102 protein-coding genes, 2 tRNA genes and 2 other annotated features (1 of these 106 only partly in view) are annotated in these 115343 nt (G+C 40.7%); of the genes, 67 read left to right on the top strand and 37 right to left on the bottom strand.

From position 1 onward, the window contains the following. Together AAEY94_RS10265 and AAEY94_RS10260 are read right to left on the bottom strand one after the other, a co-directional pair. Positions 1 to 839, bottom strand: the 5' portion of a protein-coding gene (locus tag AAEY94_RS10265) for a dihydrolipoyl dehydrogenase family protein (protein ID WP_192114393.1). 1315 nt of this gene lie to the left of the window's left edge; the window shows 839 of its 2154 coding nt (coding positions 1–839); the start codon lies at positions 837 to 839; its stop codon lies beyond the left edge, outside the window. Between the two features lie 11 nt (positions 840 to 850). Beyond that, entirely contained in the window at positions 851 to 3223 is a 2373-nt protein-coding gene (locus tag AAEY94_RS10260; RefSeq protein ID WP_502959394.1) for a TonB-dependent receptor, read from the bottom strand. 240 nt (positions 3224 to 3463) lie between these two features. Between AAEY94_RS10260 and AAEY94_RS10255 the strand changes: the two genes are divergently transcribed. Further along, on the top strand, positions 3464 to 3877 hold the full coding sequence (locus AAEY94_RS10255) for a hypothetical protein (protein WP_011638403.1): 414 nt from the start codon (positions 3464 to 3466) through the stop codon (positions 3875 to 3877). A gap of 129 nt (positions 3878 to 4006) precedes the next feature. On the opposite strand, the gene AAEY94_RS10250 is transcribed toward AAEY94_RS10255, so the two are convergent. Then, positions 4007 to 5935, bottom strand: coding sequence for a cytochrome c/FTR1 family iron permease (locus AAEY94_RS10250; RefSeq protein WP_350978683.1), 1929 nt, complete (start codon positions 5933 to 5935; stop codon positions 4007 to 4009). A gap of 726 nt (positions 5936 to 6661) precedes the next feature. Here AAEY94_RS10250 and AAEY94_RS10245 point away from each other — a divergent pair. Continuing rightward, positions 6662 to 7330, top strand: a complete 669-nt coding sequence (locus AAEY94_RS10245; protein ID WP_101088853.1) for a flagellar brake protein — start codon at positions 6662 to 6664, stop codon at positions 7328 to 7330. Between the two features lie 193 nt (positions 7331 to 7523). Here AAEY94_RS10245 and AAEY94_RS10240 read toward each other — a convergent pair whose 3' ends face one another. Together AAEY94_RS10240 and gltB are read right to left on the bottom strand one after the other, a co-directional pair. Beyond that, positions 7524 to 8930 carry a glutamate synthase small subunit GltD family protein gene (locus tag AAEY94_RS10240; RefSeq protein ID WP_162023696.1) on the bottom strand — a complete coding sequence of 469 codons (1407 nt, stop codon included), beginning with the start codon at positions 8928 to 8930 and terminating at the stop codon, positions 7524 to 7526. A 5-nt stretch (positions 8931 to 8935) separates the two neighbouring features. Next, on the bottom strand, positions 8936 to 13384 hold the full coding sequence (gene gltB / locus AAEY94_RS10235) for a glutamate synthase large subunit (RefSeq protein WP_101088855.1): 4449 nt from the start codon (positions 13382 to 13384) through the stop codon (positions 8936 to 8938). A 522-nt stretch (positions 13385 to 13906) separates the two neighbouring features. Here gltB and mnmL point away from each other — a divergent pair. From mnmL to oxyR, 3 genes are all read left to right on the top strand, one after another. Then, positions 13907 to 14875, top strand: a complete 969-nt coding sequence (gene mnmL / locus AAEY94_RS10230; RefSeq protein ID WP_101088856.1) for a tRNA modification radical SAM protein MnmL/YtqA — start codon at positions 13907 to 13909, stop codon at positions 14873 to 14875. Between the two features lie 296 nt (positions 14876 to 15171). Further along, positions 15172 to 15537, top strand: coding sequence for an Hpt domain-containing protein (locus AAEY94_RS10225; RefSeq protein ID WP_101088857.1), 366 nt, complete (start codon positions 15172 to 15174; stop codon positions 15535 to 15537). 194 nt (positions 15538 to 15731) lie between these two features. Then, the gene (gene oxyR / locus AAEY94_RS10220; RefSeq protein ID WP_101086335.1) at positions 15732 to 16649 is read left to right on the top strand and encodes a hydrogen peroxide-inducible genes transcriptional activator OxyR; all 918 of its coding nucleotides are present in this window, start codon (positions 15732 to 15734) and stop codon (positions 16647 to 16649) included. Positions 16650 to 16859: 210 nt separating this feature from the next. Here oxyR and AAEY94_RS10215 read toward each other — a convergent pair whose 3' ends face one another. Beyond that, positions 16860 to 17882, bottom strand: a complete 1023-nt coding sequence (locus AAEY94_RS10215; RefSeq protein ID WP_011638395.1) for an adenylate/guanylate cyclase domain-containing protein — start codon at positions 17880 to 17882, stop codon at positions 16860 to 16862. Between the two features lie 524 nt (positions 17883 to 18406). Then, positions 18407 to 19075: a DNA mismatch repair endonuclease MutH gene (gene mutH / locus AAEY94_RS10210; RefSeq protein WP_350978681.1), complete on the bottom strand. Its 669-nt coding sequence runs from the start codon at positions 19073 to 19075 to the stop codon at positions 18407 to 18409. A gap of 762 nt (positions 19076 to 19837) precedes the next feature. On the opposite strand from mutH, the gene rppH reads away from it, so the two are divergent. The 3 genes from rppH (at position 19838) to AAEY94_RS10195 (ending at position 23509) form a co-directional block, all read left to right on the top strand. Then, positions 19838 to 20356, top strand: coding sequence for an RNA pyrophosphohydrolase (rppH, locus tag AAEY94_RS10205; protein WP_011638393.1), 519 nt, complete (start codon positions 19838 to 19840; stop codon positions 20354 to 20356). A gap of 24 nt (positions 20357 to 20380) precedes the next feature. Continuing rightward, positions 20381 to 22621, top strand: coding sequence for a phosphoenolpyruvate--protein phosphotransferase (ptsP, locus tag AAEY94_RS10200; RefSeq protein ID WP_162023690.1), 2241 nt, complete (start codon positions 20381 to 20383; stop codon positions 22619 to 22621). Between the two features lie 87 nt (positions 22622 to 22708). Beyond that, positions 22709 to 23509, top strand: a complete 801-nt coding sequence (locus AAEY94_RS10195; protein WP_101086339.1) for a sulfite exporter TauE/SafE family protein — start codon at positions 22709 to 22711, stop codon at positions 23507 to 23509. Positions 23510 to 23590: 81 nt separating this feature from the next. On the opposite strand, the gene AAEY94_RS10190 is transcribed toward AAEY94_RS10195, so the two are convergent. After that, positions 23591 to 24442, bottom strand: a complete 852-nt coding sequence (locus AAEY94_RS10190; RefSeq protein ID WP_101086340.1) for a thymidylate synthase — start codon at positions 24440 to 24442, stop codon at positions 23591 to 23593. 216 nt (positions 24443 to 24658) lie between these two features. Here AAEY94_RS10190 and nhaA point away from each other — a divergent pair, with 216 nt between their 5' ends. The 5 genes from nhaA to AAEY94_RS10165 all read left to right on the top strand — a co-directional run bounded on the left by nhaA (position 24659) and on the right by AAEY94_RS10165 (position 28057). Next, complete coding sequence (gene nhaA, locus AAEY94_RS10185) at positions 24659 to 25834, top strand: Na+/H+ antiporter NhaA (protein ID WP_101086341.1); 1176 nt, start codon at positions 24659 to 24661, stop codon at positions 25832 to 25834. After that, on the top strand, positions 25831 to 26217 hold the full coding sequence (locus tag AAEY94_RS10180) for a hypothetical protein (RefSeq protein WP_101086342.1): 387 nt from the start codon (positions 25831 to 25833) through the stop codon (positions 26215 to 26217). Before nhaA ends, AAEY94_RS10180 begins: the two co-directional genes overlap by 4 nt. 184 nt (positions 26218 to 26401) lie before the next feature. Continuing rightward, the gene (nhaR, locus tag AAEY94_RS10175; protein ID WP_101087191.1) at positions 26402 to 27325 is read left to right on the top strand and encodes a transcriptional activator NhaR; all 924 of its coding nucleotides are present in this window, start codon (positions 26402 to 26404) and stop codon (positions 27323 to 27325) included. 29 nt (positions 27326 to 27354) lie between these two features. Continuing rightward, positions 27355 to 27603, top strand: coding sequence for an FAD assembly factor SdhE (locus tag AAEY94_RS10170; protein WP_101086343.1), 249 nt, complete (start codon positions 27355 to 27357; stop codon positions 27601 to 27603). Beyond that, positions 27584 to 28057, top strand: a complete 474-nt coding sequence (locus tag AAEY94_RS10165) for a protein YgfX (RefSeq protein WP_101086344.1) — start codon at positions 27584 to 27586, stop codon at positions 28055 to 28057. The genes AAEY94_RS10170 and AAEY94_RS10165 overlap by 20 nt, the downstream gene beginning before the upstream one ends. 30 nt (positions 28058 to 28087) lie before the next feature. Here AAEY94_RS10165 and nadB read toward each other — a convergent pair whose 3' ends face one another. Further along, entirely contained in the window at positions 28088 to 29704 is a 1617-nt protein-coding gene (nadB, locus tag AAEY94_RS10160) for an L-aspartate oxidase (protein WP_101086345.1), read from the bottom strand. A gap of 234 nt (positions 29705 to 29938) precedes the next feature. On the opposite strand from nadB, the gene rpoE reads away from it, so the two are divergent. The 12 genes from rpoE (at position 29939) to AAEY94_RS10100 (ending at position 40888) form a co-directional block, all read left to right on the top strand. Next, positions 29939 to 30517: an RNA polymerase sigma factor RpoE gene (rpoE, locus tag AAEY94_RS10155; RefSeq protein ID WP_011638383.1), complete on the top strand. Its 579-nt coding sequence runs from the start codon at positions 29939 to 29941 to the stop codon at positions 30515 to 30517. 26 nt (positions 30518 to 30543) lie between these two features. Continuing rightward, complete coding sequence (locus tag AAEY94_RS10150; protein ID WP_162023688.1) at positions 30544 to 31161, top strand: sigma-E factor negative regulatory protein; 618 nt, start codon at positions 30544 to 30546, stop codon at positions 31159 to 31161. A gap of 40 nt (positions 31162 to 31201) precedes the next feature. After that, positions 31202 to 32134 carry a MucB/RseB C-terminal domain-containing protein gene (locus tag AAEY94_RS10145; RefSeq protein ID WP_192114400.1) on the top strand — a complete coding sequence of 311 codons (933 nt, stop codon included), beginning with the start codon at positions 31202 to 31204 and terminating at the stop codon, positions 32132 to 32134. A 199-nt stretch (positions 32135 to 32333) separates the two neighbouring features. Further along, the gene (locus tag AAEY94_RS10140) at positions 32334 to 32804 is read left to right on the top strand and encodes a SoxR reducing system RseC family protein (protein WP_192114455.1); all 471 of its coding nucleotides are present in this window, start codon (positions 32334 to 32336) and stop codon (positions 32802 to 32804) included. A gap of 417 nt (positions 32805 to 33221) precedes the next feature. Then, a complete protein-coding gene (gene lepA, locus AAEY94_RS10135; RefSeq protein ID WP_101086349.1) occupies positions 33222 to 35012 on the top strand; it encodes a translation elongation factor 4 in 1791 nt (596 codons plus the stop codon). A 465-nt stretch (positions 35013 to 35477) separates the two neighbouring features. After that, positions 35478 to 36392, top strand: a complete 915-nt coding sequence (lepB, locus tag AAEY94_RS10130; protein ID WP_101086350.1) for a signal peptidase I — start codon at positions 35478 to 35480, stop codon at positions 36390 to 36392. Continuing rightward, on the top strand, positions 36392 to 37072 hold the full coding sequence (gene rnc, locus AAEY94_RS10125) for a ribonuclease III (RefSeq protein ID WP_101086351.1): 681 nt from the start codon (positions 36392 to 36394) through the stop codon (positions 37070 to 37072). The genes lepB and rnc overlap by 1 nt, the downstream gene beginning before the upstream one ends. Continuing rightward, on the top strand, positions 37069 to 38073 hold the full coding sequence (era, locus tag AAEY94_RS10120) for a GTPase Era (RefSeq protein ID WP_101086352.1): 1005 nt from the start codon (positions 37069 to 37071) through the stop codon (positions 38071 to 38073). Before rnc ends, era begins: the two co-directional genes overlap by 4 nt. A 45-nt stretch (positions 38074 to 38118) precedes the next feature. Beyond that, positions 38119 to 38832 carry a DNA repair protein RecO gene (gene recO / locus AAEY94_RS10115; protein WP_192114402.1) on the top strand — a complete coding sequence of 238 codons (714 nt, stop codon included), beginning with the start codon at positions 38119 to 38121 and terminating at the stop codon, positions 38830 to 38832. A gap of 109 nt (positions 38833 to 38941) precedes the next feature. Then, positions 38942 to 39679, top strand: coding sequence for a pyridoxine 5'-phosphate synthase (gene pdxJ / locus AAEY94_RS10110; protein WP_162023686.1), 738 nt, complete (start codon positions 38942 to 38944; stop codon positions 39677 to 39679). Next, positions 39679 to 40059, top strand: coding sequence for a holo-ACP synthase (gene acpS / locus AAEY94_RS10105; protein WP_192114403.1), 381 nt, complete (start codon positions 39679 to 39681; stop codon positions 40057 to 40059). Before pdxJ ends, acpS begins: the two co-directional genes overlap by 1 nt. A 304-nt stretch (positions 40060 to 40363) precedes the next feature. Next, positions 40364 to 40888: an Mpo1 family 2-hydroxy fatty acid dioxygenase gene (locus AAEY94_RS10100; RefSeq protein ID WP_162023685.1), complete on the top strand. Its 525-nt coding sequence runs from the start codon at positions 40364 to 40366 to the stop codon at positions 40886 to 40888. 61 nt (positions 40889 to 40949) lie between these two features. Here AAEY94_RS10100 and AAEY94_RS10095 read toward each other — a convergent pair whose 3' ends face one another. Beyond that, the gene (locus AAEY94_RS10095) at positions 40950 to 42230 is read right to left on the bottom strand and encodes an HlyC/CorC family transporter (protein ID WP_192114404.1); all 1281 of its coding nucleotides are present in this window, start codon (positions 42228 to 42230) and stop codon (positions 40950 to 40952) included. A gap of 152 nt (positions 42231 to 42382) precedes the next feature. Beyond that, positions 42383 to 43171 (bottom strand): cytochrome C assembly family protein, encoded by a 789-nt coding sequence (locus tag AAEY94_RS10090; protein ID WP_101086358.1) that lies wholly within the window; start codon positions 43169 to 43171, stop codon positions 42383 to 42385. Between the two features lie 281 nt (positions 43172 to 43452). On the opposite strand from AAEY94_RS10090, the gene ffh reads away from it, so the two are divergent. From ffh to AAEY94_RS10050, 8 genes are all read left to right on the top strand, one after another. Continuing rightward, positions 43453 to 44826, top strand: a complete 1374-nt coding sequence (gene ffh, locus AAEY94_RS10085; RefSeq protein WP_101086359.1) for a signal recognition particle protein — start codon at positions 43453 to 43455, stop codon at positions 44824 to 44826. Positions 44827 to 45055: 229 nt separating this feature from the next. Continuing rightward, entirely contained in the window at positions 45056 to 45307 is a 252-nt protein-coding gene (gene rpsP, locus AAEY94_RS10080; RefSeq protein WP_011638368.1) for a 30S ribosomal protein S16, read from the top strand. A gap of 21 nt (positions 45308 to 45328) precedes the next feature. Then, positions 45329 to 45859: a ribosome maturation factor RimM gene (gene rimM, locus AAEY94_RS10075; protein WP_011638367.1), complete on the top strand. Its 531-nt coding sequence runs from the start codon at positions 45329 to 45331 to the stop codon at positions 45857 to 45859. A 15-nt stretch (positions 45860 to 45874) separates the two neighbouring features. After that, the gene (gene trmD / locus AAEY94_RS10070; RefSeq protein ID WP_011638366.1) at positions 45875 to 46621 is read left to right on the top strand and encodes a tRNA (guanosine(37)-N1)-methyltransferase TrmD; all 747 of its coding nucleotides are present in this window, start codon (positions 45875 to 45877) and stop codon (positions 46619 to 46621) included. A gap of 33 nt (positions 46622 to 46654) precedes the next feature. Continuing rightward, positions 46655 to 47008 carry a 50S ribosomal protein L19 gene (rplS, locus tag AAEY94_RS10065; RefSeq protein ID WP_011638365.1) on the top strand — a complete coding sequence of 118 codons (354 nt, stop codon included), beginning with the start codon at positions 46655 to 46657 and terminating at the stop codon, positions 47006 to 47008. Positions 47009 to 47506: 498 nt separating this feature from the next. After that, positions 47507 to 48598, top strand: coding sequence for a 3-deoxy-7-phosphoheptulonate synthase (locus AAEY94_RS10060; protein ID WP_011638364.1), 1092 nt, complete (start codon positions 47507 to 47509; stop codon positions 48596 to 48598). 11 nt (positions 48599 to 48609) lie between these two features. Then, a complete protein-coding gene (gene tyrA / locus AAEY94_RS10055) occupies positions 48610 to 49749 on the top strand; it encodes a bifunctional chorismate mutase/prephenate dehydrogenase (RefSeq protein WP_162023684.1) in 1140 nt (379 codons plus the stop codon). A 130-nt stretch (positions 49750 to 49879) separates the two neighbouring features. Continuing rightward, positions 49880 to 50224, top strand: coding sequence for a hypothetical protein (locus AAEY94_RS10050; RefSeq protein WP_011638362.1), 345 nt, complete (start codon positions 49880 to 49882; stop codon positions 50222 to 50224). A gap of 116 nt (positions 50225 to 50340) precedes the next feature. On the opposite strand, the gene pheA is transcribed toward AAEY94_RS10050, so the two are convergent. After that, a complete protein-coding gene (gene pheA / locus AAEY94_RS10045) occupies positions 50341 to 52287 on the bottom strand; it encodes a prephenate dehydratase (protein WP_101086361.1) in 1947 nt (648 codons plus the stop codon). A gap of 58 nt (positions 52288 to 52345) precedes the next feature. Further along, positions 52346 to 52467: a sequence feature (Phe leader region), on the bottom strand. A 123-nt stretch (positions 52468 to 52590) separates the two neighbouring features. Continuing rightward, positions 52591 to 52944 (bottom strand): ribosome hibernation-promoting factor, HPF/YfiA family, encoded by a 354-nt coding sequence (hpf, locus tag AAEY94_RS10040; RefSeq protein ID WP_101086362.1) that lies wholly within the window; start codon positions 52942 to 52944, stop codon positions 52591 to 52593. A 495-nt stretch (positions 52945 to 53439) separates the two neighbouring features. Here hpf and AAEY94_RS10035 point away from each other — a divergent pair, with 495 nt between their 5' ends. Further along, entirely contained in the window at positions 53440 to 54105 is a 666-nt protein-coding gene (locus AAEY94_RS10035) for a cytochrome b/b6 domain-containing protein (RefSeq protein ID WP_101086363.1), read from the top strand. Between the two features lie 103 nt (positions 54106 to 54208). Here AAEY94_RS10035 and AAEY94_RS10030 read toward each other — a convergent pair whose 3' ends face one another. Next, positions 54209 to 54658 carry a c-type cytochrome gene (locus tag AAEY94_RS10030; RefSeq protein WP_101086364.1) on the bottom strand — a complete coding sequence of 150 codons (450 nt, stop codon included), beginning with the start codon at positions 54656 to 54658 and terminating at the stop codon, positions 54209 to 54211. 315 nt (positions 54659 to 54973) lie between these two features. Here AAEY94_RS10030 and trpR point away from each other — a divergent pair, with 315 nt between their 5' ends. Further along, positions 54974 to 55252, top strand: a complete 279-nt coding sequence (trpR, locus tag AAEY94_RS10025) for a trp operon repressor (protein ID WP_101086365.1) — start codon at positions 54974 to 54976, stop codon at positions 55250 to 55252. Between the two features lie 273 nt (positions 55253 to 55525). Here trpR and AAEY94_RS10020 read toward each other — a convergent pair whose 3' ends face one another. Together AAEY94_RS10020 and slyD are read right to left on the bottom strand one after the other, a co-directional pair. Further along, entirely contained in the window at positions 55526 to 55903 is a 378-nt protein-coding gene (locus tag AAEY94_RS10020) for a hypothetical protein (RefSeq protein WP_182744774.1), read from the bottom strand. Positions 55904 to 56149: 246 nt separating this feature from the next. Continuing rightward, positions 56150 to 56716, bottom strand: coding sequence for a peptidylprolyl isomerase (slyD, locus tag AAEY94_RS10015; RefSeq protein WP_011638355.1), 567 nt, complete (start codon positions 56714 to 56716; stop codon positions 56150 to 56152). A 543-nt stretch (positions 56717 to 57259) separates the two neighbouring features. Next, positions 57260 to 57382: a sequence feature (Thr leader region), on the top strand. A 62-nt stretch (positions 57383 to 57444) separates the two neighbouring features. On the opposite strand from slyD, the gene thrA reads away from it, so the two are divergent. From thrA to AAEY94_RS09995, 4 genes are all read left to right on the top strand, one after another. Continuing rightward, the gene (gene thrA / locus AAEY94_RS10010) at positions 57445 to 59913 is read left to right on the top strand and encodes a bifunctional aspartate kinase/homoserine dehydrogenase I (protein ID WP_350978669.1); all 2469 of its coding nucleotides are present in this window, start codon (positions 57445 to 57447) and stop codon (positions 59911 to 59913) included. After that, entirely contained in the window at positions 59910 to 60869 is a 960-nt protein-coding gene (gene thrB, locus AAEY94_RS10005) for a homoserine kinase (RefSeq protein ID WP_101086368.1), read from the top strand. The genes thrA and thrB overlap by 4 nt, the downstream gene beginning before the upstream one ends. Positions 60870 to 60915: 46 nt before the next feature. Continuing rightward, complete coding sequence (gene thrC / locus AAEY94_RS10000; protein WP_101086369.1) at positions 60916 to 62199, top strand: threonine synthase; 1284 nt, start codon at positions 60916 to 60918, stop codon at positions 62197 to 62199. A gap of 184 nt (positions 62200 to 62383) precedes the next feature. Next, positions 62384 to 62926, top strand: coding sequence for a hemerythrin domain-containing protein (locus tag AAEY94_RS09995; RefSeq protein WP_101086370.1), 543 nt, complete (start codon positions 62384 to 62386; stop codon positions 62924 to 62926). 132 nt (positions 62927 to 63058) lie between these two features. Here AAEY94_RS09995 and AAEY94_RS09990 read toward each other — a convergent pair whose 3' ends face one another. The 5 genes from AAEY94_RS09990 to AAEY94_RS09970 form a co-directional block, all read right to left on the bottom strand. Further along, positions 63059 to 63244, bottom strand: a complete 186-nt coding sequence (locus tag AAEY94_RS09990) for a DUF3545 family protein (RefSeq protein WP_101086371.1) — start codon at positions 63242 to 63244, stop codon at positions 63059 to 63061. A 179-nt stretch (positions 63245 to 63423) separates the two neighbouring features. Further along, positions 63424 to 65061 carry a glucose-6-phosphate isomerase gene (gene pgi, locus AAEY94_RS09985; protein ID WP_101086372.1) on the bottom strand — a complete coding sequence of 546 codons (1638 nt, stop codon included), beginning with the start codon at positions 65059 to 65061 and terminating at the stop codon, positions 63424 to 63426. 15 nt (positions 65062 to 65076) lie between these two features. After that, entirely contained in the window at positions 65077 to 66030 is a 954-nt protein-coding gene (gene tal, locus AAEY94_RS09980) for a transaldolase (protein WP_101086373.1), read from the bottom strand. Positions 66031 to 66326: 296 nt separating this feature from the next. Continuing rightward, a complete protein-coding gene (locus AAEY94_RS09975) occupies positions 66327 to 67445 on the bottom strand; it encodes an OmpA family protein (RefSeq protein WP_101086374.1) in 1119 nt (372 codons plus the stop codon). Positions 67446 to 67837: 392 nt separating this feature from the next. After that, positions 67838 to 70204 carry a phosphoketolase family protein gene (locus AAEY94_RS09970; protein ID WP_101086375.1) on the bottom strand — a complete coding sequence of 789 codons (2367 nt, stop codon included), beginning with the start codon at positions 70202 to 70204 and terminating at the stop codon, positions 67838 to 67840. Positions 70205 to 70726: 522 nt separating this feature from the next. Between AAEY94_RS09970 and AAEY94_RS09965 the strand changes: the two genes are divergently transcribed. Then, the gene (locus AAEY94_RS09965) at positions 70727 to 72163 is read left to right on the top strand and encodes an alanine/glycine:cation symporter family protein (protein WP_101087192.1); all 1437 of its coding nucleotides are present in this window, start codon (positions 70727 to 70729) and stop codon (positions 72161 to 72163) included. 101 nt (positions 72164 to 72264) lie between these two features. After that, the gene (yaaA, locus tag AAEY94_RS09960) at positions 72265 to 73041 is read left to right on the top strand and encodes a peroxide stress protein YaaA (RefSeq protein ID WP_101086376.1); all 777 of its coding nucleotides are present in this window, start codon (positions 72265 to 72267) and stop codon (positions 73039 to 73041) included. 92 nt (positions 73042 to 73133) lie between these two features. Here the strand turns inward: yaaA and AAEY94_RS09955 are convergent, their stop codons facing one another. Beyond that, positions 73134 to 74579 carry a M20/M25/M40 family metallo-hydrolase gene (locus tag AAEY94_RS09955; protein ID WP_182744778.1) on the bottom strand — a complete coding sequence of 482 codons (1446 nt, stop codon included), beginning with the start codon at positions 74577 to 74579 and terminating at the stop codon, positions 73134 to 73136. 132 nt (positions 74580 to 74711) lie between these two features. Here AAEY94_RS09955 and AAEY94_RS09950 point away from each other — a divergent pair, with 132 nt between their 5' ends. Then, positions 74712 to 75008 carry an ArsR/SmtB family transcription factor gene (locus tag AAEY94_RS09950; RefSeq protein ID WP_011638342.1) on the top strand — a complete coding sequence of 99 codons (297 nt, stop codon included), beginning with the start codon at positions 74712 to 74714 and terminating at the stop codon, positions 75006 to 75008. A 504-nt stretch (positions 75009 to 75512) separates the two neighbouring features. Here the strand turns inward: AAEY94_RS09950 and rpsT are convergent. After that, on the bottom strand, positions 75513 to 75779 hold the full coding sequence (gene rpsT, locus AAEY94_RS09945; protein WP_059744082.1) for a 30S ribosomal protein S20: 267 nt from the start codon (positions 75777 to 75779) through the stop codon (positions 75513 to 75515). Between the two features lie 261 nt (positions 75780 to 76040). Here rpsT and murJ point away from each other — a divergent pair, with 261 nt between their 5' ends. The 11 genes from murJ to AAEY94_RS09890 all read left to right on the top strand — a co-directional run bounded on the left by murJ (position 76041) and on the right by AAEY94_RS09890 (position 89708). After that, complete coding sequence (murJ, locus tag AAEY94_RS09940; protein WP_101086378.1) at positions 76041 to 77600, top strand: murein biosynthesis integral membrane protein MurJ; 1560 nt, start codon at positions 76041 to 76043, stop codon at positions 77598 to 77600. Positions 77601 to 77735: 135 nt separating this feature from the next. Beyond that, a complete protein-coding gene (gene ribF, locus AAEY94_RS09935) occupies positions 77736 to 78671 on the top strand; it encodes a bifunctional riboflavin kinase/FAD synthetase (RefSeq protein WP_101086379.1) in 936 nt (311 codons plus the stop codon). A 33-nt stretch (positions 78672 to 78704) separates the two neighbouring features. Then, positions 78705 to 81527 (top strand): isoleucine--tRNA ligase, encoded by a 2823-nt coding sequence (ileS, locus tag AAEY94_RS09930; protein ID WP_101086380.1) that lies wholly within the window; start codon positions 78705 to 78707, stop codon positions 81525 to 81527. Positions 81528 to 81549: 22 nt separating this feature from the next. Then, entirely contained in the window at positions 81550 to 82053 is a 504-nt protein-coding gene (gene lspA / locus AAEY94_RS09925; protein ID WP_041413659.1) for a signal peptidase II, read from the top strand. A 2-nt stretch (positions 82054 to 82055) separates the two neighbouring features. Further along, positions 82056 to 82499: an FKBP-type peptidyl-prolyl cis-trans isomerase gene (gene fkpB, locus AAEY94_RS09920; RefSeq protein ID WP_101086381.1), complete on the top strand. Its 444-nt coding sequence runs from the start codon at positions 82056 to 82058 to the stop codon at positions 82497 to 82499. A gap of 42 nt (positions 82500 to 82541) precedes the next feature. Beyond that, on the top strand, positions 82542 to 83471 hold the full coding sequence (gene ispH / locus AAEY94_RS09915) for a 4-hydroxy-3-methylbut-2-enyl diphosphate reductase (protein ID WP_182744784.1): 930 nt from the start codon (positions 82542 to 82544) through the stop codon (positions 83469 to 83471). Between the two features lie 283 nt (positions 83472 to 83754). Further along, entirely contained in the window at positions 83755 to 84306 is a 552-nt protein-coding gene (gene pilV, locus AAEY94_RS09910; RefSeq protein WP_101086383.1) for a type IV pilus modification protein PilV, read from the top strand. Positions 84307 to 84314: 8 nt separating this feature from the next. After that, positions 84315 to 85295, top strand: coding sequence for a PilW family protein (locus AAEY94_RS09905; protein ID WP_101086384.1), 981 nt, complete (start codon positions 84315 to 84317; stop codon positions 85293 to 85295). Positions 85296 to 85321: 26 nt separating this feature from the next. Then, positions 85322 to 85771 carry a pilus assembly PilX family protein gene (locus tag AAEY94_RS09900; RefSeq protein WP_101086385.1) on the top strand — a complete coding sequence of 150 codons (450 nt, stop codon included), beginning with the start codon at positions 85322 to 85324 and terminating at the stop codon, positions 85769 to 85771. A gap of 2 nt (positions 85772 to 85773) precedes the next feature. Beyond that, on the top strand, positions 85774 to 89313 hold the full coding sequence (locus AAEY94_RS09895; protein ID WP_350978664.1) for a pilus assembly protein: 3540 nt from the start codon (positions 85774 to 85776) through the stop codon (positions 89311 to 89313). Then, on the top strand, positions 89313 to 89708 hold the full coding sequence (locus AAEY94_RS09890) for a type IV pilin protein (RefSeq protein ID WP_101086387.1): 396 nt from the start codon (positions 89313 to 89315) through the stop codon (positions 89706 to 89708). The genes AAEY94_RS09895 and AAEY94_RS09890 overlap by 1 nt, the downstream gene beginning before the upstream one ends. Before the next feature lie 71 nt (positions 89709 to 89779). On the opposite strand, the gene AAEY94_RS09885 is transcribed toward AAEY94_RS09890, so the two are convergent. Then, positions 89780 to 90292 (bottom strand): GspH/FimT family pseudopilin, encoded by a 513-nt coding sequence (locus AAEY94_RS09885; RefSeq protein WP_101086388.1) that lies wholly within the window; start codon positions 90290 to 90292, stop codon positions 89780 to 89782. Between the two features lie 116 nt (positions 90293 to 90408). Continuing rightward, complete coding sequence (locus AAEY94_RS09880; protein ID WP_101086389.1) at positions 90409 to 90924, bottom strand: GspH/FimT family pseudopilin; 516 nt, start codon at positions 90922 to 90924, stop codon at positions 90409 to 90411. 228 nt (positions 90925 to 91152) lie between these two features. On the opposite strand from AAEY94_RS09880, the gene glnB reads away from it, so the two are divergent. The 3 genes from glnB (at position 91153) to AAEY94_RS09865 (ending at position 93798) form a co-directional block, all read left to right on the top strand. Beyond that, positions 91153 to 91491, top strand: coding sequence for a nitrogen regulatory protein P-II (glnB, locus tag AAEY94_RS09875; protein WP_101086390.1), 339 nt, complete (start codon positions 91153 to 91155; stop codon positions 91489 to 91491). 78 nt (positions 91492 to 91569) lie between these two features. Then, positions 91570 to 92856: an NAD(P)/FAD-dependent oxidoreductase gene (locus AAEY94_RS09870; protein WP_101086391.1), complete on the top strand. Its 1287-nt coding sequence runs from the start codon at positions 91570 to 91572 to the stop codon at positions 92854 to 92856. 240 nt (positions 92857 to 93096) lie between these two features. Further along, positions 93097 to 93798: a SapC family protein gene (locus AAEY94_RS09865; RefSeq protein WP_011638325.1), complete on the top strand. Its 702-nt coding sequence runs from the start codon at positions 93097 to 93099 to the stop codon at positions 93796 to 93798. Positions 93799 to 93955: 157 nt separating this feature from the next. Here AAEY94_RS09865 and AAEY94_RS09860 read toward each other — a convergent pair. After that, positions 93956 to 94031: transfer RNA gene (locus AAEY94_RS09860), tRNA-Thr, on the bottom strand. Between the two features lie 6 nt (positions 94032 to 94037). Continuing rightward, positions 94038 to 94113, bottom strand: a tRNA-Phe gene (locus AAEY94_RS09855). A gap of 1002 nt (positions 94114 to 95115) precedes the next feature. On the opposite strand from AAEY94_RS09855, the gene AAEY94_RS09850 reads away from it, so the two are divergent. Beyond that, positions 95116 to 95673, top strand: a complete 558-nt coding sequence (locus tag AAEY94_RS09850) for a cytochrome b (protein WP_182745080.1) — start codon at positions 95116 to 95118, stop codon at positions 95671 to 95673. 102 nt (positions 95674 to 95775) lie between these two features. Beyond that, complete coding sequence (locus tag AAEY94_RS09845; RefSeq protein WP_350978660.1) at positions 95776 to 96351, top strand: YceI family protein; 576 nt, start codon at positions 95776 to 95778, stop codon at positions 96349 to 96351. Between the two features lie 89 nt (positions 96352 to 96440). Here AAEY94_RS09845 and AAEY94_RS09840 read toward each other — a convergent pair whose 3' ends face one another. Together AAEY94_RS09840 and mutY are read right to left on the bottom strand one after the other, a co-directional pair. After that, positions 96441 to 96719 (bottom strand): oxidative damage protection protein, encoded by a 279-nt coding sequence (locus AAEY94_RS09840; RefSeq protein WP_101086395.1) that lies wholly within the window; start codon positions 96717 to 96719, stop codon positions 96441 to 96443. A 34-nt stretch (positions 96720 to 96753) separates the two neighbouring features. Continuing rightward, entirely contained in the window at positions 96754 to 97827 is a 1074-nt protein-coding gene (gene mutY / locus AAEY94_RS09835) for an A/G-specific adenine glycosylase (protein ID WP_350978658.1), read from the bottom strand. Between the two features lie 234 nt (positions 97828 to 98061). Here mutY and trmB point away from each other — a divergent pair, with 234 nt between their 5' ends. The 5 genes from trmB to AAEY94_RS09810 all read left to right on the top strand — a co-directional run bounded on the left by trmB (position 98062) and on the right by AAEY94_RS09810 (position 102700). Continuing rightward, positions 98062 to 98778, top strand: a complete 717-nt coding sequence (gene trmB, locus AAEY94_RS09830; protein ID WP_101086397.1) for a tRNA (guanosine(46)-N7)-methyltransferase TrmB — start codon at positions 98062 to 98064, stop codon at positions 98776 to 98778. A gap of 35 nt (positions 98779 to 98813) precedes the next feature. Continuing rightward, entirely contained in the window at positions 98814 to 99140 is a 327-nt protein-coding gene (locus tag AAEY94_RS09825; RefSeq protein ID WP_101086398.1) for a YggL family protein, read from the top strand. A gap of 6 nt (positions 99141 to 99146) precedes the next feature. Next, positions 99147 to 100061, top strand: coding sequence for a glutaminase B (gene glsB, locus AAEY94_RS09820; protein WP_101086399.1), 915 nt, complete (start codon positions 99147 to 99149; stop codon positions 100059 to 100061). A 474-nt stretch (positions 100062 to 100535) separates the two neighbouring features. Next, entirely contained in the window at positions 100536 to 101348 is an 813-nt protein-coding gene (locus AAEY94_RS09815; protein WP_101086400.1) for a YggN family protein, read from the top strand. A 410-nt stretch (positions 101349 to 101758) separates the two neighbouring features. Further along, entirely contained in the window at positions 101759 to 102700 is a 942-nt protein-coding gene (locus AAEY94_RS09810) for a LysR family transcriptional regulator (protein WP_101086401.1), read from the top strand. Between the two features lie 454 nt (positions 102701 to 103154). Here the strand turns inward: AAEY94_RS09810 and AAEY94_RS09805 are convergent, their stop codons facing one another. From AAEY94_RS09805 to AAEY94_RS09770, 8 genes are all read right to left on the bottom strand, one after another. Then, complete coding sequence (locus tag AAEY94_RS09805) at positions 103155 to 105011, bottom strand: DUF885 domain-containing protein (RefSeq protein WP_350978655.1); 1857 nt, start codon at positions 105009 to 105011, stop codon at positions 103155 to 103157. Positions 105012 to 105212: 201 nt separating this feature from the next. Continuing rightward, positions 105213 to 106352, bottom strand: coding sequence for a radical SAM family heme chaperone HemW (hemW, locus tag AAEY94_RS09800; RefSeq protein WP_101086403.1), 1140 nt, complete (start codon positions 106350 to 106352; stop codon positions 105213 to 105215). After that, positions 106353 to 107039: an RdgB/HAM1 family non-canonical purine NTP pyrophosphatase gene (rdgB, locus tag AAEY94_RS09795; RefSeq protein WP_350978654.1), complete on the bottom strand. Its 687-nt coding sequence runs from the start codon at positions 107037 to 107039 to the stop codon at positions 106353 to 106355. Positions 107040 to 107447: 408 nt separating this feature from the next. Continuing rightward, positions 107448 to 107846 carry a DUF4426 domain-containing protein gene (locus AAEY94_RS09790; protein WP_242445147.1) on the bottom strand — a complete coding sequence of 133 codons (399 nt, stop codon included), beginning with the start codon at positions 107844 to 107846 and terminating at the stop codon, positions 107448 to 107450. 113 nt (positions 107847 to 107959) lie between these two features. After that, positions 107960 to 108259 carry a DUF167 family protein YggU gene (gene yggU / locus AAEY94_RS09785; protein ID WP_101086406.1) on the bottom strand — a complete coding sequence of 100 codons (300 nt, stop codon included), beginning with the start codon at positions 108257 to 108259 and terminating at the stop codon, positions 107960 to 107962. 20 nt (positions 108260 to 108279) lie between these two features. Further along, a complete protein-coding gene (locus tag AAEY94_RS09780) occupies positions 108280 to 108828 on the bottom strand; it encodes a YggT family protein (RefSeq protein WP_101086407.1) in 549 nt (182 codons plus the stop codon). A gap of 235 nt (positions 108829 to 109063) precedes the next feature. After that, positions 109064 to 109882: a pyrroline-5-carboxylate reductase gene (gene proC / locus AAEY94_RS09775; protein ID WP_101086408.1), complete on the bottom strand. Its 819-nt coding sequence runs from the start codon at positions 109880 to 109882 to the stop codon at positions 109064 to 109066. A gap of 285 nt (positions 109883 to 110167) precedes the next feature. Further along, complete coding sequence (locus AAEY94_RS09770; RefSeq protein ID WP_162023655.1) at positions 110168 to 110854, bottom strand: YggS family pyridoxal phosphate-dependent enzyme; 687 nt, start codon at positions 110852 to 110854, stop codon at positions 110168 to 110170. 27 nt (positions 110855 to 110881) lie between these two features. On the opposite strand from AAEY94_RS09770, the gene AAEY94_RS09765 reads away from it, so the two are divergent. The 4 genes from AAEY94_RS09765 (at position 110882) to AAEY94_RS09750 (ending at position 115090) form a co-directional block, all read left to right on the top strand. Next, positions 110882 to 111919, top strand: coding sequence for a type IV pilus twitching motility protein PilT (locus AAEY94_RS09765; protein ID WP_059744125.1), 1038 nt, complete (start codon positions 110882 to 110884; stop codon positions 111917 to 111919). 12 nt (positions 111920 to 111931) lie between these two features. Next, positions 111932 to 113044, top strand: coding sequence for a PilT/PilU family type 4a pilus ATPase (locus tag AAEY94_RS09760; protein ID WP_350978652.1), 1113 nt, complete (start codon positions 111932 to 111934; stop codon positions 113042 to 113044). A gap of 281 nt (positions 113045 to 113325) precedes the next feature. Then, positions 113326 to 114429, top strand: a complete 1104-nt coding sequence (locus AAEY94_RS09755; protein WP_162023653.1) for a putative porin — start codon at positions 113326 to 113328, stop codon at positions 114427 to 114429. A 127-nt stretch (positions 114430 to 114556) separates the two neighbouring features. After that, positions 114557 to 115090 (top strand): glutathione peroxidase, encoded by a 534-nt coding sequence (locus tag AAEY94_RS09750; protein ID WP_101086412.1) that lies wholly within the window; start codon positions 114557 to 114559, stop codon positions 115088 to 115090. The last annotated feature ends 253 nt before the right edge of the window (positions 115091 to 115343 follow it).

Here is a 115343-nt window from a genome sequence, read left to right as displayed (position 1 = left end):
ACACAGCCATAGTTTAAACAGTCGCCGCCCATTTCGCCGGCTTCAATTAAGGTCACTTTAGCTTTTACTGCGGCAGCAATATAACTGGTTACTAGGCCACCAGCACCTGCGCCAATCACAATCATGTTGCGATCAAATTTAGCTGGCTTGGTCCATTTGCTGTATACGCGACGTTTTTTGATCATGTTAACAATACCTTTTGCAATAATGGGGAATAAACCTAATAGTGCAAATGACACAATAAGGTTAAACGATAAAATGTTCGATAAGCTGTCAATTTGTGCCAGCTGGGTACCGGCATTAACGTAAACAAAGGTGCCTAAAAACATACCAACTTGGCTTACCCAGTAAAAAGTCCACGATTTAAAGGCGGTCACACCCATTAACATGTTGATTAAAAAGAACGGGAATATTGGTACCAAACGTAAGGTAAATAAGTAAAAGCCACCTTCTTTTTCAATGCCGGCATCAATAGCCGCTAAGCGCTCAGGAAAACGTTGTTTAATTGAATCCCTCAATAAATAACGCGACACTAAAAATGCTAGTGTTGCGCCGATACTCGAGGCAAACGACGCAATAATTAATCCTTCGACGATGCCAAATAAGGCACCCGATGCAATGGTAAGAATCGCGGCACCAGGTAAGGACAATGCTGTTACTGCCACATACAATAAAAAGAACCCGCCAATAACCAACAAAGGTGACTCTTCACGTAATTGACTAAAGTCATTCATCGAGCTTTTTAAGCCCTCTAAGGTCAGTAATTGATGCAAGTTAAAGTGGAAAAATAATCCCACTAATGATGCAGCAATCAGTAATAACACAATTTTTTTAAACATAATTTATAGCCTTAAAATAAGTGCTGTAAGGTAAGGGTAGCGTTAACCGGTAGTTCAGGAAAAACCAATGTTGATCCGAAATAACCGCCTTCAAACACCGGACGCCAGTTCTTTTGGTTAGTCACGTTATTGACGTCAAGCCTTAAACTTGTTTGCTCGGTAAAATCATAGCGAGTGTTAATGTTAAGCGTGTATTGATCGCGAATATACACAGTCGCTAAATAGTCCAATGGGTAACTCTTGGTATACAGACCGGAGAAACCCGCTTTCCATTTCTCAGTAATCGACATTCCGCCATTAATTGTGAACGTTTGTTCAGGTAAGCCTTGTACACGGCGGTCCGACGGTGCAAATGAAGCGAAGTTTGGTGCGCCAATACCAGTGCCTTGAATGATATCTGGTCTTGAGTTATCAAATGTATCGGCAACTTGTACCGTATCTTGGCTACTGGCTGAATCATCATAGCGAGCGTCTAAATAACTGTAGCCCGCGCTTAACCAAAACGGATCGGCATCATAAAAAGCTTGGGCTTCAAAGCCTTTAGTGCGAATGCCGGTATTGCTGCCATCACGGTTACGTAGACTGCGTTTTTGGTCAAACACTGCAGCGTCAACATACCAAGCACTGTCCGTGGGTGAATATTTAATGCCCACTTCGGTTAAGGTATTTTCGGTGGCAAAGTTTTGGCTACTAATTTGGTTGTTGGCGCCTAACGTGGTGCCGCCAGCCATGCTGTTTGAAGTTGATTCGTTATAACTGGCACTGGCATAGGTAGTGATATCGTCACTAAGGCGATAGCTCAAACTGACTTGACCAGATTCAAGCATTTCACTTATCGAATCGCTAGCAGCAACTTGTCCTTGTGGGGCAATAGCATCGCGCGCATCTACATTATAAAAATCGGCACGATAACCTACGCTGGTGGAAAACTTATCTGTCCATTGGCTGTTATGCTGAATGGCTAGACCGGTTTGCCAGCTGGTTGAGTCAGTGGTGTCAGATAATGAAAAATCGCCGCTGCCATCGGCATTGGTATCGTACTGCGCACCGGGTGACACAAACACACCAGGGCGCAGTTCAACTAATCGACCTTGTTGTGCTGCAGTAAGCGGAATACGGCGGTTTTCAATGGGGCCAGTTAAATCGATAGGTAAGTCAGCTTCGGTGGTAAATTGACTGTAACCTAACACTTTGTTGTAGCGGATATCCACCGCAGTAATGGTGCTTTGAGCATCGCTCCATTTATAGGCTAATTCAACTCTGTTTTGTGCAGTATCTGCACCATCAATAATTTCAACAAAACTATTTTGAGCAATTTCTTCACGTTCTAAATGCTGATAATAGGTAATGTTTTTAAAGGTCGCTTTATCGCTTAACTCACGCACATAAGTACTGTGAAGTAAGAAGGTTTGGGCGTTATTGATATTGTCGGGGTCGGTTAATACTTGGCTGCGATCTATCTCAACTAACCCTGTTGGCGATACGATAGCATTGGCGCCAGCAATAGTACTGCCGTTAGGTTGTAAACCTTGACCTGTAACGTATAACCCGTTGTCGATTAATGCTTGAGTTGGACGGTTAATCCCCGCGTTGTCGGTAAACTCAACATCATAGTATTCGACATTAATGTCCCAGGTGCTGGCATCGTCTGGCAGTAAACGAAATGCCACAAAAATACTGTCGCTTTTAAAGCCTGAATAATCGTAGTAGCTGCCATTATCGATATGTTCTGCACTTAAGCGAACACCGCTTTGATTGGCGACAATGTCAGTGCCAACATCTATTTGAGCTCGGTAATGATCCCAACTGCCGCCAGATAGGGTGAGCTTATTAAATTGCTCGTCAGTAGGTGCGACTTTAGAATGTATGTTAACAAATCCACCGTTACGTTGGCTGGTGCCTAATAGCACTGGCGGCGCACCTTTTACCACATCAATTTGCTCGACAGCGTTAAATGACATGGGTACACCAAAGCCATTGTTGCCCGCTTGGCGACGCACACCGTCTTGATATAACTCACCTAACTGACCACGAATAGTGGGTAGGCTTGATGCGCCAAAGCCGCTGGCTGAATAACTGTTTGGGCTGACTTTTTGTATGTCAGATAAATCAGTGATGTTGAGCTGTTCAATCATTTCACTGGTGATAGGCGTAACCGAACGTGCGATATCTTTCAATGCTATTCCATCACCAAATGGGCCATCTACAGTGCTGTTTTTAGGTGACATGCCTTTATCGTTAATCGCTTTACCTGATACTTGAATGACTTCAATAGATTCAGGGTTTTCGGCTGCTGTAGCCATTGATGACGTTATTGATGAGTACAGGGCTAGGCTAATAGCGAGTGCGGTAAGTGAACGATTAGGATAACGATAAATAGGCATAATTTTTTCTGCTGTAATGAACTTGGTGAAAGAGACCTTGTTGTTAACAAGTTTATTTCAATCATGTTATGCCAATTTTCATTGTGTTAGATCTAAATGGCATAACTGCTAGTGCAACATAGTTGCGCTTTACTCGGTCAATTAGCGGCTGATGAATTTCAGTAATGGTCAGTTTAGCTTATTTAGACGGTCAACAGACCCTAGATGATGTTATTTTTATATATTTTTTAAGGAATTAAGATGCAAACATCAATTAGCAATGATACTCAGAAAAAACTGCAGTGGTCGTTACTTTCTTTACGCTTAGGCGTGTTTGTGGTGATGCTGGTATGGACATTAGATAAGTTCGTCAATCCTGGCCACAGTATGAAAATTTTCGAGAAGTTCTATGGCATAGGCGGAATGAGTGAGGTTGCTGCATATGTTATGGGTGCACTGCAATTAGCTTTAGTATTTGCGTTTGTATTGGGTATTAAAAAGCGTATCACTTACGGGGTTATCTTTCTAATGCACGGTGCTTCAACGTTATCGGCATTTAATCAATATTTTGATGCATTTAATAACCTATTGTTTTTTGCTGCATGGCCAATGTGGGCCGCGTGTTTTGCGTTGTACATGTTAAGAAATGAAGATACCAAGTTTACTGTGAAGTAAATTAATAAGCGATTTTCCGACACAAAAAGGCCGACTAAATATATTTAGTCGGCCTTTTTATTAGACGCTCAATGTTAAACGCTAATGCTAAGCGTTAAGCACTCAAGGTTTAGTTGTCAAAGCTAAACCTTATTTTGTGTCACGATTACGGATAACCAAAAAGCTAAATAACACTACAATCACCATTTGCGTACTCAAGCCTTGCCATGTTGATGCTATGCCTAACCAGCTAATCGACACATCTATAGGGAAGGGAGTAAGGCTAATTACTGCTGCTTCTTGTAACGCTGAAATCCCTTTTCCTGCCAAGATAAACGCTAAAATAAGCATGAAGTAAGAACTCACCGCAAAGAAGCGGGCTAATGGTAATTTAACTGAGTAGCGCATCATTAACCAAGCAATCACCGCTAAAATAGCCATACCTGCTAGCAAGCCGTAAACCAAGTAACTGACTTGTTCATTGCTGCTGGCAGAGCCTATGGCTTGTGTCAGTAATGATTGATAGAACAAAATCGTTTCAAAAACTTCACGATAGACCGAAATAAATGCAAGCCCAGTGAGACCCCATAAGGTGCCAGTGTTTAAATGGCGGTCGACATTATTTTTAATGTAACTTTGCCATTTAGAACCTTGGGTTTTACTGTGCATCCAATAACCAACATAAAACAACACCAAAGCGGCTAGCAATGCCGCGCCGCCTTCCATTAACTCCCTTGAGGCTCCGCTAATACTAATTAGGTTATCTGCTGCCCACCAGGTTAATACGCCAGCAGCGAGTGCTGATATCCAACCAAAGTGAACAAATTTAATCGCATCTTGACGTTCGGTTTTAATTAACACTGTCATTAAAGCAATGATAACGAGCAGTGCTTCTAATCCTTCGCGTAGCAGGATGATTAATGCAGCCGAAAACATGGCGTTATTCGATAGTGATTGCCCTGTTAATAAGGTGTCGGCTTGGTCTAGTTGAGCCAATATGCTGGTCAACTGTTGATTTACCTGGCTGTCCTGTCCTGCTGTTTTTAGGATGTTTCTAAAATTAAGCAGCTGGCTTTCAATCGATTTACGTAAACGACTGTCGTGAGCATCTAAATTGTTTTCAATTAATTCAAAACCGTCGAGATAGGCGCTCACTGCTAAGGTTTGTGCTTGAGCAAACTCATTGGCTTTATATGCTTTTACAGCAGCCTGCAAGTTAGTACGCGCGACTGAAATAGGTGAGTCAGCATGTTGAAACAGTCGCTCAGGTTGTGAGCGTAGTAATGATAATTGGGTTTTATCAATTCCGACATTTTGCTGAATTAACTGGGTTGGATTGCTATTGACCCACTGTTGTAATTCAATATTCGCATTATACTTGATGTGCTCCGTGGTGGCAGCTGTTGGCTCAAAAGCTAAACTACCTACATAGAAAGCCAGTGACCAACGCTGTTGATCATTTAACTCACTAAAAGCACGCATAGCACTGCCATCTAAACCGTCGGAAATCGCATCGTAAAGTCCCAATAATGAACGATTCATTGCTCTTTCTTGATCGGTGAAATTGGTTGGCTCTGGTGACAATGATTTTGCCAGAGGCCCATCGCCTTGGCCTAAATCACCATGACAGGTCGAACAATTTTCGATAAACAGCTGTTTAACATGGTTTTTGGCTAATAGCTGTGTTGGTAACACTAATGCTGGAGACTGGCTTAATAACTGGTTACGTATTTTTTGGCTAAGCCCTTGAATAACATCCAGTGATGTTTTTTCTGCAATGGCTTGCTGTAATTGCAATGCATCGGCTGTTAATGAATTTGGCACATCATTGGCAAGCAGGTTAGTTTTTTCGATAATGATGCTAGCAAATTGCTGCATTTCAGCAAATTCATCAGGATTAGAGATACGACCTTCGGTCACCGCTTCTGAGTAATCAACACCAATGTATTCAGCTAATTGAAGAATTTGTCGTGTTTGTTTTAAGAGATCTTGCGATGTCTCTGGTGATATCTCTTGTGACGAGACTGCCGGGCTCTGTGCCCATAAAGAAGTTGAAAACACCGAAGTGATGACAATCAATAGGCATCTATTGAAGACCGAAGATGTGAGCTGTTGTCGCCATAACGTGAAGCTGCTTAAGAAAGTATTCAAGGTATTGCCTTAATAGGAATGAAGGAATTATTCTTTAAACTAAATTAAATAAATGATAATGATTTCTATTCTACTTTCTTGCTTGAGGCTAATCAATCACTCTGAAGGTTTGTTAGATAATACTGTCAGTGTAAAAAGCGATTTGAGATGAGATTGTTGGCCATGGATAATTATGTCGAGACAGTATTTTAATAGATATTTTCTATTTATAACAATTAGATAATTGATATATTAGTACCATATAAGCATTAGCTTTGTGCCTTGCTGATATACAATAGTCAGTATTAATTATTGCTGTTTGGTATAAGTAACCTTAGATGTTTATAACTGAAGGTTATGAAACAGCCTTTGTGCTGTTATCTGCATTTTATGGACTTACTGTAGGTTAACGATTGATGTGCCAATACGTATTATTAATAAAATACATGCCAAATTTGCTATCATAATTTCGACATCAGCCAGTCTCGAAATAATTATCCATGGCCGCTAATGATTTTTGTATCGATTGCTCAGGCTTGAGGTTAGCTAGGATTAGCACTACGCTAGTTACTAACAAACTAAACCTGATATGTTAATGTTATTAAGTGTTATTGGAGTCGATAGATTGATAGAAATGAGGTCCATTATGATGAGTAACACTATGGTAAATAACCAATGACAACGCCAGTAAGTGCTTCGTTGTATGCTGATCTTCGCCTAATTGACATAGGTATGGAATTGTTTATTGAAATTCATTTTGCCAATGGTAAAACAGTGCAGTCACGTTCGAGCTTAATTGGTTATCAGGTTGGGCGGTTTATCTTGATTGAGTATCCCAATAAAGGTTTTTCTGAGGCTTATCAACATATGCTAGTGAATGCTGAAATTGTGGTAAGGGCGATGACGAATAGTGGTTTTAAAGACATTATTGCTTTTAAGTCGACCATATTCTCTGTGGTTAATCAACCGATTAGAATGCTGTGCCTTAGTGTGCCTAAAACCATCATCAAGAAAAAAGTCAGAGAGCAGTTGCGAGTTAATATCGAGCAAGAAGTGTTTATTATGCACAATGACAATAAAATCAGCGCAAAAATGCTCGACTTTTCTTCTACTGGCTGCTTACTGACGGTAGACGCCAAAACGGTGAATATTGAACAAGGCGAAGAGATACATGTGGCTATCTCTATTAACACTGATCTTTCAGGGATCTTAACGGGTAGCATGGTCAAAGTTCAAAACATTGAAGGTGTATTGAATATTGGGGTGAAATTTTCAGATGAGCATCCACAATTAAAAGATAATATTTTCAGCTATTTTTTAGTCAGTTCAACTACAAAATCATGACCCTAAGTGAATCCTAGTTGTGGGCTATCCGTGTGAATCATCGTCCTTAAAAAAGATAAAAAAAAACGCATCAAAAGATGCGCGAAAATTCACAAGCAAACACGGTATTACAGCTTTTATTGTTAGTCTGAAAGTAGGCTAAAGGTAAGCTACCTTTAGCCTGTCTTTAGCCCTATATAGGGCTAGCAAGCTGTTAATCTAAATAGTTTAAAATGCCTAATGCAGCATCTCGTCCTTCTGCTATAGCCGTTACAACGAGATCAGAACCTCGCACCATATCACCACCGGCAAACACTTTAGGGTTAGTGGTTTGGAAAGGGTTGTCGTCGGTTTTCTTGGCCTTAACTAATCCCCATTCGTTGGTTTCAATGCCAAAATCACTAAACCAAGCAGCAGGGCTCGCTTGGAAACCAAAGGCGATAATCAGCGCATCGGTTGCTAATACTTGCTCACTACCAGCAATGATTTCGGCGCGTTGACGTCCACTAGCATCAGCTTCACCCATTTGAGTTTCAACACATTCAATCCCGACTACTTGACCGTTTTCAGCTTTAATTGCCACTGGTTGACGATTAAATAAGAAGTTAACGCCTTCTTCACGCGCATTTTGCACTTCACGGCGAGAGCCCGGCATGTTGGCTTCGTCACGACGATAAGCACATGTCACGCTCTTCGCGCCTTGACGAATGGCTGTACGCACACAATCCATTGCAGTATCACCGCCGCCCAACACCACCACATCTTTACCTTCAAGGCTTAGATAGGGTGTAGCGTCGTCTTGAGTACCCATAATGTGATGAGTATTGCCAATAAGATACGGTAGCGCTTGAATCACGCCTTGAGCATCTTCATTGGGCAGTTTAGCTTTCATGGCCGTGTAAGTACCCATACCCAGAAAGACAGAATCGTACTCGTCTAATAGGCTTTGAAAACTCACATCCTTGCCGACAGTCACACCCATTTTGAATTGAATGCCCATGCCTTCAAGCACTGAACGGCGAGTGGCCATAACATCTTTATCAAGCTTGAAAGAAGGGATGCCATAAGTGAGCAAACCACCAATTTGTGGGTATTTATCATACACCACGGCTTGCACACCATTACGAGCCAACACATCAGCACAGCCAAGACCCGCAGGACCCGCTCCAATAATGGCAACACGCTCTTTACGTGGCGTCACATCCTTCATGTTTGGGCGCCAGCCTTGGGCAATTGCAGTATCGGTAATGTATTTTTCAACACTGCCAATGGTGACCGCACCAAAGTCGTCGTTTAAGGTACAAGCACCTTCGCATAAACGGTCTTGTGGGCACACCCGGCCACATATTTCTGGCAGAGTATTGGTTTCATGCACCAAGTCTGCCGCTTCCATAATGCGACCTTCTTCTGCCAGTTTTAACCAGTTTGGAATGTAGTTATGCAGTGGGCACTTCCATTCACAATACGGGTTACCGCAGTCAAGACAGCGATCGGCTTGTTGTTTTACTTCTGGTTGCGTAAACGGCTGATAAATTTCAATAAATTGTGTAGCACGTTTTTTCGCTTCAAGTTTAATGGGGTCTACTCGACCCACTTCTATAAATTGAAAGTCATTGCTCATAATAATTACCCTGCCTTTACTACTAATTCCGGACTCTTCTGCTCAATTTTTAGCAGGTCAGCAACGGCAATATTCTTTGGTTTAACTAATACGAAACAATCCAACCAGTTTTCAAAATCACTTAAAATCATATGAGCATGTTCACTGCCGGTTTCAGCATAGTGAGTTTCAATCAGGCCTTTTAAGTGTTGCTGGTGGATGGTCGATTCTAATTTTTGAGTATCGACCATTTCGGTGTTTACTCGGCGATTAAAGCGACCAAACTGATCAAATACATAAGCAAATCCGCCAGTCATCCCCGCACCAAAGTTGACCCCCGTTTTGCCTAGGATAACCACGATACCACTGGTCATGTATTCGCAACCATTGTCACCCGTTCCTTCAACGACCGCTATGGCCCCTGAGTTACGCACAGCAAAACGCTCACCCGCTTGACCCGCGGCAAACAGTTTGCCGCCAGTAGCACCATACAAACAGGTGTTCCCCATAATGGCACTGCGTTCACTTTGGAACGGGCTACCAATAGGTGGGTGAATAACGATCTTACCGCCAGACATACCTTTGCCGACATAATCATTAGCATCGCCGCACAGCTTAAGTTCAAGGCCAGGGCTATTCCATACGCCAAAGCTTTGGCCTGCACTACCGCTAAAGCCAAGTTTGATTGGTTGTTTTGCGCCTGCAACACCAATTTTAGTTGCAATATAACCAGATAATGCCGCGCCAACTGAACGGTCGGTATTGTTGATTGCATATTGACCTGAATACGGTTCACCCGCATCAACTGCAGCACTGCAATCTGCAACCAATGTTTGGTTTAACTTGCCAATATCAGATGGAGGGTTAATTTCTTTCCATGTGAGTGACGAGTTTGCCTGCACTTTGGGTTTATATAAAATTGGCGCAAGGTCAAGACCACGTTGCTTGTCTGTTTGGCCTTCAAGTGTATATAACCAGTCGCTTCGTCCGACTAAATCTTCGAACTGAGTTACCCCTAATGCAGCCATCCATTCACGCACTTCTTGAGCCACAAATTCAAAGTAGGTCATGACACGTTCTGGTAAGCCGTGATAATGGTTTTCGCGTAAGTTTTTATCTTGGGTTGCGACACCTGTTGCACAGTTATTAAGATGACAAATACGTAAGTATTTACACCCAAGCGCAATCATCGGCACTGTACCAAAGCCAAAGCTTTCGGCACCCAATAAGGCTGCTTTAATAACATCGGTACCGGTTTTTAACCCGCCATCCACTTGTAGACGGATTTTATGACGCAAACCATTTTCTACTAGCGACTGATGCACTTCCGCTAAACCAAGCTCCCAAGGAGAACCGGCGTATTTCACCGAGGTGATAGGGCTTGCGCCAGTGCCACCGTCGTAACCCGATATGGTGATCATATCGGCATAGGCTTTTGCAACACCTGTTGCAATGGTGCCAACACCGGGTTCTGATACTAGCTTGACCGACACTAAGGCTTTTGGATTGATTTGTTTTAAATCGAAAATCAGCTGAGCTAAATCTTCAATTGAATAAATATCGTGGTGCGGCGGCGGTGAAATCAAGGTCACACCAGGACGAGCATGACGAAGTCCTGCGATTTCAACGCTAACTTTATGGCCAGGTAATTGCCCACCTTCACCCGGTTTTGCACCTTGAGCTACTTTAATTTGCAGTACATCAGCGTTAACTAAGTAATGTGCAGTAACGCCAAAGCGACCCGATGCAATTTGTTTGATGGCCGAGTTACGTTCGCTATTGAAACGACGTGCATCTTCGCCACCTTCACCTGAGTTTGAGCGTCCACCAAGACGGTTCATCGCAACCGCTAACGCTTCATGAGCTTCAGGGCTTAATGCACCGATACTCATGGCTGCGCTATCAAAGCGAGAGTAAAGCTTTTCAGCGCCTTCTACCGTGTCTATTTCAATGGCGTTAAGTTGACCTTTAATACCAATTAAATCACGTAAAGTGGCCACTGGGCGATCATCAACTAAGTGAGTAAACTTTTTGTACTCAGCGTAGTTTTTGTCTTTTAATGATGCTTGTAAGGTATTCACCACGTCTGGATTAAAGCAGTGATATTCACCACCTTCAACGTACTTTAATAAACCACCTTGTGGTAACGGTACATGGGCTCGATAGGCGGCGGTATGGAGTATTTTCTGGTCATCGGCAATATGGTTAAAACTGACACCTTCAATACGGCTTATCACGCCTTTAAAACATAACTCAATCACATCACTGGCTAAACCCACAGCTTCAAATTGTTGGCTACAACGATATGAACCTACGGTACTAATGCCCATTTTAGACATGATTTTACGTAAGCCTTTTTCAATGCCGTAACGGAAGTTAAGCATTAAATGGGTTACATCATCGACTTGATGCAGTTTTGCCATCGCTGAAATAGATTCATAGGCGAGGTAAGGGTAGATAGCCGTGGCACCAAAACCAATTAATACCGCAAAATGATGCGGATCGCGTGCTGAAGCGGTTTCAACAATAATGTTAGTGTCGCAACGTAGGCTTTTATCGACTAATCGAGTTTGCACAGAACCCACAGCCATAGCGGCAGGGATAACTTGAGCACTTTTCGCTACTGCACGGTCAGACAATACTAACAATGTTGTGCCGCTGCGAGCTAAGCGTTCAGCTTCGTCGGTAATACGGCGAATAGCCTGCTCTAGTGTTTCATTGGCATCATAGTTTAAATCAACTGTGTTGGCGCGATAGTTAGTGCTGTCTAATCCCAGTAACTGATTAAAATCACTGAATAACAAAATCGGTGAATTGAACATCACTCGGTAAGCATTACCGGTGGTTTCGCTAAATAGATTTTGCTCGCGACCGACGCAAGTGGCTAACGACATCACGTGTTTTTCACGTAATGGATCAATAGGCGGGTTGGTTACCTGAGCAAATTTTTGACGGAAATAGTCGTATAGTGAACGCGACTTTTTCGACAATACTGCCATAGGCGTATCATCACCCATTGAGCCAATGGCTTCTTCACCTTTGCTCGCAAGTACCCAAATAACTTGTTCTAATTCTTCACGGGTAAAACCAAACTGTTTTTGATATTGCAGTAATGTTTTACTATCAAAACCACTTGAACCTTGTTTGGTTGGAGCCATATCCTCAGCAGGGATCAATGTCTGACTGTTTTTAGCCATCCACTCTTTGTAAGGATGGCGACGCTTTAAGTCATTATCAATTTCAAATGAATGATACAAACGACCATTTAAGGTATCTAGTACTAGTAACTCACCGGGCCCAACGCGGCCTTTTTCAATCACTTCATCGGCGGAATAATCCCAAATACCGACTTCAGACGCTAAGGTGAGGATACGATCCTTGGTTATAACGTAACGAGAAGGGCGTAGACCGTTACGATCTACCGCACAGGCAGCATGGCGACCATTGGTCATTACAATGCCTGCAGGGCCGTCCCACGGCTCCATGTGCATTGAGTTAAAATCGTAAAAGGCTTTTAACTCGTCATCCATTTCAGGATTTGATTGCCATGCAGGTGGAATAAGCAAGCGCATGGCTCGATATAAATCCATCCCTCCAGATAACAACATTTCAAGCATATTGTCTAAAGAAGACGAGTCTGAACCTGTTTCGTTAACAAAAGGGGCGGCTTGTTGTAAATCTGGTAGTAAAGGCGAATTAAACTTATAGGCGCGCGCTCTTGCCCATTGGCGGTTACCGGTAATGGTATTGATTTCGCCGTTATGAGCGAGGTATCGAAACGGTTGAGCTAATGGCCACTTTGGCGATGTGTTAGTTGAAAAGCGCTGGTGGAATAAGCAAATCGCACTTTTCAAACGAATATCTGCTAGGTCGGTATAAAATGATGGCAGATCTGCTGGCATCATTAAGCCTTTATAGACAATGACTTGTCCAGAAAGGCTGGCGACATAAAAGTCTTTGTCATCGGTGATCTGTTGTTCAAGACGGCGACGAGCCATATATAGGCGACGCTCAAGATCTTTTTCCCGCCAGCCTACCGGCGCGTTGATCAATACTTGATAAATTTGTGGCAAGCTTTCCCGGCCAATCTCCCCCAAGACATCCGGATTAATCGGTACTTTACGCCAGCCAGCGACACTGAGTGTTTCTCGTTGTAGTTCTTTTTCTAAGATAAACTTCGCTTCATCAGCGCGTTGCTCATCTTGGCTGAGAAATAGCATACCTACGGCAAACTTTCGGCTTAAATGCCAATCGTTTTCTGCCGCAATAGCTTCAAAAAAATCTGTAGGCATTTGCATTAATAAACCACAGCCATCACCTGTGCGTCCGTCAGCTGCAATACCACCACGATGCTTCATTCGATCGAGACCATGAATCGCGGTACGCACAATGCGGTGACTCGCGTCGCCGTCCATTTGTGCAATCAAACCAAATCCGCAATTGTCACGCTCAAAACTGGGATGATACAAGCTCATACAAAAAACCCCCTAAACCTCTACTTGATACGACTCGGGGTAAATTTGAAGAATATCCATAGATATGCACCCGAACCATTCAAATTAAACTGAGAATGAATAAAGGTCAAACCAAAAAAATGCAACAAACTGAAATATTATTACTAAAAAAACGTTATAAGCCACCAACCTTACGTTAACGTAAACTGTGATATATCACCTATAACGTTCTGAATAAAAAGAATTTTAGAAAATATTCAAACAATTGTTTACCTTTTTGCAACAACAACAGGGAATTATTTTTGAAATAAAAATAGTGAATTTTATTTCAAATACAGTCTTTGGGTAAAAAATTATTCTAAATGACTAAATATTCATTTTAGGTGATGTATAAATTACTTAAATTGTTTTAAACGTTTTTTGAGTTTGTGCACAACTTTAGCGAGCGCTTGAATTGATAGAGCATTTATTGATTTAGCACCAAGACAGATGTTTACCGTCTGACTACACTGGCGAACTTTGGAATGATGATGAGAGTAAGTTGTGGGTTTAGATGATTACGTTAATACGTTTGGGGCACATTGCAAACATTTATATGGCCAAAGAGTAAAAAAATTAACTATTGATGGCCAATTTACCTGTCCCAATCGAGATGGCACGTTAGGGGTAGGCGGTTGTACTTTTTGTAATGTTGTTTCATTTAGTGGCGAACAAGGTAGAGAACAGCCGATTGCGATGCAGTTAACCGAAGGTAAAGTACGCGCCCAATCTGCAAAAAAATGTACTACCTCTGCGGATATTAATTCTATTCCTACCGCTAAATACATCGCTTATTTTCAAGCTTATACCAGTACTTACGACGAGTATAAAGTGCTAAAGCAAAAGTATGATCAAGCACTTGAAGATGCCGATATTGTCGGGCTTCATATAGGTACTCGTCCTGACTGTGTACCCGATGAAGTACTTGATTTACTCGTTGAGTATCAACAAAGAGGTATTGAGGTGTGGTTGGAACTTGGCCTACAAACGGCCAATAATCACACGTTAAAACGGATTAATCGTGGTCACCAATTGTGTGAGTATCGTCAGACAGTTAAAAAGGCTCGCGCTAAAGGCATTAAGGTGTGTACCCATCTAATATTAGGGCTGCCGGGTGAAACATCTGCTGATTATTTTAATAGTTTACAAACCGTATTAGGAATTGGCGTTGACGGACTAAAACTGCACCCTTTGCATATTGTAGAAGGCAGTATTATGGCGAAACAATGGCGCTATCATCCTATGCCGCTAATAAGTCTTGAAGAGTATGCCTATGAGGCGGCAAAACTTATCCGCCACACCCCAAAAGAGATTATCTTTCACCGCGTAACCGCCTATGCCAAAAAACCAATGTTACTCGCCCCTGATTGGTGCGCATTTAGATGGGATGGACTAGTGGCCATTGTGGATGAGCTTAAAGAATACGGTGGCCAAGGCAGTGCATTAATGTTTAGCCAAAGTAAAACGGCCTAGTGTGGTGTATTTAGGCAGATATATTATGTCTCTGTTGAATATGGACAAAGTAAAGATAGCGCTAGGTTTTGTGAAGATGTATCAGACTAATCGCTATTATTAGTTATAAATTGGACGAAACATTACCAAAGTGAGTGTTTTTTAAACATTGGTAATACCAGTTGAGTAGTTATGTTGTAAAAATGTGATTTTTTACCATTAAATAGCGGCTAAATATTAGCAAGCCTTGCATAGGGTATTTTACTCGGTATCATATTTGTAATTTTATAGAGTTAGATTTTGATAGAGGTGCCTTTATGGCCACAACGCAGTTAGACTCAATATTGGATCTCAATACGCTTGAGCAATATATCAGTGCCATTGGTGCTGGAACGTTATTGAAAAGCGTAGTGTTATTCGAGCAGTTAATGCCTGAGTATGTCAGTAGCCTAGTGAAAGCTGGCGATGCAAATGATAAAGAAACGTTATGTGCAGAAGCTCATAAATTTAAAGGTGCAGCAGGATCTGTTGGCCTTAAACGCATTCAGCAATTTTCACAGTTACTACAACACGGTGAAGAAGCTAAATGGGAAACAGAACATAAAGTATGGCTTGCTGAAATCGTTGCGCATGCTGCACAAGATTTACAACAACTGAAAGTTTACTTAGAAGCGAAAGCGTAATTACGAGTAGAGTAGGCAGCATAATCAGTTTAGATTAACATCTACATTAGTGCCTACAATCGGTTTGTTGAAATGCCTCTTTATTGAAGAGGCATTTTTTATGGCCGTTTGTTCAATATTGACCATCAGTGTCTTGTTATTTTGGCTAAATTAATTCATTATTTGAATTAATATGGATAAGGGTAATCGTTTATATGAAAAATCTTCCTAGCCTCAAGAACCTTTATTATTTGGTTCATTTACATCAAGAGCAAAATTTTAATCGTGCTGCTAAGATGTGCTTTGTGAGTCAATCGACTTTATCTAGTGGTATCCAAAACCTTGAAGAACAACTGGGTTATCAGTTGATTGAACGTGATCATAAATCATTTATGTTTACCGCTATCGGTGAAGAAGTGGTTGAGCGTGCTCGAAATATTTTAACTAATGTTGATGACTTAGTTGAATTAGTGAAAAATCAAGGCGAACCGATGACCGGAGAAATTCGTTTAGGCTGTATTCCCACTATCGCGCCTTTCTTACTTAGCCGAGTCGTTAAGTTATGCCAGCAAGACTACCCCAAACTCAGTTTGTTATTAAAAGAAGACACGACCGAGCGTCTATTAGATGCCTTAGCAAAAGGTGAGTTGGATTTATTAATATTAGCGTTACCTGTCGACACCAGTGGTTTTCATAGTATGAAAGTCGGCATCGATCCGTTTAAAATGGTGATGCATAAAGAGGTATCGCAACAATTTTTGCAACCCATTGACTATCAAAAAATGCCAGACGAAAGCATCTTTTTACTCCAAGCTGAACATTGCATTACCGGTCACGCGATAACAGCATGCCAATTGGGTGATAGTGCCAAAATCAATCCATTTGCTGCAACCAGTTTGCATACCTTGGTGCAGATGGTAAACAGTAAACTAGGCACCACATTTTTACCCCAAATGGCCATTGATACCGGTATTTTAACTGATACTGATCTTGTTGCAATGGATCCGCCGGGTGAAGCTCCTTATCGTGATATTGGCTTAGTTTGGCGTCAAACTACCAGCCGTATTTCAACGTTTAGAACCTTAGGCTTAGCGATTCAACAAAAGCTGCTAGCACAATCGTTACCAGGTTAACCGCAACTTGGGATAAATGAGAGATGGGATGAATCGATAAAATGGTTTATTTCAGGTTAGCAATATCAAAGGTGCGATTTGTGTCGTTAATAAGGCTATTGAAGCGTCAATAGCCTTTTTGTTATCTGTCGCATAGCACTGTGCGTTTCAGGCATGTTTATGATTGAAATTGAGCTTAATTAATCTCAATTACCTCAATTAAACTCAGTTTTAGTTGTTATTCAATTTTCTTGGGGCAACACCATACACTTCAGTCGGATGTTTTTTACCTTTAAGCATGATGGGGCCTAAATCAGTCAGATCATATTGACTATTTTGTTGCTCAAGTCGATGTACCACATCTCCAGACAGCAACATTCGTTGACCGAGCGGATTACATTGGTCTTGTAGCCGTGCCAAGGTATTTAATACATCACTGAAAAAACTAATCTCTTGCTTATGTACGCCGACTACCGCAGCTACAACTTGGCCACAATGCGCGGCAGCTTTAAATTTTGGCACAAAACCATATTGCTGTTCAAAATATTGCCTTTGCCACTGCAATTGCTGGCAAAATTCGAAATAGATATTCATACAACGGTCTTGTTTAATACCTTGTTCTAATGGCCAGTGGATAAGTACGGCATCACCCATGTAACGATAAATTTCAGCTTCATTATCGGTTACTGTGTCCGCTAACATGCTAAAGCTATCTTGAATTAGGCGGCTAAAGCGATAATCACCTAAGGTTTCTGCATGAGCTGTTGATGAGACCATATCGATAAATAAGAATAATTGTTGCTCGTAACGTGGTTTGTGGTATTTGCCAAGGCCTATATTGAGCAAGACTTTAGGGCCAACCAACAGCGACATTTGTTCGATAAAAGCTAAGCTGACCCTTACCACAACAAGATAAACCACTAATGCCTGAAACGATGGGCTATAAATAATCTGCACTGTGAGCATTTGTCGTAATGTCACCATGTGGTTCTCTATGGCCCACATGTTTAAAAATTGTGTCACATACGCCAAGGTTGTTGCCCCAAGGAGCAAAAACAATCCTTTAAACACCACTGAAAATAAATAAGGTAAACGGCTGATGGCGCTAAAATCTGCAATGAGATTGGACATCCAATGCAAGCCGCCAAATACAACACCCATCATTATGGCAAGCGTGGCGAGATCGGCATTGCCAACAGCCCATTCAGGCAGTTGCGATGATTGTGAGTAGCGAAAAAAAACGAAAGAAGCCATTGCTACACACCAGGCAAAAATAGCGAACAATAATTTTTGAGTTTGACGGCGTGCTTTCACGGAGGATGTGGTTGCCCAAATGACTTAGTATATAAGGGGGGTAGTCTATAGAAAATTTGCTTACATGTGATAGTTTATTTGTGATTTAGATCAATAGAAGTGAAGAAATATGTGCACTAAAGCAAAGTTTTTTCAACATTACTAGGGCTTGTTGAACTTTAGTGGCTGAAATTTGTTCGAGATAAACGGCTTGTTATTTATTTAACAAAGCGGCATAAATATTAGAGACGAAGTATCCAATTAGGCTAACGGTTTGTAACCAATTTATTCGATAAAGATTAAAAACACCTTTTAGCTGGTTCGTTTGAGCTGCATTTTTGGCTTTTTTCTGTGTGTTATCGCTTACTCATGTTGTATCACGAGATGTCGTAAGCTCTGCTTTGTAAAACATTGCCACGTACCACTGAAAAATTGATGTTAATGATCAACAGACCCTAGATAGCAAGCAATGTAACAACGGCAGATTATGAAAAGGCATTGGTTAATATCTGTTGAGTAAAATCAATTTTAAGGTAAAAGCCTCTGGGATTAGATAACTGAATGCTGCCGTCTTCGGCGATGCTTTCGGTGAGTATTTTGCTATTAGCTGCTTTTGGACGTAATTGCAGTACTTCACCATGACGTGCAGTAATTTTATCAACTTGACCTAGTGCAATTAACTCCATTATCTCTTCCCAATCTTGTTGCAACTGTCTGGCTTGTGCCGTATTCGGTTGCCACAATATGGGGGTGCCTATACGACGATCACCGACTGGGATACTACGTTCGCCTTCAATAGGAACCCATAACACTCTCTGCAATTTATGATAAACCAAACTGTTTTCCCAAGTCATACCCTGAATTTTTGTCAGCGGTGCCACGGTGACATAAGTGGTCTCAAGCGGTTTGCCTTTGCGATCAATCGGGATCGTTTTGAGTTCAATTCCTAAATGTAAAAAGTCTTGTTCAGGCTTTGATCCTGCCAGCGCGCCTAATTCAGATTCAATCAGTTGGCCTACCCAACCTTTATCTCGGCGTAAATCGGCTGGTACAATGATGTCATTATCGGCCGCAATATCAGCTAAACGAATGCCAGCCATATTGTGCGCTCTTTGCATTAATTCGCTTATATCTAATGGCGATGATTTAGCCATGGATGAGTATTTTCCTCTGGAAAAAAGAATGAATAGACGATCAAAATCAACAGGCTATGTTATCAAGTAATATTCGTCGAGAACAAGTTTAGTTAGTTATTTGCGATGTGGTTGAAAAACGACCATGTTTTAGTTGATTAAAGTTATTTGATTGAATTCCTTTGTAATCGGTTGTTTTAAAAGTTCTTTTTAGGTTGTGGTTGTTTTTATATTATACTTGTCCCGAGTTACACTCGTTTTTCCCCTACATTTCACACATACTTATCCACAGATTTAATGGATAAGTGTAATAAAACCTGTCTTTAACTGATTAAAAACACCAAGTCAACGCAATAAAACAGCTTTTTAGCGGGTTTAATTTAAAATAAGCCTTGTTATTTGTGTATAACTTAAGTTGCTAAATGAGTGATTGGCTATCTTAATTGGTGTTGTTTGTTTTTTGTACGATAGCGGCGATTTGCTATAATGTTAATTTATAATTTTTTTTAAGTTACTAATTATATTGCAGTATTTTATAATAAAAAGCAGTTTACCTTAGAAAGGGTGCAACTAAATTTTAGCCTGTTATCAAGCTTTAGCAAAGTTTCGAACAGAGATATCCACAGATTTTGTGGATAATCCACAGGGTAGCTTGGTTTAATTGTTGATAATTTTGATTTATTAACATTGTTATTCAATTATCCACAGTAAATAGAGGTTTGCCGATAGGCATGCTTTGTGAAACAATCAGACGATATAAAATTTGTTATTTTTGGAGTCCATGTGATTGATAGCGACGGCTTTCGCGCAAATGTGGGCATCATTATCTGTAATAAATTTGGACAAGTTATGTGGGCCAGACGTTTTGGTCAACATTCATGGCAGTTTCCACAAGGTGGGTTAGATGATGGCGAATCAGTAGAAGAAGCCATGTATCGCGAACTTTACGAAGAAGTGGGACTCAGACCTGAGCATGTTCAAATTTTAACATCCACTCGATCTTGGTTACGTTATCGGTTACCCAAGCGTTTGGTACGCCAAGAAAGCAAACCTGTTTGCATTGGCCAAAAACAGAAATGGTTTTTACTACAATTGAAAGGTCACGATAATACTATTAACTTGAATTCTTCTGGTCATCCTGAGTTTGATGATTGGCGTTGGGTGAGTTATTGGTATCCTGTTCGTCAGGTTGTGTCTTTTAAGCGCGACGTATATAGAAAGGTAATGAAAGAGTTCGCATCGACGACATTAGCGCTGCAAACGCGCGAGTTTAGTAAAAAACGAAGCAAACAACGGAGTTAACTGATTTCAAAGAGGATTGAAACAGTGTTAAATATGCTCAGGGATATCACTCAAGCTGTTGCCAGAGCCAGCAGCCTTGAAAGTGCATTAAATATATTAGTGTCACAAACTCGATTAGCGATGGCTACCCATTGCTGTTCTATTTATATCCTTGAACAACAACATCTAGTGTTATCCGCTACCGAAGGTTTACAGCAATCTGCCGTTGGCCGAGTGAGCATGCCATTATCGCAAGGTTTAGTAGGCTTAGTTGCTGAGCGTGAAGAAGCCGTTAATCTTGCCGATGCCCGTATTCATCCTCGTTTTAAATTATTTCCCGAAGCTGAAGAAGAAGAATATCGTGCATTTTTGGCTGTGCCGATTATTTTTCAAAAACAGGTTGTGGGCGTTATTGTGGTGCAACAGCCAGAAGCCCGTCAGTTCAGTGAAAGTGAAGAAGCATTTTTAATGACCTTAGCCGCTCAGTTGGCGGTGGTTGTGCGCAGCTTGAAACACAAAGCGGCTGTTACTAATGTGCAACAGCAAGTGGTTTTCAGTGGTGTTAATGCATCAAGTGGTATTGCGATTGCTCATGGCCTGGTATTAGGCGGTGTTATTTCTCTGGAACAACCCGAGGTCAGCTGCTTCGATATAGATGTTGAAATTCAGCGCTTAAAGTTGGCCATGCAGCGTTGTAAAGACATGTTGTCGTCTATATCGCAACGTTTTGAGCGTGAAAAGTCTGCTGATGTGGCCTCTATCTTTACCGCATTTCAATTATTGCTAGACGACTCTAGCCTTGGTGGTGAATATGCCCGTGAAGTCGCTTTAGGCTGGCAGGCTGAGTCTGCGGTAAGCCGAGTGTCATTGCGCTATATCAAACAGTTTTTAGAAATGGAAGATCCATATCTAAAAGAGCGCGCCAGTGATATTCGTGAGCTTGGGCAAAAACTACTTCGACAGCTTATTGAGCCCGGTCGATTAGAGTTAGAGCCGGATAAACCGGTTATTTTAGTCGCTAAAGAAGTGGATGCCACTTTATTGGCTGAGTTTCCACGGCAAAAACTCGCTGGTATTGTCACTGAACGTGGTGGGGTTAATGCTCATGCGGCTATTTTAGCGCGTGCTTTGGGTGTACCTGCCATTGTTGGCGTTGATGATGTGTTATCAATCGACATCGATCAAAAACTATTAGTCCTCAATGCGAATCGTGGCCAGCTATTGGTATCGCCATCGCCAGCAGTGATTGAAGAGTACCAATTACTGATTGATGCCGATGTTGAAAAGCAAAAGCAATTTTCTGCCGAATTAAACCTACCATCAGTGACTACAGATGGTCAGCGGATCCATTTGTATTTAAATGCAGGTTTATTGAGTGGTATCGCTTCTGAAATTGCTGAATGCGCAGATGGTATTGGGCTGTATCGAACTGAAATTCCCTTTATGCTCCATCAACGCTTTCCGAGCGAAAGTGAACAAATCAATGTATATCGTCAGGTATTGAGTGCCGCTGGTGATAGACCTGTTGTGATGCGTACATTGGATGTTGGCGGCGACAAACCGTTACCGTATTTTCCAATTAAAGAAGACAATCCGTTTTTAGGTTGGCGTGGCATTCGTTTATCGCTTGATCATCCTGAGTTGTTTTTAGTGCAATTGCGCGCGATGCTGCAAGCTGCTGGAAACGGCAATCAATTACAAATATTACTACCAATGGTGAGTAATCTGGATGAGATAGATCAAACATTAAAATATTTAGAGCAAGCGTTTACCGAACTAAGCCAAGAACTAAAGACTATTTTAGTGAGGCCGAAGGTCGGCGTTATGCTTGAAGTTCCTGCATTGTTGTATCAATTGCAAGATGTGGCAAAACGGGTCGACTTCGTGTCGGTGGGCAGTAACGATTTAACGCAATATTTACTGGCCGTCGATCGTAATAATCCGAGTGTGAGTTCGTTATTTGATAGTTATCATCCAGGTATTCTTAGGGCACTTAAACGAGCTGTCGATGAGTGTAAATTGTATGATTTAGATGTGAGTGTTTGTGGTGAACTTGCGGGTGAACCTTATGGTGCACTGCTTTTAGTCGCAATGGGCTATAACAAACTTAGTATGAACCAAGGCAGCTTAGCCAGAATCAATTTTTTACTCAGGCGTGTATCAAAGCAAGAGCTCACTGAGTTATTAGGATCTATTTTACAACAGTCAAATGGAAACCAGGTTCGCGGCTTGTTAGCCAGTTTCTTGCGAAAACATAACCTTTTAGATTTAATCAACATCGATTAGCAGTACGATTGAATCTGCTTCGGAAAACCTTAAATGATTTTCCTAGTGGTTCGTAACATAATCAAGCGTCATTTTAAGGATGTCATCGTGGATAGTTTACTGCAGGTATTTTTAATTTGCCTTGTTTTAGGTTCTGTCGTGGGTTTTTTGGCTGGGCTGTTAGGTATTGGTGGTGGGTTAATTATCGTACCTGCGCTATTGTATATTTTACCTTCAGTAGGTATCAGTTCAACCCAAATTACTCATGTCGCTATCGCTACGTCACTGGCATCGATTATTTTAACGTCTATGTCATCAGCCACCGCGCATCACAAACGTGGAAATATACCTTGGGAGCTATTTAAGCCTATATTTCCGGGTATTGTAATAGGGTCGTTAGCATCAGCTTTTGTGTCTGAGCAAATTGCATCAGATGATTTGCAACAGGCTTTTGCTATTTTTGTGGTGTTAATGGCTGTACAAATGGCATTTCCGTTTAAAGTCAAAACGGGTGGCAGTATGCCAAATTTTGCCGTGTTACTGGTGATATCGACAGCGATAGCGTTAATTGCTGGTTTAATGGGCATTGGTGGCGGGGTTCTGCTGGTGCCATTTTTAAGTTATTGCGGTTTGCAAATGCGTCAAGCTGTTGGGTTTTCGTCGGCAACCGGGATGCTTATCGCAGTATCCGGTACCATTGGTTATATTATCGCAGGTTTCGATGTACCCAATTTACCCGAGGGCTCGGTTGGGTTTATTTATTTGCCGGCATTAATCGGCATTATCATTAGTTCCATGTTGTGTGCGCCTATTGGCGTAAAAGCGGCGAGTTCTTGGCCGACACCAGTATTGAAAAAAATATTTGCTTGTTTGCTTGTTGTGGTAGGGCTAAAACTACTATTAAGTTAATTCTAAATTGTTCTAAATGATTACAAAAACGCCTTTGTTCAAGTAGTTGAACAAAGGCGTTTTTAGTTAACCTAACAGCTATTACACAGCGAAAGGATACTTAATCGCATCGTGATGTTGATAGTCTTCAACGCTAAAGTCATCCAAGGTTACCCAGGTTTCGATGTCTTTTAGGGTTTTAATCTTTGGATTGATGATTAACTTAGGCGATGCAAAGGGTTCACGCGCGAGCTGAACATCTCGCATTGGTTCGAGTTGATCTTCGTAAATATGAGCATTGACTATCTTATGGTATGCCTTACCCGGTTTATGGCCAGTAATCTGAGCCATTAACGCAAGCAATACATATACTTGTACCATATTAAAGTTTAACCCTAGTGGAACATCACAACTGCGTTGTGTGCTGTTAAGGTATAAAGTATCACCGAGTAATGAAAAATGGTGCTCGTACATACATGGCCGTAAGCAGCCTAAGTCAAATGCGCCAGGGTGCAAGAAGGTTAAAATTTCACCACGATTATCTATACCGTTACTGAGATCATCGACGATTTGTTGCAGTAAATCGACATGGCCACCATCAGGCTTTGGAAATGCACGCCCTAACGCTCCGTATATCAGTCCCATATCATCGGGCCCTTTACGGTTTGGGTTATCTAGCCATGCTTGGTTTTCATTGGCGTTAGCGTCCCATGTTTTAGTGCCTAATGCCCTAAAATCGGCCGCATTTTGGTAGCCACGTAAATAACCGAGGATCTCCGCTATGGCAGACTTCCAGAAGCTTTTACGTGTGGTCACCAAAGGGAATTGATTGTTACCAACATCATAAACTAAGTCGGCATTAATGACAGTTAGGCACTTTTTGTTTGTTCGTGCATTATTAACCCATTCGCCTTCTTCGACAATGCGTTTACACAGGTCTAAATACTGTTTCATTGGTCCCAATTCCTTTTTTGCTTTTATCGATTATACCTAATCAAGGCCGGCAAATCATTGCCAAATGAAATGCAGGTTCAATTAATTATTTTTACTTTTAGAGCTAACTTTACGATCGACACCTCGGTTAAGCCGAGTTAACATCAAGAAACAATCGATTATTATTGTTTGAACATATCAGATAGACTGATCCCATTGTTTTTTTAGGAGTGTTATATGGAACGAGCAATTAAGAACTTCTTAAGCCAAGAGTCTGCGGGTGGCATTTTATTAATCGTTGCCGTCGCATTGGCGATGATTTTAGCCAATTCACCGTTAGCGGGTGTATATCAAGATTTCTTAGGCACCGAAGTGCAGCTTAGAGTAGGTGATCTTGATATCGATAAGCCGCTTTTACTGTGGATCAATGATGGCTTGATGGCATTATTCTTTTTATTAATCGGTTTAGAAGTAAAGCGTGAATTACTTGAAGGTGCGCTATCGAGCGTAGCTAAGGCATCATTGCCCAGCTTTGCTGCGATTGGTGGCATGGTGTTTCCGGCATTATTTTACTTAGCATTTAATTACTCAAACCCAGAAACTCAGATCGGATGGGCTATTCCTGCTGCTACTGATATCGCCTTTGCGCTAGGTATTATGGCACTGCTCGGTAGTCGTGTGCCCGTGGCGTTAAAAGTGTTTTTGTTAGCACTGGCAATTATTGACGATCTAGGAGTCATTGTTATTATTGCTCTGTTTTACAGCACTGATTTATCAATGCTTAGTTTGGTTATTGCCGCGGTATCGATCGTGCTGATGGTCGCACTGAACAGGAAAGGAGTCAGTTCAATTCTGCCTTACGGTTTACTCGGTTTTATTCTTTGGGTTGCTGTATTGAAGTCTGGAGTACATGCGACATTGGCCGGAGTGATTATTGCATTTTGTATTCCACTTAGAGCAAAAGATGGTTCCTCGCCATCTGAGCATTTAGAGCATAAGTTGCACCCTTGGAGCACCTTTATGATCCTGCCGGTATTTGCTTTTGCCAACGCTGGTCTGTCATTAACTAATATGTCATTTGATACATTTGCTGAACCTATCACCCTAGGTATCATCATGGGTCTGTTGTTGGGTAAGCCGATCGGGGTGCTGTTATTTAGTTATTTAGCAGTAAAACTTAAGTTAGCTGAACTACCACCTGGGATTGGTTGGAGGCATATCATACCGGTTGCTGTTATGTGTGGTATCGGCTTTACCATGTCGGTGTTTATTGCTTCGTTAGCATTTGAGAACTCACCCGCTGCATTTGGTGATTATGCAAGACTAGGTATTTTAACAGGATCGTTATTTGCGGCTGTGATTGGCTACTTTTGGTTGGCCAAGGTACTGCCTGAAAATGGAGTAAAATCATGAAATTGAATAAATTAACCTTTGGAATACTACTGACCAGTTTTGTTATTCCTGTATCGGCTGAATCATTTAATGTTTGTTTAGAATCATCTGATTCACCGACTTGCCAAAGTTATCTAGAAGGTGTGGTAGATGGTGCACTAATGTATCGTGATGATTTGGCAAAGAAAAGAATAGATCCTAACGATTACGAGTCAAGAGCACTAAAATACCGAGCAGGAAAACGTTATCAATCGGCGAATTTGAATTATTGCGCTAGTCATATACCGGTGAAATCTGAAATTGTATCAGCACTCACAGAGCAGGTGTCGTTGAACAATGTCAATAACAGTGATGAGCTTGAGTCAGTGATCACTAGTTTGATGGATTGCCGACGGAGTCAGTAACTACGTCTTTACTTAACGCAGCCATTTGGCTGCGTTTTTTTATGACTAATCTTGGCTAATCAATATGGTGAACTATCTATGGTGAACTAATATTGTCGTTGATTGGTATAGATTAATGAGCAATAGAAGTAGCGGTTTATTTGCTATAGTAGTGTGAGTAAATTTTGTTAGGTTAATGATTGATATGCAGCATTTAAATTATAACCATTTATATTATTTTTGGATGGTACAAAAAAAAGGCTCAGTGACTAAAGCGGCTGAAGCATTGTGTTTGGCCCCGCAAACCATAACGGGGCAAATTCGTGCATTAGAAGAGCGATTAAAAGGCACGTTATTTAAGCGTGTCGGTCGTAACTTAGTTGCTACAGAGTTGGGCGAATTAGTATTTCGTTATGCCGATAAAATGTTTAGCTTGAGCTATGAAATGCTCGATATACTTAATTATCAAAAAGATGATTCACTGCTGTTTGAGGTAGGTATTGCCGATGCTTTATCTAAAGCTTTAGTGAGTAGAGTGTTGTTAACTGTTATTCCAGATGATGGTTCGGTTCATTTGGCGTGTTATGAATCAACTCACGATAGCCTTATTGAGCGTTTACGTGAGCATAAGCTTGACATGATTTTATCTGATTGCGCTGGCGGCTCGTTGAAATTCCCTGAAATTTTATCGAAAAAGCTTGGTGAATGTGGTGTCAGTTTCTTCTCGGCTGAAGCGATTCCAGTCCCTTTTCCCGCTTGTCTTGAGCAGCGTAAATTACTCATACCGGGTAAGCGGACATCATTAGGACAACAGTTACACGGTTGGTTTGCTGAAAAAAGTCTTAATGTTAGTATCTTGGGTGAATTTGACGATGCCGAAATGATGAAAGCATTCGGCTATTTTAATCAGGGAATTTTTGTCGCACCGTCTATTTATCGTCATGATATACTCTCTCAAGGTATGGTGTTACTTGGTGAAACCACCGATATTAAAGAAGAGTACCATGTGATGTTCGCTGAGCGAATGATCCAACATCCGGCGGTAAAATCATTACTGGCAACGGATTTTAGTGATTTATTTGCAGGACGAGATCTACAAGTACAAGATTTTGAAAACCGTATAAGCTAGCTTGTGATATAGACATCAGGAGATTTGTGTTGGAATTAATGAATATAGCTCGTGTACGCTGGGCATGCCGTCGCGGGATGTTAGAATTAGATATATTGTTTCAACCCTTTGTCGAAGCCCAATACGAAGCCATGAGCGATGATGATAAAAACACTTTTATTCGTTTATTAGAGTGTGAAGATCCGGAGCTATTTGCTTGGTTTATGGGCCATGAACAATGTTCAGATCCATTGTTCGCCAATATGATAGTCAAAGTCCGTGGAAGAGCAGCACCTTAACCCGCCTGTTGATGTATTGGTCAGTACTAGCACTCATATGCAACAATTTGCATTGAGTGCTTCATTTTTGCAGCGTGGTGCCTTAGTGGTATCGTTTGCTGTTGTATTAACGAGCTTTTTAGCTTGGCCTTATTATCCTTCCTTGATATACCACGCCATTCAAATGTTGTTATTCGTTACCATTATCTTCATTTTTTTTTACAGCTGGCGCAGAGTATCTAGTTGGCGTTGTTTGCTTACTTTAGGTGACAAGGGGGCTGGTACATTATTGCAAGGTGAAAATGGAAGTCTCAATAAAATAACACTCACTAAAAAACCGTTTATTAGTCCATTAATGTGCATTATTTATTTACAACATCTTCAAACGGGCGAGAACAGAGTATTGCTGGTATGGAGTGATATGTTAGACGACACAGCATATCGTAATCTGTGTCGTCTATTATTAAGCCATTAATGATGTGAAGTTGAGTGACGTTGACAGCGTTTAACTGCTCGGTTGTAAAATGGTTGGTTTAGGATTGTCGATTTGTTCAGGATAATCAATATTATAATGAAGGCCTCGACTTTCTTTACGTTCCATTGCACATCGAATAATTAATTCTGCAACTTGCACCAAATTACGCAGCTCTAATAAATTGTTACTGACACGGAAGTTTGAATAGTACTCTTCAATCTCTTGTTGAAGCATCAAACATCTTCGTAGTGCTCGTTCTAATCGTTTATCTGTTCTGACAATACCGACGTAATCCCACATAAATAGGCGCAGTTCGTGCCAATTATGGGCAATAACGACTTCTTCATCAGAGTTAGTTACTTTGCTCTCGTCCCATAAAGGTATTGGGCAAGGCATCGGTATTTTATGCAACAAACCTTCAATATCTTGTGAGGCCGCACGGGCAAAGACTAAACACTCCAGTAGTGAATTGCTCGCCAGTCTATTAGCGCCATGTAAGCCTGTGTAAGCCACTTCGCCAATAGCATATAAGCCATTAATATCGGTTTGACCATGAAGGTCAGTCATCACACCACCACATGTATAGTGTGCCGCTGGAACCGCTGGAATTGGGTCTTTGGTGATATCAATACCCAATTCAAGACAACGTTGATAAATGGTTGGAAAGTGTTTAATGATAAAGTCAGCAGGTTTATGGCTGATATCTAAATACACACAATCAACACCTAAACGCTTCATTTCATAATCAATGGCGCGAGCAACAATATCGCGAGGAGCGAGTTCAGCTCTTTCGTCGAAATCGGGCATAAAACGGCTGCCATCAGGACGACGTAAATAAGCTCCTTCACCGCGTAATGCTTCCGTTAACAAGAAGTTTCTGGCATTAGGGTGAAATAAACACGTTGGATGGAATTGATTAAATTCCATATTGGCAATTCGACAACCTGCGCGCCATGCCATTGCAATACCATCGCCACTGGCAATATCAGGATTCGAGGTGTATTGGTACACTTTTGAGCTGCCGCCAGTTGCTAACGCAACAAATTTGGCTCTGACGGTTTCTACATGTTCCTCATCGCGATTCCACACATAAGCACCAAGCACGCGGTTACCCGGTCGATGCAATTTACGCGTGGTGATTAAATCAATCGCATTGTAACGTTCAAGCACTTGTATGTTTGGGTGAGCGATTGCACGTTCTTGTAATGTAGTTTGTACTGCTTTACCGGTAGCATCGGCAGAATGCAGAATACGACGATGGCTATGTCCTCCTTCACGGGTTAGGTGGTAGGGGGCTGTACTATTATCGACTCCAGCTAAGGTTTCTTCTTTATCAAATGCCACGCCACAATTAATTAACCATTGCATTGCACTTTTGGCATTTTCTGCGGTGTAGGTCACAACTGATTTATCGCATAATCCGGCGCCAGCGATTAAGGTATCGTTGACGTGGGACTCAATTGTGTCGCCTTCATCGAAAACAGAGGCGATTCCACCTTGAGCGTATAATGTTGACCCTTCTGATAATGGGCCTTTAGAAAGAAGAATTACTTTTGATTTTTCAGCAAGATGTAGTGCTAAAGTTAGTCCTGCAGCACCGCTGCCGATGACCAAAATGTCAGATTGGTGTTCAACTGCTTGTTTCATCAGGTATCATGGTGTGGCTATGTGGTTTGATCATAGTAAATCAAATTACTACGACAGGGTACTTTTACAGCGTATTTTATTGTGATTTTGCTTAGATATTTTGTTTATATGTAAAATAAATTAATTTTTTTTAATTCAATATCGAACTTTCTTCATATCAGTAGGTCTACTTATATGAACAGGATTCGAGCGACTGAGAAATCAGTATTACAGATTTAGGAGTAGTCGGCTCGGATGAGTGGACAATATAGTGATCAACAATTAGTTGAGCGAGTACAGCAAGGCGATAAAAATGCATTTAACCTGTTAGTGCTGAAGTATCAAAATAAAGTGATGAGTTTGATTTCTAGGTATGTACGCAATCAAGCGGATGTAGCGGATGTGACACAAGAAGCCTTTATTAAAGCGTATAGAGCGTTAGCAAATTTTCGTGGTGAAAGTGCATTTTATACTTGGTTGTATCGTATTGCGGTAAACACCGCAAAAAACCATCTTACATCGCAAGGGCGCAGAGCACCTGCAAACGATGTTGATATAGAAGATGCAGAATATTATGAAGGCAGTGATGCGTTAAAAGAGTTTGCATCACCAGAGCGATTATTAATGAAAGATCAAATGAGTAAAGTGATCTTTGATACGCTCGACACTCTGCCTGAAGAGTTAAAAATGGCAATATCGCTCAGAGAGCTAGAAGGAATGAGTTATGAAGATATTGCTAATATAATGGATTGCCCTGTTGGCACGGTAAGATCGCGTATCTTTCGTGCTCGAGAAGCAATCGACAAACAGCTCCAGCCTTTGCTGGAAAAGTAACAGCCTTAACCTTAGATAGGTGAATAATGCTTAAATCAAGTCAAGAGTGGGTATCTGCAGCAGTTGATGGTGAAGCCGATGATAAAACATTGGCGCAGCTTTCTGCCGACGTTGATTCACATGATGAATGGCAACGCTATCACATGATAGGCGATGCAATGCGCGGCGAGTTGCCGACAGCCATTGACTTAGACCTTTTTGCTAGCATCACTGCAGCAATTGAGCTTGAACCGACAATTATTATGCCTCAAGTCAAGCAAAGTGAATTAGTCGAGCCAATTAGCACTCCACAGCAAGTTGCAGTGGGTTCAAACGTGGTGCCATTTTTCAAACAGTTTGGCCAATATGCTATTGCAGCAACAGTTGCTATGGTGGCCATTGTTGGGGTGCAAAATTATAACCAAACCAGTGATGCAGAGTCACCGTTACCGGTATTAATGACTCGTCCTTTAGTGGGGAGTGTGTCACCGGTAAGCTATCAGACTGGTGCGGTACAAAATCAACAAAGCTATTCTAATGAGCAAGTTATAGAACAGCGTCGCCGTATTAATGCTTATATCCAAGATCACATGTTACAACAACGCTTGAATCCAGGTGTTGCTGTTGATGATAATAGCGTGCAAGATGCCGCGGTAAATCCATAATCCGCCGGCAGAACCTTGTCTTACCATGTTAGGAGTTAGCTTGCGCCTTATCCTGCTAGCACTGTTAGTGTTAACCTTTCCAACACACGCTGAAGAAGATTTATCTGCTAAAGCTTGGCTTAAGAATATGAGCCAAGCAATGCACGATAAACAATACAAAACCTCTATTATTCAGCTACAAGCCGACCATATCCGTCCGCTTGTTTACATTCATGGCATTGTCGATAATAAAGAAGTCGCTTTACTTGAATACCTTAATGGTCCGCCGAAAAATGCAGTGCGAGTGGGTAATACGGTTACGTTTATAGAACATGACCAACCGGCTTACAGTGTGGTAGCGCCTCGTATTCAGGGAATTTGGCCAGCAGCTTTAGCGGGAGATTTAAGCCAGCTTGAAAAAGGCTATCAGTTTGTAAAAGGTGGCCGCGGACGTATTGCTGGACGCCCTGGGCAAATGATCCGTTTACTCGCCAATGATGACAATCGTTATGATGCTCAAGTGTGGATTGATATGGACACTTATTTGCCATTACGTTTTGACTCCCTCAATAAAGAAAAACAATTACTTGAACAAACCATGGTCATTGAGCTGATTGAATTAACCGAACCTGCGAACATTTTAATTGAAGCCGCAAAGCAAGAGTGGCCAGCAGTGATGAACCAAGCGGAACGCACGGATGGTAAAAACTGGCAATTTACTTGGTTACCAGAAGGATTTGATGTGGTTGTTCGCGATCATCATCGCTTGATAGGTATTCACGAGCCAGTTGAATATGTGGCGTTAACGGATGGATTAGCCAATATTTCTGTTTATGTCGCGCGAGCGGGAGAAAATCCGATGCCCAATGAACTGCTTATTCGTAATGGTTTATCTATGGTAGTTGTTAAAGTGGGTACGCTTGAGGTTGTAGCTATCGGTAAGGTTCCTTCTGAAACGTTAGACAGGATAGCCAATAGTTTAGTATTAAAATAAACAATGCTCGTTAACAAGCAAGCCGTGACAACAATATTTTGTGTCACGGCTTTCGTGTTTCTAGTGGCAAATTAGAAATGATATAGCTTAGCGGTAAACTTGCTTAGCCAATGAGCGGCATTGTGCTAAAATTGAATCCTTATTTATGGTTTGAGCTGATTAAATGAATAGCCACATGTCCGAGTCATCCACATCCACTATGATGGAAGAAATTGCCCGCGTGGTTGATTATCAACAAGGCTGGGTAACTGTTGAGGTTGAATTAAAAAGTGCATGTAACCATTGTGCCAGCAGTGAAAATTGTGGCACATCGACGATCGCTAAAGCTTTTTCGGTTCATACACAACGTTTTTCATTACCGAGTGAAAGACCTTGCCATAGCGGTGATTTGCTTAAAATAGGTTTACCTGAAAGCGTCATCATTAAAGCGGCTGCATTGGTGTATTTATTGCCGTTAATTGGGTTGTTTTTATCGGCAATGATAGGGCATATGCTGGCTGCTGGAATAGGATTGAGTACCAATGGTTTTGCTATGGCTTTTGGTGCATTAGGCGCATTGGTTGCCTGGTTTATTGGTAAGCACTTCGCCACTGAACTAGAGGCTCACGCCACACCCGTTATCATTACCTATTTAGGCCAAGAAGTGGGCATTATCAGTGCCAGTCATTAGTTAGCCTGATCTCGGGATAACAAACTGCTCGCCCTTTGTTTTACTAACTGCGTTGAATGAACTTGCAATAGGCCAGATATACGCGCGTCAATTGGCCTTGTTAGTAAAAAATGACAATTTTGATAATGGTTAACTTCTAAGTTTATGATCTTTATAATCATATTCTCATCTCTTATCCCGAATTCAGGTTAGTGAATATTTTCCACATTTATGCTGATGACCTATGATGCCGTGTAACATGTTTAACCATCTCTTTTAACCTGAAAATGTGTGTACAGAGCCTCGAAAACCTCCTGTAATGGTTAATAATCGCCCCAAAATGGATACTATTGTTTAATCTGATTGGTATTACCCCCCCAATCAGGTACAATTTGCCACCTTAATTTTCATCATTTTAGTAGTAGTCATTGCAGCATAATGAAACACATTAGAAACTTCTCGATTATTGCCCATATCGACCATGGTAAATCAACTTTATCCGATCGCCTGATTCAGGTATGTGGCGGCTTAACTGACCGTGAAATGGCTGCACAGGTTTTAGATTCAATGGATCTAGAACGTGAGCGTGGCATTACGATCAAAGCCCAAAGTGTCACCTTAGATTACCATGCAAAAGATGGTAACACTTATCTACTCAACTTCATTGATACACCAGGCCACGTTGACTTCTCTTATGAAGTATCACGTTCTTTGGCTGCATGTGAAGGTGCACTATTAGTAGTTGATGCTGGTCAAGGCGTAGAAGCTCAGACATTAGCAAACTGCTATACCGCACTAGAAATGAATTTAGATGTAGTTCCTGTATTAAATAAAATTGACTTACCTCAGGCTGAACCAGACCGTGTAGCAGCAGAGATTGAAGATATCGTTGGCATTGATGCCATGGATGCTGTGCGTTGTTCAGCAAAGACAGGTGTTGGCGTTGATTTAGTACTAGAGGAAATTATCGCAAAAATTCCTCCGCCAGTGGGCGATGAGTCTGCGCCTTTACAAGCGTTGATTATTGACTCATGGTTTGATGCATACCTTGGTGTTGTTTCTTTAGTACGTATTAAGAATGGCATACTTAAGAAAGGTGAAAAATTTAAAGTGATGTCCACTGGACAAAACTATAACGCCGATCGCGTAGGCATTTTTACCCCAAAAGAAAAAGACAAAACAGAGCTTCGTGCAGGTGAAGTGGGTTATGTGATTTCTGGTATTAAAGAAATTCACGGTGCGCCAGTAGGTGATACCTTGACCCATGCAAAAAATGGCGCGGACAAACCTCTTCCAGGCTTTAAACGTGTTAAGCCTCAGGTTTATGCCGGTGTATTCCCAATTTCTACCGATGAATATGAAAGCTTCCGTGATGCGTTAAATAAATTAAGTTTGAATGATGCATCACTGTTTTTTGAACCTGAAACTTCATCAGCGTTAGGTTTTGGTTTCCGTATAGGTTTTCTCGGCCTTCTGCACATGGAGATTGTCCAGGAGCGTTTAGAGCGCGAATATAATCTAGATTTGATCACGACGGCACCCACAGTGGTGTACGAAGTTATCATGAACAATGGTGAAACGATTTATGTCGATAATCCTTCAGGCCTACCTGCGCTGAATAATATCGAAGAAATTCGTGAACCGATTGTTGAAGCCAATATATTAGTGCCAAAAGAATACTTAGGTAACGTGATTACCTTGTGTATTGAAAAGCGCGGTTCGCAAACCAATATGGTTTATCACGGTAATCAAGTGGCCGTGACTTATCATTTGCCGATGGCTGAAGTGGTCATGGATTTCTTTGACCGTCTTAAGTCAACGAGTCGTGGTTATGCGTCATTAGAGTATAACTTTATTCGTTTTGATCCTGCAGATATGGTGCGACTGGACATTTTAATCAATGGCGACAGAGTTGATGCATTAGCGATGATTATTCATCGCAGTAATATTCGTCATCGTGGTTTGGCATTGGTTGAAAAGATGAAAGAACTGATCCCTCGCCAAATGTTTGATATTGCTATTCAGGCTGCTGTTGGTAGTCAGATTATTGCTCGTTCAAGTATTAAAGCATTACGTAAAGATGTAACCGCTAAGTGTTATGGTGGTGACGTTTCACGTAAGAAGAAACTACTTAACAAGCAGAAAGAAGGTAAAAAACGCATGAAGCAAGTCGGTAACGTTGAAGTGCCACAAGAGGCATTCTTAGCGGTATTGAAACTTAACGATTAATTATAATTAATTGTTTTAGTTTGCTAGTGCCTGTTGATCTTTGCTGGTTAAATTTTGTTCGAGATAAAAACGTTTTAATCGAGGCGAGTGGATTGCTGCCTAGTAATCTAAGCACCACTTGATTCACAAAGAATCACTCAACAAAGAGTAAAACGTTTTTAGCCGAACCCTTCGGGCAGCGTTTGTTGGCCATTTTTACTGCGTTATCGGCTTTTTATGTAGAATAACTACACTACAAAGCCTCTGCCTTGTATAAATGACCAACAATTCGCTGCCAAAACAACCTTGAAAGATTAACCGACACTAAACGCCGCGTATTGCGGCGTTATCGTTATTTTTACTATATATTTTGTAACACTCAACTGGGTGAATGTTTATTCGTTAATCACCATACTGGATTGAGTTATTCTGAGCCTTTGCTCAAGCCATATGGATCCAACACACCTAGCAGGAGATAAATCAGTAATGGCAGCCTATTTTTCGCTCATTTTAGTACTCGTAACCTTAGTCAGTGGACTTATTTGGTTAATTGATGTGGTATTTTTTGCGCCTAAACGCCGTGAAAGCTTATTAGCAGCACAAGCTAACTCAACTCAGTTAAGTGCAGATGCGATAGATAAAATCATTCGTGAGCCCGTGTTAGTTGAAACTGCACATTCGATTTTTCCGGTTATCGCCTTTGTGATGATTTTACGATCTTTTATCTATGAGCCATTTCAAATTCCATCTGGTTCGATGATGCCGACACTCTTAGTGGGTGATTTCATTCTGGTTGAAAAGTTTAGTTACGGGTTACGCGATCCTGTATGGCGCAGCAAACTAGTTGAAACCGGTGAACCTGAGCGCGGAGACGTATTTGTATTTAAATACCCTGAAAACCCAAAAATTGACTATATAAAGCGTGTGGTTGGTTTACCAGGTGACAAGATATTTTATCGTAATAAACAACTGATGATCCAAGAAGCGTGTGTCAATAAATCTGACTGCCCAGCTGCTCATACGATTGAGCATGTAGAAATTAATCGTGGTGAGTTTAGCCAAAATGACGTGCCATTAATTCGTTTGAGTGAGCAATTAGGCGATGTAGAACACGATATTTTGCTTAATCCATCGCGCCCTGATTTCAGACAGCACTTTTATCCTCAAGCGGGTCTTCCTGCTGGTGAGTTCGTTGTCCCTCAAGGAATGTATTTTGCCATGGGTGATAACCGTGATAATAGTACCGATAGTCGATTCTGGGGCTTTGTCCCGGAAGAGAATCTTGTCGGTAAAGCCGTTGCAATTTGGATTAGTTTTGAATTTGATCGTAAACCGAGTGATGTGTTACCAACGTGGGTACCGACCGGAGTACGTTTTGATAGAGTAGGTGGAATACATTGATGGAACCCATTAAAAATTTGCCGCGTTTGTGCCGTACTTTAGGGTATGAGTTTAATAATATTGAATTACTCATTCAGGCCTTAACACATCGCAGCGCAGCAAATAAACATAATGAGCGTTTAGAGTTTTTAGGCGATTCGATTTTATCGATAGCTATTTCAGATGCCTTATATCATCAGTTTCCAAAGGCGACTGAAGGTGATTTAAGCCGTATGCGCGCTACTTTAGTCAAAGGTGACACACTGACAATCATCGCTCAAGAGTTCAAGCTAGGTGATTATTTGTATTTAGGCCCTGGTGAACTCAAAAGCGGTGGCTTTAGACGCGAATCTATTTTAGCGGATGCCGTAGAGGCTATTATTGGTGCAGTTTACCTTGATGCCGATATTGAAGTGTGCCGTAAGCTATTATTATCATGGTATCAAGAGCGTTTAGCTGAGATAAAACCGGGTATTAATCAAAAAGATCCGAAGACAATTTTGCAAGAATACCTGCAAGGTTTTAAAAAGCCATTGCCAGATTACCAAGTTGTTGCGGTAGAAGGTGAAGCGCATGATCAAACCTTCACCGTAGAATGTAAAATTAGTGAATTAGATAAAGTTGTCACCGGTGTGGCAAGTTCAAGAAGAAAAGCTGAACAGCTTGCCGCTGCTCAGGTATTGGAGCTACTGAATAAATGACCAAAAAAACAGACTTGCCAGCAGGTGATAACCAAGAGCCTAGCTTAGATGAACTGCTGGCAAGGATGAACCAAGCAGCACCAACGGCTACAGCCAAATACGATGTAACTTATTGTGGCATGGTGGCTATTGTCGGTCGTCCCAATGTGGGTAAATCAACACTTTTGAACAAGTTACTTGGTCAAAAGGTGAGTATTACCTCAAAAAAACCGCAAACAACTCGTCACCGTATCATGGGTATTCATACCGATGGCCCAAGTCAGATTATATTTATTGATACCCCTGGTCTGCATATTGAAGAAAAGCGTGCGATAAACCGCTTGATGAACCGTGCGGCTGCCAGTTCATTAGCTGATGTTGCTATGGTTATTTTTGTTGTTGATGGTATGACGTGGACTGCCGATGATGAGATGGTGCTTCAAAAAATTCAACATCGAAATGACGATCGAAAAATCATTTTAGCCATTAATAAAGTTGATAATATTAAAGATAAAGAATCATTATTTCCTTATCTAACTGAATTGGCTAAAAAGTTTGATTTTGATGAAATTTTGCCAATATCAGCCAGTAAAGGCACCAATGTGCAACGCATTTTGGATATGGCACGTGAATCATTGCCAGAAGCCCCATTTTATTTCCCAGAAGATTATGTTACCGATCGCTCACAACGATTTATGGCATCTGAAATTGTCCGTGAAAAGCTAATGCGCTTCCTTGGGGATGAACTTCCTTACGACGCAACGGTTGAGATTGAACAGTTTAAAATGATGGAAAATGGCGTCTATCAAATTAATGCGTTAATTCTGGTTGAGCGTGAAGGCCAAAAACGGATGGTGATTGGCAATAAAGGTGAGCGAATTCGAACGATTGCAACGCAATCCCGTTTGGATATGGAAACCTTATTTGACAATAAAGTATTTCTTGAAGTGTGGGTCAAAGTGAAATCAGGTTGGGCTGATGATGAACGTGCATTGAGAAGTTTAGGCTATGGCGAAAGCTAAATTGGCTTTAGCGTTACTGATTATGTATTTATAGGCATGGCCACTATGAAACGTGGCTATGTGCTTCATCATCGACAATTTCGTGAATCGAGCGTAATCGTTAATTTGCTGGTAGAGGGTGTTGGACGTGTTGATGCCATTACTCGAGTCGGTTCTGGTAAACGGTCGATTAAAAGTATCTTACAACCTTTTCAGCCGCTAATTATCCAATTTAGTGCCCAATCCGAAGCCAGAAATTTAGGATTGAAAAATATTACCCAAATTGAAGCCGCTGCACCTGCTATGCCGCTGAGCGGTAATAGTCTTTATTCTGGTTTTTACCTAAACGAAATATTAGTACGCCTATTGTCAGTCGATCACCAAGCTGAAGGTCTCTTTCTCGATTATCATCGTGCACTACTGGCGTTAGCTAAACAGTTTTGTTCAAGCCACCTGCGTTATTTTGAAATGGCTTTATTACTCGAGTTAGGTGCGTTGCCGTCTCTTGCTTATGACACCCAAGGTGACTCGTTAGATGACAGTTGCCACTATCGGTTTATTGCAGAGAGTGGTTTTATCCCTATAGCAACCACTCAAGAAAGCTCTTTTTCTCATAGTAAAGGCTGTTTATCTGGGGCAATGTTGCTAGCATTGGCATCACAAAACCTGCAACCTGAACAGTTCAATCAAGCTAAAGGATTAATGCGTTATTTACTCACACCATTGTTGGGTAATAAGCCGTTATTAAGTAGGCAGTTATTCAGTAACAAATCGGATTAGCATATAATCTATTTTAAACCCAACACATGGACCAAACACTTGTAAATTAGTGCATAACTTTGGTTATCGTGTGCCTCATTGTGTTATTTATTATCTTAAGGAGCTCGATGTGAGCGGAATACTATTAGGCATTAACATCGATCATATCGCGACATTGCGTCAGGCCCGCGGTACTCATTATCCTGATCCCGTACACGCAGCTGCAGTAGCAGAGCATGCCGGCGCCGATGGTATCACCATACATTTACGTGAAGATCGTCGCCACATTCAAGATCGTGATGTGTATTTATTGGCAAAGACATTGAAGACCAGAATGAACTTCGAGTTTGCTGTCACTGAAGAAATGATCGCTATCGCCTGTGATATCAAACCAGCGTATGCATGTTTAGTCCCAGAGAAGCGTGAAGAGCTAACAACTGAAGGCGGTCTTGATGTCGCAGGTCAGTTAGAAAAAATCCGCTCAGCCGTCACACGTTTGGCTGCAGAAGGTATTAAAGTGTCATTGTTTATTGATGCTGATAAAACTCAAATTGATGCCGCAGTGTTATCTGGCGCACCTTATATTGAGATCCATACTGGTTGTTATGCTGATGCCATCACCGATGCTGAGCAGGCAAATGAATTAGCTCGTATTACTGAAATGGCACAATATGCTCACAGTAAAGGTTTAGTGGTTAATGCTGGGCATGGATTGCATTATCACAATGTTAAGGCTATCGCGGCTATTCCTGAGCTTTATGAGCTTAATATTGGTCATGCTGTGATTGCTCGAGCCGCTATTGATGGTTTGGACACTGCAGTACGGGATATGAAGAAACTGATGCTTGAAGGCCGCAGAGGCGAATAATGGCGATTGTAGGGATAGGAACAGACATTGTTGAGATTGCCCGCATCAGTGAGCAGCGAGAGCGCCTAGGTGACAGGTTAGCCAGAAGAGTGCTGACCGAGTTTGAGCTTACTACTTACTTGCAATCAAAACAGCCTGAGCGATTTTTAGCTAAGCGTTTTGCCGCCAAAGAAGCTGCAGCAAAAGCCTTAGGCACAGGAATTGGCAGAGGTGTGTCGTTTCAACATATCCATATCGACAATGATGATAATGGCGCGCCCCAGGTACGTTTTACCGATGGCGCGCTAGCACGGCTTGAACAATTAGCGGGCAAGCATGGTTTTATCAGTATTGCAGATGAAAAACATTATGCTGTAGCCACTGTGGTGTTAGAAAGTTGATGTGAACCATATTAGGCTATTTATTAAAGGCGCATTAGCGCCTTTTTTGTGAGCTTTTAAAATGGCCGTAAGTGAGGTAGATTAACAAGATATCAACAACTCATCTCAGAACGAGATGATAACTGACATCAAACAGTCTTTTTCTATACTAATACGACGACATCACACTAGATTAATATTGGTAAATCAATACGGATTGTTAGCCAAAATGATCCATTAGATATGAATTAGATTGAATATCATGATGCCAGTTTACCTACCTCATTCCTTCTTTTGAGCTGAGGTTAACTAGAGAGAATCTAAAATGAAATCGGCAGTAGAACAACTTTCAACTTATAAAAGCGTGCACTTAAATCCACAAAATATAAAGACGCATTTTGTCGGCGTTCCTATGATTATTTGGTCGGCATTTTTGATGCTGGGGACTCTTCGCTTTGCATGGCAAGATTATCAAGTGAGTGTTGCAATGATATTAGCTGTGGTGGTATTGGGCTACTATATGGCACTTCATATGCGCCTAGCGTTTGGATTAGTATTGTTCATTGTGCCGGTGTTATACACCACAGAGCTGGTTGTTCATACCTCACATCCTTTTATCATTGCCATTAGTATTTTTATTATTGGCTGGGTTATTCAGTTTATTGGCCATAAATATGAAAAGGCCAAACCTGCTTTTATGGATGATCTCAATCAGCTTCTGATTGGGCCATTCTTCTTGATGGCAGAGTTGTATTTCATATTAGGTTTGGAAAAAGACTTAGCCGCAGAAATTACCCCAATAGCACGTGATAAACGACGTGCTTTAGAGGCTAAGCGTCGTGCATCGTAATGAATGACTAATTCATGGCAATAAAAAAGGCGCTTGCAGCGCCTTTTTTATGTGTAAAAATTTACTCGTTATCATCAATTAACGTTAAATTGCTGGGTAAAACTCTGACTGTTTTAATCATATTATCTGCAACATCGATGACTTCTATTTGATAATCAACGATGCGTAAGCTGGTGTTTGCTGCAGGAATATCTTCCAGAAATTCAATGATCAGGCCATTTAAGGTTTTAGGGCCATCAATCGGAAGATTCCATTTCATTTCTTTATTAAGGTCACGAATGTTAATCGTGGCATCAATTAAGAAACTACCATCTTGTTGGATATTAATGTCTTCACTTGCCGTGGTCAGCATTGAGGTTGTGAAGTCACCAACAATCTCTTCTAAAATATCTTCAAGTGTGACTAAGCCCTGAATATCACCGTACTCATCAACAACTAACCCTATGCGTTCTTTATTTTGCTGGAAATTAGTCAATTGAACGTTTAGTGGTGTGCCTTCAGGAATAAAGTATAACTCCTTAACAGCCCTTAATAATGATGACTTACTGAATTGCTCTTTGGATTGTAAGCGCAAAGCATCACGTAAGTGAATAAACCCGACAGCATCATCGATGTTGTCGCGATAGACTAACACTCGAGTATGAGGACTTTGAACCACTTGCTTATTTATCAATTTAAAATCGTCATTGACGTTAATAGCATAAATATCTGAGCGCGAAATCATAATGTCTTCGACTGTGACTTTTTCTAAATCTAAAATCGACAATAACATTTCTTGGTGACGCTGTGGGATTAGTGCTCCAGCTTCATGCACAACTGTGCGCAGTTCTTCTTGGCTTAACGCGTCACTTGTTTTGACCGTTTTAATGCCCATTAAACGTAAAAATATTGAGGTAATTAAGTTGATTGCTTTCACTAATGGCGACAGCAATATTAATAACCAACCTAATAAAATACTCGATGGAAATGCAATACGTTCAGGGTGCAAAGCCGCAAACGTTTTTGGTGTGACCTCAGCAAACACTAACACCACTATAGTCAGAACACCGGTTGCAATAGCAACACCCATATCACCAAACAAGCGCATACCGATAATAGTCGCAATTGCAGATGCAAGAATGTTAACCAGATTATTACCGATGAGAATCAAGCCAATGAGTCGATCTGGGCGGTCGAGTAACTTTAAGGCGCGCTGTGCACCTTTGTGGTCATTGGATGCAAGATGTCGTAAGCGGTATCGATTGAGGCTCATCATTGCGGTTTCTGAACCAGAAAAATAAGCAGAAATCACGATTAAAACCAAAAGGAAAATAAGGAGTGCGCTGGTAGATATAGCGTCCAAAAAAGGGGCCCCATAAAGTGGTGTGAAATTGACCTATTGGCCAAATTGTCATAAATTTAACGGCCATTATTTATTATTGGCCGTTAGTGTCAAGTAATCTTGGTTATTTTTCAACAGAATAGAAAAGCATATTCAGCGTAAAGATATTAAAATTAGTTTAATATCAATTCTTTAACAACTCTAGCACCAAAATATGCGAGAGATAGTAAGCCCGCACCCGATAAGCTATAAATCACTGCGGTACGGATTCTACAGCCAACAGTATATTGTTGCCACAACATCGCAGCGTAAACCACCCAAGCTATTATTGATAATATTGCCTTATGGCCTTTACCGTCACCAAACATATCTTCTAAAAATACAAATCCAGTTACTAGCGATAAACTCAGTAAAATAAATCCAATAATGATGAGGTGATAAAGTTGCTTTTCAACCGTCATTAATGGCGGCATTGCTGGGCTCATCATCATTTGCTTTTTCTTCAGTTTATTCTGGATAAACCATAATTGAATGGCGTACATAGCCGCTATCATCAATGCACTATAGGCCATGAGTGATAACACTACATGTGCCAGAAGTTCAGGGTGTATTTCAAAATGAGTAATAAACTGCGGCGGCACTAACCATAGAAGTGCTACTGACAATATTGAGCAGGCATACACAACGGGCACTACAATGATGACTTTAAGTCGAGGCATTGTAATCGTGAACGTTAATGCAATAATCCAGTTAACCAATGAAATTACGTTGGTTAAACTAAAGTTTTGTCCATCGACAGTAAAAACCGCATTCGAAAGTGCAAACCCGTGCATGATGACGGCAATACCAGAAGCCAGCATAACGGCTTTACGATTAGGCCCTTCAACATGAAAAAGTCTGCTTGTTACTAAAACCAAAGCTAAACAATAAAACAGCATGGCTGCCGCTGAAAAAATAACCATTGAGACTCAACCTATCATAGTAATTAATGCTGAAAAACTGCGCTGTGAGTGTTGAACAATACTATCAAAGCATCACATTTTCATTATTTTATTAGATTAACATGATCAGGGCCTAATATGGCAGTGACCTAAGACCCAAAATTTAACAATTTCCTACCTTTAGCTACAATAATTTACTCAAAATGAGTCAGTGTTTACGTTCTTCGCGTTGCAAGTATCGTAATTTAGAGTGGCTTGGGTATAATGGGCTCAATTATCGATATGCTTAAAAGAGCCGCTCAATGTTTGAAAATTTATCTGACAGACTTTCACGCACACTAAAAAACATTAGTGGCCGTGGTCGCTTAACAGAAGACAACATTAAAGAAACCCTGCGTGAAGTGCGTATGGCGCTGCTTGAGGCGGATGTAGCTTTACCTGTTGTTAGAGACTTCGTTAACAGCGTAAAAGAACGCGCTGTGGGTCAAGAGGTGTCAAAAAGCTTAAGCCCAGGGCAAGCCTTTATCAAAATTGTCCAAAACGAACTTGAAAAAGCCATGGGTGAGGCGAATGAAGCCCTCGACTTAGCGGCAATACCTCCGGCTGTGATCATGATGGCGGGTCTTCAAGGCGCGGGTAAAACAACCTCGGTAGCCAAATTAGGTAAATTTTTACGCACACGTCATAAAAAATCAGTCCTTGTCGTCAGTGCGGATGTATACCGTCCTGCGGCAATTAAACAACTTGAAACATTGGCTGCAGAAGTTGAGGTTGAATTCTTTCCGTCTGACGTGAGCCAAAAGCCAGTTGATATTGCTAAAGCCGCAATAAGCTATGCAAAATTAAAATTCATTGATGTGGTGATTGTCGATACAGCAGGTCGCCTGCACGTTGATGAAGCTATGATGGATGAAATCAAGCAGCTGCATGCTACTGTAAATCCGATTGAGACCTTATTCGTTGTTGACGCGATGACGGGGCAAGATGCGGCCAACACAGCTAAAGCATTCAATGAAGCGTTACCTTTGACGGGTGTTATTTTAACCAAAGTTGATGGTGATGCTCGCGGTGGTGCTGCGTTATCTATTCGCAGTATCACAGGTAAGCCAATTAAATTTCTAGGTGTTGGTGAGAAAACCGATGCGTTAGAGCCTTTCCATCCAGACCGTATTGCTTCGCGTATCCTCGGTATGGGTGATGTGTTGTCATTAATTGAAGAAGTTGAACGTGGCGTCGATAAAGACAAAGCGATGAAGCTGGCTTCAAAAGTTAAATCCGGCGGCAGTTTCGACCTAGAAGATTTTCGTGAGCAATTGCAGCAAATGAAAAACATGGGCGGAATGATGAACATGCTTGAGAAGCTTCCAGGTGTAGGACAATTACCACCAGAAGCATTGGCCCAGGTTCAAGACGGTAAAATGACCGGACAAATGGAAGCCATTATTAATTCAATGACCTCTAAAGAACGTAAGAATCCAGATTTGATTAAAGGATCTCGTAAACGTAGAATCGCTGGCGGTTCAGGTACCCAAATTCAAGATGTAAACCGCTTATTGAAGCAATTTACCCAAATGCAGAAAATGATGAAAAAGATGTCTGGCAAGGGTGGAATGAAGAAGATGATGCGCGGAATGGGCGGAATGTTACCACCAGGAATGAAGTTTCCTGGTCGATAATAACAGCATCTTTCAAGAGCAAAACTAGTAATTTTTAAATTCAATCAGTTGGTTAGGTTATATTTTTGACTTTATTGCAACAAAATGGGTGAGCTAAAAATCATCAGATTTGGTTGCAATAGTTCAAAAGTCAGGTAAAATCTTCCGGCTTTCTTTCTGGGACTCTTCGCGAACACGGAGTTCCAGTTTTTATTTTTGCTTCTAGCAAATCATTAGAGGAATAAAACGCATGGTTACCATTCGTTTAGCTCGTGGCGGCGCAAAAAAGCGTCCATTTTACAATATCGTTGTTGCTGATAGCCGCAATGCTCGTGACGGTCGTTTCATCGAACGTGTAGGTTTCTTCAATCCATTGGCCCGTGGCCAAGAAGAAACTTTACGTTTAGATCTTGATCGTGTTGAGCACTGGGTTGCTACTGGCGCTGCAACATCTGAGCGTGTTGCAAAACTGATTAAAGACGCGCGTAAAGCTGTTGCTTAATTGCGTATAAGGTATAGATAGATGAGTAGTAACCAAGAGCTAGTTGTACTGGGTAAGTTAGGTTCCAGTCATGGTATTAAAGGTTGGCTAAAAATCACTTCCTATACCGATTCTGTTGAAGGTATTTTCGATTATTCGCCTTGGCTGATAAAAGAACAAGGCGTTTGGCGTGAAGTTAAGGTCGCTCAGTGGCGTTTTCAAGGTAAAGCTGTCGTGGCTGAACTAGAAGGTGTCGCTACCAGAGAACATGCGCAAATGCTCACAAATTGTGAAATTGCGATCATGCCTGAGCAAATGAAAGATTTGGATGATAGTGAATTCTATCATCGTGATCTTATCGGCTGCGAAGTGACCAATATAAACGGCTATAACATGGGTATTGTTGACCAGATCGTGGAAACAGGATCAAACGACGTACTACTGATTAAAGCTAATGCCAAAGATGCCTTCGGCAAAGCGGAACGTATGATCCCCTTTGTCCCTGAGCAGTTCATCAAACAGGTGGACTTGCAAGGGAAACAGATTTTAGTGGATTGGGATCCTGACTTCTAAGTCGAGGTACAACATATGTGGTTAGGGGTAATCACCCTGTTTCCAGAGATGTTTCGTGCTGTTACAGACTTTGGGGTTACGGGTCGAGCCGTGAAAAACGGCCTGCTAGAGGTGCAAACGTGGAATCCTCGAGATTTCACCCATGATAGACATAATACTGTGGACGACCGACCTTATGGTGGTGGGCCCGGTATGTTAATGATGGTGCAACCTCTGCGTGATGCTATCCATGCAGCTAAAGCAGCTGCAGGTGATAGGGCAAAAGTGATTTATCTATCTCCTCAGGGACGCAAGCTGGATCAGCATGGCGTTACTGAGTTAGCTAAATCAGAGTGTTTGATTTTAGTGTGTGGTCGATACGAAGGTGTTGATGAACGCATTATTCAAACAGAAGTTGATGAAGAATGGTCTATCGGTGATTACGTACTTTCGGGTGGTGAGTTACCGGCAATGACGTTAATCGATTCAGTGGCTCGTTTAGTACCTGGTGTACTGGGCAAGCAAGCGTCAGCAGAGCAAGATTCTTTCTCTGATGGTTTACTGGATTGTCCTCATTATACGCGCCCTGAACAATTGGATGGTCTTGACGTACCCGCAGTGCTGCTAAGCGGTGACCACGAAAAAATTAGACTCTGGCGTTTACAACAAAGTATCGGAAGAACTTTTTTGAGACGACCAGAATTATTTGAAAATCTAGCTCTGACTGACGAACAAACGACTTTATTAGCGCAGTTCGTGAATGAAACGGACAAGTCCGCATAGTCAACGCTCAGTTATTACTAGGATGGAGTAATTATGAACAACATCATTAAAATGCTCAACGATGAGCAAATGAAAACAGATGTGCCTGATTTTGGTGCTGGTGATACAGTAGTAGTTCAAGTACGTGTTAAGGAAGGCGAAAAAGAGCGTCTTCAAGCTTTTGAAGGTTTGGTAATTGCTAAGCGTAACCGTGGTCTGCATTCTGCATTCACAGTACGTAAAATCTCTAATGGCGAAGGTGTTGAGCGTGCTTTCCAGACGCATAGCCCGCTAATTGCTAGCATCGAAGTTAAGCGTCGCGGTCGTGTACGTCGTGCTAAACTGTACTATTTACGTGAGCGTTCAGGTAAGTCTGCACGTATCCGTGAAAAATTGGCAACTAAGTAATAGTTACCAATACAGAATAAAGATGCAGTGTTCGCACAACAACCCGCCGAAAGGCGGGTTTTTGTTTGTGGGGCTTTTAAAAATAATAAAGGGATAACAGCGAATAGAGCGGTAATAGCGAGTAGAGCGGTAACGACGAGTAGAGCGGTAACGACGAGTAGAGCGGTAACGACGAGTATAGCGGTAATAGCTAATAGAGCGGTAAAGACGAGTAGAGCGGTAACGACGAGTAGAGCGGTAACGACGAGTAGAGCGGTAACAGTGAGCAGAGCGCGTACAAGATGTATGACTGGGGTTATTTTTTTGTACGAAATATCATCGGTTATATGATTTTTTACACTTTGTGTAAATAAGCCTTGCTCTAGGACCTTTGCGCAGGCATAGTTGCTTTTAAGGTGTAATGGTGTAGCGTTACAAAAATACAGATTGTACTATCCAATACCTAAAAAATAAATCTATTAGTGACCTTTGGTCTGTCGTCAAAAGAGAGTGATAAGTATGCAACAAGATACCATTAATAATGTGCACATCAGTTCAGAACAAGTGCTAGTGACTCCTGCAGAGTTAAAGCAAGAACTTCCATTATCAACTCATGCTTATCAATATATTCTAAATGCTCGTAAGCAAGTCTCAGATATAGTCCATAAACGTGATAATCGGGTGCTTGTGGTGACGGGGCCATGTTCTATTCATGATATTGCCGCGGCAAAAGAGTATGCATTAAAGCTGAAAAAGTTACATGATGAACTCAGTGATGATTTCTACATTTTAATGCGCGTGTATTTTGAAAAGCCTCGCACAACTGTCGGTTGGAAAGGGTTGATTAATGACCCTGATATGGATGAGTCATTTGATGTCGAGAAAGGACTCAGAATGGCTCGAGAACTCATGATTTGGCTTGCTGAACTTGAATTACCTATCGCGACAGAAGCGCTGGATCCGATCAGTCCGCAATATTTGTCCGAGCTAGTTACTTGGTCTGCAATTGGCGCAAGAACCACAGAATCGCAAACTCATCGAGAAATGGCTTCAGGTTTGTCGATGCCTGTTGGTTTTAAAAATGGCACAGATGGTAAGTTGGAAGTGGCTATTAATGCATTAAAATCAGCTGCCAGCAGCCACCGCTTTATGGGCATTAACCAAGAAGGTCAAGTTTCTTTGTTGCAAACGGCCGGTAATCCAGATGGACACATTATTTTACGTGGCGGTTTAGCACCTAACTATGATGCAGACAGTGTTGCTCAGAGTGAAGCCCAAATTCATAAGGCGAAACTCAGTGCTCGTTTAGTCGTTGACTGCAGTCATGGTAATTCATCAAAAGATCATCAACGTCAAAAAAACGTTTGCGAAGATGTATTTAACCAAATTGAAGCAGGTAATAAATCTATCATCGGTGTTATGCTTGAAAGTAACCTCAATGAAGGTAATCAGAGTTCAGATAAACCGTTAGCAGAGCTAAAATATGGTGTTTCTGTCACTGACGCATGCATTGATTGGGAAACTACTGAAACCATTTTAAGACAAGGCGCTAACCAGTTGTCTGCAGTATTACCAACGCGTTTTGAGACGCTGCAGGTTGTTAACGGTTAATGGATAAACAGATGAATGAAAAAACCACAGCAGGCTTAGAGCATCTTCGTGATTTAATTGATGGCGTGGATCAACAATTACTGCATTTATTACGTAAACGTCTCGATTTAGTGGCGCAAGTTGGTGCCGTAAAACATGCGGCTGGAGTACCTATTTATGCCCCACAACGTGAAGCATCGATGTTAGCTAAACGTCGAGACGAAGCACAAAAAATGAATGTCTCACCACAGTTAATCGAAGATATTTTACGTCGACTTATGCGCGAATCTTACTTAAATGAAAAAGATGTTGGGTTTAAGCAGATTAAGCAAGATCTGGGTCATGTGGTCGTTGTGGGTGGTCAGGGCAAGCTGGGACAGTTATTTAGTCAAATGTTGGTTCTTTCTGGCTATGAAGTTAAAAGTATAGATAAAAATGATTGGCAAGATGCCGCTGCCATTTTTGATGGTGCAGGATTAGTGATTGTTACCGTACCCATAAATGTGACCTGCGAAGTGATCCGTGACAAGTTAACCCAGCTACCTGAAAATTGTATTCTAGCTGATCTCACCTCGATTAAAGAAGCACCTTTAGCGGCAATGTTAGCTGCGCATAAAGGCCCTGTAGTGGGTCTGCATCCTATGTTTGGCCCAGATGTTGGTAGTCTCGCTAAACAGGTGGTGGTGGTGTGTCATGGCCGTCATCAAGAAGCGTATCAATGGTTACTACAACAGATTGAAATTTGGGGGGCGCGAATAGTTGAAGCTGAAGCAGAGCGTCATGATAAAGCGATGCAACTTGTACAGGCTATGCGTCACTTTTCAACATTCGTATATGGCGTCAACTTGTGCAAAGAAGAAGCTGATATTGGTAACTTATTACAGTTTAGCTCACCGATTTATCGTTTAGAGTTAGCCATGGTTGGTCGTTTATTTGCTCAAGATCCCGAGCTTTATGCCGATATTATTTTTGCCCAACCTGGCAGCCAACACGCGATTAGTGATTATCTAGATAATTATCGTGATGCATTAACAATGTTGCAAACCGGTAATAGGCAAGCCTTTGTGGAGCAGTTCCAGCGTGTCGCTAAATGGTTTGGTGACTTTGCGCCGCAGTTCCAACATGAAAGTCGCGCCATGTTGCAATCTGTTAATGATATGAAAGCTGGATAACGCTAAATGAAGCATTATTAATTGAACTAATTATTGCGAAATAGTGACACAAAGCTTATGTTTAGTTAATACGGTAGCCAAATAACGCTGTGTTAGCTCAGTAAACTTAGTTACCTTTGGAGGATACCCCATGTCGATGATGCCATCGAATATGCTACCTGTTCAACAGGTTGAAGATAATTCCTTAGGGCATTTTCTTTACGGCTTAATGAGTGCTTTTCCATTATTTTTTGTGCCTGTATTATTGAGTTTTTGGCTTAATTTGATCCAAAAGAACGTCAATCCAGACTCTGTGTTGGGTAGTCATCTACGTTGGCAACGTATGAGTATTATTGGCCTATGCCCATTTTTTATTGCAGGATATTGGCTTAGTCCTTTATGGCTGAGTTTACCCATGTACTTACTGGGTGTTAGTTGGTTCAGTTATCGTATTTTTAAAGGCTGGATAAGTTTAAATGATGGCCTAGCAGTATGATTATTGAATAGCCTTGAATAGCCTTGAATAACTAATTACCTTTTACAATTACGAGTAATAAAATGCCGAGAATATTCTCGGCATTTTTATGTGTGTCATTCCCGGTTATTTAATCGTTACTTTGCTTGGTATAAACCATGAATAATATCAGCTTGCGATACACCATCTTGATGTAACAATATAATTCCGTCAGCATTAAGTTGCTTAACGGCATTTGCATGAGTAGTTAACAGTGCAGCATTAATACAGAAGCTCGTGTTAACGATTACAGGTAAATGACTGCGGGATTTCACTTCAACCAATCCGGCTAAATCGAGGCTTAACTGCTCTGGGTGCGTGAAACTACGTACACCTGATTCGCATAGCCCGAGTTGTTGATTACCGTGACTAAGGACTGCATCGGCAGCTTGTAGCCAATCATCGATACTAGCCATGGTATTTCTTTCTAATATTACCGGCAAATTGACGGAACCAATTAAGGTTAACATGTCCGGGTTGTACATTTGTTTACCACTTAATATCAGCATATCTGCTAATTGGCTAGCAACGATAAACTCTTGTTCTTGATCTATTTGCATTACACATAATAAACCAGCTTGTTCGATGACCTGTGCATGCTGTTTTAATTGTTGTTCATTGAGTTGTTGTTTTAAATCATTGAGCACAATGGCTTGAAAGCCTGATTCTTTGATGTGCTTTGCTTGCGTAGCCAGTTCGGTATTATCTATCGGTAAGTTAATTTGCTGTAATGCGCTAAATTGTCCGGCGCCTATTTGTAAGTGCTGACAGAACAATTGAGTATCTTGTGATTTATAGTCGCGTGAATGCTTAGCTTGGCTATTTGGTATAGGTTTGATTAGCTCTTGTTTAGAGCTACCGGGTTCAATTAATAATTGAGCTTGCGATAGTTGTGTAGGTTTAACGGTTTCACATGGATAACAGCCTAATACTTTGATAAAACGAGTAAGGCGCTCTAACTCTTTAATCGCTTGTTGTACTTCGGTAGTAGCCAAGTTGCCATCAATATCGAGGTAAAACATCTCCTCCCATGGTGTTCCAGGTATTGGACGAGATTCTAACTTACTCATATTCAAATTATGAGCTTTAAGTACCAATAATGCTTCTACTAATGCTCCTGGCTTCTGTCCTGTCGCCATGATCAAGGTGGTTTTTGCTGGCAGCTGAGAAGGCACCGCAGAGGCTTTTCTAGCGACAACAATAAAACGACTCTGATTGATTTTTTGGTTAGCTAAACCTTGCTCCATCGCAATTAACTGATACAGGGCTCCGCCTTCAGCACTGCCTATGGCTGCGACAGTATTGCTGTCCGCCTCGACAACTTTTGTCATGGCTTCAGCACTACTAGAACAATATTCAAGTTTGATATGAGGATGTTGACTTAAATAGCGACTGCATTGACTGATCGGCTGCGGGTGAGCGTAAATAGTCTTGATATCAGATAGTTTACTGTTGGGTTTAGTGAGTAAACAATGACTCACTTCAATAGTTGTTTCGCCAACAATTGACAGCGTTGTATGTTGCAGTACGTCATACACTTCATTGATAGATCCTGAAGAGGTATTTTCAATCGGTAAAAAACCATAATCGGCATGACCAGATTCAACGGCATTAACAATTTCATCAAAACTTTTGCAGCCGAAATCAAGCATTTCGACTTGACGGCGTGAACAGTAACGGCTTGCAGCTAAGTAAGAGTAAGAACCCCTAGCACCCAAATAAGCCACAGTATATTGCTGCTTTTGAGTGTCTGGGTTAGCTCTACCATGAAGATACGTTTGTTGAAATAAAACCGAGTCTTCAATAATGCTTTGATAAAGTGATATCACAAAATGTGCATCAAGTCCTTGGTCGCGCCCTTGCTGTACCAGTCTTTCAAGTAGTTCTTTTTCTCGTTGTGTATCTCGTATAGGTCTAACATCAACTTCTTTGCTGCGTGCAACATTTAGGCTCAATTGGCGGCGCTGAGATAATAACGCTAATAAGGATTTATCCAAGGCAGTTATCTGTTCACGAGTTTGACTTAACTCAGGTGGTTTTTGCATATTGACCTCAATGTGACGCTACATACTGGCGCATGACTAGATACGGCAGAGTTTATAAGACAAAAAAGCCTCCCAGTTGGGAGGCTTTAGAATTTTCATTTTCGTTTTTACACAGAAAATCCGCCTCCAGAGGTGGGCTGAATAAAAAAGAAAATAAAAAGGCTGAATATTTTTTTGTTCATGGAGTAAAACTAAAGCTCTGACAGGCGACTGTCAACGTAAATTTACTCATCAAGGCTTGAGTATTGGATTATAGACAAAAGAAAGCGCACCCGAAGGTGCGCTGGTGAGAGATAAATAATATCAAGCGGCGTTTTCCTCCTTATAAACATACTCAAATTCGCTTTCTGTGTCATTTGGTAATGATACATGGCGTTGAGCCTGGGGTTTGTGGGTCAGGCGATTTAGCTGTTTTTCCAGCTTTTGTCCCATTGCAGTAATTGCTGCGTATAGGTTTTCACTTTTTGCCTGGGCGAATAAATCTCCACTAGGTAATCCAACTGATGCCTCTATTTTAAACAACTGCTTTTCTTGAGTAATAATGACGTGCGGGTTAATTAATTGAATATCATGTCGACTTAATTTTTCTAATCGTCCTTCAATACGTTCACGGATAAGGGCAGTGACTTCAAGTTGTTTGCTAGTGATTTTCAGCATATTTAGAACCTTCTTGTTGTTTGCTTAACTCCAGATTACCAAGGTTAACCATAAAATTCGTGATCTATATCACACTTTTACCGACTTTATATATCGAGTGCTGCATATTTGATCTCTTAGACGTTTTGAACAAAAAAGCCATTAAATATGCTTGTAATGCTGTCAATATAGGCTCATATTTGTATGGATAAGTTAATACTTAATTAGCCTTTCTGAGGTTTTTTCATACAATTTCAAGCACGATTTTGTATGGGGTTGTCTTATTCATAAACGCTCTACAAGCATGCTCCTTTATCCTATGTTACTGGTTACTTAGCTGACATTGATTTATTACTTCTCGTTAGGTTCATCCTCTTTATAAAGCAAAGCTTCTTTGGTTGTCTTTTTTAGCTGCGTAAGCATGTTTATTTGTATTAGTTTGTAAACCTTCTTGTTTTATTTATTACTGATGAGTTTATAATTTGTCAGTAAAGAATAGTAATAAGCAGGTTATTAATGAGTATAGAACAACAAAAAATAAAGGTATGGGATTTTCCAACACGTTTTTTCCATTGGGCTATGGTGTGTTTAATTGGCGGATTATGGTGGACAGCCGAAATAGGTGAAATGCAGTGGCATCAGATATTGGCGTATCTATTGATGACTCTGATTACATTTAGATTAATTTGGGGCTTTATCGGAAGTGACACCGCTAAGTTTACACATTTTTTTGTTGCACCTAAAAAAGTTATCGCTTACGCGAAAGCCCAGCCTAAACCTTCGTCACTTGGGCATAATCCACTAGGTGGTTATATGGTGATTGTGTTGCTGGGATCGCTTGTGTTGCAGTTAAGTACCGGTTTATTTGCAACAGATGATATTTTTACTGAAGGTCCGCTGATATATCTCGTTTCGTCAGATACTGCGGGGTGGCTAACCTGGCTGCATAAAATTAATTTCAATCTTATTTTGGTTTTGGCTGCGGTACATATTATTGCCGTGTTAGTGCATGTTTTTAAGGGTGACAATGTACTTAAAGCCATGTTCAGCGGTTATAAACAAGTTACCGAGCAGGTCACTTCACCTATGTTGCGTTCGCCTTGGATGGCGTTAGTTATCGTGTCAGTTATTTTTGCTGCTATTTGGTGGTTGTTACTCGAACCTGTGGTCAGTTTTTTATAATTCCAGGTTAATTAAAGCCAATATAAAAGCCCATAAAGATGGGCTTTTATCATTTTCACTATTGAGTAGAGCTACTTATACTCACCAGAGCTAACTAATCAAATTAGTCTTTTTTGTAAACGTCGTGACAACCTTTACAGCTTTTACCAGTGTTAGCAAAAGCTTGTTTAATGCTATTTTTATCGCTTGATTTAGCTGCAACAGCTAATGCCGCGGCATTATCTTGAAATGCAGTCATTTTGCTATCAAAATCGGCTTTATCTTGCCAAATTTTAGCTAGTGCTTCGGTATCACCTTTATCTGAACCAGCAATAAAACCTTCATGTGGTATTTTTGATAGCGCTGCAACATTATCTGCACGAGCACTAAATACAGCAGCATCAAAAGGTTTTTTACCTTTTAGCATAGCGCCCATATCACCAAAGTTATAAGCAATTAAGCCGAAAGCAGCTTGGCGGTATTCAATGGCATCTGCAGGTTCTTCAAAATTATTCGCAAACACAGCAGGGATCATCATTGCGGTTGCCGCAACCGTTAGTAATATCTTTTTCATCGTCATCCTTCACTTTTTTGTGGGTGGTACCGGTTCCATAAGCACAGATATCCACATAATTATGCTAAATTTTAACTAAAGTGCTAACCATTAAGTGTTCAGCCTACTGCTTAGTCGAGTTTTTAGCGCTTAGTTATGAGGGTATTACATCTCATTCTACACAATTTTATAAGCATTTTGCGATATCTTTCATCAATAGCATCCCGCAGTTATTTTTCATTTTTCATTACAAGTTTATCGGTAGCAATTTTGCTAATCGACGTCTTTCCTTGGTACACTTGTAATGTCTGGGCATTACTAAAAAGAGAAAAAACAATGCGTGCCAATTGGAATTTAGTGGTAGAAAAAATATTAACCCATGCAAATGAAGATGATTTGTCGGTGTTGTTTCATTTATTATTAACCGAAGAAGAGCGAAGTGCAGTTTCTGGGCGTTTACAGGTGTTCCAAACGTTATTAGCAGGGGAATTGAGTCAGAGACAAATTGCTGCAGAACATCAAGTGAGTATTGCAACGATTACACGGTGTTCAAATTATTTAAAAAATATGCCAGTAAATCAAAGAGACTTAGTTAAAAAATTGATTCTAGATTAACAATTGATTCTAAGCTAAGTAATTGGTCATCGATTCGCATCGACACAATATTTCAGTCCTCAATGCTGATAATTCAGTGCTGATAAATCACCAATATAACTGACTCGATAGGTGTCTTTTATTACCTATCGAGCCTAAAGCATTGCTCATAAAATCAAATAGACACCCATCGATTTTAATTACATTAGGTTCACTATTAACACTTGCTAATCAATTCATTATGCTGTTTTGTTCAGTTAACCTTTTTCATCCTCATAGCAATAATAAATCTGACTATTGGCTAACTCCACGCGGTAATCTGTGATGACGATAACTTAAGCGTCTTAAAAATAGGTATCCACCATACGTGGTTAGGCACAGAGCAAAAAGTGTGCTCGAATCTCTAGGGTAAAAACGATAAAGGCTCACGGCACTTAATACGTAAATAAAGGGTAATAAACCATAAATCGTTTCGGGAATGAATCCTGATTTGCGTTTACGTTTGGGATCGGTTCTACGGTTCTTGGAACGTAAGTTGTAAATATGTGCACCATATAAATACACTACAATTGAAGCAATAAGTGCATAATTAGGTTCAAGAAGAAAAATACTGACACTGCCTACAAGCATGTAAGTGAACGGCAGTAATTCATACAGCGGTTTAATTAACATAAGCACTCCGTCGCTAGGTATTAATTATTATATTGGTTGTCAATTAGTGAGGATTGTACCGCCTAGTTATCCTTAACGGTCGATACAATAAATCTGACTAATTGATGTGACTAACGAACTAACTATAACCTAAACAAAAAGGCACTGCCTAGTAACTAGACAGTGCCTTACGATGTTTCAACCTTTTTACTGACAAATAGACATTAAAAATAGAATGAGTCACTTATCTATTTAATCAATAATGAATTAACGACAGCCACAGCCGCCATTCCCATCACAGCCAGGTTTCTCTGTGCCACATGATTCATGGTCGTGTCCGTGATCGTGTCCATGGCTACCACAGCCGCCTTCTGCATGGATATGTCCATGAGATAGCTCTTCTGCTGTTGCTTCTCTTACAGCAATAACTTCGACACTAAAATGCAGTGACTGACCCGCTAGAGGGTGATTACCATCAACAACGATGACATCATCTTTCACTTCAATTACTTGAACAGGGCGTTGACCCATTTCAGTTTCAGCGATAAAACGCATACCTGGAACGATATCTTCGACATCACCAAATGCACTGACAGGAACTTCTTGCTTTAAACCTGGGTGATATTCGCCATAGGCTTGTTCCGCAGGGATCTTTGCCTCGATATTTTCACCAACAGTTTTACCTTCCAAAACTGATTCAAGTCCAGGAATTAAATTTTCAGTGCCATGTAAGTAAACCATTGGTTCACTTTCAAATGAACTTTCTACTAATAGACCTTGCTCATCAGATAAGCGGTAATGAATAGTGACCGCCGCATGTTTTGTAATTTTCATATCGCCTCCAATTGTGATGTGAGTATCATACCGTATTTTGATATAAGGCTGCGATGACTAACATCAGTTTTTGGTTATTGAATCACAGCTTTTTTTGTTTTGTCTTATGCTGCATGTTTTACATCGACTGATGGTGAAAATAAATCATTTAATTGGTGTAGGAAATAGCTAAGGCGGATAAATCATCTTGGTTACACATTTATTGGCAATCTTTTTATGAATACATATTAAGTTACTACTTCTATCATTATGAAATTGTTGTATTTACTTAACTTTATTTATTACTCTTACGTCTACGTTAACGTTGGATAAGGCAATCAATAATGGTTATCACTACTCATTATCGATTTTTAACAATTTAATTATTAAAAAAATCAACTCAACTTAAAAAATAACTAGTAAATAAACTGTAATGAGGGGTTGACAACCTTAGGTTAAAAAAGCAATTCTGTTAGCCAACGTGGATCAGCTATTTAATCTAATTAAATATTATCGGCAGTTAACATTTAACTTAACGAAGAGAATCATCAAATGTTTACCCTCATGCTCGTTGTAATTACAACCATTACAACCACCACTATTACCATAGTGGGGGCGGGCTGATTACACCCTAAAAGATTTTGCATAAAAAGCCCGCTTCTAACAACTGAAGCGGGCTTTTTTGTTTTTATTCTAATCATTTGATTTTAATTTAATGTTGTCACTTTATGAGTGACAAGGAGAGCGACATGAAAGTAATGAAATTTGGTGGAACATCGCTAGCGAATTGGCCTCGTTTTTCGATGGCGGCAGATATTATTGCTGATACGGCTTTGACAGAATCTGTTGCTACAGTGCTTTCAGCTCCTGCCACAGTGACCAATGCGCTTTTAGAAATGGTAGATATAGCAGTTGAACAACATGATTATCAACCGGTATTAGATCACATTCATTTGGTCTATAGCGGGCTGTTTTCTGACGCGGCGGCATCACTTATTACGGCTCTTCAACATGAGCTGCTGATTGGGAAATTAACGGCACAAATGCAAGTTTGGAAAGATAAACTTTACGGTATTAAACTGCTAGGCGAATGCCCTGATAGTGTTCGTGCTGAAATAGTGGTGACGGGTGAGCGTTTATCTGCGGCATTAATGGAACAAGTTATGTTAGCGAAAGACATCACTTCAGCACAATTAGATCCAGTGGCGTTATTTTTAGCGCATGGTCAGCCGTTGGAGTCGGTCGTTGATATTGCGGTGAGCAAACCTCGCTTTACCTTATTACCGCTTGATCAATATCGAGTATGGGTGATGCCTGGTTTTACTGCTGCAGATGCTCAGGGCAAGATCGTCACATTAGGCCGCAATGGTTCTGATTATTCAGCTGCGGTACTGGCGGCATGTTTAGATGCATCAAGTTGTGAAATTTGGACTGACGTTGATGGGGTTTATAACACAGATCCTCGAGTGGTTGCTGATGCTAAATTGTTATCACAGTTAAGCTACCAAGAAGCGATGGAGCTCTCGTACTTTGGTGCCAAAGTATTGCATCCTAAAACGATTGCGCCGATTGCTCAGTATCATATTCCTTGTTACATCAAAAATAGTTTTAATCCATCCGCTCCCGGCACGCTAGTGTCTAATGACGATGATAAAACCGGTTTACAAGTTAAAGCAATTTCCAATCTTGATAATCAAACCATGTTTAACGTATCGGGCCCTGGTATGAAAGGCATGGTCGGTATGGCAAGCCGAACATTAGCGGTTATTTCTCGTAGTGGTATCTCGGTATCGCTTATTACCCAAAGCTCATCTGAGTACAGTATCAGTTTTTGTGTGGCAACTTCAGATGCCAATAAAGCGAAATGGGCATTAGAGCAGGAGTTCGAGCTAGAAATTAAGAGTGAATTACTTGAACCGATTGAGTTACGTCATGACCTGTCGATTGTGTCTTTGATCGGTGATGGCATGAAAACCCACAAGGGCGTAGCGGCTAAGTTTTTTACTGCGCTAGCTAAAGCCAGTGTCAACATCGTTGCCATTGCGCAAGGGTCATCTGAGCGTTCTATTTCTACTGTTATTCAACAGAAAAAAACCAAGCATGCTATTGGAGCATGTCATCAAGCATTTTTCGATGTTCAGCAGTATCTTGATGTTTTTTTAGTCGGTAGCGGTAATGTGGGGGCTGGATTACTCGATCAAATCAAACAGCAAAGTGCGATGTTAAAAGAGCAGCACATTAGTGTCAGAGTTTGTGGTATCGCCAATTCACGCCAAATGTTGTTGAATAGTGAAGGCATTGAACTTAGTGAGTGGCAGTCATTGTTGGCCGAGAAGGGTCAAGCGTATGATTTAGCTAAGCTACTTGAGTGGGGGCAAGAGCAGCAATTACTTAATCCTGTACTGGTTGATTGTACATCAAGCGAGTTAGTGTCAGACCGTTACCTTGATGTGATGAATGCCGGTTTCCATGTCGTCACCCCAAACAAAAAATCGAACACTCGTGATTATGCTTACTATCAAGCATTGCGTAAAACGGCTTTAACTCAGCGTCGACAGTTTTTGTATGAAACGACGGTAGGAGCTGGTTTACCGGTTATCGATAACTTGAAAAAATTAATGTATGCCGGTGATAAGCTACATAAGTTTAATGGTATTTTATCTGGGTCATTATCTTACATTTTTGGTATGTTAGATGACGGTATGAGTTTATCGCAAGCGACAGCAATTGCCCGTGATAAGTGTTTTACTGAGCCTGATCCTCGTGATGATTTAAGTGGTATGGATGTCGCCCGTAAAGTCTTAATTCTTGCTCGCGAAGTGGGTTTACCTTTGGAGTTAGACGACATTAATGTGGAATCGGTATTGCCTGCTGATTTTGATGACTCTGGCGATGTTAATCAATTTATGGCCAATCTTGCTTCATTAGATGAGGTTATCTCAGCTCGAGTCGCGGCGGCTAAAACCGAAGGTAAAGTACTGCGTTATGTTGGCCAAATTGAAGAGGGGCAATGCCATGTCAGAATTATTGAAGTCGATGCAACTGATCCATTATACAGCGTAAAAGGTGGCGAGAATGCGCTGGCATTCTATAGCCGATATTATCAACCAATTCCCTTTGTATTAAGAGGCTATGGTGCCGGTACCGATGTTACTGCTGCTGGGGCCTTTGCTGACGTATTAAGAACCTTAAACTGGACTCGTGAGGTTGGGTTATGAATCAAACGTTAAAAGTAAGCCAAGACACGCTTACTGTGTATGCTCCAGCGTCTATGGGCAATGTTGGTGTTGGCTTTGATTTGCTTGGCGCAGCATTAGCGCCAATTGATGGCTCATTATTGGGCGATAGAGTGATGATTAGCGCTGCTGCCAGCGGGGTTGAATATAGCCAAACAGGTGAATGGGCACATAAATTACCGAGCGATGGTAAGGATAATATTGTTTACCAATGTGCTGAGTTTTTTTTAAATAAATTACAACGACAAGATGGTGTCACTGTTTGTCTAGAGAAAAACCTGCCAGTCGGCAGTGGGTTAGGCTCTAGTGCCAGCTCTGTAGTCGCTGCGTTATATGCCTTAAATGAACATTTTGGACAGCCTTTTAACCAGCAAGCCTTATTAGCATTGATGGGCGAGTTTGAAGGGAAGATATCTGGCAGCGTGCATTATGACAATGTAGCGCCATGCTATTTAGGCGGCATGCAGCTAATGCTTAATGCCAGCAACAAAGCATGCGCTGCTATTCCAAGTTTTGATAGCTGGTATTGGGTTATCGCTTACCCGGGAATTTCATTATCTACTGCCAAAATGCGCGAATTGCTGCCGCAGCAATATGATAAGTCTGTAGCCATCGATTTTGGACGTTACTTAAGTGCATTTGTTCACGCGAGTTATCAGCAAGATGCCGCATTAGCGATTGAGATGCTAAAAGATGTTTTGGCTGAACCTTATCGTGCATCCGCAATTCCTGGTTATACCGAAGCGCGATCAGCATTAGCTGAATTAGGCATGCTGACTAGTGGTATTTCTGGCAGCGGCCCAACATTGTTTAGTGTAACCGACGATTTAGCCACTGCAGAAAAAGCCAAAAACTGGTTGATGCAGCATTATATTTCGGAGCAAGGTGGTTTTGCACACGTTTGTAAATTAGATAAACTAGGCACGCGCTGCGTGTAACGCTCTCTTTCACATTATTGATATTGAAATTTAAAAGGCAGTCGCAATGGAATTATATAACTTAAAACACCCATCGCAGGTAGTTAACTTCAGTCAAGCGGTTCAGCTGGGTTTAGGTAAAGATAGAGGATTGTTTTTCCCAAAGTCCATTCCTGTACTATCCAATATAGATGCATTGCTGGCATTACCCTTTGCTGAGCGAAGCAAAAAAGTCTTGGGTGCTTGGTTAGCGGATGAACTAGGGCAGGAAAGTGTTGATAAGCTCGTTGATAAGGCATTTACCTTCGATGTACCACTCGTTAAGGTTGATGATAAACGCGCTTGTTTAGAGCTTTTTCATGGCCCTACATTAGCGTTTAAAGATTTTGGCGCACGGTTTATGGCCCAATGTGTTGATTTACTTGCTGGCAATAAAAAACTGACCATTTTAACCGCAACATCGGGTGATACTGGCGCTGCAGTAGCGGATGCATTCTATGGTTTAGATAACGTTAATGTAATGGTGTTATACCCAAAAGGTAAAATTAGCGAACTACAAGAGAAGATGTTTACCACCTTAGGTAAAAATATTCATACTGTGGCAGTAACGTCTGACTTTGATGCGTGTCAGCATCTGGTAAAACAAGCTTTTGATGACAGTGATGTTCGCGATGGCTTAGCGTTAAATTCTGCTAATTCGATTAATATCAGCCGTTTATTAGCTCAGATATGTTATTACTTTGAAGCGGTAGCGCAAGCAAAGCAAGCTGGACATAATGAGCTTGTGATGTCTGTACCCAGCGGTAATTTTGGTAACTTAACGGCCGGGTTATTTGCTAAAGCCATGGGGTTACCTATTAAACGTTTTATTGCAGCAACCAATAGCAATGACACTGTACCGCGTTATCTCACTGGTGGAGAATGGCAGCCACATAAAACGGTAGCGACTATGTCAAATGCTATGGATGTGTCAGAGCCAAGTAATTGGCCTCGTGTTGAAGCGATTTGTGAGCAAATGGGCTGGCCGTTATCATTGGTAGCTGGCGTGGCTCTTTCTGAAGATGATACCGCTGGCGCTTTAGCAGAACTTTATCAGTTGGGTTATCAATCAGAGCCTCATGCGGCGATTGCAGCTCATGCATTAACGCTTGGCCTAAGAGGTAACGAAACTGGTGTATTTCTAGGTACAGCGCATCCTGCGAAGTTTAAAGATGTGGTTGACCGTGAGTTGGCCATTAATTTGCCGTTACCTCCTGAATTAGCTGCAGTGGCACACAAAACGATTCTGTCAGCAGAATTAGATGCTGATTTTGGTCAGCTTAAGGCTCATATGTTTGCTGTGTTAAAGTAACCCCTTAGCTTCAAATATCTAACACCTAATATCAATGAGATTGGCATTAGGTGTTTTTTTATATTTCAATATTATGATCTTGGTCATACCTCATAATGCTTATCACAGTGTAGATTAGTAAAAGACGCATTATTGGCTATTATTTATACATTGGTGTTTTGTAGATAGATGACGGGAGAAGGTTATGTTGCAACGTTTAATGCGCGATCATAAGCATATTGCCATTTTGTTGAATATCCTTTCGAATAAATTGACTCGATTGGCTGAAGGTAACGGAGTTAATTTTAATCTGGTTAGGGATATCGTTGAGTATATGCAAGGCTATGCTGAGCATAGTCATCACCCGTTGGAAGATATTATTTTCGATTATTACAGTAATAAAACGGGTTTAGCGAATTGTGGCCAACTTTATAATGAACATCATCGTTTGGCTGAGGCATCGGGTGCTTTAGTTTATAGCTTGAATATGATTCTTTCGGATGTGGTTATCTCGCGCGACAAGTTGATTAACGATCTGCAAGAATATATTGACCTACAACAATTGCATATGCAGTATGAAGAACGGGAAGTATTTCCTAATTTTGTTAAGGCATTAGACAATAACGATTGGCAAAAAATCAACGTGTTATGTCAAAATCGCTTAATTGAAGATCCGTTATTTAATGATAATGATAAAACGATTTTTGAAGATTTACGGACCTATATTGAACATTCAGATAACAAATGATGTGATTATTCTGGGCTAGAGGGTTGTGATGTACATTCATAACCAACCTATAAATTTTGGCAAACAAAAAGAGCGCTCTATGCGCTCTTTTAATCGATTTTATCGTTAAGTGTTAAATGTGGTGGGATTCAATTAAAGCACTAATGTATTAACATCAAAATCGAATGAATCATCAATATCTTGCAATTCCTTGAGTAAACGCTGTTTATCCTTAATGGTTTCAATTTCACGCCATTTGCGTTTTTTTGACGAGCTTTTTGAGCGGGTTGGTCTTTCAACAACTTCGTCTAGCGCACCACCATAGTCTAATCGATCCATGGTAACCTCCCTTGTTATTATGATGTCTCTGCACAAATAAGTACCATATTTCAGCTATAGGGTGCAATAGTTGTGTTGCATTTACGTTACTAATAAATCACAGTTTAGTGAATTTGATATCAAAAACGCATAAAAAAACCTCAGCAAGCTGAGGTTTTTATTTAAGGCTAGTATTTGTTCTATAGCTTACCTTTACGATACAGGTTCACTAATGCATTGCTCGATGCATCTAAATCGGTAGCATCTTGGTCGGCACCAATTCGTTCAAGCACATCATTGCCTAATTGCTTACCTAGCTCTACACCCCATTGATCAAATGAGTTTATCTGCCATATAGCACCCTGAACAAAGGTTCTGTGCTCATATAGCGCGATTAACGCACCTAATGTTGTTGGCGTTAGCTTATCCATCAATAAGGTATTACTTGGCTTGTTACCAACCATTACCTTATGTTTTGCTATAAGCGGTTTTTGTTGCTCATCAAGCTGGCTATTGCTTAGTTCAGCCAGTGCTTCATCGTAGGTACGACCTTGCATTAAGGCTTGGGTTTGCCCAAAGCAGTTTGATGCAAGTTGGTCATGATGTTCACCCAACGGATTGTGGCTTTGCAACGGCATAATAAAGTCGGCAGGAATAAGTGCTGTGCCTTGATGTAGCAACTGATGATAGGCATGTTGACCGTTGGTACCTTCACCGCCCCAAATGACGGGACCGGTGCTGTAATCGACGTCAGTGCCATCGAGTGTCACTGATTTACCATTACTTTCCATGTCGAGTTGTTGAAAATAAGCCGGAAGACCACGTAAGTAATGATCGTAGGTTAAAATGACATGTGATTGAGCACCATGAAAATTACCATACAATACAGACAACATAGCCATGATGACGGGCATATTTTGTTCGATAAGCGTGTTAGTAAAATGCTCATCCATTTGATGCGCGCCATCTAACAAGTCTTTAAAGTTATCCATACCAATAAGTAGCGCGATTGGTAAACCAATGGCTGACCATAATGAGTAGCGTCCGCCAACCCAATCCCACATTGGGAATATGTTGTTAGCGTCCATACCAAACTCAGTTGCCTTAGCCACATTTGATGTTACAGCAACAAAGTGTTTCGCCACATCTTGTTGACTTGCACCTTGGCCTAAAAACCAATCTTTAGCGCTAAGGGTATTGGTAAGAGTCTCTTGAGTACTGAATGATTTTGACGACATCACAAACAATGTGGTCTCAGCATTGAGATTTTTTAATTTTTCACAGATTGAAGTTGCATCAACGTTGGCGACAAAATGGCAATTAAGCCCTGCTTGCCAATATGGTCTAAGCGCTTGTGAAACAATTTTAGGTCCAAGAAATGAACCTCCAATGCCGATACTGACGATATCTGTAATCGCTTTACCGGTATAACCTTTCCACTCGCCTGATTGCACCGTGCCAACAAACTTAGCCATTTTAGCTAATGTTTGTTGCACTTCAGGAACGATATTCGCTCCTTCAGCAATAATCGTTTGAGTTGCTTTACTGCGTAATGCAGTGTGCAATACTGAGCGCTGTTCGGTGTTGTTAATCACATCACCATTAAACATTGCAGTAATTTTTTCACTCAGTTTTGCTTCTTTAGCGAGAGAGAATAGCAGCTTAAGTGTTTCATCGTTCACACGGTTTTTAGAGTAATCTAAAAACAGACCACAAGCCGCAACGCTCATTTGCTCAAAACGTTGTGGGTTTTGGGCAAATAATTCGCGCATGTGAGGTAGTTGACTTGAATGGGTTTGTAGCGCCTTCCAAGTCGTGCTTTGAGTCAGTGTAGTCACGAGTAAAGCCTCCAACTAGCTTAAGTTTGTTTTTAGCATAACTTCTAGTTTGCCTTGATCGATGGCAAAATTACGAATGCCTTCTGCCAACTTATCTACTGCCATTGGGTCTTCGTTAAATGCCCAGCGGAATTGTTCTTCAGTGAGTGCTGTTGGAGCCGACTGTGTTGCTGGTGTCGCAACCAATTTCTGAATGATTTCTACATCAGTATTGGCTAATTCTTCTAGTAATGCAGGGCCAATCGTTAGACGGTCGCAACCTGATAATTCAATAATCTCACCAATATTTCTGAAACTCGCACCCATTACAACAGTGTTATAACCATGTTGCTTATAGTAGTTGTAAATCTCAGTAACAGAGACCACACCAGGATCGGTTTCTGCAGTGTAATCTTGGCCTGTGTCTTTTTTATACCAATCTAGGATGCGACCCACAAAAGGCGAAATAAGGTATACGCCAGCTTCTGCACAGGCTCTTGCTTGAGCAAAGCTAAATAGCAATGTTAGGTTACAGTTGATGCCTTCTTGTTCAAGTACTTTTGCTGCGCAAATACCTTCCCAAGTCGAAGCTAGTTTGATCAAAATTCGTGATTTATCAATTCCGGCTTCTTTATATAATTTGATTAGCTTATGAGCTTTGTCGATTGAGCGTTGCTTGTCAAATGATAAGCGAGCATCGACTTCTGTTGAGATACGACCTGGTACTAGCTTTAAAATTTCTACGCCAATATTGACTGCAAGTTTGTCGCCTGCATCTTCAATCTGTTGTTCAATACTTTGGCTTTGAGTTTTAGCCCATTCAATTGCATTCTCGATAAGAAAAGCATATTCAGGGATCTGAGAAGCTTTTAAAATGAGTGATGGATTGGTTGTTGCATCTTCAGGCTGGTAACGCTTAATAGCTTCTATGTCGCCGGTATCAGCAACGATGGTCGTGAATGATTTGAGTTGCGCGAGTGCATTGGCCATGGAAATTTCCTCTCGTTAAGCAATGAATATAGATCAATGCCTTTATTAGAAGCGATTTTAGGAATTATTCCAACTTTATTTGTAAAAAAATTACGAAATTATCCGCTGTTTTCGCTTATTTAAAGCCATTATTGTTGCTAAATAGACAGAATTGGTCAGTTTATACGGTACATACTTCCAATTCTATTACCGCTACGTCAGTGGCAGCCACTGGTGTACTAGTTTTTACGTTGTTCTGAAAATAAAAAAGTCGCTGCAAGCAGCGACTTCTAAAGTATAGCGTATCTATATTACAATTAACGTAATACTACGCGCTTTTCAGTACCCGTCACGATAGCTTCGATACGACGGTTAACACGGTTAGCTTCAGCTGAGCTACCTTGCATAACTGGTTTAGTGACACCGTAACCAACAGAATTGATACGGCTCATGCTAATGCCATACTTTTTATTTAGTGCACTAGCAACAGAAATCGCACGACGCTCAGAAAGCTTCATGTTGTATTCTGCTTTACCTACGTTAGACGCATGGCCTTGAACAGATACAGTGTGTTGTGGGTATTTAGTTAAGTGGTCAGCAAGTTTTTCTAAATCAGCAAACGAACCAGCACGGATTTCAGCTGAATCATTAGCAAATAAAATACCACCTAAGTCATACTTAGTTGTAACGTTTTCATAAACACTACAACCAGTCGCATCAACTTTGTGAGTTGATGGTGTGTCTGGACATTTGTCGATGTTGTTTGTTACGCCATCTTTGTCATCATCACCTAGAGCAACAACAACGGGTGCAACAACAACTGGAGCAGCAACTGGAGCTGGAGTAATCGTACCAAAACGGTAGCTTAGAGCTAGACCCCAATAGTTACTTTCCATTTTTAAGTTGTTTAATGCGTCAGCGTCTAAATTTTCGTAACGACGATATTTCGCTTCTAACTTAAGATTGTCGGTAAAGTTATAACCAACACCAGCGCCAGCAAATAATCCTACGCCAGAATCACTTAATTTCTGACCATTAACTGTTTGTTGGTTTTCTAATAGGTAACTATAAGTACCTATTTCTGATGATAAGCTCCACTTGTCAGCAAGTGGGTAAAAACCAACTAAACCTAGACTAACGCCGGTAGCTCCGACATCGTAGCTTTTAGTATCGTAATTAGTCCATTCAGCACGGCCTAGGTCACGATAACCTAATTCGATACCAATGTATTCGTTGAATAAATAACCGCCGAACAAGTCCCAAGCATATGGGTCATCTTCACCACATACTTTCATGGTTTTTTGGTCGCAGCTAGGTTCATAGTTATTGACGCCTACACCACCACCGATATACCAAGGTGTTAGTTCTTCTGCAGCTGATGCAGCAAAAGGCAACATAGAGGTGAGTAATACTACTTTTAATGTGTTCTTCATCATATATACATCCATTGTTATTTTACTCCACCAAATATGCATGTAACGGAGTTGTTATTTTCATGCATTACTGACGCTTAATGTGGTGTTTCTTTGTATTTTAGTCAGCGGCGCAATTATGGTCGGTAATTAGATGTTTTTCCATAGTAAAAAGGATTAATATTTTGTAATAGTTCACTATGCTACCTCGTTGCCATATAAGTGAAATCTTAAAAATATGAATAAAAACAGAAGGTAATGTTAATTGTTTGACGCTCTGAACGATTAGATTTATTATAAAAATATTGTTAATATTTTTAATGAGTTACTCAAGAAACATGGTTAGTTATTTTTTTTGAGGGTTAAAAACAAAAATACGTCCAATTAGGACGTATTTTACGTGAGTGGTAGCTCTGTTAACGTGTCCACACCCAGTTTTCGATCTCTTCAGGGTCGACACCGTTTGCTTTGATGTAGTTTTTGTGGTCTACCAAGCGTTGTAACATATCGGTCGTGATGGTCACATGTTGTGATTCATCAATTACGCCTTGCTGGAACAACTTGTATGCCATATCGATAACTAAATGGTAGCGAGAAGTACCGTTACGCACACCCATATCAAATGGTGTAGTCGTTGAACCTTCTTCTTCATAACCTTTAATACGGAAGCGACGGTTACCTTTATAATCAAATACAAGCTTTTTGATGGTGTTTGGGTAGCCATGGTAGTTGAATACCACACCTTTATCTTCAGTGAAGACTTCATCCATCATCCAAGGCTTGCTTTGAAACTTAAGACTACCTAAACCGCTGCTGTGAAGTTCTGAGACACTTACAAAGCGGATGCGCACTCTTGGTAAAATCTCACGAATTAATACCAGTGAGGCCATACATTCTTGCGTCGCGTAGTCACCACAACCTGCAAGTACTACATCTGGTTTGTCATCAGAGGCGAAATCCCACACCATGATACCGTCTTTAGCTTGCTTACGGGCTTCATCAAGTGATAACCACTGTGGTAACGACTTTTTACCCGCAACAATAATGTTCAGTTTATCGCGATCAGCGTAAGCACGTTCAGTGTAAACCAAGGTGCTGTTAGCATCTGCAGGTAAATAAGCAGAAATAATGTTCGGATGTTTCTCTAACATAGCGCCTAGGAAAGACGGATTCTGGTGAGAATAGCCGTTGTGATCTTGGCGTTCTAATAGTGAAGACAATACGACGTTACATGCAGGGATAGGCTTACGGAAATGGATGCCTTGGCTTGCATGAACATATTTACAATATTGATCTGCCATTGATGACACTACCTGAGAGAAAGATTCGTAGGTAGGGAACATGCCGTGACGACCTGTTACGGTGTAACCGTGTAACATACCGAAAAGTAAATTTTCAGATAGGAGCTCAATCACGCGGCCATCGCGAGACATATCTTGATCCCAGCTTTCGATTGGCCACTGCCATGCGCGGTCGGTTTCTTCAAACACAGCTTGTAGTTGGTTTGAGTATGTTTCATCAGGGCTGAAGATACGTAAGTTACGTTGATCGCGGTTTAGTTTGAAAGCATCACGCATCCACTCACCCATTTTCAACATTGAGAAACCACGTTGACCACGAGCTGTTTCTGAACCGTAACCCAATTTGTTTAAATCTGGATTTGCTAAAGCACGTACAACTTCACCGCCGTAACTCAGACGTTGACGACCACAACATAACTCTTTTGGCGGCATCAAAGACATAATGTCTTTATCAAATATCAATTCACCGCTTTCAGTGGTTTGCACTAATTCGTCAAACTTATAGCTAGCCAACCACTTATCAAGTGCTTCAAGATGGCCTTTATCTTTGGCGCAGTTGCTCACTATTACTTGATGAGATTCACAGTTACCAGCAAGTTTCTTACCATCGTATTCAGAAGTACCAGTCCAACCTTTTGCGGTTCTCATTAAAATAACTGGCCAGCGTGGTTTAACGACATCTTCACCTGAACGTGCGCGACGTTGGATGTCATTGATCATGTCATATGACAAGTCCATTGCTGCGGTCATTTGTTCAAAAATATCGGTTTCCATTTCATCATCAACGATGATTGGGTGATAACCAAGACCACGGAATTCTAAATCTAGCTCTTCATGGCTCATTCGGCCCATACGAGTAGGGCCTGAAATTTTGTAACCGTTAATATGTACGATTGGTAGCACTGCACCGTTGTTATCTGGTGAGACTAAACGGTTGGCATACCAAGATGCAGCTAATGGACCTGTTTCTGCTTCACCGTCACCAATTAAACAGGCGGCAATAAGATTTGGGTTATCTAATACAGAGCCCCAAGCAACTGAAAGTGAATAACCAAGCTCGCCACCTTCTAATATTTGACCTGGTGCTTCAGGATTCGCATGTGATGGATAACCGTAAGCTGCTGAGAATTTTTTACAGATATCTTCGATACCCGTTTCTGTATAAGGTATGGTCTCTGGGTAGAAATGGCTTAATGAACCTTCTACAAATAAGTTAGCTTGTACTGCTGGGAAACCGTGGCCAGGGCCAACAAGGTAAATGAATTCACGATTATGCTTAACAATAAGACGGTTAACGTTAGCGTAGACAAAGTTGATACCAGGACACGTTCCCCAGTGACCAAGTAAACGAGGCTTGATATCAGTATGTTGTAAAGGACGCTTAAAAAGTACGTTTTGCTTCAGATAAATTTGCGATGTCGCCAAGAAGTTAGTCGCTCGTACGTATTTTTTTAGTGCAGTTATTTCATTTGAGTTAGTCATTGTGACCTCGATTAAAAGTGAAAATAATTATTTAACTTTCTTTGAGAACACTGTATCTGTAATTTTATTACAATAATGTGGCCTTTATCTGATTTTTGACGAGTCACTTTTAGTTCAGATCGCATTTTTGGTTGATATGTCGATAATTACTTGAAATTTAATAACGATTTGCCAGTGCTTTAAGCATAGAGCATTAATAATAGAAGTGATAAAGTGTGATGGATGTCACTTGTTGCTTTTTGTTTTATTTGTGTTGCTTCAACGTGTTATTTACTTAGGCAATGTATCAGGTAGGTAACGTTGTTTTAGCATTCACAGCCCTTGGTGATCTATACCTATTAATCCACCATCATTAGCTTTTATAATGGCGCCTTTATTTGGCACTTTTATTTGTTTTACCGTTTGACACATAGCAGCTTGCATATGAAGTGCCAGGTCTGTCCATTATGTGCTTTAACATTCAGCGCAATAGCCTGATACAAAAAAATAACCTTATAACGGGGAAGATTAGACAATATGGCAATGTTAGAAACGATTATTAATTTTATGAATAGCCTACTTTGGGGCAAGCTATTAGTTTATGGACTAGTAGGCGCTGGGTTATTTTTCACCATTCGTCTCGGTTTTATTCAAGCCACTCATTTTGTTCATGGCATTAAAGTATTGGCTATTAGCCGTCGTCCAGGTAAGCATGGCTTATCATCATTTCAGGTTTTTTGTACCAGTATGGCAGCACGTGTAGGTGCTGGTAACATGGCTGGTGTGGCTGTTGCAATTGGTACCGCAGGACCAGGTGCCGTGTTCTGGATGTGGGCTATTGCGGTACTTGGTATGGCTACCGCAATGATTGAGTCGACCCTTGCCCAAGTTTATAAAGTGAAAGATGGTGATGGTCAGTACCGTGGCGGGCCTGCTTATTATATGGAGAAAGGTCTTGGTCAACGCTGGATGGGTGTGCTGTTCTCGATATTTTTAATTATAGCCTTTGGTTTAGTGTTTAATGCAGTCCAGGCTAACACCATAACTGGTGCTATGACTCAGGTGTTTGGTTTTGAGCCTGTCTATATTGGAATTGGTATTGTTATTTGCAGTGCCTTTGTGATCGTTGGAGGCCTTAAAAAGGTTGCTAAAGCGTCTGAGTTAATTGTGCCCGTGATGGCTATTGCTTATATTGCCATTGCTTTTGTCGTTGTGGGTATGAACATTGAAAAATTACCCGACATATTCATGTTGGTTATCAATAGTGCATTTGGTTGGCAAGAAGCTGCTGCTGGTGGTGTTGCATTTAGTGTTTCGCAAGCAATGCAAGCTGGTATTGCCCGAGGATTATTTTCAAACGAAGCGGGTATGGGGAGTGCCGCAAATGTTGCTGCAAGTGCATCTCCAAATCCTAACCATCCAGCATCGCAAGGTTTTGTGCAAATGATGGGCGTGTTTGTTGATACCATTGTTATTTGTACCGCAACCGCAGCGATTATTTTATTATCTGGAGATGCAGCTTCTAGCTCGGATGGTATTGCCAAAACCATTAGTGCATTAACCAGTCATGTGGGTGATTGGGGTGGAGCATTTATTGCTTTTGCCATTTTACTCTTCTGCTTTACGTCTATTATTGCCAACTATTCTTATGCAGAAACCAATGTAATGTTCTTGTCTGGCAATAGTAAAAAAGCCTTACCTTTATTTCGTTTAGTGGTTTTAGGTATGGTTATGTTTGGTTCTCTCGCTAAAATTAGTTTGGTTTGGGATTTAGCAGATGTGTCGATGGGGCTAATGGCCATTGTTAACTTAGTGGCATTAGTCTTGTTGTCTGGTTTGGCGGTTAGAGTGATCAATGACTACCGTGAACAGATAGACGCTGGTATTGATCCGGTATTTGATACTAGTAAGTTTCCGGAGTTAGCCGATCAATTAGAAGAAAAAATTTGGCCTAACTCAGCAGAGCCTGTAAAAAAATAGCATTTACCTATTAGGGTAATCGAAAAAACCATGCTACAGCAGCATGGTTTTTTTTTATCAGTTCAGTATGATGACATTATGATTTTACTTGGAGCGTACTTATGCTGGTTTTAGTTTCACCCGCGAAAACATTAGATTTCGAAAATCCACCTATAACTAACACCCATTCTCAGCCGTGTTTACTTAAACAAAGCCAAGCATTGATTGATGTATGCCGTGAATTAACACCAATGGATATTGCCAGTTTAATGAAAGTAAGCGATAAAATTGCCGGGCTTAATGCTGCTCGTTTTGCTGACTGGCAGCCACCGTTTAGCCTTGATAATGCTAAACAAGCTATATTCGCATTTCGAGGTGATGTCTACACCGGTTTTGATGCCGATCATTTATCTGAGTCACAAATAGCTTCTAGTCAAAAGCATCTGCGTATTTTGTCTGGTTTGTATGGTTTACTTAAACCGTTGGATTTAATTCAACCGTACCGGTTAGAAATGGGTACCAAACTAACAAACTCACAGGGTAGCAATTTATATGCTTTTTGGGGCGAGACTATCACTGCTGAAGTGAATAAGGCCTTGAAAGAGCAGGGTGACGATATCATTGTCAATTTAGCGTCGAATGAATACTTTAAATCGGTCAACGTTAAGCAGCTTGAAGGACAGTTGATTACACCAGTATTTAAAGACTGTAAAAAAGGTCAATTTAAAGTGATTAGCTTTTATGCTAAAAAAGCGCGCGGATTGATGGCTCGTTACATTGTGGATACTAAACCTACTAGTGTTGAACAATTAACCGAGTTTGATCTTGAAGGTTATTATTATAACGAAGTGCAATCGACCCCTACAGCGCCAGTGTTTTTACGAGACGAACAAAAATAACGCTCTCTGAAATAATAAAACCAGCTTGATAAAAAGCCCTTGAATAAGGGCTTTTTAATGTCTGAGTGTTAAGCTCGATTGAGATAAACCGATTAGTGTTGTTCTTTTTGCTGAGTAACAGGCCTTAAATCGATTTCTGATTGCGCCATCATATAAGCAAATTGTGCATAAGCAGCGGCACTTTGCGCTAGTTTCTTGGGATCAATTTTATCCAAGGTGTCGTTAGGAGTGTGGTGATAATCAAAATAATCTGAACCATCTTGATTTAACGACGCAACTGGAACGCCTAATGCTGGTAGAATTGAAACATCTGGGCCACCAGACGCTTCATTATTGCCTAGCTCAACGCCGTTTAAGGTCATAGCTGAATGTTCTTGTTTGACCTGCTCAAATGTCGCGGCATTAACGTTAAAATCAATTTTATATACGGGTCCTGCACCAAAATCAGATTCTGCGGCAATATAGTGTTTATCTAATTCATCAGCATGTTGTGCCGCATAGGCTTTACCGCCAACTAAACCGACTTCTTCTGCAGCGTATAATACCACTCGAATAGTGCGTGCTGGCTTTTGTGGTAAGTCTTGGATAAGTTTAGCAGCGGTGGTGACAATCGCCACACCAGCGCCATCATCAATCGCACCTGTACCTTCATCCCACGAATCAAGATGAGCACCAATAAGGACGATTTCGTCAGGCTTACTGCTACCTGTGACTTCTGCAATGACATTATAAGATGTGGCTATCCCTAGATTTTCTGAGGTCAAATTTAATGATAGTGTGATGTTTGGATCGCGCTTTAACATCGCATTAATTAAATCGGCATCTGGATTCGACATTGCTGCCGCAGGAATTTTAGGCGTTCCTTCTTCATATCGCATCATACCAGTATGGGCCATTCTGTCATGATCCGTCCCAATAGAGCGGATAACGATGGCAACCGCTCCTTTTTGTGCAGCAACTATAGCTCCTTGAGAGCGACCACCTACAGCTTCGCCATAACCTTTACCTGTAATATGGCGTTCAGTTTTGTGGTCGATGAATACAATTTTGCCTTCGATGCGTCCAGGTGATGCATTAGATAACTCTTCTAAGCTGTCAAAGCGTACAATTAATGCTTGAATACCGTTAACCGGTGTTGCCACGCTTCCACCTAAGGCGGTAACGACTAATGGCTGATCATAAGGCGCCACGATACTTGCGTGGGCGCTACCTCTTGACCATGCAGGAACTTGAACAGACTCCTTGTACACTTTATCAAATCCGAGCAGCCACAATTTTTCCATTGCCCAATCAACCGCAACTATATCTTTATCCGTGCCAGCTAATCTTGGTCCAACTTCAACGGTGAGTGATTCGACTATGTCATAACTTAAGCGAGACGATAAAGCTTGTTTAGCTAATTGTTGACTGATTTTTGCATCATCAGAATCATTAATCACTAATTGTGGTGCAGTGGCTTTAGTTGGTGACGTTGTTTGACAGCCAATAAGTGCTGCAAAAATGGCACCGACGAGAGTGGCTCTTTGATAGTTTTTCATGAGTTTCCTTTGATTATTTTAGCTAAGTCTCATTTTTTACAACAATCTACCAAAAAGTGTGCTTTATGTCCCGACTCTATTTGTAAGGGAACGCTATATTAGAGCGGGGTTAGATGAGGAGAAGAGCGCGTGATGAATATAGAAAAAATGCAGCAGCAAGCAGATCATGCGGTCGTATTGCTAAAAGCATTAGCAAATGAACGTAGATTGTTTATTTTGTGTCATCTTCTTAATGAAGGTGAAATGTGTGTTGGTGAAATGAATAAGAAGTTGGGGTTGAGTCAATCGGCATTATCTCAACATTTGGCATGGCTTCGTAAAGACAATTTAGTCTGTACTAGAAAAGAAGCACAAACCGTTTTTTATTCATTAAAAAGTAATGAGGTAAAAGAGTTAATTCAAGTATTAAATAATATGTATTGTTATTAAATTGACTCCACAAACGTCTTAACTGATGCATCTCATTGATGATGTCTTAAGTTAAGACGTTTAGTTCTGTAAATTATATACACGCCATATGCCGCTTACTGGCCGCAATTAAGACACTTCAAACCACAAACCTGCAATGTATCAATATTTTCAAAACCACCAACAATCAACTTTCAACTTTCAACTTTCATAAAATTGATCGTTCTCCCGTTGAAATGAGTGAAAGCTTTCATACTGTCTTTCTACAGGCTTAGTTAGTCGCCAATATTAATAGTATTAAATTAACCGTTAAAACAGCTCTCAAGCGCAACTTGCTTTTAATCAGACTATTTTTCAGGGTCAGATCATTAATAATTTTGACATTATTATATTGATACTAATCTGTTGAGTTGAGTTGAGTTGAGCTGAGATAGGGGAAGTTGCAGATGAAAAAGATAGATAGGTAAAATTTAGTAATAAAAAAACCGGCCTAAGCCGGTTTTTTGAATCTTAATCTACAAAAACTTAAGCTGCGATAGCTTTGATTTTTGCATTTAAGCGAGCCTTCTGACGACCGGCTTTATTCTTATGAATAAGACCTTTAGTCGCCATACGGTCAACAATTGGTTGTGCAATAGCGAACGCTTCTGTAGCCGCTTTATGGTCACCACTTTTGATAGCAGCGATGACTTTTTTAACGTATGTACGTAACATAGAGCGACGACTAGCATTATGCTGACGACGCTTTTCAGACTGAAGCGCGCGCTTCTTTGCAGACTTGCTATTAGCCAAGGTGCAACTCCTAAAAACTGGATTTGATACTTTTAAAGGCCGAGGAATATGCCTGCTTTTTGTCGTCTTGTCAACGACTACAGTTGAATAATCATCATAAAGATAAATTAATCCAACCTAACATGCCTAACTTCAACCCACTCGTGTAATATGTGGCGCAATTCTACCAGCTCTTTGGTCTGTGTGACAGGGCCATAATAGAATATTTATTAATATATCCCATTAATTTTCGTTGAAGTGTGTTTGTGCCTGGGGGGCTGTTTGAGCAAAAAATTATTTAAATCAGGCTTGATTGTCAGCGTTATGACGCTGATTTCACGAGTATTAGGTTTAGTTCGAGATGTAGTGATTGCGAACCTAATGGGAGCAGGCAGTAGTGCTGACGTGTTCTTTTTTGCAAATAAGATACCTAATTTTTTAAGGCGTTTATTTGCCGAAGGGGCTTTTGCGCAGGCATTTGTGCCGGTACTGACCGAGTACCAGGAAAAAATGACCCCAGAAGATACACGCGAGTTATTAAGTAAAGTCGCTGGTACCTTAGGTGTACTAGTGACAATTGTTACTTTGGTTGGTGTTGTTGGTTCTCCAGTATTAGCTGCTCTTTTTGGTGGTGGCTGGTTTGTCGATTGGTTAAATGACGGGCCTAATGCAGAAAAATTTGAACTGGCTTCTGTCATGTTAAAAATTACCTTTCCGTACTTATGGTTTATCACCTTCACAGCCCTAGCAGGATCAATCCTTAATACTCGTGGACGCTTTGCAGTTTCAGCCTTTACGCCAGTATTTTTGAATGTGGCGATTATTGCCGTGGCTTTATGGTATGCGCACACATTAGAAAACCCTGAAATTGGTTTGGCTTGGGGGGTATTTGTTGGTGGATTGATTCAGTTTTTATTCCAAATACCTTTCTTAATTCGTGAGAAAGCACTTGTTATGCCTACGTGGGGATGGCATCACCCTGGTGTGGTAAAAATTAGAACCTTGATGATCCCAGCTTTATTTGGTGTGTCTGTGTCGCAAATTAATTTATTGTTCGACACTTTTATAGCCAGTTTCCTGATGACCGGATCGATTAGTTGGTTGTATTACGCAGACCGCCTATTGGAGTTCCCTTTAGGATTATTTGGTATTGCCATCGCGACAGTGATTTTGCCTGCATTATCGCAAAAACATGTTAATGCCCAAGGCAGTGGCTTTAACCAAACGATGGATTGGGGAGTAAAAGCCATTTTACTCTTAGGCACACCGGCTATGTTAGGACTGATTATTCTTGCTAAACCAATGCTGATGGTGTTGTTTATGCGTGGTGCATTTAGCCTAAATGACGTTGAAATGGCTTCGTATAGCTTGGTTGCTTATGGCTGTGGTTTGTTAAGTTTCATGATGATTAAAGTGTTAGCTCCAGGATATTATTCGCGTCAAGACACTAAAACTCCGGTTAAATATGGCATTATTGCCATGGTTAGTAATATGGTGTTTAACCTTATTTTTGCCATTCCATTTGGTTATGTGGGCTTAGCCATTGCGACCTCAATGTCTGCGCTATTAAATGCGGGTTTGTTATATCGAGGTTTGCATAAAGCGGGCGTTTATCAAATGAGCCGACAAACGTTATTTTTCTCGTTTAAAGTGATTATTTCTACAGCCTTAATGGCCATTGGCATTGTTTATTTTATGCCGCAACAAAGTACATGGCTCGAATGGCACACCTTTGAACGGATGTTTATGTTGATTGAGCTCATTGTTGGTGGCGCGGTTATTTATTTGTTGAGTTTACTCGCATTGGGTGTACGGCCTTGGAAAATTAAACGTCAGGGATAATTTATCCTACGTGAGAGACTTAGGCATATCGGCTGATTATCCAAAATTCGCTGTAATAATCTGAGGTTGAAACTCGCATCTGACATTGGTTTGGGTATATAATCTGCCGATTTGCAATAGGCAGTATTGAGCGTAATGGAATTAATCCGCGGTATACACAATATTTTACCTTCTCATCATGGTTGCGTTTTGACCATTGGGAATTTTGATGGTGTCCATCGTGGCCATGCACAGGTGATCAGCAGCTTGGTTAATAAAGCGCATCATTTTCAACTGCCTGCAATGTTAATGACCTTTGAACCGCAACCGCAAGAACGTTTTCGTGGTACAGATGCGCCGGCACGTTTGAGTCTTCTACGTGATAAAATTAGATTGTTAGATGAGCTTAAAATTGATCAGCTACTTTGTATCAATTTTACTGAAGCCTTTGCTAGTCAACCTGCTGAAGCGTTTATTGAAGAGTTACTGGTTAAAAAACTCGGGGTTAAATATCTCGTTGTTGGAGATGATTTTTGTTTTGGTAAAGGTCGCTTAGGCAACTTCGATATGCTCGTTGCTGCGGGTAAAGAATTTGGCTTTACTGTGGTCAGTACACAAAGCTTTGTTGTTGGTTCGTTGCGAGTAAGCTCTACTGCAGTGAGAGAACAACTAGCGTTAGGGCACTTAGAGCAAGCAAGGCGGTTATTGGGTCATCCTTTCATTTTAAGTGGTAAGGTTGCACACGGGCAAAAATTAGGCCGTACAATTGGTTTTCCAACAGCAAATATTGCCTTAAAACGACACGTAGTACCTGTAAGAGGGGTGTTTGCGGTTCGTTTGTACTGGGATGGCAGCGATATTTATGACGGTGTGGCTAATGTGGGTTTTAGACCCACTGTAAATGGTCAAACTTGCAGATTAGAAGTCCATTTGTTTGATTTTAGCGGTGATTTATACGGCAAACGAGTGGAAGTAGAATTAGTAGCAAAGATCCGTGATGAACAACCTTTTGAGTCATTGGACGCGCTAAAAAAACAGATTTTAAATGATGCAAATGAAGCTCGCGCTTTATTTAGCAACGATGCTAGCTGAAATGAATCAGCTTTAAATAATGGTATGGGATCAATGAGCGACTATAAATTTACTTTGAACTTGCCGGAAACAGAGTTTCCGATGCGCGGTAATTTGGCAAATCGCGAGCCAGAAATGTTAAATAGCTGGACGCAAGACGGACTGTATCAACAGATCCGTGATAGCCGTGCTGGCCGTAAACCTTTCATTCTTCATGATGGCCCTCCATACGCCAATGGCAGCATTCATATTGGTCACTCGGTAAACAAAATCCTTAAAGACATCATTATTAAGTCTAAAACCATGTCAGGTTTTGACGCGCCTTATATTCCAGGCTGGGATTGTCATGGATTACCGATTGAGCTTAAAGTTGAGCAAAAAGTCGGTAAGCCAGGTGTCAAAATTTCTGCGGCAGAGTTTCGTGAAGAATGTCGTAAATATGCCGCTATCCAAGTTGATGGCCAACGTGATGACTTCATTCGTTTAGGTGTATTAGGTGATTGGCAAAACCCTTACCTAACCATGGACTTTTCAACCGAAGCGAATATTGTCCGTTCATTGGCAAAAGTAATTGAAAGCGGTCATTTACACAAAGGTGTTAAACCTGTGCATTGGTGTACCGACTGTGGTTCAGCACTTGCTGAAGCTGAAGTGGAATACGAAGATAAAACATCTCCAGCCATCGATGTCGCTTTTGTGGCGGTTGATAGCCAAGCCGTTGCAGCTAAATTTGGCGTAGAAAATTATGCTAAACCAGTAGCAATGGCAATTTGGACCACGACCCCATGGACGATTCCTGCAAATCGTGCATTAGCGTTAAGCCCTGAGTTAGATTACAGCCTGGTTGAATTTGTTAAGAATGGTGAAACGACTACCTTGATATTAGCTCAAGTTCTGGTTGAGTCATGTCTTGAGCGTTACAGTGCAGAGTCACACACTATTTTAGGTGAAGTAAAAGGCGCAGAACTTGAGTTAATGCGTTTTAATCACCCATTTTATGCGTTTGACGTGCCTGCTATTTTAGCCGATCACGTTACTACTGACGCAGGTACCGGTATTGTACATACAGCACCAGGCCACGGTCAGGACGATTTTATTGTCGGCCAAAAATACGGTTTGGAAGTCGCTAACCCTGTTGGCGACAATGGTGTTTATAAGCCAGACACTGAGTTTTTTGCTGGTCAGCATGTATTTAAAGCCAACGCCAATGTGGTTGCGCTGTTAGAAGAAAAGGGCGCATTACTTCTGCATGTTGCTATACGCCATAGCTATCCACATTGCTGGCGCCACAAAACACCAATTATTTTCCGTGCCACGCCACAATGGTTTATCTCTATGGATAATCATGGTTTGCGTTCACAAGCGTTAAAAGAAATTGAACAAACGAAGTGGATCCCTGATTGGGGCCAAAGCCGTATTGAAAAAATGGTAGAAAACCGTCCAGACTGGTGTATTTCACGTCAGCGTACTTGGGGCGTGCCTATTACGTTGTTTGTACATCGTGAAACGGATGAATTACATCCAGACAGTGTTTCATTAATGGAACGTGTAGCGCATCGCATTGAACAACAAGGCATTCAAGCTTGGTGGGATTTAGATGCCAGTGAATTGTTAGGTGATGAGGCAGATCAATACCGCAAAGTGACTGATACATTGGATGTATGGTTTGACTCAGGTTCATCATTCTCATCTGTTGTCGCAGCGCGTCCAGAGTTTCATGGGCATGACATTGACTTGTATCTAGAAGGAAGCGATCAGCATCGTGGTTGGTTTATGTCATCATTGATGATCTCAACCGCTATGAATGGTAAAGCACCTTATAAGCAAGTGTTGACTCATGGTTTTACCGTTGATGGTAAAGGCCGTAAGATGTCAAAATCTGTTGGTAACGTGATAGCTCCATTACAAGTAATCAATAAGCTAGGTGCTGATATTTTACGCCTGTGGGTTGCTGCAACTGATTATAGTGGCGAAATGACGGTATCTGACGAGATTTTAAATCGTAGTGCTGATGCATATCGTCGTATTCGTAATACTGCCCGTTTCTTGCTTGCTAACTTGAATGGCTTTAACCCAGAAACGGACATGATCGCATCTGAAGACATGGTCGCGTTAGATCGTTGGGTTGTTCGCCGTGCAGCAGTACTGCAACAAGAAATCATCGAAGCGTATGATCAATACAACTTCCATTTAGTGACTCAAAAACTGATGCAGTTTTGTTCTGTAGAGCTAGGCAGTTTCTATCTTGATATTATTAAAGATCGCCAGTACACCGCTAAGCAAGAAGGGCATGCACGTCGTAGCTGTCAATCTGCGCTTTATCATATTGCCGAGGCAATGGTTCGGTGGATGACGCCAATTTTAAGCTTTACCGCTGATGAAGTGTGGCAATTATTACCAGGTAAACGTGAAAAGTATGTGTTTACCCAAGAATGGTATCAAGGCTTAGAAGCCGTCACTCTTGAAAGTGATTTAAGCGATGATTATTGGGAAAAACTATTAACTGTCCGTAATGAAGTTAATAAAGTACTCGAACAAGCGCGTCGTGATAAACGTATTGGTGGTTCATTAGAAGCTGAAGTGACATTATTCGCTGATGCCGATTTAGCGGCTGAGTTAGCTAAAGTGGGTGATGAGTTACGATTTATCCTTATTACCTCTAAAGCAGCTGTTGCGGATATGTCACAAGCGGGTAGTGATGCCATCGAAACTGAACTAAGTTCGCTTAAACTAGTGGTAGCCAAAAGTAGCGCCGAGAAGTGTGAGCGTTGCTGGCACTATCGTGAAGAGGTTGGCACCATTGAAGCTCACCCAACATTGTGTCAACGCTGTGTGACCAATATTGAAGGTGAAGGCGAGAAACGCGAATTCGCTTAAGGAAACATTGATAATGAGTACTGTGCCATTAACTTGGAAAGACAGTGGCTTGCGTTGGTATTGGGTAGCTGCATTGGTGTTTTTAGCCGATCAGCTATCTAAACAATGGGTCCTGAGCAATTTTGAATTGTATGAGTCTATACAGCTTTTGCCGTTTTTTAATTTCACTTACGTGCGAAATTACGGTGCAGCATTCAGTTTTTTAAGTGAAGCTGGTGGGTGGCAACGTTGGTTGTTTACCATTATTGCGGTCGGTTTTAGTACCTTGTTAACAATATGGTTGCGTAAACAATCTTATTCGTTATGGCGCAGTAATTTAGCCTTTACCTTAGTTATTGGCGGCGCATTAGGTAATTTGGTTGATCGTTTAATGCATGGTTTTGTAATTGATTTTGTCGATTTTTACTGGAATACCAGCCATTACCCTGCATTTAATATTGCCGATGCAGGCATCTTTATTGGTGCGGTACTGATCATTTGGGAATCATTTAGACCCGACGCAAAGCCATCGAAGGAGCAAGATTAACTGTGACAGATTTAAATAAGCAAGACAGTCATTCATTAATATGTCATATGAATATTGTACTGGAAGACGGGTCCACAGCCGACAGTACAAAATCATCTGGCAAGCCTTCACGTTTAAATATTGGTGACGGTAGCCTAAGTCCGGCTTTTGAAGACGAACTGAAAGACTTGAAAGAAGGTGATAAGCACACATTTACCTTAGCGGCAAAAGACGCTTTTGGTGAGTCAAACCCTGATGCGATTCACTATATGGACAGAAGTCGATTTCCTGCAGATATGAAGCTTGAAGACGGTGTTATTGTGAGTTTTGCGGGTCCTGGTGGCAGTGAAATACCGGGTATCGTTCGCGATACTGCTGGTGATTCAATTACCGTCGACTTAAACCATCCACTCGCAGGACGCACGCTTACGTTTGAACTTGAAGTTATTAGTGTCATAGCTGAGTAAAAAAGGTATCACATGCTAAAAGTTGATCCGACGTCTCCAGAACTGAGTATTTTATTGGCCAACCCTCGTGGTTTTTGTGCCGGTGTTGACCGTGCTATCAGTATTGTTGAGCGTGCTTTAGAGTTATTTGAACCACCAATTTATGTACGCCATGAAGTGGTACATAACCGATATGTGGTTGAAAACCTAAAACAGCGTGGTGCTCTTTTTATTGATGAACTTGACCAAGTACCAGACAACAGTATTGTTATTTTTAGTGCTCACGGTGTATCACAAGCTGTGCGTAAAGAAGCTAAAAATCGTGGTTTAAAAGTCTTCGATGCGACATGTCCTTTAGTGACAAAAGTACATTTACAAGTGACTCGTGCAAGTCGTAAAGGTATTGAGTGCATTTTGATTGGTCATGAAGGCCATCCAGAAGTTGAAGGCACCATGGGACAATATGATAATCCTAAAGGTGGTGTTTATCTTATTGAGTCTCCAGAGGATGTTAATAATCTTCAGGTCAATAACCCAGACAACTTATGCTTTGTCACTCAAACAACACTTTCTGTTGATGACACCTTAGATATTATTACTGCATTGCAAAAGCGCTTTCCTTCAATTGAGGGGCCGCGTAAAGATGATATTTGCTACGCGACGCAAAATCGACAAGATGCTGTACGTAGTATGTCTTCCGAAGTCGATTTATTGATTGTTGTCGGTTCTAAAAATAGCTCTAACTCAAATCGATTACGTGAGCTGGCTGAAAAAACAGGTACGCAATCTTATCTCGTTGATACCGCTGCTGACGTTGAGGCTGTGTGGTTTGATGGTGTGAAAAAAGTAGCAGTAACTGCTGGTGCTTCAGCGCCTGAGGTGTTAGTGCAACAAGTTGTTAACGCGATAGCTAAACTTGCACCGAGTATTATTACTGAAGTTGAAGGCCGTAAAGAAGACACTGTATTTGCAGTTCCAGCTGAATTACGTTAATTGTTACGTTCACAATCACGTTAGTTATTTGTTTTATTTCAATATGTTAAAGATATTAACCCGCAACTTAATTTAGGTTGCGGGTTTTTTGTACTTGAAAAATAAACCGAGTATAATACCGATAAATTGTTTTGAGCTATTAATCATGCTTAATATACAAAATTGATACTATCTGATTACATTTAACTCAGCTATCATCTATATATTAAGTAATACTAGCTTGGCGTAACAAAATTTAAGGTCGTATTCTCTAATATTGATCTTTGCAGGGGGTTTGACGCTTATGTCACCTAAAAGGAATGGATTTTCCTTGATTGAAGTTATGGTCTCACTGGTTATTCTGGTGATAGGCCTTATTGGCATTTTTAATCTTCATATTATATCAAAGCAAGGCAGTTTTGAGTCTTTTCAGCAAACTCAAGCCTCGTATTATGCTAATGACATTATTAACCGAATGCGATTGAATCGAAGTCAGTTAAGTTCCTATGGTACAGCAAGTGGCATCAGTTATTCTGGTACATCATTAACAGTGCCTTCTAAACTCTGTACTGGCGCTAGTTTATGTTCACCAGCAGAATTGAAAGTATGGGATGTGTATGATTGGCAAACAGAATTTATTGGTTCATATGAGAAATATTCAGGTGTAAATGTTGGCGGTTTAGACACTCCCGTCGCTTGTATTTTTGTAAAACCTAGAGAAGTTATTGTTGTCTTCACATGGAAAGGGATTAGAGATATGTCTACCGATAGCACAGGACATAGTTCTGAAGCGATTAGTTGTGGAACAAGTGATAAAAAACGTCGAGTGTTCGAAGTAAAAACGGCTATAATTTAGGTGATTAAATGCAATTAAATATTTATAAACATAGCGGTATGTCACTGGTCGAGTTGATGGTAGCCATGCTGATCAGTTTATTTTTAACTGCTGGTCTTTTTACCATGTTTAATATGTCTTCGAGTAATGTTACAACAACGAGCCAGTTTAGTGAACTTCAAGAAAACGGTCGTATTGCGCTTGTGTTAATGGAAAAAGATATTAGCCAACTCGGTTTTATGGGAGACATCACGGGAACTGATTTGATCTTTAACGTGAACGCAGCAGTTAGTGCAACCGCTATAACTAATGATTGTATCGGTGCAGGGTTAAATAATTCAACGTTTCCACTAAACGTCCCTGCACATTTCAGACGATTATGGGGATATGAGAAAATAGCTTCAGGTCCAGCGCTGAGTTGTGGCAGTTCTTTTACCCCTCAAGATAATACAGATGTTATTCAAATAAAAAGACTTGTTGGCCCTTCAGTGCTTGCAGCAAATAGACAAGCTACCCGATATTATGCGGCTGTGACATCAAACGCAATTAATTTTTTTGACGGCAATGGTGCTGTACCCAATATGTTAAACAGTAGGCTGTGGGAATATCAGCATCATGTTTATTTCATCAAAAACGATGGTTCGATCCCTGTTTTAAGACGAAAAACACTGACGATTACAAATGGAATGAATAATGAAGATCAATTAGTTGAAGGTATCGAGAATATAAGAATTCTTTATGGTTTCGATAATAATGGTGATTCATCTCCGGATCGATTTATACCCGCTAGTGCTGTAAGTACGTTTATGTGGGATAACCAGGGTTTCCAAAGGTTAGTTGCATTAAAACTGTTTGTAATGGTTCGAACAAGCCAAGAAGATAAAAGCTATGATAATAAAATAATCTACAAATTAGGTGATAAAACCATAGGACCCTTGAATGACCATTATCGTCGAAAAGTTATGTCAACGACAGTAGTATTGGAAAACCCAGTTTTAATAAATAGTTAATTTTACTCACCTGAAAGGTAAATATAATGATTAGATCTTTAAAGAAGCAACATGGAATAGTGTTGTTTTTTTCACTAATTGTTTTGGTATTAATGACCATTATAGGCGTCGCATTGGCTGTTAATTCGACTCAATCACTACGAATGGCGGGTGCTGGAACAGATCGTTTAGCGGCTATGTCACAAGCTAACGGTGCGTTGGATCTAGTTATTTCACAAAGCGTGGCGAAAAAGTTTGCAACGGATACAGTTTTTACAAATAGTGCTGAATTAACGGGGACACAAGTGATAACAGCCTTACCAATAAGCAATCCAGGTATTGAAGTTAATTGTCAGCGCTCAGAAAAAGCGACCGCTGCTAATTTAGTTAATTGCCGTCGTTTAGAAATATCCAGTTCAGCAACTTTTGGCCGCAGTGGTTTAGGCCAACTAACAGTTACATCAGGTATTGAGCAAGAAGTGCTCGCAGGGAGTTAATTATGTTAATTAAGCATATATGTTTCGCAATTGGATTTGCTTTTATTGGCGCCTCTGCTAACAGTTTGGCAGACGACACTGAGTTGTATGTTTTGGAGGCATCTATTAGAAGCCAAGACAACCCCCAAGTACTGGTTATTTTAGATACTTCTGGGAGTATGGGTGATAACGACTTTACAGCTCCTCGATTTCACGCCCAAGGTAATATCAAGAACAATACAAAGATTTATTACTCCTACAATGCAGCTGATGTGCCTTTAGCTTCGAGCACTCAATATTTTGAATACTCTAAGAATGGATGTGCTTCTTCGAAAGGTTTTTTAGCCGATTATGGGGTTTATACAGGGTATTTTCGTCAATATAATAGCTCGAAATGGAGTTTATTTCCGTTGACCGATGGAACCGGAATGACAGCAATTGATTGTTATGAGGATATTGCAGAAAACAATAATAGTAATGCATCCTCTTATTCCAATGGTTTTCCTGTCGATGGTTTAACATCGCCATATGATACCGACATTGAAAAAGCTAAATTAACCGAGTTAGGTTTAGGCAAACCCATATATATTTACACCAAAGACTATATTGATTGGTATCACGATACGAGTAAGCCGAATGGTGTGAGTAATCGTTTATCTTATACTCGAATGGATGTGGCGAAGCGCGTTATTGAAGAAATGATAGTCAATACGCCAGGAGTAGATTTTGGTTTAGCTATTTTTAATAAAAATAGTGATAATAGTAAAAACGGAGGCCGCATTATTTCTGGTATCAAGGCAGGAACTATTGCAAATAAGAATAGTTTAATCGATAAAGTAAAAGATTCAATATCAATCAACGGTAATTACACACCGCTGTGTGAAACTTTATTTGAAGCCTATAGTTACCTTTATGGAAAAAATATAAAGTTTAGTCGACAAACCGGTGGCTCAACGGGTAATCCAACCTTTGATACCAGTATTGAAAATAATAACAACACTAAATATATCTCGCCGTTTGTCGATAAAAAATGTCAGTCTAAAGCTTCTATTATTTATGTAACTGATGGTATACCCAATAATGATGTGGCTGCTGATTCGGACATTGGTTTACTGCCTGGGATCAAAGTGACCGATGGTATAGATGTTGTTTGGAATAGACGTACCACAACGAACTTATTGCCAGCTTTGGCTGGGTGGATGTATAGAAATGACGTTAATCCTAATATATCAGGTGATCAAACTGTAACGACTTATACCATTGGGTTTAGTGAGGGAGCCACTGAAGCGAAACCGCTGCTTGAAAAAACGGCATTGTTAGGCGGAGGGAAATTTTATGAAGCTAACTCGGCTGCAGCATTACAAGTTTCCCTTCTTTCTGCTCTTGCTGCGATTCAAGAGGACAGTGCTAGTTTCTCATCTCCATCGGTTGTTTTAGATAAAACTCAAACGGGTAATGCAGCATATTTTGCCATGTTTCTACCCACAACTGGGCCTCGATGGTCTGGTAATATTAAAAAATTTAAGGTAGAGGCTGATGGCTCGATAGTTGATCGAAATGGTGCAAGCGCTATTGATGATACAGGTGCTATATCTAAGACAGCTTGTTCACTTTGGACAGACCCAACAGTATGTTCTGCAACAACATATAATGCTGCCGATGCGTCAGTTGGTGGTGTCGCTGCCAAGTTAAGATCGACTTATAATTCTTCTGTATCAACACGTAAGGTATTGACTAATATCGGTTCTACAGGTGCTTTAGTCCCATTATCAAAAAGTAACATCCAACTAAACAGTGCTGTAAACACAGATACTAAACTTGCAACACTAATGGGTGTCACAGATGGCAATATTGAAAGCACGTTGGATTGGGCCAAAGGGGTAAACATTGATCAAGAGAAAATAGACCCTAATGACACAACCGCACCTTATATTCGCCATGATATTATGGGAGACCCTTTACACTCTAGGCCTTTAGTGATTAATTTTGGTACGGTTTTATCCCCCAATAATAGAGTAATTGTTGGAACAAATCATGGCTATTTGCATATGTTTAAAGACATAGAAAGTGCTGATGGTAAAAGTGATAGTGTTGTTGAGTCTTGGGCATTCTTACCCACAGAGCTTTTAAAAAATATCAAAGGATTAAGAGATAACCCAAAAACGGGTGTCCATTCCATTTATGGTTTTGATGGTACGCCTGTACCGTATATTGAGAGAAACTCTAGCGGGTTGATAACAAAAGCTTGGTTGTTTTTTGGTATGAGACGTGGTGGCTCATCTTATTATGCACTTGATATTTCTGCTCCCGATGCTCCAATTTTGAAATGGATATCACAAAGTGCAGACTTCCCATTAATGGGGCAATCTTGGTCTAAACCTGTGGTAACAAAAGTGCCAGGTTGGCCGTCAGGAGCTGTAACTGCAAACAGCGCAAAACCAGTTTTGATTGTGGGCGCTGGATATAATCCGACAACAAAAGATGGTCCAGGTGTTGGTGCAATTGATAGTGGTGTTGGCTCTGGTGCAGGATTATATATTATCGATGCAGACACGGGCGTCAGGGTTCATAGCTTTGGTGCATCTGGAACTAATACGGTAATGTCAGGTTTAGCTGATAGCATACCTAACTCAGTTGCAGTATTAGATAGCAATAGCGATCAGTTGACAGACCGTATTTATGCTACAGATACCGGCGCTAATGTATGGCGAATTGATATGCCAAGTTTACCGACTTCTTCATCAAGTCCTTGGAGTGCATTTAAATTTGCTAGCTTAGGTAGTAAGGGGTCAACTGAAACTGATATACGATTTTTCTCCGAACCTGTCATAGCTCAAACTGCGTTTAGCAATGTACAAGCATATACTCATACAACAGGTGCACAAACTGGTACGACAACTTATGAGTATCAAAACGTGCCGTATGATGCGGTAACGATTGGTTCTGGACACAGACCTCATCCGTTAGATAAGGTTAGAAAAGACCGTTTCTTTGTATTACAAGACCGAAATATTGTGTCTAAATCATTTAGTAGTGCTGCAGGTAATACGGCACCAACAACATTACAGTTAAGCAATCTTTACGATGTCACCACTAGTTCACCAGTAACAGATACCGAAAATCTTGCTTTTGGTGAAAAACGGGGCTGGTACTATAATTTTAAATCTGTGGGTGAGAAATCGTTATCAGCTTCAACCATTGCAAACGGAAAAGTGTTTTTTACCTCATACGTACCGGAAACAGGCGCGACAGCTAACGCTTGTATTGTGCCAGGTCAAGGCCGTTTGTATCCTTATGATTTACATAAAGGTACTCGTACCTATGTGCATACGGAGGATTATTTTGAAACCGGTGAGCAAGTTCCTGATACGCCAACGCTAGTAATTCCTAACAATGGAACAAACGAAAGTTATATGTATTTAATCGGGATTGGTGATGCAGCCAATGACATGATTAAAAAAGATGAATATAAAAACGATGGCTGTGCCGCAGGTGATGAAAAATGTATAGGTGGTGGTCTAGGTGTTAACCGAATTTATTATCATGTTAATGAGAATCAATAATGAATCATTCAGCAAAAAAAGGTTTTACACTTATTGAATTAATGATATCAGTTGCAATAGTTGGTATTTTAGCTGCAATTGCATATCCTTCTTACACACAGTTTGTGGCTAAAGGTGCGCGAGCAGATGCGCTTGCGGGTTCAATGCATGTCGCTAATCTTCAAGAGCAATATTATATAGATCATCGTGTATTTACTAATGACATGACTAAATTAGGATTAAATGCAGATCCTTGGAAAGTTGAAAATGGCTTTTTTGAAATAGATACTACTTTAACTGTTGGTGGTTATTCTATTATTGCTACAGCTATAGGTGTTCAGGCAACAAGGGATACTGCATGTGCTTCTATTACATTAAGCTCAACAGGAGCTAAAACGCCTGCAGCTTGTTGGTGATTATTAGTCAAAAATCAATGATAATATGAAATGATAGATGGAAGTAAAGTATATGCTTTACTTCCACTGTTTTATGAGCAATTTACCGAGGTTGTTATGGTTTGAAGCCTCCCTGAAACACTGAGAGAAAAACCTTTTGAATCGTTGCTTGTTTTAGATGTTGGGCAATAGTTTATAGTGTTACTTGCGGAGTTAGTCGACATTCCATCGGGAGTGTAGCTGAAGCTCAAGAAACTGGATTTTATAAAGTCATTCGTGTTGAACGCGCCAATTTCTTTTAATACCGTGTCAGTGCTCTCTTTTGATCCGAATGGGGCGTTATCAATAAAAATACTGTATCCATTTATCCAATTAGTGTTACATGTAGAGCCAGATAAAGGACAAACTGTAACCCGAACTCCTAAACTGACAGCTTGAGAGCGAGCGAAAGTGAACGAGTTCTCGATTGAATCTATCGAATTAGATGATCTTACTTTATCGTATACTGAACTTAACGAAGGTATTGCCACTGTTACGAGTACAACCGCAATGGTAACGGTTACCATTAGTTCTATAAGAGTAAATCCATTTTCTAAACGCTTCATACTGTTCACCCTATAGCGATACTTGGTTAGTTTAACATCACTAAGTATAACTAAGGATTAGGTTAAATACCTGATGTTTTTTACTTAGCATCATGTACTTATCAATTAAGTCTTGGTTATTCAGGTTTGCATACAATATTTTTTTTCTTAGAAAAGCGTATTCTTCCCGCTTGATTGATTATTACAGCTTTAGAGTATTGATTGTTAATGTCATCAGGACAGTATACGAGTGTACCATTGGTACCTGATGCTAGCCCGTCTGGTTGGAACCTTATCGATTTACGGTTGTACTGTATTATATCATTTTCATTAAATTCATTCGTTTCACGTAATAAAATATCATTTCCATCTATTACATTTTTCTGTCCAGAATCAATAAATACCGTTAAACCAATAGACCAATCTGTATTGCATTTACCTGACGATATCGGGCAAACTGTTACTCTTGTGCCGTAGTTTATGGCAGTATTTCTTGCAAAAGATAAAGTATTTTGAATTAATCTAATATTGCTGTTAGCTCGTACGTTTTGGTTTATCGCTAACATTGAGGGTAGGGCTATCAGCGTTAGCAAGCTAAAAATTGAAAGGGTAGTCATTAACTCGATAAGATTAAAGCCTTTAGCATTATTCATTACATCATCCTTGATTAAATACAGTTAATCTAATTGTGTATTATTTAATCAATTGTAGTTGATGTTTTCAATTGTGCACAAAAGGGACTATTTTGAAAAAGTCATAAATAGCAGCAGTAAGTTGCTACACTTTCTAGTAATATATTTACATAAAAGTATGAAACGATAATTTATGCTCAATTATTACTTGTTTAATGCGAATTTTATAAATAAGCCCTGGAGTATTTAATGAAAAAAGTCGAAGCGATTATTAAACCGTTTAAACTTGATGACGTGCGTGAGGCACTTGCTGAAATTGGCATTACGGGTATGACGGTATCAGAGGTTAAAGGCTTTGGGCGTCAGAAAGGCCACACAGAGCTTTATCGTGGTGCAGAATATATGGTTGATTTTTTACCTAAGGTAAAAATTGAATTAGTGATCCAAGATGACATTCTGGAACGTGCGATTGATGTTATCGTTGATATAGCCAGAACAGGTAAAATTGGTGACGGTAAAATATTTGTAACTGATATCGAACGCGTGATTCGTATTCGCACTGGCGAAGAAAATGAAGAAGCAGTATAAGGCCCATAAGGGCCTTTTTTTATAACTGTAAATATTGTGTGATTATGTTGTTGGTATAAGGTAATTCCGAGGTAGTGTATGGTGCAACGAATTGTTATCGTGGGTGGTGGGGCTGCAGGGCTAGCATTGGCTTCAAAATTGGGCCGGAAATTTGGTAAAAATCCGTTAATCGATATTAGTTTGATTGATAAAAATACCGTCCACATATGGAAACCTAAATTACATGAAGTCGCTGTTGGTGTAATTGATCAATCAATCGAAGGCCTGCAATATCGAGATCACGGATTAAAGAATGGTTACCGGTATATTCGAGGTGCCATTGAGCAATGCGATCCGACGACTAAGAAAATTCAACTTGCTCCTGTGTATAACGATGAAGGCGAGATGATCATTGCCGCGCGTAATATTGAATACGATACTCTTGTTCTAGCCTTAGGGGGCGTATCAAATAGCTTTAATACACCAGGGGCCGAAAAACACTGTATTTTTTTAGACAGTCTAGACAGTGCTAATCTGTTTCATCATAAGCTGATGGATGCACTGTTACAGCTTAATGAAACCCAAGATCAATTAGGCATCGGCATTGTTGGTGCGGGTGCTACAGGTGTCGAGCTTGCCGCTGAACTGCATCATGTTATTGAATCAGTAAGAGAGTACGGTTATCAAAACATCTCTAAAGATCATTTAGATATAAATTTAATAGAAGCATCCCCAAAAATACTCCCTCAATTGCCAGAGCAAGTCAGTACAAGAGCGCAAACTGTACTGTCAAAATTAGGGGTTAAATTGCATTTAGGTGTGCAGGTTAAAGAAGTAACCAAAGAAGGCTTTGTTACTGCGACGGGGGAGACGATAAAAGCCAATATCAAAGTGTGGGCGGCAGGTGTTAAAGGTCCCAAAGTATTTGAAAATTTCACTCAACTTCCCGTCACTCCACGTAATCAAATTGATGTAGATGATTGCATGCGTGTAAAAGGCATTGATGATATTTATGCTTTAGGCGACTGTGCTCAATTAATCTTACCATCAGGTAAGCCGGTACCACCAAGAGCCCAAGCAGCGGCTCAAATGGCAGATCGTCTCTATGCCAATATTTGTTTGAAGATGAAACAGCAGCCAGAAAAGCCTTTCGTTTATAAAGACTATGGATCACTAGTATCACTGAGTCGTTTTTCGGCGGTTGGGAACTTAATGGGAAGCCTCCGTTCAGGAGATTTTTTTGTTGAAGGACACATTGCTCGTTTGATGTACATCTCTCTGTATCAGCGTCATTTAGCCAGCTTGTATGGCTGGTTCTCGGCTTCTGTATATCGTATTGCCCAAAAGCTACTGCGCTGGCAACGCCCTAAGCTCAAGTTACACTAGGCGAGTAATCACATAGAGAGTTGAGCTACTATCAATATAAACGAATAAGCTTTGTTAAACACAAAGCCTATTTTGCACAAGAATTGGCCATTTGACGTTTATTGACGCAATTTAACTTAAATCTACTTGAATTTAAGATTTAATTTGGTAGTTTCAGTTATTAATTATTTGTTAACACAACGTATGACAATGATGTTGTACTTATACCATAAAAGATAATCAGTGCTTCAAGGAGCCAAGATGCCTAACCAGATTACATTATTAGAACAAACCAAGCATGGTGATTTAAAACTGACTCCAAGTGATTTTTCTCACGTGGCGGAGCAGCACATTGTGCCGGTTACCTTGCATGAAATTAACCGTGCTGCCACTGAGTATCCAATCGTATTTGTTAAAAACAGTGACACTAACGAATTTCAATCAGTTGCGATGTTAGGCCTAAAACCAGGTCAAAATCTAAGTGTGAAAGATGGTAAGTGGCAAGGTTTGTATATTCCAGCTGTTGTTCGTGACTATCCCCTTGGTTTAGTGGTTAATCCAGACGTTAAAGATAAAGTATGGATTGGTATACGCGAAGATGCCAAAGAAGTGACTAAAACAGACGGCCAAGCATTATTTGAAGATGGTAAAGAAACTCCATTTTTAGAAGCGCGTAAGCAAGCTTTGATTAGCCACTATGAACAAGATCAAGCTACTCGCGGTATTTTAGGGTTTCTAGATGAAAAAGGGCTGTTGATTAATCAGACTCTCACTGTTGATGTAGCGGGTGAGAAGCGTAATATCAATGGTTTATACCTTATTGATGAAGCTAAATTAAATGCACTAAGCGACGAAGAGTTTATCGAGCTTAAAAAGCGCGGTCTACTAGGCCCAATTTATGGTCATTTGGGTTCTTTAAACCAAGTTAATCGTTTAGCCCGTGTTGAAGTACTCGGTAGATAGTCTTCGGGCTTCCCCAAACAAAACAGGCACTCAATTGAGTGCCTGTTTTGTTTGGGGAAGTTAAATTCAATAAATACAATATCTGAATTAAGATGTTTAGATTTGACTAAATAGCAGATGCAAAAAAGCCACTCATTGAGTGGCTTTTTTGTTTTTATGGTGCCGGCACCAAGAGTCGAACTCGGGACCTACTGATTACAAGTCAGTTGCTCTACCAACTGAGCTATGCCGGCTAAATATGGTGCCCGAACCCGGAATCGAACCAGGGACACGAGGATTTTCAATCCTCTGCTCTACCGACTGAGCTATTCGGGCAACTAACTAAGCGTTAGTTAATCACTGCAGACTAGGTATTAACTTGGTAATCAATGCCCGTCTCGTCTGGAGTGCGCACATAGTATAGTGATGGTTTTTATCGTGCAAGTGGTTTTTCAAATGTTTTTACTCGTTCGGCTAGTTAATGTGCAAACTGGTGGTTTTTTATCGATTTTTAACGCTAAAAGTAGTTTGTAAGTGTTAATCGGTAAGAATAAAGTCGTAGAAGTTTGCTGACGATTAAATAAAATAACGAAAGAGAAACCAGAAAATTGAATTCGTCATTTGTTTTTTGCTCAGCACTAGACCCGTTTGATTTTTAACTTATGGTTAGTGTCCTCGCTTTAATTGCAAGTTCAAGAACGGTAAGTTTGAGTTGTTAGGCTGATGAATAACTTATTTACATGTAAATGAGTGAACTTTTTGTAGCGTCGTTGATCTTAATTTATGTGAGCTGAAATGCTAGGGCATTTACTCAACGGGATAGAGGTGCTTCGGATATGGTTATTTAAGGCCATACGATCTTTCAAGCTCAATTTTACCGTTAACGGTGGTGACTATTGATACCAGACAGAGCTATGGTATGTCGTTATTCGTTATTCAGTAAGCATTAAGCAGTAAACAGTAAGCGATAACGCAGTAGAAAGAAGCCACAAACGCTGCCCGAAGAGTTCAGTTTAATCTTTATAGAATATGTTTGTTACAGTGCATAAGCGTAGTTAGAGACTTAATGTCTAACACTGCGCTGTCTTTTAATATAAAAAACTAAGCCGTTTATCTTGAAAATATTTAGCCAAGAAAGATCAATACATCCTAGATGCTATTTGATAATTAGTGACTACAATTGAGACATGTTTAATAAGTAGTTGCTTAATTATTTGGTTGTTCGCTATTTTAATACCTGTTACTTCTATTTTATAGAACGATTTCGGCTATTTTTACTGATTTTCTTTCCTAAAATTAACGTTAAAATGTTGTGACTTTTTTAGAGGAAAGTAAGACATGTTAAAGAACACTTCAGCTGGCTATGGCTTAGTAACCATTTTTTTCCACTGGTTGTCCGCCATCGCAGTTATTGGTCTATTTAGTGCTGGTTATTGGATGGTAGATCTTACCTACTACAGTAGTTGGTACCAAACTGCGCCGCATCTGCATAAAAGTGTCGGTTTGCTTTTACTTGGGTTAACGCTATTAAGGTTAGTTTGGCGAGGGATATCACACACTCCGAGCCCATTATCGAATCATCAGCCTTGGGAAAAACGCTTGGCAAAGTGGGCTCATACTGTTCTTTATACGCTAATGTTACTCATTATGAGTTCAGGAATTATGATTTCGACAGCCGATGGTCGAGATATTTGGATTTTTGACTGGTTTGCCGTGCCATTTCCTAATGCTTTTATTGATGATCAAGCTGATATAGCGGGGTTAATACATCAATACCTTGCCTATAGCTTAATTGGCTTGGTTGTGTTGCATGCAGCTGGTGCGATTAAGCATCATTTTATTGATAAAGATAACACCCTTAAAAGAATGCTGATGCCAAATCGTATTAGCAAATAATCGAATTGTTTAACCGTTGAATTGTTTAACCGTTATGTTTGATGAATATCTCAATACCTCTTTATATATCTACTTGTTATTAACTTAAAGGAATAAAAAACCATGAAAAAACACCTTATAGCAGCACTTATCAGTGCAACGTTTATGTTACCTGTTGCTGTTAATGCTGCCGACTATGTTATCGACACTCAAGGTGCGCATGCATCAATTCAATTTAGTGTAAGCCATTTGGGTTATAGCTTTGTGGTTGGGCGCTTTAATGAGTTTTCTGGCGACTTCAGTTTCGATGCTGACAAAGTCGCAGATGGCAAAGTGAATGTTAAAATTAATACTAACAGTGTTGATTCTAATCATGCCGAGCGTGACAAGCATTTACGCAGCGAAGACTTTTTAAATACCAGTAAATTCCCTGAAGCCTCTTTTTCATCAACCTCGATTGTTGATAAAGGCAGTAACCAGTTTGTGATTAATGGTGACTTTACCTTAAATGGTGTGACAAAGCCGTTAACCATTGATGCCGTTGCTATTGGTGAAGGTAAAGATCCATGGGGTGGATATCGTGCTGGTTTTAGCGGCACAACCACTTTTGCGATGAAAGATTTTGGGGTCAAAATGGATTTAGGTCCAGCTTCTGCTAACGTTGAATTAGCATTGGTAGTGGAAGGCGTTAAACAATAATCTGTCAGATTTAGTCATTGATAACCAAAAAAAAGCCGCTAAGTTAAGCGGCTTTGTTGTTTAATATAGTTATCTATTATATTACTAGGTTATTCATCTTCAGCAGGTGGAACATAGCCTTCAATTTCAACGTCTTTACCTTCAAATAAAAAGTGAGTCATTTGCTCTTCAAGAAATTTGCGGTCATCAACATTCATCATATTGAGCTTTTTCTCATTAATGAGCATGGTTTGTTTCTTTTGCCATAAGCCCCAAGCTTCTTTACTGATATTGTCAAAAATACGCTTACCTAATTCGCCTGGGTAAAGCTGAAAATCTAAGCCGTCAGCTGATTTGTTTAGGTGTTGACAGTGAACTGTGCGAGCCATGATGATTCCTTACTAACTTTAATTACACTAAAAACTAATATGTCGCGAAAAGTACGGCTAAATTAGCCAAAATACGTTCTGTGGCGGCTGCCAACCCGACTTTCGCAGGTTGCTCTATGTTATACCAGAGAGCCGAGGTTTGTTCCATGATGCCTGTTGCTTGATCGACAGATAGTTCAACTAATACTGGTTGAATATCAAGATGGAAATGACTGAATGTATGCCTAAACCCTGCAAGCCCTTGTTCTGACTCTGTCAAATTATGCAGCGTTAAATAATCTTCTAATTCTGCTTGCTGTTCAAATTGCGGAAAACACCATAACCCCCCCCAAATACCTGCAGGTGGGCGTTGGATAAGCTGAACTTTTACAGAATCTCCGCTGTTGTCGACTAATACCAGCATAAAAGCTGATTTTTCTGGTGTCACTTTCTTAGGTTTTTTACCGGGATATAGACTTTGATGACCCGTCTGTTGAGCCACACAATCAATTGCTACAGGGCAGGCTGCGCAATTAGGTTTACTGCGAGTGCAAACACTTGAACCAATATCCATCATTGCCTGGTTAAACTTTTCAACGTTTTTGGCAGGTGTGAACGTATCGGTTAATTGCCACAATTGTTGTTCAACGTTTTTTTGTCCTGGCCAACCTTCAATAGCACCATGTCTGGCTAATACGCGCTTTACATTACCGTCTAAAATAGGGTGGTGTTGCCCGAGCGACAACGATAACACAGCACCCGCAGTTGATTTACCGATTCCAGATAACGCGAGCACATCATCAAACTGAGTAGGAAACTCGCCATTAAAAGCATCACGAATATGTTGGGCTGCTTTATGTAAATTGCGTGCTCTGGCGTAATAACCTAGGCCAGTCCACAAATGCAGCACCTCATCTTGATGAGCATTAGCAAGATCTACCACGCTGGGGAAACGCGCCATAAATTTTTCATAATAGGGAATAACCGTCGCGACTTGGGTTTGCTGGAGCATGATCTCCGACACCCAAACACGGTAAGGCGTTTTATTGATCTGCCAAGGCAGTGATTTACGACCATGTAGGTCATACCAAGCGATGATACGCTCAGAAAATGGAGTCAGATTTTTCATGGGCGCAGTGTAGCCATAGCCATTTTATTACACAAGTGGCACTGCTATTTTAAATCACACGTTTGCACTAAATTAGCGTAAACATGTGCAATGAGTTTAGGTATAATGCCCAACTGATTTTAAAATTGATCTATCACAGATAGCAAATGCGTAATGTGTTGATAAAGAGTGGCAGCCTAACGGTTAGACATTTAGTAACACAGCACAACAAAGTACGCAGACAATGAGGCAAAGATGAGCGACGTTACCACAGCTGAATTTAACGAAGACGGTAAGTATATTCGTAAAATCAGAAGTTTTGTTTTACGCGAAGGCCGTTTAACCAAAGGCCAATCTCAAGCAATTGAAGCACATTGGCCAGCAATGGGACTTGATTATACTCCACAAGCATTGGAGTTAACTCAAGTGTTTGGTCGCGATGCAGATACCGTGTTAGAAATCGGTTTTGGTATGGGGGCATCATTAGTCCAAATGGCAAAAGCTGCCCCAGAGCAAAACTTTATTGGCATAGAAGTTCATAAACCTGGTATTGGTACGTGTCTTTCTGATGCCGGTGCAGCTGAAGTGACTAACTTACGTGTATATCATCATGATGCAATGGAAGTGCTAGAGCACAGCATTGTTGATGGTTCACTTGAGCGCGTACAATTGTTTTTCCCTGACCCATGGCATAAAAAACGTCATCATAAGCGCCGGATTGTACAAGCTGAATTTGTACAACTTATCCGCCGTAAGCTTAAAATTGGTGGTGTATTTCATATGGCAACCGATTGGGAAAATTACAGCGAGCATATGTTAGAAATAATGAATGCAGCAGAAGGTTATAAAAATCAATCAACAACTGGTACAGTTGTCGAACGTCCAGAGCATCGTCCGCTTACCAAGTTTGAAGCAAGAGGCCACAGACTCGGTCACGGCGTATGGGATATCATGTTTGAGCGTACTGCTTAATCACAACTACACTTTCAGCAATCGGAGAATACACCATGGCGCAAAATCGTAGTCGTCGTTTACGTAAAAAATTACGAGTTGATGAGTTTCAAGAATTAGGCTTTGAAATCAACTGGACTTTTGATGAGTCTGTATCTGAAGAAGATATTGATAACTTAGTTGATCAATTTCTTGTTGAGGTCATTGAACCTCGTCAATTAGGTTTCCACGGTGGTGGACACAAGCAATGGGAAGGTATTATTGCTACCCAAGCTATCGGTAAATGTACTGATGAAGATACCGCAGCAGTGAATGCGTTCTGGAAAGACAAGCCAGTTTCTAACCTCGAAGTGAGTGATTTGTACGATATCTGGTGGGGTTAAGCTAAATTGCCTGAGCAATTATTACTTCAACAAGCCGTCGATAAAGTAAGATCGCTATTGGGTAAAGGCAAGGTTGCAGGATATATTCCTGCGCTTGCCTGCGTTGACCCTAACAAAATAGGGATTGCCGTTACTACCCTTGATGGCCAAACAATTGGTGCCGGTGATTACCTTGAGCCTTTTTCAATTCAAAGTATTTCTAAAGTCTTTAGCCTTACTCAGGCACTTAATTTATATACCGAAGATGAAATTTGGAGTCGTGTGGGTAAAGAACCCTCAGGGCATTCATTTAACTCGCTGGTACAGGTCGAATTAGAACGCGGTAAACCTCGCAACCCTTTTATTAATGCCGGTGCGCTAGTTATTGCTGACTTGTTGCAAGCCCGTTTAGGGGCGCCTAAGCATCGTATGCTTGAGGTTGTGCGTCAATTGAGCCAGAACCCGACGTTAGCCTACGATAAAGTTGTGGCGGATTCTGAGTTCCAGTTTAGTGCACGTAATGCATCTATTGCCTATTTAATGAAGTCATTTGGTAATTTTGAAGGCGACGTCAATACCGTACTTAAAAGCTATTTTCATTATTGTGCATTAAGAATGAATTGCGCTGATTTGTCCCGCGCGATGTTCTATTTGGCCAATCGCGGTAAGACACTCGATGGTGACAGCTTAGTTTCGCCGGTGCAAACTCGGCAACTCAATGCATTACTGGCGACATCTGGATTATACGATGGCGCAGGAGAGTTTGCTTATCGAGTAGGTATGCCGGGTAAAAGTGGCGTGGGGGGCGGCATTATTGCGGTTATTCCTGGTGATATGTCTATTTGTGTGTGGTCACCTGAGCTAGACAATAATGGTAACTCGCTTGCGGGCACAGCCATGTTAGAACATTTAAGCCAACAGTTAGGCCGTTCAATTTTTTAGTTTATACAAGGGCTAATCTTTCGCGGTTAACGTTGTTCGACCTTAACGTACTCACTCTTTGTATATCAAATCTGAATCTATAATATTGACTCAAAACGTTTAAAAGTCATTTTACTACCCACTTGGGCAGTTTTAGTGGCTTCTTTTCGCATAGGTTATTGCTTACTTATCTAGAACAACCACACGTCGTATACGCTTACTTGTCTAGCAAAATACAAACTGCAGTAAAATTCATCCTGAAGCTCAGCTGGCCCTAGATAGATTAATTATTATTAAGATTGGTAAAATAGACTATTTATTGGTTTATTTTACGAATACACTTCCGCTATTGTATATTCATTAGCTTATATATTGTCTTATTTTATCATTAATCTATTAAAAGTCATGTAGTTATAACTATTGGCATAGCTTGTGCTTTATAAAGCTCATATACGAGCTAATTATTGATATATGTATAGCAAAAGGATTTTTATCATGACCAAACAGAAGTTGATTTGTAGTGTAGCGTTAACCAGCATGTTATTCACAGTAGGGGCGCTAACTCCCGCCATGGCAAAAATGTCCATTAATGATGAAAAGTGCAATGTGACATTAAACTATGACGTTACTGTTGAACCAAAAAAATTGCAGATTAGTGATAATGGATCCGAGAAATATCGCGTTGAACTCGATCAACTATATGTAGACGGTAAAAAAGTCACCTTAACCGCTAAACAACAAACGCTACTCACTCAATATTCTGATGAGCTATCTCGTCAAGTACCTGAGGTAATTGATTTGGTTGGTGATGTTGTCGTAATGGCATCTCAAGCAGTCAATATGGCATTAACCCCAATATTTGGCGACGCCACTGGTAGCCAAATTGATAAGCTAATGACAGGGATTCAAACACGCATTGACACCATGGCGTATCAGCAAGGCGATAAGTTTTATTTAGGTTCAACAGACTCTTCAATTGAACATGCATTTAATGAAGAGTTTGAACAAGAGATAGAACAAATGGTCACCAACTCAATGGGTTCATTAATGATGACATTAGGTAGCCAGATCATGTCTTCTGAAGGCGGTTCATTTGAAGAAAAAATGAATACCTTTTCACAAAAAATGGACAATGTCGGTAAAGACATCGAGCAACAACTTGAGTCGCAATCACAAGGCCTTGAACAACGAGCTGATAAAATTTGTGATAATTTTGAAGGATTATTAGTGTTAGAAAGCCAAGTGCGTAAATCCATACCAGAACTTGCACCTTATACATTGGCCAAGCTAGGCGAGCTAAAAGAGTAAATTTATTTTGTTCAACCTGTCTTCCCGGACACCTGACCTTCCCCTGTGCTCTTTTTGAAGACACAGGGGCTTTTTTTTGGGGCCAATTCTAGCTGCTTTACCGCTATAGCTCGTGTTGCTTTGTTCTGATAAAAAAATTGTCAATTATAAATATAGAGCCATAGAGGCTTTTTTTGTTATACTCGTGAGAATTATTACAAAATTACACTCTACTTTAGATGTGGTTATATTTCAGAATCTTCATTTGTTAGTGTTGATTAAAGATATTAGTTTGTTTTGATGCTCATTTGGCAGCAACAATCATAATATCTGAGTGTCGATATTGATGCTAAGCAAGGTTTAGTTACCAGCAATGGCTAACAGATATCTGAAATTTTTATTAATGTCGTAACCAGCTTAAGGCGACTTTCATGTTAGAACTGTTAGAACCTATCGCAATTTTTACTCATGTTGCACGTGCAGGAAGTTTTAGTGCTGCAGCCAGACGTCTTGGCATTTCTAAATCTAAAGTAAGTACTCAAGTTGCAGATCTTGAACATAAACTTGGTGTGCAACTTATTCAGCGCACAACCCGCAGTTTAAGCCTTACTGAAGCCGGTAATTTATTGTATCTACAAGGTGAAGAACTCCTTCGTGATGCAGAGCAGGCCGTTTCAAGTGTTCACAACTTAAATGATGCAACTCGTGGTGTATTAAAAGTTGGGATATCACAATCATTTGGCACCATGCACATTATTCCAGCTTTACCAGCATTTATGGCAAGGCATCCAGAGCTTGAACTACAAGTGAGCTTACTTGATCATAAAGTCGATGTTGTCAGTGAAGGCTTAGACCTATTGTTAACCATGTCTGAGCAATTGCCGCTGGGTATGGTGGCAAGACCGTTAATGAAATGTCAGTTCTTGTTAGTCGCATCACCGGGTTATATTGCCCAACATGGTAACATTAGCCGCCCAGAGCAATTGGTTGAACACAATTGTTTGGTGTATCAAGGCGAGTGGCATGAGCACAGCATGTGGCAATTTAAAAAGGGTGAAGATTATTGCGAAATAGGTGTATCAGGCAATTTTCGTGTCGATAATGCGCCAGCATTGAAATCGGCCGCAGTAAGTGGTTTAGGCATTGTCTATTTAGCCAGTTACTTAATGGAAGATGAAATCGCTCAAGGGACATTGATTCCTTTGTTACCTGATTGGCAGTTGACTCACAATCTTCCATTACAAGCTGTGTATCCTCGTCGTAAACATCTAGCTCCAAAAGTCAGTGCGTTCATTGATTTTATTAAAACGCACATCAGCAGCCCACCTTATTGGGATGCTAAGTTCGATCATTTGTATAAACTTCGTAAGTAAAAGTGGAAACATTATTTCAAATTTAGAACAAAGCCGCAACTTACCTTGCGGCTTTGTATTAAGTGGCTGATTTTAAAGTGCTTAAGGTGTTGATTGATTAGTTTATTAGTAAGTTACTAATCAAGGGTTTAGCAATTTACATTTGTTAACTAGTTGAACTCTGTTCTGATATCAATACAATAGTACTCAGTTGATTCGAAATGATTTGAACCCTACGTTTTTCTGAGAAATGACCCCTTTTCAGTGAGATGTACAAATCGGCAAGGTAGCAAATTTTGAGTCAGTGTTGGCAATGGTTTTCGAACTAAAATAATGCCAACCTTAAAACCATCATCCTAATTTATTTGGTTTACCCCAGACTTTGTTCTGGGGTTATTTTTTTGTGGAAATTGATAAAGCAAAACGGCAACCTCAGGTTGCCGTTTTATGTTTCGAGTGGATTAATGATTTAAAATTACAGCGATTGAACCTGCTTAATCCACTTATTTACTTGCTCTTCAAGTATGTCTAATGGCAATGGTCCACTTTTAAGGATTACAGTATGAAATTCGCGAATATCAAACTTGGCTCCTAGCGCCTTTTTAGCCTGCTCACGTAGTTGTAATATTTTAATCATACCAACTTTATACGCAGTAGCTTGTGATGGCATAACAATATGGCGTTCGACCATTTTTATCGCATCAGACTCAGCGTTTGGAGTATTCTCAACGTAATAGGCAATAGCCTGCTCACGAGTCCACTTTTTAGCGTGTATCCCAGTATCAACCACTAAACGGCATGCGCGCCATAGCTCCATCGATAAACGACCAAAGTCAGAGTATGGGTCGGCATATAAGCCCATTTCCTTCGGGAAATATTCTGAGTAAAGTCCCCAACCTTCAATATAAGCCGTGTAACCACCAAATTTACGGAATTTTGGAATACCTTGCAGTTCTTGTGCAATAGCAATTTGCATGTGATGCCCTGGAATGCCTTCATGGTAAGCAAGTGCTTCCATTTGATACTTTGGCATCGCTTCCATTTTGTATAAATTAGCGTAATAGCTTCCTGGGCGAGAACCATCTGGTGCAGGTTGGTCGTAAAATGCTTTACCTGCTGACTTTTCTCTAAACGCTTCTACCTTTCGTACTACTAATTCGGCTTTAGGCTTAATCGTGAACACTTCGTCTAAACGAGACTCCATAGTATCGATCAACGATTTTGCTTGGGCGAGATATGCCGTTTTGCCTTCATCAGTTTCTGGGTAATAAAATTGCTTATCATCGCGCATGAACACAAAAAACTCTTGTAAGCTAGCGGCAAAGTGTACCTTTTTCATAATGACCCGCATTTCATCATGAATACGCTTAACTTCAGATAAGCCAAGATCATGGATAGTGTCTGCGGTCATATCGGTTGTAGTGGTGCGGGCGAGGGCGTTATTGTAAAACGCTTCTCCATCAGGCAGTTTCCAAGCTCCATCTTGAGTATCGGCTCGAGCTTCAAGTGACTTGGTATAGGTGATTAACTGCTCATAGGCAGGTTTTACCTTAGTAAGCAGAGCCTGTTTTACTTCGACTAATAAGGCTTGTTTATTGCCATCGGTTATATCGAGTTTATTTATCTTACGGTTCGCGTCAGCCCATAACGCGCTGTCTTTTCCTGTATCTGTAAATGGGGCGCCAGTGATAATGTTTTTACTATCGGAAATTACATATGGGAAAACAAATTTTGGCGCGATAATATGCTTTTTAGCGCGAATTTCTAATGAGGTTTCTAATTGTGCCAGTAGTGTTGGTATGCCGTTCAAACGACTAATATAAGCTTTAGCATCACTTTCATCGGTTATTTGATGTTGGTTAATCAATAATGAAGCCACCACAGAATGGACGCCATACATTTGGTTAATCGGATAGGTGTGATAACGCCATTTATCGTCGCTAATACTGTGCTCTAAGCTGGCCTTCAACAGTTCATAACTGAGCGCAGCTTGTTCATTTAATTTATTGGCATCAAGGCGAGTTAATCTTATTAGTTGTTGTTTACTGCGGGCTAAATCAGCATCTGCAGCAGCATCAGACAAGTCATTCCACTTGCCGTAATCTTGTTTGATGCCCAGGTAAGTTTGGTTAATCGGATTTGCCATCACATTTTCCATAAAAATGGCTTCAAACAATACGTTGGCTTTTTCTGATTCAGTTTGTTGGCTTGATGTCGCTGTACTTTCTTGTTGGCTCAATTGCGGCATGTTGTGCAAGTTCGCAATGGCTGATGCGCTTAATAAGCTTGATAACGCGACAGCAACGAGAGTTGTTTTAGTTTTAATAGACATTGATATCTTCCCAAAGTACCTAAGTTATAAGCGCATATCCTAATCAAGCTTTGCCTAAATGTGTGAATAGAAATGTTAGAAAGTGTGTATTTAAGGTAAGTAAATTGTGGCGCTAGAAGCAGATTTTTGATTATTGACTCGCAGTTAACGGTTTAAAAAGAAAACCGCGAGTCATATTATTTTATTCAATCGACTGGTAAATTAAATAAACTGAGACAGCAAATCATTTACAAACATGTGGCCTTTAGACGTCAATTGCCAATGCGTTGTGGTTTCTGTCAATAATCCCCGTTCAATTGATTTTTGCATTCCTTGTTTTACTACCTCAGCTGATTGGCCTGTACGCTGCTCAAATTCAGTTTTAGGGATTGGAGTCATCAACCTTAGACGGTTCATTAAGTATTCTAATGGGCGGTCTTCTTCAACGACATCTGTGGTTTCAAAGGTATATTTATCTGCAGCTAGGTAGCCTTTAGGGTGCTTTATTTTTACGGTACGTACAATCCGATTTGAGCCGGGTAGGGTGATTTTACCGTGGGCGCCGCAACCGATGCCAAGGTAATCGCCAAATTGCCAATAATTAAGATTATGGCGACATTGGAATCCAGGTTTTGCATAGGCTGATATTTCGTATTGCTCATAACCTAATGCCGCTAAGCGCTGCTGACCTTGCTCGTATATTTGCCACAGGTTTTCATCGTCTGGTAATTGTGGCGGTTTTGAATGAAACAAGGTGTTGGGTTCAATGGTGAGTTGATACCAAGAAAGATGCGGTGGAGCTAAAGCCGTTGCCGTGTCGATATCGTGCATGGCCTCGTCAAAGCTTTGGTTCGGTAAACCGTGCATTAAGTCGAGATTAAAACTTAAATAATCTGCTTGTTTGGCTTTTTCAGCCGCCACTTTAGCTTCATCTTCATTGTGGATACGTCCTAGCAGATTAAGTTTTTCTTTTGAGAAACTTTGCACTCCAATAGATAAGCGCGTGACACCCGCTGCGCGGTAAGCACTAAAGTCATCGTGCTCTAATGTGCCAGGATTGGCTTCCATGGTGATTTCAATATTATCTTCAAAAGGGATTAACGCTTGCGCGCCTTCAAGTATGCGTTGAATTTGGCTAGCATCAAATAACGATGGCGTGCCACCGCCGATAAAAATGGTATGCACCTTTCGACCTTGAACATACGCTAAGTCTTGTTTTAAATCTTCTAATAATGCATCGACATATTGTTGCTGTGGTAACTCACCGTTTTGGCCGTGGGAGTTAAAATCGCAATAAGGGCATTTTTGCACGCACCAAGGAATATGGATATACAAGCTAAGTGGGGGTAATTGCAATATCATTTATTGGTGGCCGCCAGAAGTATTGTTCGATGTACTGTTCGATAAAATGATACCTTGAGCTTTCATGGCACTCACTAATAACTCAAGTGCTTTGCCTCGATGGCTATGGGCATTTTTCTGTTCACGAGTTAGCTCTGCTGCCGAGCACTCAAAACCTTGCGGAATAAATACGGGATCATAACCATGGCCTTGCTCGCCTTGTGGAGCATGGTTGATTGTCCCTTCCCATGAAGCCTGGCAAATAATAGGTGTAGGATCTTTTGCATGACGCATATAAACCAGTACACATTGGAAACGGGCACTTCGAAGAGTTTCGCCTTGCAATGCATCAAGTAGCTTGAGGTAGTTGCTGGTTTCAGTTGCATTGGCTCCTGAATAACGGGCAGAGTAAATCCCTGGTTGACCTTGTAGCACATCAACTTCAATACCTGAGTCATCTGCAATTGCAGCTTTACCGGTTATTTCTGCGGCATGGCGAGCTTTAATGATGGCGTTCTCTACAAATGTCGTGCCTGTCTCTGCAACCTCTGTCACGTTAAATTGATTCTGTGGTAATACTTCAATATTAAATGCTGTCAGCATTTGATCAAATTCGGCAAGTTTGCCTTTGTTGCCACTGGCAAGAACAATTTGTTGTTTGACTAAGGTATGCATAAGTTTTTTAGATGAGGGTAAATTTGCCGTCATTATACTCTAACTACCCCCTAGGCCGCTACGCGGATAGTGCGCTTCGCTTCTAGGACGTGACTTCGTCACTGCTAAGGACAGCTTCGCTGCTAAGATCCTATGCCGCTACGCGGATAGTGCGCTTCGCTTCTAGAGCATGACTTCGTCACTGCTAAGGACAGCTTCGCTGCTAAGATCCTAGGCCGCTACGCGGATAGTGCGCTGCGCTTCTAGTACGTGACTTCGTCACTGCTAAGGACAGCTTTGGTGCTAAGATCCTAGGCCGCTACGCGGATAGTGCGCTTCGCTTCTAGGACGTGACTTCGTCACTGCTAAGATTGAGTCGCTGGGCGACTAGGCTGTTGATTTTATAGGATCTAGCCGCGAAGCGTCCTAGCAGCGCAGCGCTCTAGGCTTTTTATCGATGATTTAATCTACATAGAATTTTTGTTTGAATTTCAATGAGGTGTTTAGCTGGTTGCCGTGCTTAATGGCAATTGTGAAATTGACATCTTGATCATCACGATAAGGCACTTCTGCGATGTAATAGATGGATTTCCCTTCGCGAATTTCTTTAAAATCCAGAGTTACGCGGGCATCAATTAAGTTATTGGCGATTCCTGATATTTCAACTGGGACAGCTGGGTGTCCTTCTAGATTCGTATTGAGCACGGTAATGTTCACCAATCCATTGTAACTACTGCGTTCTATTCCGTAGGTTTTTGCTATTTCTGGGGTAATAAAGGTGCTACTAAGCGCCATGTAATGAATATCAAAATTACCAACTTGTTGTTTTTGTTCTGCTTGAGCGTAGCCGATACTGGTCATTGTTATCAGTGACAACAATAATATTTGTAATAATGGGCGACATAAACGCAATGATTGGAACATAATTTAGTCCTTAGCGGGCATGAGCTATAACGTTATTATAGGAGAAACAGTCACAAAAGGGCGGCTATTTCAGGCGGAATAATCTGCGGTTGGCATATTTTAATTTGCTTATGACGACCTTGTTCACCCTTAAGGATATGAACCTGACTTTTAGCCACTTTACAGGCTTTTGCAAGGTATTTAGACAGATAAGCATTTGCTTTACCGTCAATCGGTGGCGCTGTGATAGCTATTTTTAATTCGTTACCATGCAAACCGACAATTTGATCGCGGCTGGCTTTGGGTTGTACATACACAAAAAGCAGCAAGTCACCTTGCTGCTCATCGTTAATATAGCTGACTGGATTCATTAGTTAGATTTGTTCGACATCTAAATAATTGACCAAAACGGGATATATTGCGCACACAACATATTAATGAAATTCATCGCAATAAATACCACTAATACAGATAGATCTAAGCCACCAATAGCGGGTAGCACTTTGCGTACTGGCGCTAAAATAGGTTCTGTTAATTGGGTCATCACCATCACAATTGGGTTATAACCTTGGTTGAACCAACTCAATACTGCGCGGATAAGTAACATCCAAAAAAGTAACACGCCAGCTTGTTTTACGACAGAGATCACTGAGAATAATAACAAGGTAACAATATCTACAGTTGCCCCTGCAATGAAAGTAAGCACTAACATTTTGACCAACACGACAATCAGTGCCAGTACCATTGATGAAGTATCAAAACGTCCTACAGACGGTAATAGTCGACGCATTGGTGCGATAATCGGTTGTGTCGCTTTAACCACAAATTGGCTAAATGGATTATAAAAATCCGCTCTTGCAAGCTGTAGCCAAAAACGAAGAATGACGATCATTAGGTATAAGTCAAACAGAGTGTTGACTAAAAAACTCATTGCATTCATGTATGTTGCCTTACGTTGATGTGATTTAGTGCTTAATCTTGTACTTACATTAGAGCGCAGATTAGAGTGTGAATTAGCACTGAAATTAACTGCGTCAATATTTAACTGTACGACTAACTGAGTTAACAATATAACGGATTATCACTCAGATTTGGTGTTTATAAGCTTAGTTTTACGCAACTATTTTACACCAAAGAGGTTAACCGTAAGTTAAATAATCGTTCATCTCATAACGTTAGAATGTTTTAGCCATTTCTTGGGCTCTAGCAACGCAGTTTGTCATGGCTTTATCGACCAATTCGACTAAACCGCCTTGTTGGAATGTTTCTACAGCTCTAGCCGTAGTACCGCCTTTTGACATAACATTTTGACGCAGTTCGGTTACTGATAACTGTTGATTTTGTATCACCATCTGCGCAGCACCCAAGGCAGCTTGCTCAGCAAGGAGTCTTGCTTTGTCTTCAGCCATACCCATGTTGACGCCAGAGGCGATCATAGACTCGATAAACAAGAAAAAATAAGCAGGAGAGCTGCCTGCAAGGGCTATCACTTGATCTAATTCCGCTTCTTTATCAACCCAAACCACTTTACCGCCGCTTTGCATTAAAGTTTCACAAATCCCTTTGTGCTCGGCAGAAATACTGTTATCAGCATAAATACCTGTCATACCATAGCCAATTTGAGTCGGAGTATTAGGCATGGTGCGAATAAGTTTAATAGGTTGCTTAAAGTAGACTTGATAACGAGATGCTGGAATACCTGCAGCGATAGTGATGATTAACTTATTGGCTAAATCCAGTGAACTTAAGTCTTCACAAACCGTTGCCATTAATTGAGGTTTTACGCTTAACACGATGACATCGGCAGTTTGTGCAGCTGCATGATTATCGTGGGAAACTTGAATCGCAAAATCGTGCTGCAACGCATCCAATTTACCCTTGCTTGGATTGGTTGCATGAATAAGGTCACTAGGATAGCCATGCTTAACTAAGCCACTAATAATGCTACGAGTCATATTGCCCGCACCGATAAAACATACTTTTGCTTGAGTCATTAAGTCTGTATCCAATTAAAGAGTGAATTTATGTCCAACTGCAGTGTATGTTACCTAATTCAGCCCTAGGACGCTACGGTCGGTAAAACAGACGACAAGCGATAACAAGCGGTGAAGAGGGATAAAGATGATAACAAGCGATGACCAACGATATAGGGCGATAACGAGATAACGCTGCGCTTTTTGCTTGTCACCGCTTGCTACCGCTTGCTATCGCTTGCTATCGCTTGCTATCGCTTGCTACCGCTTGCTACCGCTTGTCACCGATCATCATCGTTCTTTTGATTATCTTTCACCAAAGATCGCACTGCCAATGCGTACCATGGTTGATCCGTTGGCGATGGCGATGTCCATGTCGCCGCTCATACCCATTGATAAGGTGTCGACGCTTGGATATTGCAGCTTAAGTTGGTCAAAAAGTTGCTTTAATTGGCTAAATTCTTGTTGTTGAAGTTGTACGTCATCAGTCGCGGTTGGGATAGCCATTAATCCGCGCAGCTTAAGGTTGCTTAAGGAGGCGATAGTAAGTGCTAACGTGGCGACATCTTCAGGGTTAACGCCCGACTTAGATTGTTCCTGGCTTATATTGACTTGAATGCACACGTTTAATGGCGGCTTGTTATTTGGACGTTGCTCATGCAAACGTTGAGCAATTTTGGCACGACTTAAGGTATGCATCCAATCAAAATGTTCGGCAACAATTTTGCTTTTATTCGATTGCAACGGGCCAATAAAATGCCACTCGATATCTGGGTAATCAGCCTGCAAGGCAGTAATTTTAGTTTCGCCTTCTTGGACATAGTTTTCACCAAATAGACGTTGCCCCGCTTGATAAGCGGCAATGATGTCACTGATCGGTTTGGTTTTACTCACTGCTAATAGGCTTATTTCGGCCGATGAACGTGAACACTTTTGCGCCGCTTGACTAATTCTACTCTGGGCGATTGATATTCTGTCTGCTATTGTTGTCATAATGTTGGTTAAATGGATGTCTCTACAATGGAAATCACTGAATTACTCGCCTTTAGTGTAAAACACAAAGCATCAGATCTACATCTTTCAGCAGGCGTTTCTCCTATGATCCGCGTTGACGGTGAGGTAAGAAAAATTAATTTACCTGCGTTAGATCATCAAGGCGTTCATAGTCTTGTCTATGACATCATGAATGATAAACAACGTAAAGACTATGAAGAACATCTAGAAATCGATTTTTCATTCGAAGTGCCTAATCTAGCGCGTTTTCGTGTTAACGCCTTTAATCAGTCGCGTGGCGCTGGCGCGGTATTCCGTACCATTCCGTCTGACATTTTGTCGCTTGAGCAACTTGGCGCGCCAGAAATTTTTAAGAAAATTGCCAGTTTCCCACGTGGCTTAGTATTAGTAACCGGGCCTACTGGTTCGGGTAAATCAACCACATTGGCTGCGATGGTCGATTATGTAAATGAAAACCGACATGACCATATTTTAACCATTGAAGATCCTATCGAATTCGTTCATCAGAACAAACAATGCTTAATCAACCAGCGTGAAGTTCATAAACATACCCATAGCTTTAACGCGGCACTAAGAAGTGCATTACGTGAAGATCCAGATGTTATTCTTGTGGGTGAAATGCGCGACCTCGAAACCATTCGTTTAGCCATGACTGCCGCTGAAACGGGTCACTTAGTGTTTGGTACCTTGCATACCACTTCAGCTGCCAAAACTATTGACCGTATAGTCGATGTATTCCCTGAAGGTGAAAAGAGCATGGTTCGTACCATGTTGTCTGAGTCGCTTCAGGCGGTTATTTCACAAACATTGATCAAGAAAATTGGTGGTGGCCGAGTGGCGGCTCATGAAATCATGATGGGCACCCCAGCGATTCGAAATCTTATTCGTGAAGACAAAGTCGCACAAATGTATTCAGCTATTCAAACGGGTATGTCTCACGGTATGCAAACCCTTGATCAATGTCTGCAAAACTTAGTTAATCGTGGGTTAATTACCCGTGAAGATGCGATGCAGAAGAGTTCGAATAAACAAGCTAATTTCTAAGGAACTGGGATCATGGATGTTCGTCCGTTTTTAAATATGATGGTGGAAAAAAAGGCGTCTGATTTATTTATCACTGCTGGTTTTCCACCCAGTGCCAAAATCGACGGAGAGCTACGTCAACTATCCGATAATCGATTAACACCAGATCAATCATTAGTGTTTGTTGAGTCGTTGATGAGTGACGTTCAAAAGAAAGAATTTCACGACACTAGTGAGTGTAACTTTGCATTTGCAGCCAAAGATTTAGGTCGTTTTCGTGTCAGTGCCTTTTGGCAACGCGAATCAGCCGGTTGTGTTATGCGCCGTATCGAAACCCAAATACCTGAAGTTGATGACCTAAAGCTACCCCCTATTTTGAAAGACTTGGTCATGAGTAAGCGTGGTCTTATCATTATGGTGGGTGGCACCGGTACTGGTAAGTCGACTTCGTTGGCTGCGCTAGTGGGATATCGAAATGCTCATGCTCGCGGACATATTCTGACCATTGAAGACCCGGTTGAGTTTGTGCATAACCATCGTAAAAGTATTGTTACTCAGCGTGAAGTGGGTATTGATACCGACTCATTTGATGCCGCGCTTAAAAGCTCTTTGCGTCAAGCGCCAGATGTCATTCTGATTGGTGAAATCCGTACTCAAGAAACCATGGAATTTGCGTTGTCATTTGCCGAAACGGGTCATTTATGCATGGCAACCTTGCATGCAAACAACGCTAACCAAGCACTCGATCGCATTATGCATTTAGTACCGGAAAGTAAGCACAATCAACTGTTGTTTGATTTGTCGTTAAATTTACGTGGCATTGTAGCGCAACAGCTTATTCCGAAATCAGACGGCACCGGGCGCCGCGCCGCCATTGAGGTGTTAATTAATACCCCTCGAGTGGCCAGTTTGATTGCTAAAAATGAGTTGCATTTACTGAAAGAAACCATGGGTAAGTCACGCGAACAAGGCATGCAGACTTTTGACCAGGCATTGCTAGATTTATATGTAGAGGGTGAGATTAGTTACGCCGATGCATTACATCATGCCGACTCGCCAAACGATTTACGTTTAATGATTAAATTGCGAAATAATGAAGCGGCTTCTTCAGGATCAATGGAAGGCATTACTCTCGACATGGATTAGTGATGTTTTGAGCCAATAAATGAGTGAATTAGTGATGTTTTGAGCTAATAAATGAGTGGATTATCAATCGAATCATTGGTTATGAGAGGTCGTAAGTAACATCTTACGGCCTTTTTTTGTTATCATGGTCGTTATCATTGTTATAATTACTCCTGTTGTCGTGGACATTTCGATGACAAAAGTACATTAAAACCTTTATTTAGTAACCTTATCCGTATAAACACATTATACGTTACTCATTTTTATCACGCTTTATAACATTGTTCTTTCAAGGATGTTTCATGCAGTTATGGCAAAAAATCACCGTCTTTTCTTCGTTAATCTTACTCCCGCTTTCGGCATCGGCTGTACCTGTCACCGATGAAGTTGATATTGGCGGTGCAGTTCGGGTGAACTACGGTTGGAAAGATTACGACGACAACGCCAAGCTTGAGTTTGAATTGTTCCGTGCTGACGTTAATTACAAGAGCAAAGATGGCTTATTCGCCTCAGCTCAGTATCGTTGGTATGAAAACATGGACGTAGTGCATCATGCCTACATGGGTTATCAATTTGATGACGCCCAATCAGTACAAGTGGGTGTAACCCAAGTCCCATTTGGTTTATTGCCTTATGCTGCTCATTCATTTTGGTTCGGCGCAACCTATTATCTTGGTTTTGAAGATGATTACGATGCTGGTATTCATTACAAAAATGAACAAGATGGTTGGCGTTATGATTTAGCTTATTTTGTTAATGACGAAATTGGCGACGGTTCTAATTATGATCGTTACTCATTTGATGCGGCCACAACAGCCGATTCACCATATGAAGAGGCAGGACAAATCAACGCTCGAGTTGAACGTGAATTTACTTCTGGTGAAGTCACTCATAAGTTAGGTGGTTCATTACAATACAGTCAATTAGATTTTATGGCTGATGCAGCTACCGTAGTAGGTGAAGACACCAATGGCCTTGCCGCTGCAGCGCATTGGCAACTTGACTGGAAAAAATGGCAATTACAATTACAATATATTCATTATGACTATGATATAGACAACAGTGAACGTATTGCGCTGAGTGCATTTCAATATCCATTTGAAATTGCTGCTGAAGCCGATGTTGCTACCGTTAACATTGCTAAATCGTTTGACGTTGATTGGGGACCAATCACTAATTTAAATTTTTACAACGATTACAGTCAGGTAATGGCATCGGGTCAAGGTCTTGATGATTCTATCCAGAATGTGACTGGTGTTGCCATCACTGCAGGTAAATTTTATTCTTATGTAGATTGGATTGCCGGTAAAAATATGTGGTTTGTTGATGGTGCAGGTGTTGGTATCGATAACGGTGATACATCATGGCATTCACGTTTAAATATTAATATTGGTTTTTATTTCTAATCATTTATGATCTGAAAAAAGCAGTACTTCGTACAGTCCTGTGATACCTAATAGGCATCGATAAATTCGTTTATCGGTGCCTATTTCTATCTATTCTTATAAACTTTGAGTAAAGGACAAACTAACAATGATTAAATACCTAACGGCAATTGGCTTATTGGGATTAAGTTTTGGCTCCGTGGCTGCAAATTGTCCTGATTATCTCAATGTTGACGCTCGTAAATTACACTCAACAGAAAACGTCAATTTATGTGAACTCACCCAAGGCAAAGCCGTATTAATCGTTAATACTGCATCCCATTGTGGATTTACCCCTCAGTTTGAAGCACTTGAAGCATTACACAAACAATATGCCGACAAAGGTTTAGTGGTGATTGGCTTTCCATCAGATGATTTTTTCCAAGAAGAAAAAGACGAAGCTAAAACTGCCGATGTTTGTTTCATTAATTATGGTGTTACGTTTACCATGGTGGCAACATCACCAGTTAGAGGTGGTGAGGCGAACTCAGTATTTAAATACTTAGGCGACAAAACTGGCGAACCTAAATGGAATTTCTATAAGTACGTAGTTTCCGCTGATGGCCAAACCGTACAACAATTCAGTTCTCGTGTGAAACCTGATAGCGAAGAATTGAAAAAAGCGATTGAATCAGTTTTGTAATCGTTAGCTAAACAGGGCCGTTTAGCTTAGCGACTAAATAAAGCGGATAAATAAAGCGACTAGATAGAGCGACTAGATAGAGCGACTTAATAGAGCGGCTTAATAGAATGACCTAAGCGAGTTAGCTAGGGTAAATAAATATTTGCCGAGTGCGGGTTAATTTGATGATAAAATCGATACCTAGCGCTCTTTTTGTTTTAAATGAATGCGATACAATTTTGATTTAAGCTCATGAGATATCCAAAGTGAGCTG

The sequence above is a fragment of the Shewanella sp. AC34-MNA-CIBAN-0136 genome (assembly GCF_040309945.1).
Classification (GTDB): Bacteria; Pseudomonadota; Gammaproteobacteria; order Enterobacterales; family Shewanellaceae; genus Shewanella.
This window is presented reverse-complemented; position numbering and strand designations above follow the sequence as displayed.

Bases quoted from the DNA above. Each gene is read 5' to 3' on its own strand.
- mutH (WP_350978681.1), bottom strand. From the start codon at position 19,075: ATGGCTAAATCATCGCCATTAGATATAAGCGAATTAATGCAAAGAGCG.
- ileS (WP_101086380.1), top strand. From the start codon at position 78,705: ATGAGCGACTATAAATTTACTTTGAACTTGCCGGAAACAGAGTTTCCG.
- AAEY94_RS09780 (WP_101086407.1), bottom strand. From the start codon at position 108,828: ATGAATGCAATGAGTTTTTTAGTCAACACTCTGTTTGACTTATACCTA.
- AAEY94_RS09755 (WP_162023653.1), top strand. From the start codon at position 113,326: ATGCAGTTATGGCAAAAAATCACCGTCTTTTCTTCGTTAATCTTACTC.
- AAEY94_RS10090 (WP_101086358.1), bottom strand. From the start codon at position 43,171: ATGGTTATTTTTTCAGCGGCAGCCATGCTGTTTTATTGTTTAGCTTTG.
- acpS (WP_192114403.1), top strand. From the start codon at position 39,679: ATGGCGATTGTAGGGATAGGAACAGACATTGTTGAGATTGCCCGCATC.
- yaaA (WP_101086376.1), top strand. From the start codon at position 72,265: ATGCTGGTTTTAGTTTCACCCGCGAAAACATTAGATTTCGAAAATCCA.
- AAEY94_RS09950 (WP_011638342.1), top strand. From the start codon at position 74,712: ATGAATATAGAAAAAATGCAGCAGCAAGCAGATCATGCGGTCGTATTG.
- trmB (WP_101086397.1), top strand. From the start codon at position 98,062: ATGAGCGACGTTACCACAGCTGAATTTAACGAAGACGGTAAGTATATT.
- era (WP_101086352.1), top strand. From the start codon at position 37,069: ATGACCAAAAAAACAGACTTGCCAGCAGGTGATAACCAAGAGCCTAGC.
- AAEY94_RS09850 (WP_182745080.1), top strand. From the start codon at position 95,116: ATGTTAAAGAACACTTCAGCTGGCTATGGCTTAGTAACCATTTTTTTC.
- tal (WP_101086373.1), bottom strand. From the start codon at position 66,030: ATGGCCAATGCACTCGCGCAACTCAAATCATTCACGACCATCGTTGCT.
- AAEY94_RS09880 (WP_101086389.1), bottom strand. From the start codon at position 90,924: ATGAATAATGCTAAAGGCTTTAATCTTATCGAGTTAATGACTACCCTT.
- thrB (WP_101086368.1), top strand. From the start codon at position 59,910: ATGAATCAAACGTTAAAAGTAAGCCAAGACACGCTTACTGTGTATGCT.
- AAEY94_RS09900 (WP_101086385.1), top strand. From the start codon at position 85,322: ATGATTAGATCTTTAAAGAAGCAACATGGAATAGTGTTGTTTTTTTCA.
- AAEY94_RS10215 (WP_011638395.1), bottom strand. From the start codon at position 17,882: ATGGCTTCTTTCGTTTTTTTTCGCTACTCACAATCATCGCAACTGCCT.
- AAEY94_RS09890 (WP_101086387.1), top strand. From the start codon at position 89,313: ATGAATCATTCAGCAAAAAAAGGTTTTACACTTATTGAATTAATGATA.
- AAEY94_RS09885 (WP_101086388.1), bottom strand. From the start codon at position 90,292: ATGAAGCGTTTAGAAAATGGATTTACTCTTATAGAACTAATGGTAACC.
- AAEY94_RS09955 (WP_182744778.1), bottom strand. From the start codon at position 74,579: ATGAAAAACTATCAAAGAGCCACTCTCGTCGGTGCCATTTTTGCAGCA.
- lepB (WP_101086350.1), top strand. From the start codon at position 35,478: ATGGCAGCCTATTTTTCGCTCATTTTAGTACTCGTAACCTTAGTCAGT.
- AAEY94_RS09805 (WP_350978655.1), bottom strand. From the start codon at position 105,011: ATGTCTATTAAAACTAAAACAACTCTCGTTGCTGTCGCGTTATCAAGC.
- trmD (WP_011638366.1), top strand. From the start codon at position 45,875: ATGTGGTTAGGGGTAATCACCCTGTTTCCAGAGATGTTTCGTGCTGTT.
- AAEY94_RS09990 (WP_101086371.1), bottom strand. From the start codon at position 63,244: ATGGATCGATTAGACTATGGTGGTGCGCTAGACGAAGTTGTTGAAAGA.
- rnc (WP_101086351.1), top strand. From the start codon at position 36,392: ATGGAACCCATTAAAAATTTGCCGCGTTTGTGCCGTACTTTAGGGTAT.
- rimM (WP_011638367.1), top strand. From the start codon at position 45,329: ATGAGTAGTAACCAAGAGCTAGTTGTACTGGGTAAGTTAGGTTCCAGT.
- rplS (WP_011638365.1), top strand. From the start codon at position 46,655: ATGAACAACATCATTAAAATGCTCAACGATGAGCAAATGAAAACAGAT.
- oxyR (WP_101086335.1), top strand. From the start codon at position 15,732: ATGAAAAATCTTCCTAGCCTCAAGAACCTTTATTATTTGGTTCATTTA.
- nhaR (WP_101087191.1), top strand. From the start codon at position 26,402: ATGCAGCATTTAAATTATAACCATTTATATTATTTTTGGATGGTACAA.
- nhaA (WP_101086341.1), top strand. From the start codon at position 24,659: ATGGAACGAGCAATTAAGAACTTCTTAAGCCAAGAGTCTGCGGGTGGC.
- rdgB (WP_350978654.1), bottom strand. From the start codon at position 107,039: ATGACGGCAAATTTACCCTCATCTAAAAAACTTATGCATACCTTAGTC.
- AAEY94_RS10255 (WP_011638403.1), top strand. From the start codon at position 3,464: ATGCAAACATCAATTAGCAATGATACTCAGAAAAAACTGCAGTGGTCG.
- hpf (WP_101086362.1), bottom strand. From the start codon at position 52,944: ATGCTGAAAATCACTAGCAAACAACTTGAAGTCACTGCCCTTATCCGT.
- AAEY94_RS09815 (WP_101086400.1), top strand. From the start codon at position 100,536: ATGACCAAACAGAAGTTGATTTGTAGTGTAGCGTTAACCAGCATGTTA.
- AAEY94_RS10150 (WP_162023688.1), top strand. From the start codon at position 30,544: ATGCTTAAATCAAGTCAAGAGTGGGTATCTGCAGCAGTTGATGGTGAA.
- AAEY94_RS09760 (WP_350978652.1), top strand. From the start codon at position 111,932: ATGGATGTTCGTCCGTTTTTAAATATGATGGTGGAAAAAAAGGCGTCT.
- AAEY94_RS10180 (WP_101086342.1), top strand. From the start codon at position 25,831: ATGAAATTGAATAAATTAACCTTTGGAATACTACTGACCAGTTTTGTT.
- AAEY94_RS10100 (WP_162023685.1), top strand. From the start codon at position 40,364: ATGAAATCGGCAGTAGAACAACTTTCAACTTATAAAAGCGTGCACTTA.
- glnB (WP_101086390.1), top strand. From the start codon at position 91,153: ATGAAAAAAGTCGAAGCGATTATTAAACCGTTTAAACTTGATGACGTG.
- AAEY94_RS10035 (WP_101086363.1), top strand. From the start codon at position 53,440: ATGAGTATAGAACAACAAAAAATAAAGGTATGGGATTTTCCAACACGT.
- hemW (WP_101086403.1), bottom strand. From the start codon at position 106,352: ATGATATTGCAATTACCCCCACTTAGCTTGTATATCCATATTCCTTGG.
- ffh (WP_101086359.1), top strand. From the start codon at position 43,453: ATGTTTGAAAATTTATCTGACAGACTTTCACGCACACTAAAAAACATT.
- rpsP (WP_011638368.1), top strand. From the start codon at position 45,056: ATGGTTACCATTCGTTTAGCTCGTGGCGGCGCAAAAAAGCGTCCATTT.
- AAEY94_RS09975 (WP_101086374.1), bottom strand. From the start codon at position 67,445: ATGATGAAGAACACATTAAAAGTAGTATTACTCACCTCTATGTTGCCT.
- gltB (WP_101088855.1), bottom strand. From the start codon at position 13,384: ATGAGCTTGTATCATCCCAGTTTTGAGCGTGACAATTGCGGATTTGGT.
- AAEY94_RS09770 (WP_162023655.1), bottom strand. From the start codon at position 110,854: ATGACAACAATAGCAGACAGAATATCAATCGCCCAGAGTAGAATTAGT.
- AAEY94_RS10140 (WP_192114455.1), top strand. From the start codon at position 32,334: ATGATGGAAGAAATTGCCCGCGTGGTTGATTATCAACAAGGCTGGGTA.
- AAEY94_RS10190 (WP_101086340.1), bottom strand. From the start codon at position 24,442: ATGAAACAGTATTTAGACCTGTGTAAACGCATTGTCGAAGAAGGCGAA.
- ribF (WP_101086379.1), top strand. From the start codon at position 77,736: ATGGAATTAATCCGCGGTATACACAATATTTTACCTTCTCATCATGGT.
- AAEY94_RS10260 (WP_502959394.1), bottom strand. From the start codon at position 3,223: ATGCCTATTTATCGTTATCCTAATCGTTCACTTACCGCACTCGCTATT.
- mutY (WP_350978658.1), bottom strand. From the start codon at position 97,827: ATGAAAAATCTGACTCCATTTTCTGAGCGTATCATCGCTTGGTATGAC.
- AAEY94_RS09845 (WP_350978660.1), top strand. From the start codon at position 95,776: ATGAAAAAACACCTTATAGCAGCACTTATCAGTGCAACGTTTATGTTA.
- lepA (WP_101086349.1), top strand. From the start codon at position 33,222: ATGAAACACATTAGAAACTTCTCGATTATTGCCCATATCGACCATGGT.
- AAEY94_RS09965 (WP_101087192.1), top strand. From the start codon at position 70,727: ATGTTAGAAACGATTATTAATTTTATGAATAGCCTACTTTGGGGCAAG.
- AAEY94_RS09765 (WP_059744125.1), top strand. From the start codon at position 110,882: ATGGAAATCACTGAATTACTCGCCTTTAGTGTAAAACACAAAGCATCA.
- AAEY94_RS10060 (WP_011638364.1), top strand. From the start codon at position 47,507: ATGCAACAAGATACCATTAATAATGTGCACATCAGTTCAGAACAAGTG.
- AAEY94_RS09865 (WP_011638325.1), top strand. From the start codon at position 93,097: ATGCCTAACCAGATTACATTATTAGAACAAACCAAGCATGGTGATTTA.
- AAEY94_RS09970 (WP_101086375.1), bottom strand. From the start codon at position 70,204: ATGACTAACTCAAATGAAATAACTGCACTAAAAAAATACGTACGAGCG.
- thrA (WP_350978669.1), top strand. From the start codon at position 57,445: ATGAAAGTAATGAAATTTGGTGGAACATCGCTAGCGAATTGGCCTCGT.
- slyD (WP_011638355.1), bottom strand. From the start codon at position 56,716: ATGAAAATTACAAAACATGCGGCGGTCACTATTCATTACCGCTTATCT.
- AAEY94_RS10030 (WP_101086364.1), bottom strand. From the start codon at position 54,658: ATGAAAAAGATATTACTAACGGTTGCGGCAACCGCAATGATGATCCCT.
- recO (WP_192114402.1), top strand. From the start codon at position 38,119: ATGAAACGTGGCTATGTGCTTCATCATCGACAATTTCGTGAATCGAGC.
- thrC (WP_101086369.1), top strand. From the start codon at position 60,916: ATGGAATTATATAACTTAAAACACCCATCGCAGGTAGTTAACTTCAGT.
- nadB (WP_101086345.1), bottom strand. From the start codon at position 29,704: ATGAAACAAGCAGTTGAACACCAATCTGACATTTTGGTCATCGGCAGC.
- AAEY94_RS10240 (WP_162023696.1), bottom strand. From the start codon at position 8,930: ATGAGCAATGACTTTCAATTTATAGAAGTGGGTCGAGTAGACCCCATT.
- trpR (WP_101086365.1), top strand. From the start codon at position 54,974: ATGCGTGCCAATTGGAATTTAGTGGTAGAAAAAATATTAACCCATGCA.
- rpoE (WP_011638383.1), top strand. From the start codon at position 29,939: ATGAGTGGACAATATAGTGATCAACAATTAGTTGAGCGAGTACAGCAA.
- AAEY94_RS09895 (WP_350978664.1), top strand. From the start codon at position 85,774: ATGTTAATTAAGCATATATGTTTCGCAATTGGATTTGCTTTTATTGGC.
- AAEY94_RS10225 (WP_101088857.1), top strand. From the start codon at position 15,172: ATGGCCACAACGCAGTTAGACTCAATATTGGATCTCAATACGCTTGAG.
- pheA (WP_101086361.1), bottom strand. From the start codon at position 52,287: ATGCAAAAACCACCTGAGTTAAGTCAAACTCGTGAACAGATAACTGCC.
- yggU (WP_101086406.1), bottom strand. From the start codon at position 108,259: ATGAATCCAGTCAGCTATATTAACGATGAGCAGCAAGGTGACTTGCTG.
- proC (WP_101086408.1), bottom strand. From the start codon at position 109,882: ATGACTCAAGCAAAAGTATGTTTTATCGGTGCGGGCAATATGACTCGT.
- AAEY94_RS10020 (WP_182744774.1), bottom strand. From the start codon at position 55,903: ATGTTAATTAAACCGCTGTATGAATTACTGCCGTTCACTTACATGCTT.
- AAEY94_RS09750 (WP_101086412.1), top strand. From the start codon at position 114,557: ATGATTAAATACCTAACGGCAATTGGCTTATTGGGATTAAGTTTTGGC.
- tyrA (WP_162023684.1), top strand. From the start codon at position 48,610: ATGAATGAAAAAACCACAGCAGGCTTAGAGCATCTTCGTGATTTAATT.
- AAEY94_RS09790 (WP_242445147.1), bottom strand. From the start codon at position 107,846: ATGACCAGTATCGGCTACGCTCAAGCAGAACAAAAACAACAAGTTGGT.
- AAEY94_RS09905 (WP_101086384.1), top strand. From the start codon at position 84,315: ATGCAATTAAATATTTATAAACATAGCGGTATGTCACTGGTCGAGTTG.
- AAEY94_RS09810 (WP_101086401.1), top strand. From the start codon at position 101,759: ATGTTAGAACTGTTAGAACCTATCGCAATTTTTACTCATGTTGCACGT.
- AAEY94_RS10245 (WP_101088853.1), top strand. From the start codon at position 6,662: ATGACAACGCCAGTAAGTGCTTCGTTGTATGCTGATCTTCGCCTAATT.
- AAEY94_RS10050 (WP_011638362.1), top strand. From the start codon at position 49,880: ATGTCGATGATGCCATCGAATATGCTACCTGTTCAACAGGTTGAAGAT.
- AAEY94_RS09995 (WP_101086370.1), top strand. From the start codon at position 62,384: ATGTTGCAACGTTTAATGCGCGATCATAAGCATATTGCCATTTTGTTG.
- AAEY94_RS09825 (WP_101086398.1), top strand. From the start codon at position 98,814: ATGGCGCAAAATCGTAGTCGTCGTTTACGTAAAAAATTACGAGTTGAT.
- pilV (WP_101086383.1), top strand. From the start codon at position 83,755: ATGTCACCTAAAAGGAATGGATTTTCCTTGATTGAAGTTATGGTCTCA.
- AAEY94_RS09840 (WP_101086395.1), bottom strand. From the start codon at position 96,719: ATGGCTCGCACAGTTCACTGTCAACACCTAAACAAATCAGCTGACGGC.
- AAEY94_RS09870 (WP_101086391.1), top strand. From the start codon at position 91,570: ATGGTGCAACGAATTGTTATCGTGGGTGGTGGGGCTGCAGGGCTAGCA.